At 69.1% G+C, this 111,315-nt stretch carries 111 protein-coding genes and 1 pseudogene (2 of these 112 running past the window's edge); 63 read left to right on the top strand and 49 right to left on the bottom strand.

Annotation, left to right across the window (positions count from 1 at the left end; all coding sequences use genetic code 11):
* The 12 genes from tssM to WME76_RS23215 all read left to right on the top strand — a co-directional run.
* Positions 1–3,553, top strand: the 3' portion of a protein-coding gene (gene tssM, locus WME76_RS23270; RefSeq protein WP_437954484.1) for a type VI secretion system membrane subunit TssM. Its footprint begins 164 nt before the window's first position; the window shows 3,553 of its 3,717 coding nt (coding positions 165–3,717); its start codon lies beyond the left edge, outside the window; it ends in the stop codon at positions 3,551–3,553.
* Positions 3,554–4,154: 601 nt separating this feature from the next.
* Positions 4,155–5,150, top strand: coding sequence for a type VI secretion system-associated protein TagF (gene tagF, locus WME76_RS23265; RefSeq protein WP_437954483.1), 996 nt, complete (start codon positions 4,155–4,157; stop codon positions 5,148–5,150).
* 135 nt (positions 5,151–5,285) lie between these two features.
* Positions 5,286–6,968, top strand: coding sequence for a type VI secretion system protein TssA (gene tssA, locus WME76_RS23260; RefSeq protein ID WP_437954482.1), 1,683 nt, complete (start codon positions 5,286–5,288; stop codon positions 6,966–6,968).
* 124 nt (positions 6,969–7,092) lie between these two features.
* The gene (gene tssB / locus WME76_RS23255) at positions 7,093–7,584 is read left to right on the top strand and encodes a type VI secretion system contractile sheath small subunit (protein ID WP_012237614.1); all 492 of its coding nucleotides are present in this window, start codon (positions 7,093–7,095) and stop codon (positions 7,582–7,584) included.
* 3 nt (positions 7,585–7,587) lie between these two features.
* Positions 7,588–9,072, top strand: a complete 1,485-nt coding sequence (gene tssC, locus WME76_RS23250; RefSeq protein WP_433926666.1) for a type VI secretion system contractile sheath large subunit — start codon at positions 7,588–7,590, stop codon at positions 9,070–9,072.
* Between the two features lie 209 nt (positions 9,073–9,281).
* Positions 9,282–9,872 carry a TIGR00730 family Rossman fold protein gene (locus tag WME76_RS23245; protein ID WP_437954481.1) on the top strand — a complete coding sequence of 197 codons (591 nt, stop codon included), beginning with the start codon at positions 9,282–9,284 and terminating at the stop codon, positions 9,870–9,872.
* A gap of 434 nt (positions 9,873–10,306) precedes the next feature.
* A complete protein-coding gene (locus WME76_RS23240; protein ID WP_437954480.1) occupies positions 10,307–11,461 on the top strand; it encodes a glycosyltransferase family 1 protein in 1,155 nt (384 codons plus the stop codon).
* Complete coding sequence (gene glf / locus WME76_RS23235) at positions 11,446–12,570, top strand: UDP-galactopyranose mutase (protein ID WP_437954479.1); 1,125 nt, start codon at positions 11,446–11,448, stop codon at positions 12,568–12,570. Before WME76_RS23240 ends, glf begins: the two co-directional genes overlap by 16 nt.
* A gap of 7 nt (positions 12,571–12,577) precedes the next feature.
* Positions 12,578–14,527: a glycoside hydrolase family 2 protein gene (locus WME76_RS23230; protein WP_437954478.1), complete on the top strand. Its 1,950-nt coding sequence runs from the start codon at positions 12,578–12,580 to the stop codon at positions 14,525–14,527.
* Positions 14,524–15,654, top strand: a complete 1,131-nt coding sequence (gene galK, locus WME76_RS23225; RefSeq protein ID WP_437954477.1) for a galactokinase — start codon at positions 14,524–14,526, stop codon at positions 15,652–15,654. Before WME76_RS23230 ends, galK begins: the two co-directional genes overlap by 4 nt.
* Complete coding sequence (locus tag WME76_RS23220) at positions 15,651–17,831, top strand: family 1 glycosylhydrolase (RefSeq protein WP_437954476.1); 2,181 nt, start codon at positions 15,651–15,653, stop codon at positions 17,829–17,831. Before galK ends, WME76_RS23220 begins: the two co-directional genes overlap by 4 nt.
* A 133-nt stretch (positions 17,832–17,964) precedes the next feature.
* Entirely contained in the window at positions 17,965–19,050 is a 1,086-nt protein-coding gene (locus WME76_RS23215) for a hypothetical protein (protein WP_437954475.1), read from the top strand.
* Positions 19,051–19,139: 89 nt separating this feature from the next.
* Here WME76_RS23215 and WME76_RS23210 read toward each other — a convergent pair whose 3' ends face one another.
* The gene (locus tag WME76_RS23210) at positions 19,140–19,700 is read right to left on the bottom strand and encodes a helix-turn-helix domain-containing protein (RefSeq protein WP_437954474.1); all 561 of its coding nucleotides are present in this window, start codon (positions 19,698–19,700) and stop codon (positions 19,140–19,142) included.
* 90 nt (positions 19,701–19,790) lie between these two features.
* Here WME76_RS23210 and WME76_RS23205 point away from each other — a divergent pair, with 90 nt between their 5' ends.
* Entirely contained in the window at positions 19,791–20,603 is an 813-nt protein-coding gene (locus tag WME76_RS23205) for an SDR family NAD(P)-dependent oxidoreductase (RefSeq protein WP_437954473.1), read from the top strand.
* A gap of 54 nt (positions 20,604–20,657) precedes the next feature.
* Here WME76_RS23205 and WME76_RS23200 read toward each other — a convergent pair whose 3' ends face one another.
* The 3 genes from WME76_RS23200 to WME76_RS23190 form a co-directional block, all read right to left on the bottom strand.
* Positions 20,658–21,554 carry a hypothetical protein gene (locus tag WME76_RS23200; protein ID WP_437954472.1) on the bottom strand — a complete coding sequence of 299 codons (897 nt, stop codon included), beginning with the start codon at positions 21,552–21,554 and terminating at the stop codon, positions 20,658–20,660.
* Between the two features lie 205 nt (positions 21,555–21,759).
* Complete coding sequence (locus WME76_RS23195; RefSeq protein ID WP_437954471.1) at positions 21,760–22,656, bottom strand: hypothetical protein; 897 nt, start codon at positions 22,654–22,656, stop codon at positions 21,760–21,762.
* A 122-nt stretch (positions 22,657–22,778) separates the two neighbouring features.
* Positions 22,779–23,933, bottom strand: coding sequence for a trypsin-like serine peptidase (locus WME76_RS23190; protein WP_437954470.1), 1,155 nt, complete (start codon positions 23,931–23,933; stop codon positions 22,779–22,781).
* A 457-nt stretch (positions 23,934–24,390) separates the two neighbouring features.
* On the opposite strand from WME76_RS23190, the gene WME76_RS23185 reads away from it, so the two are divergent.
* Positions 24,391–25,416, top strand: coding sequence for an S-adenosylmethionine:tRNA ribosyltransferase-isomerase (locus tag WME76_RS23185; RefSeq protein ID WP_437962148.1), 1,026 nt, complete (start codon positions 24,391–24,393; stop codon positions 25,414–25,416).
* A gap of 53 nt (positions 25,417–25,469) precedes the next feature.
* Here the strand turns inward: WME76_RS23185 and WME76_RS23180 are convergent, their stop codons facing one another.
* Positions 25,470–26,153 carry an O-methyltransferase gene (locus WME76_RS23180; protein ID WP_437954469.1) on the bottom strand — a complete coding sequence of 228 codons (684 nt, stop codon included), beginning with the start codon at positions 26,151–26,153 and terminating at the stop codon, positions 25,470–25,472.
* Between the two features lie 604 nt (positions 26,154–26,757).
* On the opposite strand from WME76_RS23180, the gene WME76_RS23175 reads away from it, so the two are divergent.
* Genes WME76_RS23175 through WME76_RS23160 form a run of 4 tightly spaced genes read left to right on the top strand, consistent with a single transcriptional unit; the run spans position 26,758 to position 30,782 of the window.
* Complete coding sequence (locus tag WME76_RS23175; protein ID WP_437954468.1) at positions 26,758–27,414, top strand: thermostable hemolysin; 657 nt, start codon at positions 26,758–26,760, stop codon at positions 27,412–27,414.
* Positions 27,401–28,975 carry an AMP-binding protein gene (locus WME76_RS23170; RefSeq protein ID WP_437954467.1) on the top strand — a complete coding sequence of 525 codons (1,575 nt, stop codon included), beginning with the start codon at positions 27,401–27,403 and terminating at the stop codon, positions 28,973–28,975. Before WME76_RS23175 ends, WME76_RS23170 begins: the two co-directional genes overlap by 14 nt.
* Positions 28,963–29,880, top strand: a complete 918-nt coding sequence (locus WME76_RS23165) for a TauD/TfdA family dioxygenase (RefSeq protein WP_437954466.1) — start codon at positions 28,963–28,965, stop codon at positions 29,878–29,880. The genes WME76_RS23170 and WME76_RS23165 overlap by 13 nt, the downstream gene beginning before the upstream one ends.
* 5 nt (positions 29,881–29,885) lie before the next feature.
* Positions 29,886–30,782, top strand: a complete 897-nt coding sequence (locus tag WME76_RS23160) for a diiron oxygenase (RefSeq protein WP_437954465.1) — start codon at positions 29,886–29,888, stop codon at positions 30,780–30,782.
* 31 nt (positions 30,783–30,813) lie between these two features.
* Here the strand turns inward: WME76_RS23160 and WME76_RS23155 are convergent, their stop codons facing one another.
* Complete coding sequence (locus WME76_RS23155) at positions 30,814–31,452, bottom strand: NADPH-dependent F420 reductase (RefSeq protein ID WP_437962147.1); 639 nt, start codon at positions 31,450–31,452, stop codon at positions 30,814–30,816.
* A gap of 29 nt (positions 31,453–31,481) precedes the next feature.
* Complete coding sequence (locus tag WME76_RS23150) at positions 31,482–32,336, bottom strand: inositol monophosphatase family protein (protein WP_437954464.1); 855 nt, start codon at positions 32,334–32,336, stop codon at positions 31,482–31,484.
* A gap of 114 nt (positions 32,337–32,450) precedes the next feature.
* On the opposite strand from WME76_RS23150, the gene WME76_RS23145 reads away from it, so the two are divergent.
* Both WME76_RS23145 and WME76_RS23140 read left to right on the top strand, forming a co-directional pair.
* Positions 32,451–33,353: a LysR family transcriptional regulator gene (locus tag WME76_RS23145; RefSeq protein WP_437954463.1), complete on the top strand. Its 903-nt coding sequence runs from the start codon at positions 32,451–32,453 to the stop codon at positions 33,351–33,353.
* Positions 33,354–33,514: 161 nt separating this feature from the next.
* Positions 33,515–34,135, top strand: coding sequence for a glutathione S-transferase family protein (locus WME76_RS23140; RefSeq protein ID WP_437954462.1), 621 nt, complete (start codon positions 33,515–33,517; stop codon positions 34,133–34,135).
* Between the two features lie 86 nt (positions 34,136–34,221).
* On the opposite strand, the gene WME76_RS23135 is transcribed toward WME76_RS23140, so the two are convergent.
* On the bottom strand, positions 34,222–35,199 hold the full coding sequence (locus WME76_RS23135) for a DUF4423 domain-containing protein (RefSeq protein ID WP_437954461.1): 978 nt from the start codon (positions 35,197–35,199) through the stop codon (positions 34,222–34,224).
* A gap of 108 nt (positions 35,200–35,307) precedes the next feature.
* Here WME76_RS23135 and WME76_RS23130 point away from each other — a divergent pair, with 108 nt between their 5' ends.
* Positions 35,308–35,934 (top strand): hypothetical protein, encoded by a 627-nt coding sequence (locus WME76_RS23130; RefSeq protein ID WP_437954460.1) that lies wholly within the window; start codon positions 35,308–35,310, stop codon positions 35,932–35,934.
* Between the two features lie 26 nt (positions 35,935–35,960).
* Here WME76_RS23130 and WME76_RS23125 read toward each other — a convergent pair whose 3' ends face one another.
* The gene (locus WME76_RS23125; RefSeq protein ID WP_437954459.1) at positions 35,961–37,313 is read right to left on the bottom strand and encodes a hypothetical protein; all 1,353 of its coding nucleotides are present in this window, start codon (positions 37,311–37,313) and stop codon (positions 35,961–35,963) included.
* An 89-nt stretch (positions 37,314–37,402) separates the two neighbouring features.
* Here WME76_RS23125 and WME76_RS23120 point away from each other — a divergent pair, with 89 nt between their 5' ends.
* Positions 37,403–38,398, top strand: coding sequence for a TetR/AcrR family transcriptional regulator (locus WME76_RS23120; RefSeq protein ID WP_437954458.1), 996 nt, complete (start codon positions 37,403–37,405; stop codon positions 38,396–38,398).
* Between the two features lie 74 nt (positions 38,399–38,472).
* Here WME76_RS23120 and WME76_RS23115 read toward each other — a convergent pair whose 3' ends face one another.
* A complete protein-coding gene (locus WME76_RS23115) occupies positions 38,473–39,435 on the bottom strand; it encodes an STAS domain-containing protein (RefSeq protein ID WP_437954457.1) in 963 nt (320 codons plus the stop codon).
* Between the two features lie 667 nt (positions 39,436–40,102).
* Here WME76_RS23115 and WME76_RS23110 point away from each other — a divergent pair.
* Genes WME76_RS23110 through WME76_RS23100 form a run of 3 tightly spaced genes read left to right on the top strand, consistent with a single transcriptional unit; the run spans position 40,103 to position 41,843 of the window.
* Positions 40,103–40,807: a hypothetical protein gene (locus WME76_RS23110; protein ID WP_437954456.1), complete on the top strand. Its 705-nt coding sequence runs from the start codon at positions 40,103–40,105 to the stop codon at positions 40,805–40,807.
* A gap of 18 nt (positions 40,808–40,825) precedes the next feature.
* Positions 40,826–41,341, top strand: a complete 516-nt coding sequence (locus tag WME76_RS23105) for a hypothetical protein (protein ID WP_437954455.1) — start codon at positions 40,826–40,828, stop codon at positions 41,339–41,341.
* Positions 41,342–41,372: 31 nt separating this feature from the next.
* Complete coding sequence (locus WME76_RS23100; RefSeq protein ID WP_437954454.1) at positions 41,373–41,843, top strand: hypothetical protein; 471 nt, start codon at positions 41,373–41,375, stop codon at positions 41,841–41,843.
* A gap of 137 nt (positions 41,844–41,980) precedes the next feature.
* Here the strand turns inward: WME76_RS23100 and WME76_RS23095 are convergent, their stop codons facing one another.
* Positions 41,981–43,135: a hypothetical protein gene (locus tag WME76_RS23095; RefSeq protein ID WP_437954453.1), complete on the bottom strand. Its 1,155-nt coding sequence runs from the start codon at positions 43,133–43,135 to the stop codon at positions 41,981–41,983.
* 73 nt (positions 43,136–43,208) lie between these two features.
* A complete protein-coding gene (gene sigJ / locus WME76_RS23090; protein WP_437954452.1) occupies positions 43,209–44,102 on the bottom strand; it encodes an RNA polymerase sigma factor SigJ in 894 nt (297 codons plus the stop codon).
* Between the two features lie 93 nt (positions 44,103–44,195).
* On the opposite strand from sigJ, the gene WME76_RS23085 reads away from it, so the two are divergent.
* The 4 genes from WME76_RS23085 (at position 44,196) to WME76_RS23070 (ending at position 48,831) form a co-directional block, all read left to right on the top strand.
* Positions 44,196–44,939 (top strand): SDR family oxidoreductase, encoded by a 744-nt coding sequence (locus WME76_RS23085; protein WP_437954451.1) that lies wholly within the window; start codon positions 44,196–44,198, stop codon positions 44,937–44,939.
* A 171-nt stretch (positions 44,940–45,110) separates the two neighbouring features.
* Complete coding sequence (locus WME76_RS23080; RefSeq protein ID WP_437954450.1) at positions 45,111–47,792, top strand: hypothetical protein; 2,682 nt, start codon at positions 45,111–45,113, stop codon at positions 47,790–47,792.
* Between the two features lie 359 nt (positions 47,793–48,151).
* The gene (locus WME76_RS23075) at positions 48,152–48,277 is read left to right on the top strand and encodes a hypothetical protein (protein ID WP_437954449.1); all 126 of its coding nucleotides are present in this window, start codon (positions 48,152–48,154) and stop codon (positions 48,275–48,277) included.
* The gene (locus WME76_RS23070; RefSeq protein ID WP_437954448.1) at positions 48,271–48,831 is read left to right on the top strand and encodes a hypothetical protein; all 561 of its coding nucleotides are present in this window, start codon (positions 48,271–48,273) and stop codon (positions 48,829–48,831) included. Before WME76_RS23075 ends, WME76_RS23070 begins: the two co-directional genes overlap by 7 nt.
* 65 nt (positions 48,832–48,896) lie before the next feature.
* On the opposite strand, the gene WME76_RS23065 is transcribed toward WME76_RS23070, so the two are convergent.
* The gene (locus WME76_RS23065; RefSeq protein ID WP_437954447.1) at positions 48,897–49,661 is read right to left on the bottom strand and encodes a CAP domain-containing protein; all 765 of its coding nucleotides are present in this window, start codon (positions 49,659–49,661) and stop codon (positions 48,897–48,899) included.
* 910 nt (positions 49,662–50,571) lie between these two features.
* Positions 50,572–50,850 carry a helix-turn-helix transcriptional regulator gene (locus tag WME76_RS23060; protein ID WP_437962146.1) on the bottom strand — a complete coding sequence of 93 codons (279 nt, stop codon included), beginning with the start codon at positions 50,848–50,850 and terminating at the stop codon, positions 50,572–50,574.
* Positions 50,851–50,887: 37 nt separating this feature from the next.
* Between WME76_RS23060 and WME76_RS23055 the strand changes: the two genes are divergently transcribed.
* Positions 50,888–51,145 carry a hypothetical protein gene (locus WME76_RS23055; protein ID WP_437954446.1) on the top strand — a complete coding sequence of 86 codons (258 nt, stop codon included), beginning with the start codon at positions 50,888–50,890 and terminating at the stop codon, positions 51,143–51,145.
* Between the two features lie 430 nt (positions 51,146–51,575).
* Here WME76_RS23055 and WME76_RS23050 read toward each other — a convergent pair whose 3' ends face one another.
* Positions 51,576–52,151, bottom strand: coding sequence for a hypothetical protein (locus tag WME76_RS23050; RefSeq protein WP_437954445.1), 576 nt, complete (start codon positions 52,149–52,151; stop codon positions 51,576–51,578).
* Positions 52,152–52,886: 735 nt separating this feature from the next.
* Here WME76_RS23050 and WME76_RS23045 point away from each other — a divergent pair.
* The 5 genes from WME76_RS23045 (at position 52,887) to WME76_RS23025 (ending at position 58,877) form a co-directional block, all read left to right on the top strand.
* A complete protein-coding gene (locus WME76_RS23045; RefSeq protein ID WP_437954444.1) occupies positions 52,887–53,744 on the top strand; it encodes a hypothetical protein in 858 nt (285 codons plus the stop codon).
* Between the two features lie 368 nt (positions 53,745–54,112).
* Positions 54,113–55,333 carry an extracellular catalytic domain type 1 short-chain-length polyhydroxyalkanoate depolymerase gene (locus WME76_RS23040; RefSeq protein WP_437954443.1) on the top strand — a complete coding sequence of 407 codons (1,221 nt, stop codon included), beginning with the start codon at positions 54,113–54,115 and terminating at the stop codon, positions 55,331–55,333.
* 269 nt (positions 55,334–55,602) lie between these two features.
* Entirely contained in the window at positions 55,603–55,791 is a 189-nt protein-coding gene (locus WME76_RS23035) for a hypothetical protein (RefSeq protein ID WP_437954442.1), read from the top strand.
* 45 nt (positions 55,792–55,836) lie between these two features.
* Positions 55,837–57,180, top strand: coding sequence for a DUF1552 domain-containing protein (locus WME76_RS23030; RefSeq protein ID WP_437962145.1), 1,344 nt, complete (start codon positions 55,837–55,839; stop codon positions 57,178–57,180).
* A 233-nt stretch (positions 57,181–57,413) separates the two neighbouring features.
* Positions 57,414–58,877 carry an FAD-dependent monooxygenase gene (locus WME76_RS23025; protein ID WP_437954441.1) on the top strand — a complete coding sequence of 488 codons (1,464 nt, stop codon included), beginning with the start codon at positions 57,414–57,416 and terminating at the stop codon, positions 58,875–58,877.
* A gap of 87 nt (positions 58,878–58,964) precedes the next feature.
* Here WME76_RS23025 and WME76_RS23020 read toward each other — a convergent pair whose 3' ends face one another.
* Positions 58,965–59,966, bottom strand: coding sequence for a hypothetical protein (locus WME76_RS23020; RefSeq protein WP_437954440.1), 1,002 nt, complete (start codon positions 59,964–59,966; stop codon positions 58,965–58,967).
* A 47-nt stretch (positions 59,967–60,013) separates the two neighbouring features.
* Between WME76_RS23020 and WME76_RS23015 the strand changes: the two genes are divergently transcribed.
* Positions 60,014–60,589, top strand: a complete 576-nt coding sequence (locus WME76_RS23015; RefSeq protein WP_437954439.1) for an exonuclease domain-containing protein — start codon at positions 60,014–60,016, stop codon at positions 60,587–60,589.
* Between the two features lie 210 nt (positions 60,590–60,799).
* On the opposite strand, the gene WME76_RS23010 is transcribed toward WME76_RS23015, so the two are convergent.
* Both WME76_RS23010 and WME76_RS23005 read right to left on the bottom strand, forming a co-directional pair.
* Positions 60,800–61,606, bottom strand: coding sequence for an arylamine N-acetyltransferase family protein (locus WME76_RS23010; RefSeq protein WP_437954438.1), 807 nt, complete (start codon positions 61,604–61,606; stop codon positions 60,800–60,802).
* Positions 61,607–61,715: 109 nt separating this feature from the next.
* On the bottom strand, positions 61,716–62,786 hold the full coding sequence (locus WME76_RS23005; protein WP_437954437.1) for a ketopantoate reductase family protein: 1,071 nt from the start codon (positions 62,784–62,786) through the stop codon (positions 61,716–61,718).
* A 317-nt stretch (positions 62,787–63,103) separates the two neighbouring features.
* On the opposite strand from WME76_RS23005, the gene WME76_RS23000 reads away from it, so the two are divergent.
* Entirely contained in the window at positions 63,104–63,388 is a 285-nt protein-coding gene (locus WME76_RS23000) for a hypothetical protein (RefSeq protein ID WP_437954436.1), read from the top strand.
* A gap of 85 nt (positions 63,389–63,473) precedes the next feature.
* Here WME76_RS23000 and WME76_RS22995 read toward each other — a convergent pair whose 3' ends face one another.
* From WME76_RS22995 to WME76_RS22985, 3 genes are read right to left on the bottom strand one after another with little or no spacing between them, the layout of a single operon-like run.
* A complete protein-coding gene (locus WME76_RS22995; RefSeq protein WP_437954435.1) occupies positions 63,474–63,788 on the bottom strand; it encodes a DUF3368 domain-containing protein in 315 nt (104 codons plus the stop codon).
* Positions 63,781–64,032: a UPF0175 family protein gene (locus tag WME76_RS22990; protein WP_437954434.1), complete on the bottom strand. Its 252-nt coding sequence runs from the start codon at positions 64,030–64,032 to the stop codon at positions 63,781–63,783. The genes WME76_RS22995 and WME76_RS22990 overlap by 8 nt, the downstream gene beginning before the upstream one ends.
* Before the next feature lie 51 nt (positions 64,033–64,083).
* Positions 64,084–64,335: a hypothetical protein gene (locus tag WME76_RS22985; protein WP_437954433.1), complete on the bottom strand. Its 252-nt coding sequence runs from the start codon at positions 64,333–64,335 to the stop codon at positions 64,084–64,086.
* 910 nt (positions 64,336–65,245) lie between these two features.
* Between WME76_RS22985 and WME76_RS22980 the strand changes: the two genes are divergently transcribed.
* Complete coding sequence (locus WME76_RS22980) at positions 65,246–65,488, top strand: addiction module protein (RefSeq protein ID WP_437954432.1); 243 nt, start codon at positions 65,246–65,248, stop codon at positions 65,486–65,488.
* A 412-nt stretch (positions 65,489–65,900) separates the two neighbouring features.
* Here WME76_RS22980 and WME76_RS22975 read toward each other — a convergent pair whose 3' ends face one another.
* Positions 65,901–66,053 (bottom strand): hypothetical protein, encoded by a 153-nt coding sequence (locus WME76_RS22975; protein ID WP_437954431.1) that lies wholly within the window; start codon positions 66,051–66,053, stop codon positions 65,901–65,903.
* A 1-nt stretch (position 66,054) separates the two neighbouring features.
* Between WME76_RS22975 and WME76_RS22970 the strand changes: the two genes are divergently transcribed.
* From WME76_RS22970 to WME76_RS22960, 3 genes are read left to right on the top strand one after another with little or no spacing between them, the layout of a single operon-like run.
* Complete coding sequence (locus WME76_RS22970; protein ID WP_437954430.1) at positions 66,055–66,255, top strand: hypothetical protein; 201 nt, start codon at positions 66,055–66,057, stop codon at positions 66,253–66,255.
* Positions 66,252–66,506 carry a hypothetical protein gene (locus WME76_RS22965; RefSeq protein ID WP_437954429.1) on the top strand — a complete coding sequence of 85 codons (255 nt, stop codon included), beginning with the start codon at positions 66,252–66,254 and terminating at the stop codon, positions 66,504–66,506. Before WME76_RS22970 ends, WME76_RS22965 begins: the two co-directional genes overlap by 4 nt.
* Positions 66,503–66,958, top strand: a complete 456-nt coding sequence (locus tag WME76_RS22960; RefSeq protein WP_437954428.1) for a type II toxin-antitoxin system VapC family toxin — start codon at positions 66,503–66,505, stop codon at positions 66,956–66,958. Before WME76_RS22965 ends, WME76_RS22960 begins: the two co-directional genes overlap by 4 nt.
* Positions 66,959–67,237: 279 nt before the next feature.
* Here WME76_RS22960 and WME76_RS22955 read toward each other — a convergent pair.
* The 7 genes and pseudogenes from WME76_RS22955 to WME76_RS22925 form a co-directional block, all read right to left on the bottom strand.
* Positions 67,238–67,512: pseudogene (locus tag WME76_RS22955) on the bottom strand (JAB domain-containing protein); the annotation flags it as partial.
* Between the two features lie 10 nt (positions 67,513–67,522).
* The gene (locus WME76_RS22950) at positions 67,523–67,819 is read right to left on the bottom strand and encodes a type II toxin-antitoxin system RelE/ParE family toxin (RefSeq protein ID WP_437954427.1); all 297 of its coding nucleotides are present in this window, start codon (positions 67,817–67,819) and stop codon (positions 67,523–67,525) included.
* Complete coding sequence (locus tag WME76_RS22945; RefSeq protein ID WP_437954426.1) at positions 67,816–68,040, bottom strand: addiction module protein; 225 nt, start codon at positions 68,038–68,040, stop codon at positions 67,816–67,818. Before WME76_RS22945 ends, WME76_RS22950 begins: the two co-directional genes overlap by 4 nt.
* 294 nt (positions 68,041–68,334) lie before the next feature.
* Positions 68,335–68,883 (bottom strand): JAB domain-containing protein, encoded by a 549-nt coding sequence (locus WME76_RS22940; protein WP_437954425.1) that lies wholly within the window; start codon positions 68,881–68,883, stop codon positions 68,335–68,337.
* A gap of 24 nt (positions 68,884–68,907) precedes the next feature.
* Positions 68,908–69,330, bottom strand: a complete 423-nt coding sequence (locus WME76_RS22935) for an HNH endonuclease (protein ID WP_437954424.1) — start codon at positions 69,328–69,330, stop codon at positions 68,908–68,910.
* 32 nt (positions 69,331–69,362) lie between these two features.
* On the bottom strand, positions 69,363–69,767 hold the full coding sequence (locus tag WME76_RS22930) for a hypothetical protein (protein WP_437954423.1): 405 nt from the start codon (positions 69,765–69,767) through the stop codon (positions 69,363–69,365).
* A 187-nt stretch (positions 69,768–69,954) separates the two neighbouring features.
* The gene (locus tag WME76_RS22925; RefSeq protein WP_437954422.1) at positions 69,955–70,503 is read right to left on the bottom strand and encodes a JAB domain-containing protein; all 549 of its coding nucleotides are present in this window, start codon (positions 70,501–70,503) and stop codon (positions 69,955–69,957) included.
* 497 nt (positions 70,504–71,000) lie between these two features.
* Here WME76_RS22925 and WME76_RS22920 point away from each other — a divergent pair, with 497 nt between their 5' ends.
* Positions 71,001–71,825: a hypothetical protein gene (locus WME76_RS22920; protein ID WP_437954421.1), complete on the top strand. Its 825-nt coding sequence runs from the start codon at positions 71,001–71,003 to the stop codon at positions 71,823–71,825.
* 86 nt (positions 71,826–71,911) lie between these two features.
* Here WME76_RS22920 and WME76_RS22915 read toward each other — a convergent pair whose 3' ends face one another.
* The 6 genes from WME76_RS22915 to WME76_RS22890 form a co-directional block, all read right to left on the bottom strand.
* Positions 71,912–72,316 carry a hypothetical protein gene (locus tag WME76_RS22915; RefSeq protein ID WP_437954420.1) on the bottom strand — a complete coding sequence of 135 codons (405 nt, stop codon included), beginning with the start codon at positions 72,314–72,316 and terminating at the stop codon, positions 71,912–71,914.
* Between the two features lie 369 nt (positions 72,317–72,685).
* Positions 72,686–72,787, bottom strand: coding sequence for a hypothetical protein (locus tag WME76_RS22910; protein ID WP_437954419.1), 102 nt, complete (start codon positions 72,785–72,787; stop codon positions 72,686–72,688).
* Positions 72,784–73,569 (bottom strand): hypothetical protein, encoded by a 786-nt coding sequence (locus tag WME76_RS22905; protein WP_437691535.1) that lies wholly within the window; start codon positions 73,567–73,569, stop codon positions 72,784–72,786. The genes WME76_RS22910 and WME76_RS22905 overlap by 4 nt, the downstream gene beginning before the upstream one ends.
* 62 nt (positions 73,570–73,631) lie before the next feature.
* Entirely contained in the window at positions 73,632–74,861 is a 1,230-nt protein-coding gene (locus tag WME76_RS22900) for an AAA family ATPase (RefSeq protein ID WP_437962144.1), read from the bottom strand.
* Between the two features lie 396 nt (positions 74,862–75,257).
* Positions 75,258–75,884 carry a JAB domain-containing protein gene (locus tag WME76_RS22895; RefSeq protein WP_437954418.1) on the bottom strand — a complete coding sequence of 209 codons (627 nt, stop codon included), beginning with the start codon at positions 75,882–75,884 and terminating at the stop codon, positions 75,258–75,260.
* Entirely contained in the window at positions 75,881–76,543 is a 663-nt protein-coding gene (locus WME76_RS22890; RefSeq protein WP_437954417.1) for an RNA polymerase sigma factor, read from the bottom strand. Before WME76_RS22890 ends, WME76_RS22895 begins: the two co-directional genes overlap by 4 nt.
* Positions 76,544–76,711: 168 nt before the next feature.
* Between WME76_RS22890 and WME76_RS22885 the strand changes: the two genes are divergently transcribed.
* Positions 76,712–76,990, top strand: coding sequence for a helix-turn-helix domain-containing protein (locus WME76_RS22885; RefSeq protein ID WP_437741858.1), 279 nt, complete (start codon positions 76,712–76,714; stop codon positions 76,988–76,990).
* Between the two features lie 372 nt (positions 76,991–77,362).
* Here the strand turns inward: WME76_RS22885 and WME76_RS22880 are convergent, their stop codons facing one another.
* Complete coding sequence (locus WME76_RS22880; protein WP_437954416.1) at positions 77,363–78,313, bottom strand: integron integrase; 951 nt, start codon at positions 78,311–78,313, stop codon at positions 77,363–77,365.
* Between the two features lie 431 nt (positions 78,314–78,744).
* Here WME76_RS22880 and WME76_RS22875 point away from each other — a divergent pair, with 431 nt between their 5' ends.
* The 11 genes from WME76_RS22875 (at position 78,745) to WME76_RS22825 (ending at position 88,977) form a co-directional block, all read left to right on the top strand.
* On the top strand, positions 78,745–79,524 hold the full coding sequence (locus WME76_RS22875; protein ID WP_437954415.1) for a hypothetical protein: 780 nt from the start codon (positions 78,745–78,747) through the stop codon (positions 79,522–79,524).
* Between the two features lie 23 nt (positions 79,525–79,547).
* Positions 79,548–80,030 carry a hypothetical protein gene (locus WME76_RS22870; protein ID WP_437954414.1) on the top strand — a complete coding sequence of 161 codons (483 nt, stop codon included), beginning with the start codon at positions 79,548–79,550 and terminating at the stop codon, positions 80,028–80,030.
* Positions 80,031–80,344: 314 nt separating this feature from the next.
* Positions 80,345–80,734: a hypothetical protein gene (locus tag WME76_RS22865; protein WP_437954413.1), complete on the top strand. Its 390-nt coding sequence runs from the start codon at positions 80,345–80,347 to the stop codon at positions 80,732–80,734.
* Between the two features lie 74 nt (positions 80,735–80,808).
* Entirely contained in the window at positions 80,809–81,078 is a 270-nt protein-coding gene (locus tag WME76_RS22860) for a hypothetical protein (protein ID WP_437954412.1), read from the top strand.
* 161 nt (positions 81,079–81,239) lie between these two features.
* Positions 81,240–82,244, top strand: a complete 1,005-nt coding sequence (locus tag WME76_RS22855; protein WP_437954411.1) for a hypothetical protein — start codon at positions 81,240–81,242, stop codon at positions 82,242–82,244.
* A 195-nt stretch (positions 82,245–82,439) separates the two neighbouring features.
* On the top strand, positions 82,440–83,411 hold the full coding sequence (locus WME76_RS22850) for a hypothetical protein (protein WP_437954410.1): 972 nt from the start codon (positions 82,440–82,442) through the stop codon (positions 83,409–83,411).
* Between the two features lie 61 nt (positions 83,412–83,472).
* On the top strand, positions 83,473–84,831 hold the full coding sequence (locus WME76_RS22845) for a hypothetical protein (protein WP_437954409.1): 1,359 nt from the start codon (positions 83,473–83,475) through the stop codon (positions 84,829–84,831).
* Positions 84,832–85,037: 206 nt separating this feature from the next.
* Positions 85,038–86,096 carry a hypothetical protein gene (locus tag WME76_RS22840; protein WP_437954408.1) on the top strand — a complete coding sequence of 353 codons (1,059 nt, stop codon included), beginning with the start codon at positions 85,038–85,040 and terminating at the stop codon, positions 86,094–86,096.
* Positions 86,097–86,270: 174 nt separating this feature from the next.
* Complete coding sequence (locus tag WME76_RS22835; RefSeq protein WP_437954407.1) at positions 86,271–87,179, top strand: DUF5677 domain-containing protein; 909 nt, start codon at positions 86,271–86,273, stop codon at positions 87,177–87,179.
* Positions 87,180–87,699: 520 nt separating this feature from the next.
* The gene (locus WME76_RS22830) at positions 87,700–88,251 is read left to right on the top strand and encodes a hypothetical protein (protein ID WP_437954406.1); all 552 of its coding nucleotides are present in this window, start codon (positions 87,700–87,702) and stop codon (positions 88,249–88,251) included.
* A 123-nt stretch (positions 88,252–88,374) separates the two neighbouring features.
* The gene (locus WME76_RS22825) at positions 88,375–88,977 is read left to right on the top strand and encodes a DUF6602 domain-containing protein (RefSeq protein WP_437954405.1); all 603 of its coding nucleotides are present in this window, start codon (positions 88,375–88,377) and stop codon (positions 88,975–88,977) included.
* Positions 88,978–89,468: 491 nt separating this feature from the next.
* On the opposite strand, the gene tnpC is transcribed toward WME76_RS22825, so the two are convergent.
* From tnpC to WME76_RS22805, 4 genes are all read right to left on the bottom strand, one after another.
* Complete coding sequence (gene tnpC, locus WME76_RS22820) at positions 89,469–91,511, bottom strand: IS66 family transposase (RefSeq protein WP_437954404.1); 2,043 nt, start codon at positions 91,509–91,511, stop codon at positions 89,469–89,471.
* A gap of 271 nt (positions 91,512–91,782) precedes the next feature.
* Complete coding sequence (gene tnpB / locus WME76_RS22815) at positions 91,783–92,106, bottom strand: IS66 family insertion sequence element accessory protein TnpB (protein ID WP_437954403.1); 324 nt, start codon at positions 92,104–92,106, stop codon at positions 91,783–91,785.
* Between the two features lie 17 nt (positions 92,107–92,123).
* On the bottom strand, positions 92,124–92,576 hold the full coding sequence (locus WME76_RS22810; RefSeq protein WP_437954402.1) for a helix-turn-helix domain-containing protein: 453 nt from the start codon (positions 92,574–92,576) through the stop codon (positions 92,124–92,126).
* A 129-nt stretch (positions 92,577–92,705) separates the two neighbouring features.
* Positions 92,706–94,094: an IS1380 family transposase gene (locus WME76_RS22805; protein ID WP_437954401.1), complete on the bottom strand. Its 1,389-nt coding sequence runs from the start codon at positions 94,092–94,094 to the stop codon at positions 92,706–92,708.
* A 381-nt stretch (positions 94,095–94,475) separates the two neighbouring features.
* Between WME76_RS22805 and WME76_RS22800 the strand changes: the two genes are divergently transcribed.
* From WME76_RS22800 to WME76_RS22790, 3 genes are all read left to right on the top strand, one after another.
* Positions 94,476–94,934 carry a hypothetical protein gene (locus tag WME76_RS22800; RefSeq protein ID WP_437954400.1) on the top strand — a complete coding sequence of 153 codons (459 nt, stop codon included), beginning with the start codon at positions 94,476–94,478 and terminating at the stop codon, positions 94,932–94,934.
* Positions 94,935–95,788: 854 nt separating this feature from the next.
* The gene (locus WME76_RS22795) at positions 95,789–96,076 is read left to right on the top strand and encodes a UPF0175 family protein (protein ID WP_437954399.1); all 288 of its coding nucleotides are present in this window, start codon (positions 95,789–95,791) and stop codon (positions 96,074–96,076) included.
* Positions 96,073–96,567, top strand: a complete 495-nt coding sequence (locus WME76_RS22790; RefSeq protein ID WP_437954398.1) for a DUF3368 domain-containing protein — start codon at positions 96,073–96,075, stop codon at positions 96,565–96,567. The genes WME76_RS22795 and WME76_RS22790 overlap by 4 nt, the downstream gene beginning before the upstream one ends.
* Positions 96,568–96,915: 348 nt before the next feature.
* Here the strand turns inward: WME76_RS22790 and WME76_RS22785 are convergent, their stop codons facing one another.
* The 5 genes from WME76_RS22785 to WME76_RS22765 all read right to left on the bottom strand — a co-directional run bounded on the left by WME76_RS22785 (position 96,916) and on the right by WME76_RS22765 (position 100,615).
* The gene (locus tag WME76_RS22785; protein ID WP_437954392.1) at positions 96,916–97,329 is read right to left on the bottom strand and encodes an LIC_13387 family protein; all 414 of its coding nucleotides are present in this window, start codon (positions 97,327–97,329) and stop codon (positions 96,916–96,918) included.
* A gap of 493 nt (positions 97,330–97,822) precedes the next feature.
* A complete protein-coding gene (locus WME76_RS22780; protein WP_437954397.1) occupies positions 97,823–99,076 on the bottom strand; it encodes a hypothetical protein in 1,254 nt (417 codons plus the stop codon).
* A complete protein-coding gene (locus WME76_RS22775) occupies positions 99,060–99,920 on the bottom strand; it encodes an ATP-binding protein (RefSeq protein WP_437954396.1) in 861 nt (286 codons plus the stop codon). Before WME76_RS22775 ends, WME76_RS22780 begins: the two co-directional genes overlap by 17 nt.
* Positions 99,917–100,138 carry a hypothetical protein gene (locus tag WME76_RS22770; RefSeq protein WP_437954395.1) on the bottom strand — a complete coding sequence of 74 codons (222 nt, stop codon included), beginning with the start codon at positions 100,136–100,138 and terminating at the stop codon, positions 99,917–99,919. The genes WME76_RS22775 and WME76_RS22770 overlap by 4 nt, the downstream gene beginning before the upstream one ends.
* 63 nt (positions 100,139–100,201) lie before the next feature.
* Positions 100,202–100,615: a DUF6968 family protein gene (locus tag WME76_RS22765; protein WP_437954394.1), complete on the bottom strand. Its 414-nt coding sequence runs from the start codon at positions 100,613–100,615 to the stop codon at positions 100,202–100,204.
* Positions 100,616–101,232: 617 nt separating this feature from the next.
* Here WME76_RS22765 and WME76_RS22760 point away from each other — a divergent pair.
* Complete coding sequence (locus WME76_RS22760; RefSeq protein ID WP_437954393.1) at positions 101,233–101,493, top strand: hypothetical protein; 261 nt, start codon at positions 101,233–101,235, stop codon at positions 101,491–101,493.
* 222 nt (positions 101,494–101,715) lie between these two features.
* Here the strand turns inward: WME76_RS22760 and WME76_RS22755 are convergent, their stop codons facing one another.
* Complete coding sequence (locus tag WME76_RS22755; protein WP_437954392.1) at positions 101,716–102,129, bottom strand: LIC_13387 family protein; 414 nt, start codon at positions 102,127–102,129, stop codon at positions 101,716–101,718.
* Between the two features lie 1,052 nt (positions 102,130–103,181).
* Between WME76_RS22755 and WME76_RS22750 the strand changes: the two genes are divergently transcribed.
* Together WME76_RS22750 and WME76_RS22745 are read left to right on the top strand one after the other, a co-directional pair.
* Entirely contained in the window at positions 103,182–103,469 is a 288-nt protein-coding gene (locus tag WME76_RS22750; RefSeq protein ID WP_437954391.1) for a hypothetical protein, read from the top strand.
* Between the two features lie 53 nt (positions 103,470–103,522).
* Positions 103,523–104,329 (top strand): hypothetical protein, encoded by an 807-nt coding sequence (locus WME76_RS22745; protein WP_437954390.1) that lies wholly within the window; start codon positions 103,523–103,525, stop codon positions 104,327–104,329.
* Between the two features lie 158 nt (positions 104,330–104,487).
* Here WME76_RS22745 and WME76_RS22740 read toward each other — a convergent pair whose 3' ends face one another.
* Entirely contained in the window at positions 104,488–105,516 is a 1,029-nt protein-coding gene (locus WME76_RS22740; protein WP_437954389.1) for an NAD-dependent epimerase/dehydratase family protein, read from the bottom strand.
* Positions 105,517–105,641: 125 nt separating this feature from the next.
* On the opposite strand from WME76_RS22740, the gene WME76_RS22735 reads away from it, so the two are divergent.
* The 3 genes from WME76_RS22735 to WME76_RS22725 all read left to right on the top strand — a co-directional run bounded on the left by WME76_RS22735 (position 105,642) and on the right by WME76_RS22725 (position 107,991).
* On the top strand, positions 105,642–105,881 hold the full coding sequence (locus WME76_RS22735; protein WP_437954388.1) for a hypothetical protein: 240 nt from the start codon (positions 105,642–105,644) through the stop codon (positions 105,879–105,881).
* Positions 105,878–106,099, top strand: coding sequence for a hypothetical protein (locus WME76_RS22730; protein ID WP_437954387.1), 222 nt, complete (start codon positions 105,878–105,880; stop codon positions 106,097–106,099). Before WME76_RS22735 ends, WME76_RS22730 begins: the two co-directional genes overlap by 4 nt.
* A 305-nt stretch (positions 106,100–106,404) precedes the next feature.
* Positions 106,405–107,991 carry an SNF2-related protein gene (locus WME76_RS22725; protein WP_437954386.1) on the top strand — a complete coding sequence of 529 codons (1,587 nt, stop codon included), beginning with the start codon at positions 106,405–106,407 and terminating at the stop codon, positions 107,989–107,991.
* Between the two features lie 53 nt (positions 107,992–108,044).
* Here the strand turns inward: WME76_RS22725 and WME76_RS22720 are convergent, their stop codons facing one another.
* Together WME76_RS22720 and WME76_RS22715 are read right to left on the bottom strand one after the other, a co-directional pair.
* Positions 108,045–109,346, bottom strand: a complete 1,302-nt coding sequence (locus WME76_RS22720) for a tetratricopeptide repeat protein (RefSeq protein WP_437954385.1) — start codon at positions 109,344–109,346, stop codon at positions 108,045–108,047.
* Positions 109,347–109,393: 47 nt separating this feature from the next.
* Positions 109,394–111,315 carry the 3' portion of a serine hydrolase domain-containing protein gene (locus WME76_RS22715; RefSeq protein WP_437954384.1) on the bottom strand. It continues 130 nt past the right edge of the window, so the window shows 1,922 of its 2,052 coding nt (coding positions 131–2,052); its start codon lies off the right edge, out of view; it ends in the stop codon at positions 109,394–109,396.

Raw genomic sequence — 111,315 nt, 5'->3', positions numbered from 1 at the left:
GCGCATCCGCGCGGCGCGCGCCGCGCGGGCGCTCGAGAAGGCGATCGCGCAGCAGGCGCAGGAGCAGGTGATCAACGCGAAGCCGGAGCGGCGCGCGGAGATCCAGGAGCTCAACCGGCAGATGCAGGAGGGCATCGCCGCGCTCAAGGCGTCGAAGCTCGGCGGGGGCAAGCGCGGCGCTGACGCGCTCTACGTCCTGCCCTGGTACGTGATGGTCGGCCCGCCCGGCGCCGGCAAGACGACCGCGCTGCGGCACTCGGGGCTCGTGTTCCCGTACATCGACCCCGAGCGCACCGGCGTGCGCGGCGTCGGCGGCACCCGGAACTGCGAGTGGTGGTTCACGAACGAGGCGATCCTCCTCGACACCGCCGGCCGGTACACGACCGAGAGCGACGACCACGACGAGTGGATGGCGTTCCTCGAGCTGCTGCTCCAGTACCGCGAGCACAAGCCGCTGAACGGCATCATCGTCGCGGTGAGCCTGAGCGAGCTGCTCGACGCGAGCGACGACCAGATCGACCAGACGGCCAAGAAGGTCCGCGCGCGCATCGACGAGATGCAGCAGACGCTGCACATGGTGCTGCCGGTCTACGTGCTCTTCACGAAGAGCGACCTCGTGGCGGGGTTCACCGAGTACTTCGGCGACCTGAAGAAGAGCGAGCGCGGCCAGCCCTGGGGCGCCACCATCCGGCTCGACGAGAACAAGGACGAGCCCGGCAAGATCTTCGACCGCGAGTTCGACATCCTGGTCGAGAAGCTCCACGCGCGGCTGACGAAGCGGCTCATCGGCGAGCGCAACCGCGACGTGAAGGAGAAGAGCTACCAGTTCCCGCTCGAGTTCGCGGCGGTGAAGCGCAACCTCGCGGACTTCATCGCGTCGGCGTTCGCGCCCGGGGCCGGCGCGGCGCCCGCGCCGATCCTGCGCGGGTTCTACTTCACGAGCGGCGTCCAGGAGGGGCGCCCGCTCGACCGCGTGGTCGGGGCGATGGGGCGGGCGTTCGGGCTGCGCGCGGCGCTCGGCGAGGGCGAGGAGGACGCCGCGATCCCGAAGGAGTCGAAGAGCTTCTTCCTGCACGACGTCTTCACGAACGTCGTCTTCCCCGATCAGGACCTCGCGGCGCGCACCGAGGCCGAGCTCCGGCGGCGGCGGCTCCAGCGGATCCTCGTGGCGGCGGCGGCGGCGATCGTGGCGCTCCTGTTCCTGCTGCCGGCGGTGATCTCGTACTTCAACAACAAGGCGCTCGTCGCCGAGACGCGGCGCATCTCGGACGAGATCGCGTTCGTGGACTGGTCGGGGCGGAACGGCACCCCGCCGAACGTGCCCGCCAACATCGACAAGCTCGACAAGCTGCAGGGGCACGTGGGGCTGCTCGATCGCTATGTCGAGAACACGCCGATCGATCACAGCTGGTTCATGTTCCAGGGGGACAAGCTCTTTCCCCCGACCCTGGGGCAGTACATCAAGAGCCTGAAGCAGGGGTTCGTCGGCCCGGCGAAGGCGCAGCTCGAGGCGAAGCTCGAGCGGGTGCGCGAGGGGGAGTTCCTCGACGGCTACAACGCCCTGCGCAGCTACCTCCTGCTCGGCAAAGAGCACCAGGGGTACATGGATGACCAGGTGGCGCGGTGGCAGACCGCGCGGCTGGTCCAGGTCTGGGCCGAGGTCCTGAAGCCCTGGACCGACCTGCCCGAGAGCGACCTCAAGGAGCGGCTCACGCCGCACGTCGCCTATTACATCGACCTCGTGCGGCGCAAGAAGCTGGAGGCCGAGGATCTGAACACGACCCTGATCGACAGGGCGCGCGCCGACCTCCTGCGGGTCGATCCGACGAAGCGCTACTACGATCAGTTCGTCACGAAGCTGATCGACGAGAAGTACGACGAGTCGGGGCCGAACACGCCGGAGAACCTGAAGTACCCGCCGGTGTCCCTCAACGAGATGTTCGCGGACCGGCCCGAGGTGCTGACCGTCATCCACAGCGCGCAGAAGAACCGGACCGGGACGTGGTTCGAGGTGCAGGGACCCTACACGGCCAAGGGCCACGCGCAGGTGATCGAGTCGCTCAAGGAGGGGAAGAAGGAGCTCGAGCGCGAGCTCTGGGTGCTCCCGCTGTCGAGCGACGAGAAGCGGACGGGCGACCAGATCCAGAAGGAGCTCGATCGCGTCCGGCAGGACTACGACAACGCGTACATCGCGCAGTGGGAGGCGTTCTTCCGCGACATCCAGGTCGACGTCCCGAAGACGAACCGGGATGCGATCCACGAGTTCAGGGTCCTCTCCACGCCCGACTGGCCCTACCGGCGCCTGCTCCAGCGGCTCTCGGACGAGACGCAGTTCGCGAAGGACGAGAAGCCGAGCGTGCTGACCGCGGACGGCGGGCTCATCGACAAGGCGAAGGACATGATCGTGCAGAAGGTCGACCGGCGGACGGGCGCGCGGATCGACACGCTCCTCCCGGGCGGCAACCGGCGCGAGCACTACGATCCGGTGCCCGACAAGTTCGAGTCGATGGCCAGCTTCGCGGTGCCGGGGCCGGCGGCCGAGGGGCAGCCGCCGCCGCCGCCGCCCAAGCTCAACCAGTACGTGGGCCACCTCGAGCGGCTCGCGGGCGAGATGAGCGTCGTCGAGGACGGGCCGCCGGACGCGGACACCTCGAGGGCCACGGAGGCGTTCCAGGACGCGGTGAAGGAGACCCAGGGGCTGCTCCTCTCGATGGACCAGAGCGGGCAGCGCCTGATGGAGCCGCTGCTCATGAACCCCCTCCGGCAGGCGTACAAGGCGGTCGTGCGGCGCGCCGGCGGCGCGGCGAGCGGGATCTGGGAGGTCGAGGTCTGGCCGCACTACCGCGACAAGATCAAGGACCGCTACCCGTTCAACCTCGCCTCGTCGCGCGACGCCTCGCTCGAGGACGCGATGGCGTTCTTCAAGCCGAAGGACGGGGTGCTCTGGGGCTTCTACGAGACGTACCTCAAGGGCTTCCACTACCAGGTCGGGCACGAGTACTTCCCGAAGTCGCACCTGTCGGGGCAGCCGCAGGCGGCGAAGCCGTTCACGCCGTTCAGCGCGAACCTCTACAACTGCCTGAGGCGCTCGAACGAGATCAGCGACGCGCTGTTCGGCAGCAGCGGCGGCGCGGAGCCCAAGGTCGTCTTCCACATCAACATGAAGACGGTCAGCCCCATCGTGAGCGAGGTGATCTTCGAGGTCGACGGCCAGAAGAGGCTCTATCGCAACGAGAAGGAGTTCTGGCACACCTTCAACTGGCCCGGCGAGGGACCGAAGGGCGCGAGGATCCAGGTGCGCGGCGCGGGCGGGCTCGACGAAGAGCTCGTGCGCGAAGGGCCGTGGGGGATCTTCCGGCTCTTCGAGGCCGGGACCACGACCGCCCAGAAAGACAACGACGAGCTCTTCACCGTGACGTGGCAGATGACGGCGCCGCCGGTCACCGTGACCATGGAGATCCGGCCGACCCGCGGGAACCATCCGTTCCCGACGAGCTTCTTCCGCGCGACCAACTGCCCTCCCAGCATCGGCGATCGCTTCGGCAAGGGGTGATCCGAACAGCAACGGAGCCGGCGGGGGAGGGGGTGTCGTGCGGGGGGCTGGCGGGGGCCCCTCCCGCGAACTCGCGCCTCTTGGTGGCTGTTGCCATGGGAACGGAGAGACTCGGGCTATGAGGGGGTCGCTGCGATGCGGGCCGGCGCTCGGATTCGCGGGGCCCTACCCCGCCAGCCCCCCGCACGACACCCCCTCCCCCGCCAGCTCTTTGTGCCGGAATGAAGAGGGAGGGGGCGGTGGATCCGGCCTGCAGTCGCGCCGGCCTGCAGTCGCGCCGGCCTGCAGTCGCGCCGGCCTGCCGATTCGGCTTGCGGATCTGGCCGACGGTGGATCCGGCCTGAGAGCGATCCGGGTTGCGATCTTTAGGACCCTTTATTTAAGGGAGCCGGGTGGGGAGGGGGGGCGCGGGCGGGGGGCGGCGGGGTAGGGCCCCGCGAATCCGAGCGCCGGCCTTCAGCGAAGCGAGTCGCTCCTGGTCTCGGCTGGTCCGCGTGTGAGGCAATTGCCACCAAAAGGCGCGAGTTCGCGGGAGGGGCCCCCGCCGCCCCCCGCCCGCGCCCCCCCTCCCCACCCGGCCCTAGCGCTCGGCATAGAGTTCGTGGTTCACTCTCGGGCCGTCATGTTCTGGCGCCGCAAGAAGGGCCCTGCCGCTCCGCCGCAGATCGGCTGCTTCGGCAAGCTGCCCGCGACGGGCGATTTCATCCGGCTGAACGCAGGCGGAGAAGAGCTCGCCGCCTTCGACCGCTGGCTGGGCGCGGCCATCGACTTCGCCCGACGCGCCATGGGGCCCCATTTCGACGGGTACTACCAGACCGCGCTGGGGCTCTTCGTCTTCCACGGCGACCCGAAGGGCGACGAGCCGCCCGCTCGCGGGCTCGTGGGCGCATGGGCCGCCAGCGGCGACAACGCTGGCCGGCTCTACCCGATCGTCGTGTTCGGCTCGTACGATTACGACCAGCTCGTCTCGGCCGGCCCGTCGCTCCCCATCACCCTGTTCCCCCTCCTCGCCGCCGCGCACGACGTCGCCACCAGCGGCCGCAACATGCCCGTCGACGCGTTCCTCCACCGCGTCTCGCAGATCGCTCCGCCGTCGCTCGACGACGCCGACGCGTCGTACGCCAACTACCGCGCATGGCTGAAAACCCAGCCGATGAAGGCGCTCTGGGACGCAGGGTTCGGCACCGACGCGAGCCGCTTCTGGGTGATGCAGAACATCCTCGAGTCGGTGACGCCGTTCCGCGGACAGGAGCTCCCGAGGACAGGGCTCGCGCTCCGGCTGCCGCTCGGCGCAGGCGACGCCTACGCCGCCGCCGTGTGGATGGACATGACCCTCCGCCTGTCGAAATGGGGACGCACGCTGATGAACGCGTTCTGGACGCCGCAGCGCACCCTGCTCCTCCACCTCGGGCCACCCCACGTCGGCTCGTTCCGCGAGATGATCGCGCCCACCACCCAGGCCGAACACATCGCCGACCTCTGCGGTCCCCCGCCGGTCGAGGAGCACGTCTCCCGACACGCCCTCGGACCGGAGCTCGACGCGCTCGTCGCACGGACCGACCTGTCGCTCGATAGCTTCCTCGAGGCCCTCGGCTGACCGATGCCCGAGCGCCGACCCCCGAACCGCCGCGTCCGGCGCATCGGTCATCGCATCCGTCATCGTGCCCGTCATCGTACGGTTGCCTCGAATTCGCCGTCCACGCTCGGGACGTCTTGATATCCTGCGCGACCCATGGCCGCTGAAGACGCGATCAACCAATCCAAGGCGCGCATCGAGGCGCTGTTCGCGCCCATCAACGGAGGCGTCGGCGTCGACGTCACGTACGACGAAGCGTTCGAGGCCCTCAAGAACGAGGTCGATAAGCTGCAGTCGCTCGCGGGCGGCAAGGTCGACTGGGGGCGCATCGCGAGCGGCGCCGACGAGATCCTGAGCGAGAAGTCCAAGGACTTCCGCGTCGCCCTCTACTACGGGGCGGCGAAGGCGCAGCTCGACAAGCTGCCCGGCCTGCTCGACGGGCTGGTGCTCGTGCAGGAGCTGAACGGCGCGTTCTGGGACACCATGTACCCGGCGCTCAAGCGGCCCAAGGCGCGCGGCAACCTGTGCGCCTGGTACGGCGACATCGCGGCCGCGACGCTCGCCGGCCTCACGCCCACCGCGGCGGACCGCGACGTGGTGAACGCCATCGAGCAGGTGAGCCGCACGGTGGACACCGACCTCAGCGACAAGCTCGGCGAGGCCTACGGCGGGATGGGCCCGCTCCGGAACGCGCTCCGGAGCCTCGTCGCGAGCCTGCCCGCGGAGGCGCCGCCGCCTCCTCCTCCGCCTCCCCCGCCGCCGCCGAAGGCGGAGCCGCCCAAGGCCGCCGAGACGGCCATCGTCCAGGCGTCGGCGGTCACGGCCGTGGTCGTCACGCCGCCGCCGACGCCGCCGGCCATCGTCGGCACGGCGGACCCGGCCCTCAGCGTCGAGGCGATCGTCGACGAGGACTCCGCGCTCACCGCCCTCGGGCGCTGCGCGCCGCTGATCGCGCGCGCGGGCGACGCGCTCCGGGCCGCGGATCCGAAGCGCGCGGCCGCGTACCGCGTCCTGCGGGTCGGGCTCTGGGTCGACCTCCTCGACGACCCGGGCGCCGCATCTCCGAACGGCAAGACGGCGATCCCGCCGCCGCCCGAGCACGTGCTGCAGACGCTCCCGGCGCTCACGAGCCAGGGCGCGTTCGCCGACCTGCTGCCGGTCGCCGACGAGTACGCGCAGAACTACCCCCTCTGGCTCGATCCGCACCGGTACGCGGCGAACGCGCTCGAGCAGCTCGGCGAGGACTACGCCGAGGCCCGGCGGGCCGTGCTCGTCGAGGTGGGCACCCTGGTGCTCCGCGCGCCGCTGCTGCCCAACCTCAAGTTCAGGGACGGGACGCCGTTCGCCGACAGCGAGACGCAGGCATGGCTCTCGAGCGAGGTGGCGGCCGTCCTCGGCGGCGGGGGGAACGGCGCCCCGGCCGCCGCTCGCCCGCGGAGCTACCTCGACAAGCCGCTGTCCGATGCGCGGGGGCTCGTCGCGAACCAGCAGCCCGTCGACGCGATGGCGCTCCTCGAGAAGGCCGCGGCCGCCGCTCCGTCGGCGCTGGACCGCTTCCGCGTGCGGCTCGCCATGGCCCAGATCAACATCGAGCTGTCCCAGTTCCTCGTGGCGCGCGCGCAGCTCGAGGCGCTGGAGCAGATCGTCGAGCACCACCGACTCACCACGTGGCAGCCGGATCTCTGCGCGGAGCTCTACGCCGCGCTCCACACATGCTACCGGGTGCTGAACCAGGGCTACGAGGCGACGCCGGAAGCAAAGGCGAAGGAGGCGCTCTGCTTCGAGCGCGTCTGCCAGCTCGACGCTGCGCTCGCCCTGAAACTTTCGCTGGAGGCCTGAGGAGGCCCATGCGAGGCCCGATGCGCGTCGCGCCGAGAAGCTTCCCCGATGGGCGGGGGTTTTGGTCTATGCTCGTGTGGCCTGCGGGCGCTCCGCCCGCTGCCGACGGGGAAAGGAGCCTGCGATGAAAGAGGGATCGGTCGCGCCGAAGGAGCGCGTGAACATCACGTACAAGCCGGCCACGGGGAACGCGAAGGAAGACGTCGAGCTGCCGCTGAAGCTCCTGATGCTCGGCGACTACACGCAGCGGCCGGATCCGCGGCCCCTCGAGGACCGCAAGCCGATCAACGTGGACAAGGACAACTTCCAGAAGGTCATGAGCGAGCAGAAGCTCGCGCTCACCTTCAACGTCAAGGACGTCCTCTCCGAGCAGGAGAACAGCGAGCTCACGGTCAACCTCAAGTTCCGCCGGCTGAGCGACATGGAGCCCGAGGCGATCGCGAACCAGGTGCCGGAGCTCAAGAAGCTGCTCGACCTGCGCGCCGCGCTGACGGCCCTGAAGGGCCCGCTCGGGAACGAGAAGGCGTTCCGCAACAAGATCCAGCAGATCCTGAGCGACCCGGCCCAGCGCAACAAGATCGTGAGCGAGCTCGGGCTCGACAAGGAAGGGGAGTGAGCGATGGCGACAGAGACACAGGTCGCGGGGAGCGCAGGCGTCCAGACCCTCGAGGGAGGGTCCCTGCTCGACGAGATCCTCGCCGAGACGAAGATGACGCCCGGCGACGAGGGGTACGAGATCGCCAAGAAGGGCGTGCAGGCCTTCATCTCGGAGCTCGTCGCCCCGCGGCGCGAGGGCGAGAAGGTCGACAAGGCCTTCGTCGACGCGCTGATCGCGGAGATCGACGTCAAGCTCTCGCGGCAGATCGACGAGATCCTCCACCACCCCAGCTTCCAGAAGCTCGAGTCCGCCTGGCGCGGCCTCAAGTTCGTGATCGACCGCTGCGATTTTCGCGAGAACATCAAGGTCGAGATGCTCAACTGCTCCAAGGACGACCTCCTCGCCGATTTCGAGGACGCGCCCGAGGTGCCGAAGAGCGGCCTGTACAAGCTCGTCTACTCGGCGGAGTTCGGCCAGTTCGGCGGCAAGCCGGTCGGCGCGATCATCGCGAACTACGAGTTCGGGCCGGGACCTCAGGACATCGCGCTGCTCCAGAAGTGCGCCGCCGTGGCGACGATGTCGCACGCGCCGTTCATCGCGGCGGCCGGCCCGCAGTTCTTCGGCCTCAAGGACTTCATGGGGCTGCCCAACCTGAAGGACCTGAAGGCGATCTTCGAGGGGCCGCAGTACACGAAGTGGAACGCGTTCCGCGAGACCGAGGACTCGCGCTACGTCGGGCTCGTGATGCCGCGCTTCCTGCTCCGTCTCCCGTTCGGCGCCAACACCGTCCCGGTGAAGGCGTTCAACTACGAAGAGGACGTGGTCGGCAAGCACGACGCGTACTGCTGGGGTAACGCGACGTACGCCTTCGCGACCCGGCTCGCCGACAGCTTCGCCAAGTACCGCTGGTGTCCGAACATCATCGGCCCGCAGGCGGGCGGCTCGGTCGAGAACCTGCCGCTCCACCAGTACGAGGCGATGGGCGAGATCCAGACCAAGGTGCCGACCGAGATCATGCTCACCGAGCGGCGCGAGTTCGAGCTCTCCGAGGAGGGGTTCATCGGGCTCACGTTCCGCAAGGACTCGGACAACGCCTGCTTCTTCTCGGCCAACTCCGCGCAGAAGCCCAAGTTCTACGGGCAGAGCGAGGAGGGCCGGGCGGCCGAGATGAACTACCGCCTCGGGACGCAGCTCCCGTACATGTTCATCATGTGCCGCATCGCGCACTACCTGAAGGTGCTGCAGCGCGAGCAGATCGGGACCTGGAAGGAGCGCGCCGACCTCGAGAAGGAGCTGAACGACTGGATCGGCCAGTACGTGGCCGATCAGGACGTGGTCTCCGCGGCGACCCGCGGGCGCAGGCCGCTCCGCAAGGCGAAGATCATCGTCACCGAGGTGCCGGGGAACGCCGGCTGGTACAAGGTCGACATGCAGGTGCGCCCGCACTTCAAGTACATGGGCGCGTTCTTCACGCTCAGCCTCGTCGGCAAGCTCGACAAGGAGTGAGCGGCCCGCCACGGCGCCGCGCCGCCCTCGCGCGCGGCGCGGCCCGGCGAGGCGCCGCGCCGCCCCGTGCGCGGCGCGGCCCGGCGAGGCGCCGCGCCGCCCCGTGCGGGCTAACGCCACCACGCTTCGCCAGAGATACGCGTCGACAGGCACCGACCTCCGGGGGATCGCCGCTGGAACGAGCGCGCCTTGCGGCGTAGGCTCGGGCCATGAGGAAACTCTCGAGGATCTGCGTTTATTGCGGGTCGAACCCCGGCGCGTCGCCGGCCTACCGCGAGGCGGCCGTGCGGCTCGGGGAGCTCCTGGCGGCGCGAGGGATAGAGCTTGTGTACGGCGGAGGCCGCGTGGGGCTCATGGGCGCGATCGCCGACGCGGTGCTCGCGCGCGGCGGGCAGGTGACCGGCGTGATCCCCCACTTCCTCAACCAGCGAGAGATCGAGCACCGGGGCCTGACGGAGCTCCACGTCGTCGAGACGATGCACGAGCGCAAGGCGAAGATGGCGGCGCTGTCGGACGCCTTCATCGCCCTGCCGGGAGGCATCGGGACGCTGGAAGAGCTGTTCGAGGTGTGGACATGGACGCAGCTCGGCTCCCAGGAGAAGCCGGTCGGGCTGCTCGACGTCCAGGGATACTACCGCCCGCTGATCGCCTTTCTGGATCACGTCGTGTCCGAGCAGTTCATGAAGCCGGGCCACCGCGCCGTGCTGCAGGTGGCCGACGACGCCGAGGAGCTGCTCGCGCTGCTCGCCGCGTGGCGCCCCAGCGCCGAGTACAAGTGGATGCTGCCAGGAGAGCGGTAGGCGCGGCGCGCGCGCTCCTCGCCAGCCTGGCGCGAGCGTGAACAACCAAGAACGAAACACGCGAGGAGCGCTCCTGCACCCCGCCAGGAGAGCGGGGGTCGAGCTCCGGCGAGGCGCCCATTCCGGGAACGCCTCCACGGTTGCATCAACCTTGCATCCTTTGTGAAGGACCAGCAGGAAACGCCCGATCTGCGGCGCATTTTGCCTCATCTGTGGCAGGTTCGTCCGTCGCGGCGTCCCGCGAGCACTGCGCGCGCGGATCGCGTGCTGTTCAGTGTTCTGCGCAGCTCATGTAGCGGATTGCCGCGCTTCCAGGGGCAGCGTTTCACGCCTCGATCGCGGCATCTCCGTCGATGGCTGAGTCTCGTCGTCGGCCCGCAACTTGCTAAAACTCCGGCGCGCATACGTGCCCTTTCCCACAAATTGGAGACAAGATGAAGCAAGCCGGGCCGGATCTCATCTGTTTGTCGCACCTGCGCTGGAACTTCGTCTTCCAGCGACCGAACCACCTGATGAGCCGCTTCGCGCAGGAGAAGCGGGTGTACTTCGTCGAAGAGCCTGTGTTCGAGGACGGACCCCCAAGGCTCGAGGCGAGACACATCGAGGCCAATCTCACCGTCGTTGTGCCGCACCTGCCCCACGGCACCGAGCAGGAGGAGGGCCTCGCCCAGCAGCGCCGCCTCCTCAACTCCCTCGTGAAGGATCAGGACATCCGGCAGCCGATCCTGTGGTTCTACACGCCGATGTCGCTGCCGGTCGCCGCCGACGTGGAGCCGTCGCTGGTCGTGTACGACTGCATGGATGAGCTCTCCGCCTTCCGCGGCGCGCCGCCGATGCTCCGCGTGCGCGAGCGCGAGCTCTTCGCGCGCGCCGACCTCGTGTTCACGGGAGGACAGAGCATCTACGAGGCGAAGCGCGCCCACCACCCGTCCGTGCACGCCTTCCCGAGCAGCGTCGATGCGGCCCACTTCGCGGCGGCGCGCGAGGCGTCGACCGATCCGGAAGATCAGCGCGGCATCCCCAGGCCGCGCCTCGGGTTCTTCGGCGTGATCGATGAGCGGCTCGACGTGGACCTCGTCGCCCGCGTGGCCGAGGAGCGGCCGGACTTCCAGATCGTGATGCTCGGGCCGGTCGTCAAGATCGACCCCGCCTCGCTGCCCCGGCGGCCGAACATCCACTGGCTCGGCCAGAAGTCATATCAGGATCTTCCGGCCTACCTCGGCGGCTGGGACGTTGCTATCATGCCGTTCGCGCTCAACGAGGCGACCCGGTTCATCAGCCCGACGAAGACCCTCGAGTACCTCGCGGCGGGCAAGCCGGTCGTCTCCACCGCCATCCGTGACGTGGTCACGCCCTACGGGGACAGGAAGGCGGTCCACATCGCCGATGCCTCCTCGTTCGTGGCGGCCGTCGAGGCGGCGCTCGCGCAGCCCACCGAGGCGCGCCTCGCGATCGCGGACGAGATGGTGAGCGCGACGTCCTGGGACAAGACGTGGCGGTCGATGTCCAGGCTCATGACAGACGCACTCCAAGCCAAGCGTTCGGCGCCGGTCCGGACGGAAGGGAACGTACCGTGTTCGACTATCTGATCGTCGGTGCTGGGTTTGCTGGCAGCGTGCTCGCAGAGCGCCTCGCCTCGCAGATGAACAAATCGGTCCTCCTGTGCGACAAGCGGCCTCACATCGGCGGCAACGCGTACGACTGCTACGATGACGCCGGGGTGCTCATCCACAAATACGGTCCCCACATCTTCCACACGGCGTCGCCGCGCATCTTCCGCTACCTGTCGCAGTTCACGGAGTGGCGCCCGTACGAGCACCGCGTGCTCGCGCACGTGGACGACAAGCTCGTGCCGTTCCCGATCAACGTCGACACGGTGAACGCGCTCTACGGGACCAACTACTCACCCGCCGAGGTCGAGGCGTTCTTCACGCGCGTCGCCGAGCCGATCAAGCACTGCCGCACCTCCGAGGACGCGGTCGTCAGCAAGGTGGGCCGGGAGCTCTACGAGAAGTTCTTCCGCAACTACACCCGCAAGCAGTGGGGGCTCGACCCGTCCGAGCTCGACGCGGCCGTCGCGTCGCGCGTGCCGGCGCGCACGAACTACGACTCTCGGTACTTCACGGACGAGTTCCAGGCGATGCCGCTCCGCGGCTACACGCGCATGTTCGAGAACATGCTGGATCACAAGAAGATCCGCATCGCGCTGAACACCGACTACCGCGACATCATGAACGAGGTGAACTTCAGGGAGATGATCTACACCGGGCCGGTGGACGCCTTCTTCGACCACCGCTACGGGAAGCTTCCCTATCGCTCCCTCGATTTCAAGTTCGAGACGCACGACAAGGAGGTCTTCCAGCCGGGCGCGGTCATCAACTACCCGAACGAGCACGCATACACCCGCATCACGGAGTTCAAGTACCTCACCGGACAGCAGCACCCGAAGACGAGCGTCGTCTACGAATTCCCGACCTCCGAGGGCGATCCCTACTACCCCGTGCCGCGGCCCGAGAACGCGGAGGTCTACCGGAAGTACAAGGCGCTTGCCGACGCGACGCCGAACGTGCATTTCGTCGGGAGGCTCGCGACCTACCGGTACTACAACATGGACCAGGTGGTGGGTCAGGCCCTCGCCACCTTCGACCACCTCCGCGACGCCAAGCTCGACGGAGCAGCAGTCACCGTCGCCGCCTGACAGACCCATGCCTCGACAGCACCTTGCACAGATCGGCATCCCAGGTTCGGTGCCGCCGCCGGCCGACAACACGGACATCGGCGGCGGCGCCCGCGGCTACCCTCGACCGCTGCTCAGGCGAGGAGACTGGAGCTCGCTGAACGGGACGTGGGAGTTCGCCCTCGATCCCCGGGCGGACTGGTGTTCCCCGGCCGACGCGCGCTTCGACAGGACGATCGAGGTGCCGTTCGCCCCGGAGACGCCGCGGAGCGGGGTCGGGGAGACCGGCTTCTACAAGGCCTGCTGGTACAGGAGGCAGGTCGACGTGCCGGAGCTCGAGCAGTCCGAGCGGCTGGTCCTGCACTTCGGGGCCGTGGATTACGTGGCCAGGGTGTGGGTCGACGGCAGCTTCGCCGGGGAGCACGAGGGCGGCTACACGCCCTTCAGCCTCGACATCACCGAGCTCGCGCGGGGGCGCAAGAGCGTCTCGATCGTGGTGCAGGCCCACGACGACCCGAGCGACCTCGCGAAGCCGCGCGGCAAGCAGGACTGGAAGCTCGAGCCGCACTCCATCTGGTACCCGCGCACGACGGGGATCTGGCAGACGGTGTGGCTCGAGCGCGTGCCGAGGATGCACATCGAGTACCTGCGCTGGACCCCGAACCTGGAGCGCTGGGAGATCGCGGTCGAGGTCCGGGTCGCGAACGCGCCCGTGGAGGGCGCGCGCGTCGGGGTGCGGCTGCGCGTCGGCGACGTGACGATCGCGAACGACCAGTACACGGTCGTGGCCGGTGAGGTCCACCGGCGTATCACCCTCTCCGATCCGGGCATCGACGACTTCCGCAACGAGCTCTTGTGGTGCCCCGAGCGCCCGACGCTGATCGACGCCGACATCGTCCTCTACGACCAGTCGGGGACGACGATCGACCGGGTGAAGAGCTACACGGCGCTGCGATCGGTGGCCGTCCGCGGGGACCGCTTCCTCCTGAACGGGCGGGCGTACGTGCTCCGGATGGTGCTCGACCAGGGCTACTGGAACGAGACCGGGATCACGGCCCCGGACGACGAGGCCCTCCGCCGCGACGTCGAGCTCACGAAGCAGATGGGCTTCAACGGCGCCCGGAAGCACCAGAAGATCGAGGACCCGCGGTACCTGTACTGGGCGGACAAGCTCGGGCTGCTCGTCTGGGAGGAGATGCCGAGCGCCTACCGTCACACGCGCAAGTCGATCGATCGGCTCGCGCGGCAGTGGCTCGAGGCGATCCGGCGCGACATCAGCCACCCGTGCATCATCGCGTGGGTGCCGTTCAACGAGTCGTGGGGCGTCCCGAACCTGCCGGACAACCCGAACGAGCGGCACTACGTGCAGGCGCTCTACCACCTCACCAGGTCGATGGACTACACGAGGCCGGTCATCGGCAACGACGGGTGGGAGAGCGTGGCGACCGACATCATCGGGATCCACGACTACGATCCGTCGCCCGAGCGCATCGCCCGCCGCTACTTCGCGCACGACGTCGTCCCGAAGCTGCTGAAGCGGGAGCGGCCCGGGGGCCGCGCGCTCGTGCTCGATCCATCGGTCAACCACGAGACCGCCATCGTGCTGTCGGAGTTCGGCGGGATCGCGGTCGCGCCGACCAGCAGCGGCGACAACGGCGGCACGTGGGGGTACTCGGCGTGCAGGACCTCGGATGAGTTCGCCGATCGCTATACTAAGCTGATGAAGGTGATCAACTCCCTCGAGCTGCTGGCCGGCTTCTGTTACACGCAGTTCGCCGACACGTACCAGGAGGCGAACGGGCTGCTCTACGCCGACCGCACGCCGAAGTTCCCGCTGCACCAGATGGCGGCCGCGACGCAGGGGATGCCGTTCGTCGGTCCCAACGAGACGCCCTCGACGCTGAGCGACGGAGGCATGGCGGACATGCCGGCGCTGGCGGACATGCCCGGGCTGGTGGACATGGGGGCGCCGCGATGACGGCGCAGGGGCGGGGATTCGAGGCGCTCTTCGGTCGCCCGGCGAAGCTGAGGGCCGAGGCGCCGGGGCGCGTGAACCTGATCGGCGAGCACACCGACTACAGCGGCGGGTACGTGCTGCCGACGGCGATCCCGCAGAAGACGCGGATCGAGATCGCGCCGCGGGACGACGGGCTCGTCCGGGTCGCGACGCTCAACGTGGACGGCGCGGACGGCGTGGCCCAGCTCTCGTTCCGCGCCGGGGAGGAGTCGCGCCGCGGCATCTGGCTCGACTACGTGCAGGGGATCACCGCGGTCCTGCGCGGGCGGGGCGCCTCGATCCCCGGCTTCGACGCGCGCATCGCGTCGTCGGTGCCGCTCGGCAGCGGCCTGTCGTCGAGCGCGTCGCTGCTCGTGGCGCTCGCGCGCGCCCTGCGCGCGATGCTCGACCTGTCGATCGACGACGTGGAGATCGCGCGGATCGCGCACGCCGCCGAGCACGACTTCGTGGGCGCGCCCGTCGGGACGATGGACCAGATGGCCGCGAGCCTCGCCGACGAGAGCACGGCGCTCTTCATCGACACGAGGACGCTCGCGTTCGAGCGCGTCCCGCTGCCGGCCGAGGCCGAGCTGCTCGTCGTGAACTCCGGGGTGGCGCACCAGCACGCGAGCGGCGACTACAAGACGCGGCGCGCGGAGTGCGAGCGCGCGGCCGCGGCGCTCGGCGTGCCGCAGCTCAGGGACGTCGACGCCGCCGCGGAGCAGCGGATCGCGTCGCTCCCGGCGCCGCTCGACCGCCGCGCGCGCCACGTCGTGACCGAGAACGCCCGGGTGCTCGCCGCCGTGGCCGCGCTCCGCGCCCGGGACCTCGTCCGCCTGGGCCAGCTCTTCGACGCGTCGCACCGGTCGATGCGCGACGACTTCGAGGTGTCGGTGCCCGAGATCGACGACCTGGTCGAGAGCGCGCGGGCGCAGCCGGACGTCTTCGGCGCGCGGCTGACCGGCGGCGGCTTCGGCGGATCGATCGTCGCCCTCGTGAAGCGCGGGAGCGCGGCGAAGGTGGGGCGCGCCGTCGTGGACGCCTACGCGCGCGCGCCGAACGCGCTGGGCCGACGCGCGACGGTGCTGGTAGGAGGGCCCGTCTCATGAGGGAACGCTCCGGGATCGCGCTCTGGGCTGGCGTCGAGTGCACGGTCAACCGCGTCGGCGACCAGTACTTCAACCAGCTCGAGCGGACCGGCCACCACGATCGCATCGCGGATCTGGACCTGCTCGCGGAGCTCGGGGTGAAGGCCGTCCGGTACCCGGTGCTGTGGGAGCGCACGGCCCCGAACGGCGTCCGGAGCGCCGATTTCTCGTGGGCCGACGAGCGGCTCCACCGGCTGAAGGAGCTCGGCATCGACGTGATCGTCGGGCTGGTGCACCACGGGAGCGGGCCGCCGTGGACCAGCCTGACGGAGGACAGCTTCGTGGCCGGCCTCGAGGAGTTCGCGGGCGCGGTGGCGGAGCGGTACCCCTGGGTGCGCGACTACACGCCGGTCAACGAGCCGCTCACGACCGCGCGCTTCAGCGCGCTCTACGGGCACTGGTACCCGCACCGCCGGGACTCGGCCTCGCTCCTGCGCGCGCTGCTCGTGGAGACGCGCGCCACCGCGGCCGCGATGCGCGCGATCCGGCGGGCGCGCCCGGACGCGCGCCTCGTGCAGACCGAGGACTTCGGCGCGGTCGCCAGCACGCCCAGGCTCGCCTACCAGGCCGCGTTCGAGAACCACCGGCGCTGGCTGAGCCTCGATCTGCTGTACGGGCGCGTCGATGCCGCGCACCCGCTCCACCGGCACCTCCGCGACTGCGGCGTCGCCGACGAGGATCTCGCGCGCCTCGTGGCGGCGCCGTGCCCGCCGGACGTGATCGGCGTGAACTACTACCTGACGAGCGACAGGTTCCTCGATCACCGGCTCGACAGGTACCCCTCGTGGACGCACGGCGGGAACGGCCGCGACGCGTACGCCGACGTGGAGGCGGTGCGGGTCCGGGAGGAAGGGATCTTCGGCCACCACCGCGTGCTGCGCGAGGTGTGGCAGCGCTACGAGACGCCGATCGCGATCACCGAGGTCCACCTCGGGTGCACGCCGGAGGAGCAGATCCGCTGGCTGGTCGAGGCGTGGGAGGGCGCGCACGCGGCGCGCGCGGAGGGCGCCGACGTGCTGGCGGTGACGCTGTGGTCCGCGTTCGGGGCGTACGACTGGGACAGCCTCGTCACGCAGGCGCGCGGCCACTACGAGCCGGGGGTCTTCGACGTGCGCGGGCCCGCGCCGCGGCCCACGGCGCTCGCGGCCGTCGCGAAGGAGCTCGCGAAGACCGGCTGGTCCGAGCACCCGCTCGCCGAGGTCCCGGGGTGGTGGCGCCGCGACGAGCGGCTGCTCTACGGGGCGCCGCGCTCGACGACGCGGACCATCTGCCGGCCGCGGGAGCGGCCGATCCTGATCACCGGCGCGGGCGGGTCGCTCGGCGCGGCGCTGACGCGCGCGTGCGAGGAGCGCGGCATCCATGTCCGGGCCATGACGCGCGGCGAGCTCGACATCGCCGACGCGGCGGCCCTGGAGCGCGCGATCGCGGAGGTCCGCCCGTGGCTGGTGATCAACGCGGCGGGCTACACGCGCGTGCACGAGGCCGAGGACGAGATCGAGGCGTGCCGCCGCGCCAACGTGGTCGGCCCGACCCTGCTGGCGGAGGCGTGCCGGCGTCACGGCTCGAAGCTGCTGATGTTCTCGTCGTCGTTCGTGTTCGACGGGAGCAAGCCCGCCCCGTACGTCGAGGATGATCCGGTCGCGCCGATCAGCGCGTTCGGCGAGGCGCAGGCGCAGGGCGAGCGGGGCGTCCTCGAGGCCCTGCCGAGCGCGCTGGTGGTCCGCACGGGCAGCCTGTTCGGGCCGTTCGAGGCGCGCAGCTTCGCCGCGCTCGCGCTCTCGGTCATCCGGCGCGGTGAGCCGTTCCGCGCGGCGGACGATCTCTTCGTGTCCCCCACCTACCTGCCGCACCTGGCGCACACGTGCCTGGACCTCGCGATCGATCAGGCCGAGGGGGTGTGGCACCTCGCGAACGACGGTGTCCTCAGCTTCGCCTCGTGGGCGATGATGATGTGCGACGCGTTCGGCCTGCCGTCGCGGGCCGTGCACCCCTGTCCCGCGCACACGCTCGGGCTCCGGGCGAACCTGCCCCGCCAGGGAGGGCTCCACAGCAGCCGCCGCGCGACGTTGCCGACGCTGCCCGAGGCCGTCGAGCACTACGTCAAGCACCGGGCGGACGCCGTGCTGGCGGCCGTGTGACGCGGCGCGCACGCGGCGGGTCGAGCCGCCAGGGCATCAGGGAGGCCAGGAGAAGTAAGTTCTGGTTCTCCTGGCGTCCCTGACGCCCTGGCGGTTTTTGTGATCCGCGCGCGACCTTGATAGGCTCATGTCCATGACGAATTATCTTTCATGGACTTCCGGGATCATCGCGGCGCTGCTCTGCACCGCAGCGATGGAATCGAGCGCTGCTGCGTGCAGCCCTCCGCTGCCGGGACTGACGGGCACATTGCCGGAGAGCGGCGGGTCGCTCCCGGGGAACGCCGCGATCTTCTTCGACGGGTTCTCGATCTCGCTGGACGCGGTGTCGGTGACCGTCGACGGCGATCCGGCGAGCCTCGTGGCGGTGACGGATCTGCCGTCTCTCGGGTACAGCCTCGTCGCGCGGATCGATCCGCCGCCCGGCGAGGGGCAGGCGATCGTGATCGAGGGCGACTTCTGCGGTGCGGCGGAGCCGTGCGGGCAGACCCGGATCGAGCTCACCGCCGGCGCCGCGGACGCGGACGCTCCCGCGGGGCCGAGCGCGCTGTCGTTCGATGTTCACGATCACGCCGATTTCAAGTCGAGCGGCGGGGACTGCCAGGTGGACAGCGATCTCTCCTGGTGGGTCACGGTCGAGGGCGAGACGGCCGGGAGCGGCGAGGCCCCCGTGATCACCACGATCGAGGCGTTCCGGGACGACACGTTCACCGATCCCGTGATGTCGCAGAGCAGGTTCATGAACGCCACGCCGGTGACCGTGGCCCTGAGCCGGACAGCCGACGTGCTCGACGGCGCCGCTGCCCCGGAGGCGTTCTGCTTCCGGGCCACGGTGACGGACACGGCCGGGAACGCGACGGGCGAGCCCGTGCACGCCTGCAAGCCTTGTTATTACCGGAAGGACCCGAAGACGGCGCAACCGGGCCTCGGTGCGCCGCCCGAGCCGGCGTGGACCGAGGGGGACATCTATCCCGGGGGGACGTGCGATTCCGGGATGGGGGCGGGCAGCGGCACGGGCACTGGCGCAGGCGGTGGCGACGCGAGCACGGGCGCGGGCGGCAGCGGTGGTGACGGCACGGGCGGGAGCGACGTAGACGGCGAGACGGCGGAGAGCGGGTGTAGCTTCCGCGTTGCCGGCGGATCGGCCGGCGCGGGGACCCCCGGGATCGCGGCGCTGGCCCTGCTCGCGTGCGCGGCGCTCGCCGGGCGAAGGAAGCGCTGAGCCGCGACGGAAGCGTTGAGCCGCGACGCTGAACGTGAAGGACTGCGCGCGCTCCGCCGGCGCCGCGGCGGGAGCGCGCCCATCATCCCTCAGAGCACCCGCGCCAGGACGACGACCGAGTAGCCGACCGCCGGCTGCTTGCCGGGGTTGTTGTACGAGTGGCGCTGATCGCCGCGGAACACCGCGACGTCGCCCGAGCCGAGCGTGAACCGCTCGCCGCTCACCACGAGCAGCATCTCCCCCGACTCGCACGTCAGGTACTCGCGCGTCCCCGGGGTGTGCGGGACGCCCGTCATCCGCCCGCCCGGCGGGATCTCGATGCGATCCATCTCCATGCCCGGGATCGGGTCCGGCAGGAGCTTGCGGACGAGCGCCTGCCCGGGCGAGCGCGTGGGCAGCGCGTCGCGCGCGTAGAGCTGGCATGTCGCGCGGGGGGCAGAGAGCATCTCCTCGATCGAGACCTGGAGCGCGGCGGCGGCGCGGTGCAGGACGCCGAGCGTCGGGTTCGCCGCGCCGGACTCGAGGTGCGCCCAGGTCGCCCGCGGCACGCCGGCGAGCTTGGCGAGCTGCTGCTGCGTCAGCCCACGGGCCTCCCGTAGCTGCTTGATGTTCTTCGCGAGCCTGCCCGCGAGCTCCGCGTCCTGGTCCATGCCCGGACATTAGCATGTATCCAAGGAATTGGAGCTGCCTCCAACAGGTGAGCCGGCGTGGATTAGCCTGTGGTCGAGGAGGATTCCACGATGAACAACGAATCGACCGGAAGCGAGGCGCTCATCCAGCCCGAGGCAAGCTCCCAGCCGTCGCTCCCCCGCGCCGCCGGGGCCGGGCCGTTCGCGCCGCGCGCCGCGCTGGTGACCGGGGCGAGCCGCGGGCTCGGCGCCGCGCTGGCGCGGGAGCTCGCCCGGCGGGGCGCGAAGGTGGTGCTGGTCGCGCGCGAGCGCGCGCCTCTCGAGGCCGTGGCGGACGAGATCACCGCGCACGGCGGGGTCGCGCACGCGCTCGCGGCGGACGTCGGCGACAAGGGGCAGACCTATGCGATCGCGGGCGCGGCGGCGGCCCTGGTCGGGCCCGTCGACCTGCTCATCCACAACGCGAGCACGCTGGGCAAGACGCCGCTGCCGATCCTGCTCGACACCGAGTGCGAGGACCTCGGCCGCGTGCTCGAGGTCAACGTGGTCGGCCCCTTCCGCCTCACCAAGGTGATCGCCGGGGCGATGGCGCTCCGGCGGCGCGGGGTCGTCGTCCACATCAGCTCGGACGCCGCCGTGAACGCCTATCCGCGGTGGGGCGCTTACGGCGTCTCCAAGGCGGCGCTCGACCACCTCTCGCGCACCTGGGCCGCGGAGCTCGAGGGCACGGGCGTCTCGTTCTATGCGGTGGATCCCGGCGAGATGGACACGAGGATGCACGCGGAGGCCATCCCCGACGCCGACCCGCGCACGCTGGCCAACCCCGCGGACGTCGCCCGCCGGATCGTCGGCCTGGTCGTCCGCGCGGGCGAGGTGCCGAGCGGCGCTCGCCTCGAGGCTGCGAGCCTCCCGGAGACGCCATGAGCCCCGGACGCGGAGAGGTCGGCCTCTACCGCGCGCGCGACCGGGCGCCGGGGCTCACTTCGCGCATGTATACATGGCAGCCTTGCCGTTCGAGACGGTGATCGTCCAGTCTCCGTTGATCGCGGAGGGTGGGTTGATGATCACGCCGTCGGTCCAGCTATCGTTGTTGAAGGCGCCGGTGACGTGGGTGAGACCGCACCCCTTGATGCCCGTACCCGAGGTGATGACCTTGGTCTTCGTCTGCCCAGGGAGGGCAGACGCCGAGCCCGTGGTAAACACTGTCCCCTCCGGGAAATCCATGCATACCGTATCGACGAACGCGTTTGGCGTAGAGGTGTGGTGTGCGCTCTCAACCCACCAGCCAAAATCGTCCGGGAACACGCGCGCATGGTCGTCCGGATGGTTCCACGCTCCATCAATGCCGTGCAACGCAGCGAGGAAGCATCGCCGTCGGCCGTTGGAATGCCCCACGGCGAGAAGGTTGGTGCCGTCGGCAGCCGAGTTGTTGTACTCGCGTTTATCCGTGGTAAAAAAGCATGTCGCAGTCGCAAGGACAGGGTTGTTGTACCAGATCTTCTCCCCCGCGCTGCCCTCGTGTGCACCCCCATGCCCCTTGAGATGCAAACGTTGATCGATGGTCGGGCGTACCTCGGCCGTCGCCCGCTCGCCGACCCCATCCCGGCTACCCTGGCTGAGATTCCCCGCGACACCGCTGAGGACGCAGGTGCGGTCGTTCATCGATCCCATGTCGAGGGGGGTTGGGTCCGTCGTGGTCCCCTTGCTGTGGTAAGTCCAGCCGGTCAGTCTCTCCGCGGACTCGCCCAGCTCCTCTTCCGTATCGATCTCCAGGTCGGCGGCGCAGCCGAGAGACAGCCCACCCGCGAGCAGCACCGAATTGACGCAGGTGAGGCAGCGAAACATCCATGCGGTCATGACAGAATTGGTGTTCATTGAATAGCCTTTCGTGAGTTCGATCTCCGGGGCATTGTCTCGTCTCTTGAAGCCATGACCACGCGTCTGGCGGCGCCCCGTCGTCGCGGCCGGAACGCGAACCTCGGTAGCAGCAGCCGTCTGAAATTCTGCGTCGGGTCACCCCATGCCGACGGCGGACGCGGGAAGGTCGACGCCTACCGTACGCGCTCCCGGGCGCTGGAGCTCACTTCGCGCATGTATACATGGCAGCCTTGCCGTTCGAGACGGTGATCGTCCAGTCTCCGTTGATCGCGGAGGGTGGGTTGATGATCACGCCGTCGGTCCAGCTATCGTTGTTGAAGGCGCCGGTGACGTGGGTGAGACCGCACCCCTTGATGCCCGTCCCCGAGGTGATGACCTTGGTCTTCGTCTGCCCAGGGAGGGCGGACGCCGAGCCCGTGGTAAACACTGTCCCCTCCGGGAAGTCCACGCAGACCGTCTCGAAGGTAGCGCGTGGCGTAGAGGTGTGGTGTTCGCTCCCGAACCACCAATTGCCCCCACTGGGGAACACGCGCGCATGGTCGTCCGGATGGCTCCACGCTCCATCGATGCCGTGCAACGAAGCGAGGAAGCATCGCCGTCGGCCATTGGAGTCCCCAATGGCGAGAATCCCGGTTTCGGTGCCAGGCAAGATGTCGTACCACCGGTTCAGCGTGGTAAAAAAGCATGTCGCAGCCGCAAGGACAGGGTTGTTGTGCCAGACCGTCTCCCCCGCGCTGCCCTCGTGTGCACCCCCATGCCCCTTGAGATGCAAATGTTGATCGTTGGTTTCGCGTATCTCGGCCCTCGCCGGCTCGCCGAGCCCATCCCAGCTACCCTGGCTGAGATTCCCCGCGACGCCGCTGAGGACGCAGGTGCGGTCGTTCATCGACCCCATGTCGACGGGGGTCGGGTCCGCCGTGGTCCCCTTGCTGTGGTAAGTCCAGCCGGTCAGTCTCTCCGCGGACTCGCCCAGCTCCTCTTCCGTGTCGAACTCCAGATCGGCGACGCAGCCGAGAGACAGCCCACCCGCGAGCAGCGCCGAATTGACGCAGGTGAGGCAACGAATCAACCATGCGGTCATGACAGGATTGGTGTTCATCGGATACCCTCTTGTGACTTAGATCCCCTGGGCGTGCCCTCGTCTCTTGATGTCATGTCCACTCATCCGGCGGCGCGCCCGTCGCCGCGGCCGAAGGTGGCCCGCGACGACGGCCGGCAGCGCTACAGCGCCGAGTTGTTCAGGATCCAGGTGTGCAGGCCGCTGGTCATCCTGCGGCCATGGTTCTCGCCAGCCCCGACCACACTGCCGCGATGGATCCCCACGACAAAGCGATCGTCTGCGCTGTCGAACATGTAGATGGCTGCGCCCTTCTGCGTGGATGACGTGTCGATCTCGTGCCGGATCTCAGCGCCCTCGTCGGTGAGCGGGCCATGGGAGCCCCAGATCTGCGGCCAGTTCGCCTTGTCGGCGGGATAGCCGTAGATGTAGCCCGACCCGGCCTCGAGGGCAGACTCGCTCGGGACCCACAGGCCGAGCCACCCGGTATCGTTGCCCGGCGCGAGGCCGCAGTTCCCCGGGTACATGGAGCCGAGCTCCATGATCGCGAAGTCATAACTGACGGAGATCTGGCCGTTCTTCCATTCGCTCGGGACGATGGGCGTGTAGCAACCGAAGGTCGGCGTGTCGCCAGCGGGATCCGGGTAGAGAGAGCCACCCTGATACGGGAACGGGTTCGTGTCCTGGCTGTCCACGCCCGGGCTCCAGGATCGCGTCGGCAACCAGCCGCTGCCATTATGAAGGCAGCTCGCCGCGGTGAGGATGGTCGTCGGGCCGATCATCTGTCCGGTGCACCCGAACGTCAGCGACGGGTTCGTGATGAGCACACGGGTGTTGCTCGGGAACACCGTGTTGTCCCGCTTCAGCTCACGCGTATCGGATCCGATGATCCCCTGCGGCTGGGTGAGCCCGGGCTTGGTGTCGACCTCGTTCGTGACGCGGGCACGGCCCTCGCTGCCCTTCGTCTTCAGCTCCTTTCCTCGCGAAGCGATGATCGCATCGGCGAGCTCGTAGGCAGGCCCGTCGAGGGTGTACTCGTGGTCCTTGTACAGCATCACCGGGCGGAGCGCGTGCGCGAGCTCCTCGCGCGTCATCTGATCCTCGGAACGCGTGTCGCGGGCGCCGGAGCCGTTGACGGGCGAGACCGGCTCCGGACCCCCGACGGGGTCCGGGACGGACTTTGCTGGCCCGCTGAGCACGAAGCGTTGCCCTTTACCGTTGATGAACTCCTTCGGGATCTCCTCCGTTCCGAGGATCTTGAACTCTCGATGGCCCTCGATCTCCCTGACTTCTCCCGTGCTGCATCCGACGAGGAGCATCGCAGCCGGTGTGATCACAGCGAGCAGACGTGTGGCACGCATCATTCTCCGCCTTCCTGTCCACGGTGAATGAATCACCGCGGTGCGCGCGCTGATGGCAAACCTCGGACCAGGCGCTCCGAGCGCGCACCATGGCATTTTTGTCGTGCAGGAGAGGCCTGCCGCCCAGGAAGGAAGCTGGCACGCTGGCACGCTGGCACGCTGGCACGCTGGCACGCTGGCACGCTGGCACGCTGGCAATCAGCGCGTGCGGCGAGGCGCAGGCGCCCGCGAGCTCCGCGTCGCGGTCCATGCCCGGAGATTGGCGCGTCTCCAACACATTGGAGACATCTCCAACGTCTGGTCCAGCGCGGATTAGCCTGTGGTCGAGGAGGAACCCACGATGAACAACGAACCGACCGGAAGCAACGCGCTCATCCAGGCCGAAGCAAGCTCCCTGCCGCCGTCGCCCCGCGCCATGAGCCCCGCGGCCTGGCCTCGCGAGAGCCCCCTGGAGGAGCGGCTCCTCCACGTGGACCCGCGCCTCGGGCGCCTGCGCGACGCGCGCATCGCGGACCTGCCCGCGCTCCTCGAGCCGGGCGATCTCCTGGTCGTCAACGACGGCGCCACGCTGCCGGCGTCGCTGCACGGCGCGACCGAGCGCGGCGAGGAAGTGGAAGTGCGGCTCATCGGCGAGCTGTCCGAGGGGCGCTATTCAGCCCTCCTGTTCGGCGCCGGCGACTGGCGCACGCGCACCGAGGATCGCCCGGCGCCGCCCGCGCTCGGCCCGGGCGACGCCGTGACGTTCGGCGACGACCTCTCGGCCGTCGTCGAGCGCGCCTCCGCGGCCTCGGCGCGCCTCATCGAGATCGCCTTTCGCGAGCGGGGGGCCGCGCTCTGGTCGGCGCTCTACCGGCGGGGCCGCCCGATCCAGTATGCGTACCTCGAGGGCCCGATCGAGCTCTGGCACGCGCAGACGCGGTATGCGAGCCGGCCGCTCTGCGCCGAGCTCCCCTCGGCCGGGCGGCCGCTCGTGTGGGGCCTCCTGCTCGAGCTGATCCGCCGCGGCGTCCAGATCGCGTGGGTCACCCACGCGGCCGGGATCTCGTCGACGGGCGACGAGGCGCTCGACGCCCTGCTCCCGCTTCCGGAGCGCTTCGAGATCCCCGAGGAGACGGTGGCCGCTGTGCGCGAGGCCAGGGCGAGCGGGCGCCGGGTCGTCGCGGTGGGGACGACGGTGACGCGCGCCCTCGAGGGCTGCGCTGCCCAGCACGGGGGCGAGCTCCGGGCCGGCCCGGGCGTCACCGATCTCGTCCTTCACCACGGCTTCCGGCCGAGGATCGTCGATGGGCTGCTCACCGGCGTGCACGACCCGACGGAGAGCCATTTCCGGCTCCTCGAGGCGTTCGCGCCCGCCTCGCTGCTCCACCGCGCTCACGCCCACGCCGAGCAGGCAGGTTACCTCTGCCACGAGTTCGGCGACTCGTACCTCATCCTGAGCTGAGCCATCGCGGTCGGCGCCGACGGCCGAGGCGCGCGCGATCAGCAGACCTTGCCCTACTGGACGCGCCGGGCGCTCGTGCAGAACGAGAGCTCCAGCCCGTCGTCGAGCGGCACGGCGACGGAGAGATAGCCGTTGCCCTCCTTCCGGACGTACTCGAGATAAGGCGTCACGGACTCCGGGTACACCGTCGTGTCGTCCGCGATGACGAGCGCTCCAGGGTTCAAGTGCGGCTCGAGGAGCTGGAGCACGGAGAGATAGATCTCCTTCCATCCGTCGAGCAGGACCATGTCGATCCCCCCCTCGAACCCCTGGGTCAGCGTCTGAAGCGCGTCGCCCTCGCGGAGATCGACCCGATCGGCGAGGCCCGTGGAGCGCAGGTTCTCGCGGGCCCTGGCGGCCTTGATCGGGTTGAGCTCGGTGGCGATCAGCCGCCCCGCGCCGTTGTCGCGGAGCGCGGAGGCGAGGTGAATGGCCGAGATGCCGAACGAGGTGCCGAACTCGACGACGAGCCGCGGCCGGCGTGTCCTCGTCAGGATGTACAGGAGGCGACCGACCTCCGGCGCGACCGGCATGTACGCTTTGTCGAGCTCCTTCGCCCAGTACTGGGCGCTCTTCGGCCCACCGGTCCTCTCGATCTCGGCGATGATGTGGTCGAAGACGGCCGGATCGGTGCTGTCCGCCTCGCGGTAGATGCGGGCGAGGACGCTGGAAACTTCGGGGGTGCTCAATGAATCCATGGAGTTCTCCTGTCGTGCGTGCTTCGGGTGTTGTCGACGAGAAGCGAGGGCCGGCCCGCGTCCGAGGACGCTCTGGCCACGATGGCTCTCGCTTCATGAGGCCATCGTCTCGCGGTACGTCGCCGTCGCACGTCGTCTGAGCAACGCCCGTGCCCGGGTCGCGAAGCGCCAGCGCCCGCTCGGCGTCGAGCGGAGCGAGCTCGGGCAGCGCTGCGGTCGAGCCCTGCGGGACTTCCGCCGTCATGGCGCCGGCGTCGATGACCTGCTGAGCGGAAATGCGCGATGCGGCAGCCGAGAACCCGGCCGGATCGCGCCGGCACGACACCTGGGCTCCGCCGGCCGATGTGGCGTCCAGCCGGGCCACCTCGTCAGCGGGCTCGCCGCCCGGGCCTTGCTCACCCGCGTTGCGCACTCGCGCAAGCGTCGGTCGGAGAGGCGCTGTTGGACTCGCCCGACGCCCGGGTCACGCGAGCGAGAGGCGCGCGCCGGCGCCGGGGCGAAAGCGCGGATGGAGACGGACGATGGCCAGATGGACCGTGCGTTGCACTCGGCCGCGGCGAGCGCTTGACCACGTAGGTCGATCGCGATCGAAAGGAGGTTCTGCATGCAGATCAACGTCTCGTTCGAGCCGAGCGACGCCTTCTGCCAGGCCGTCGACCTGGTTCGCCAGAAGTACCGTCGCTCCTTCGGCGCCGAGGTGCAGCCCAACCCGGATTGCTTCATCGTCTGCGCCACGGATCACGGCCTCGACGCCGGCGCGTCGAAGGTGGTCGCCTGCGCCGGGATCACCTTCAGCTCGGACGCCCGTCTTTTTTCGGAGCAGTACATCGACGAACCGATCGAGCAGGTCCTCTCCACGGTGGAGCGGCGGCCGGTGAGCCGCGACGCGATCGTGGAGGTCGGCTCGCTCGCGTCCGTCGAGCACCGCGCCGGGACAGAGCTCATCCGCGTCGTGCCGATCCTCGCCTGGTGTCTTGGCAAGAGGTACATCCTCTGCACGATCACAGCGAACCTGAAGCTCATCTTCGACGCCGTGGGCCTCAACTTCCAGCCCATCCGGGTCGCGGACGTCGACCGGCTCGGCGCCGGCGCGCAGGAGAGGTGGGGCAGCTATTACGAGCAGAGGCCGCAGATCGGCTTCATCAGGCTCGAGGCGATCGCGGAGATGTTCTCGCGCAACACGGGCCGCTACAGGTTCGCGGCCCTCGACCTCCGGCTGCAAGAGCACAGGAGGGCGGAGCGCTACAATGAGGCTCATTGACGACATCGTCGCCGTGGGCGAAGCGCGGCCGGATGCCGTCATGGTCGAGGTGCTGGACGCCGCGCCCGGCGCGCGGCGCAGCCACCGATGGCGCGAGATGCTCGACGCGGTCTCCGCGCTGCGAGCCCTGCTGATCGACCAGCAGGGCGCGGCCGGCGGCGGCCTGCGGGTCGGGCTGGTCATGGCCAATTCGCCCGAGTGGGTCGCGGCCGATCTGGCGCTCTTGCTCAGCGGGTCCGTCGAGGTGCCGATCCCGCTCGCGTTCTCGGCGGCGCAGGCCAGGAACCTGCTGGAGCACGTCGATCTTTGCCTGGTCGACGGGCCTGGTCAGGCCAGGCTGCGCGCGTGGGCCGAGGCCGGCGTCCCGACCCCGCGGTGCGTCCCCGTGGACGTCGACGCGCTGAGCCGGCGCGGCGGGCCGAGGGATCTCACGCCCCGTCAGCGTCAGGACTTCGTCTGCAAGATCATCCATACGTCGGGCACCACCAGCGCGCCGAAGGGCGTGAAGATCCGGGCTTTCGGCGTGAACGATCTCGTCGAGGCGCTGCGCCGCGAGGTGCGGCCGGGCACGTACGCGCGGTATCTGTCGATGGTGCCCCTGAGCCTGCTCATCGAGCAGGTCACGGGCATCTACATGACGCTGAGCGACGGCGGCACGCTGGTGCTCCTCTCGCCGCCGTCGCTGCTCCTCGGGACCCCGGGGACGACCGCGAAGGCGATCTTGCCCTACCTCCGGATCGCGCGCCCCTCGGCCATGACGCTCCCGCCGGCCATGGTGGAGGCGATCGACCGCTCCTGTCAGGCGACCGACCGGCGCGGCGAGGCCCTGTTCCAACAGCTCTTCGGCCGCGACGACCCCGCGTTCATCGGCTGCGGCGGCGCCCCGATCGCGCCGGACGTGCTCTCCCGTCTCGCCGGGCGCGGAGTCCCCGTCTACGAGGGCTACGGGCTCAGCGAGAACTCCTCCGTCGCGACGTGGAACATCCCCGGGCACGCCAGGATCGGCACGGTGGGGAGGCCGCTCGACCACGTGGAGGTCAAGCTCGGGGCAGACGGCGAGCTCTTGATCAAAAGCTCCTCCCTGTTCGCCGGCTACACCTCGGCCGACCCGTCGAGCTGCGTCGTCGACCCGGAGGGCTGGCTGCACACCGGGGATATCGCCGAGATCGACGGCGACGGCTTCGTCCGCATCACCGGCCGGAAGAAGAACCTGATCATCACGGCCAGCGGGAGGAACGTCTCACCCGCTTGGGTCGAGTCGCGGTACAAGTCGCTCGATTTCGTGGAAGAGGCGGTCATCTTCGGCGACCGCCTCGAGAAGATACACGGCCTCTTCATCGTGGAGGATCGCGTCGATCCCGACGCGGCCCGGGCCGCGATCGACGACTTCGGCCGCCGCCACCTCTCCGAGGTGGAGCGGGCCGCCGAGATCGTCGTCCTGAAGAGCACCCCTGAGCTTTACCGACATTATTTCACCATCACCGGCCGCCCCATCCGCGCCGAGCTCTGGAAGCGCATGACGCTGGAGCTCGGCCCCGAGGAGATCTCATGTCCTGCGTGACGACGAAGACCAGCTATGCGCACGGCGACGGCGCGCTCATCACCGCGGAGCCGGGCGCGCCGCTCGACGTCCTCGACAGGTCCATCGCCATGGAGATGCTGGCGGACGCCGGCTTCCTCCTGCTGCGCGGCTTCGACGCCAGCCTGCGCGAGTTCTCGCGGCTCGTGCGGCGCATGAGCGAGCGGATCACGCTCGACCCGGCCCGGTCGCTCCACGGCGGGGTGGCGCAGAAGGTCGACGCCGGCCTCGATGCCGTCGGGCTCCACTGCGAGAACGGCAACAGCCCGTTCATGCCGCACCTCTGCTGGTTCTTCTGCGAGAAGGCGGCCCCGGTCGGCTCGGAGACGACGGTGTGCGACGGCTACAGGGTGTGGGACGCGCTCACGCCGGCGGCGCAGCGGGCGTTCCTCGACAGGGACATCGTGTACAGCCGCCACGTCGAGGCCGCGAAGTGGAAGAGCTTCGTCTACCACTCGCTGCAAGGAAAGAAGGCGATCGAGGACATCACCCTCGACGACCTGCTCTCGCTCGCCGAGGGCCGGCGCGGCACGGTGATCCGGCCCTGCGGCGACGGGGCGATCTACTACGAGTTCCAGGTGCCGGCCGCCCGGGAGACGCTGTTCTCCGACCGCATCGCCTTCGCCAACAGCATCCTGGGCCCGTCCTACAACTACGAGAAGCCGAGGATCACGTTCGCCGATCGCGAGGCGATCCCGCCGTCGCTCCTCGGCGAGGTGGTCCGGGTGACGGAGGCGGTGACCGTGGACATCGCCTGGCAGGACGGCGACGTGCTGCTGGTCGACAACACCCGGGTGATGCACGGTCGCCGCGCGATCCTCGATCCGCGCCGCACCATCTACAACGCCCTGAGCTTCATCGGGCGTGAACCTGAAGGGGAGGGGTGACCGACATGCGCTCCGAGCTGCACGACATCAACCGTCACGCGCACCTGCGGACGATGCACCCGAGCGGCCTCACCTGGCCCGAGCAGATCCGCCCGGAGGAGCTCGACTTCATCTCGGGCGTGGCGTTCGGCGCGCCGGGGCACGGCGCGGGGGCGATCGCCTACCTGGCCAAGGAGCTCGCGCAGCTCGCCGAGATCGAGCGCCACGTCTCGGCGGTGATGACCTACGTCATGGCGGAGGTCCAGTCGGACGCGACGCCCCTCGGCGAGGGGTTCGAGCTTCACCACGCGCTGTCCTGCTTCGCCGCGGAGGAGCTCCAGCACGCCAACATGTTCTACCGCTACGTCCGGCTGCTGTCGGGGCGCGACTTCAAGTGTCCCGACAACCGCTTCAGCGAGCGGGTGGCCCTGTACCACGGCGACGACTCGCCGTACGTGAAGCTCTCGGCGCTCTGCTGCTCCGCGTACATCGGCGAGTCGATCATCACCGTGTTCGAGCGCCGCCTCGGGGCGCTCGACCCGGAGCGGGCGTTCTTCTTCACCCAGGTCCTGCACGCCCACGGCCTCGACGAGGCGCGCCACGTCCAGTTCGATCACTTCCTGTTCGACCACGTGATCCCGGCCCTGAGCCGGCAGGAGCGGCGCCGGATGCGCGAGATCCTCGGGCGCACCGAGGCGCTCAACGGCGAGCTGGCGAGGCGCTTCGAGGGCCACGCCAGGGCGACGTTCGGCCTCGACTACACGGCGCGGAACGTCGCGCACGAGACGCAGCTCAAGCTCGCGCGATCGTTCCGCGGCCTCATGCTCGACGGCGAGATCGCCCGCAAGGTGGATGAGGGCATGAGCGACGCGGATCGCCGCCTGGTGAGGGAGTTCTGCGGCGCGGAGACGATCCACGGTTGAAGCGGGGGCCGCGTCTCCGGCAGACGACCGTTCACCGGGCGAGCGCGAAGGCGAACGGCGCGAGCCCGCGCTTTCGCAAGACGGACGGTATGAGCAAGGCGACCGCCTCGGGGCCGCGCGCCGTCGTGATGTCTCCGAGATCCTCGATCCAGTCCGCCGGCCACCCCAGATCGCCGAGCAGCCTCCTGACGACCGCCTTCGCGTTCTCGTCGTTGCCGGAGAGGAACGCGGTCGGGGCGACGCGCAGGCTCGTCGGATCGGCCATGACGGTGAACAGCATGGTGTTCAGCGTCTTGACCACGGCCGTCTCCGGCAGCGCCTCCTGAAGGCGCTCGGCGACGCTGCCGTTCGGGTAGAGCAGGCCGCTGGGCAGGCCGTCCTGGCCGCGCACCGTCGCGTTGGAGACGTCGATCAGGATCTTCCCCTTCAGCTCATCGCGGAGGGCGCCGAGCCGCTCGACGCTCGTGTCTCCGGCGGTGGCGTTGATGACGATCGCGGCCCGGCGCGCGGCCTCCGCGTGGCCCCTGAGCTCGACCTGCGCCCCCGACCCTCTCGCGGCGGCGCGCGCGGGGTCCCTGGTGCCGATCGTGATGGCGTGGCCGGCGCCCGCGAGCTTGCTGGCCAGGACGGTGGCGACCCGGCCGGAGCCGAGGATTCCGATGTTGTCCAGGATGCGATCCATGGTTCGATTCCCTCTCTTCAGCGAACGGTGGACAGGACGTCGATGGCGCCCGCGTGGAGCTGCGGCGCCGCAGCCAGGAAGTCCTCGCTGGACAGGGTCCAGCGGTCCCCTCGTGTGTCCGTGACCGCGCCCCCGGCCTCGGCGACGAGCAGCGCGCCCGCGACGAGCCCGGAGCGGATCTGGCTGTATTGCCAGAAGACGTCCATGCGGCCGGCCGCGACCTGGATGAGCTGGAGGGTGGCCGGGACCGACACGCGCAGGACGAGCGCGCTTCCGAGCATCGCGGTGACGGACTGGCCGATCCGCCGGTGCGTCTCCCTGTCCTCGTCGGGCCTCGCCTGGCTGGTCCCGACGAACGCAGCGTCGAGCCTCGTCTTCGCCGACGCCCGAAGTCTCCTGTTCCCGAGGTAGGCGCCGGCGCCCTTCCGGGCGGTGTACGTGTCGCCGCTCAGGGGCAGGTGCACCGCGGTCAGGACCGGCTCGTCGTCGCGGACGAGGGTCGCGGTGACGCACCAGTCCGTCATCCCGTGAACGTGGTTGATGTTCCCCTCGACGGTGTCGGTGACCCACCATTCCCCTGGCGGCAGGGGCCCGCACCCGAGCTCGTCCTCGACCCACCCGGCACCCGGGCGAGCGCGCGAGAGCGGCTCACGGATCGCTTCGAGGGAGACCGCATCACTCGCGGCGAGCGCGGCGAAGACCTCCTCTCGGCTCTCGAGGCGCGGCTCTGTCGAGAAGCGACCGACGAGCCGCTCGCCCGCCGCGGTGAGCGCCGCGACGACGAGGGGCAGCAGGGACTCGTCCTCGGCGCGGGCAGCGCTCTTGTCCCGCCGCGCTGCGCGGTCGGTCATCGGCTCGATGCGTGTCGACATGATTCCTCCTGAGGCGAGCGGCTCACGCGTCCTCGCGGGCCATCGCTCGGCGTGAGTAAACCCTCGACATGGCATGTCGTCCAATGCATAGTTGGTATGCGAAGGATTACCGCCATGCATGTGGATCTTAACCTGTTGACGGCCCTGGACGCGCTGATCGAGGAGCGGAGCGTGAGCGCTGCCGCGGCCCGCTTGCACCTCTCCCAGCCCGCGATGAGCCGGACGCTGGGCCGCATCCGCGACGCCACGGGGGATCCGATCCTCGTGCGCACCGGCCGGACGATGACGCTCACGCCGCGCGCGCTGGCCTTGCGGCAGGAGGTGCAGGCCCTCGTCCAGCGGGCGCAAGCGGTGTTCACGCCCGAGCGGGAGCTCGACCTGGCGAAGCTCGAGCGGACGTTCACCGTCCGCTGCCATGACGCGCTCATGACGGCGCTCGGCGCGCGGCTCTTGCGCGCGGCGCAGGAGCAGGCGCCCCTCGTGAAGCTCCGGCTCCTGGCCGAGTCGGCTGGAGACGACGATGACCTGCGTCACGGACGCGTGGATCTCGAGATCGGCTCCGCGGAGCCCGCCTTCCCGGAGATCTGCGGGGAGCTGGTCGGCCAGGATCGCCTCGTCGTCGCCCTCCGCCGGGACCACCCGCTCGCGCGGGGCCGGCTCACCGCCAGGCGCTACGCCGAGGCGCACCACGTCCTCGTGTCGCGCCGCGGTCGGCTGCGCGATCCCATCGACGACGCGCTCGATGCGCTCGGGCTGCGGCGGCGCGTCGTCGCGGCGGCGCCCACGACCGCGGCTGCCATGCATTTCGTTCGCGAGAGCGATCTCGTCGTCGCCCTGCCGGCGCGGGTCTGCGGTCCGGCCCTGCGGGCGCTCGGCCTCGGCGCCCTGCCGCTGCCGGTCGACGTGCCGGAGCTCCGGATCGTCCAGCTCTGGCACCGGCGCTACGAGAACCACAAGGCGCACGCGTGGCTGCGCGGGCGCACGCGCGAGATCGTTCAGGACATCGATCCTCGGTAAAGCACGTCTCGTCGCTCGATCCCTCGCCGGACTTCGCCGTCACCGCGCGATCCCCGCACCCTTCGCTTGATCTCCGCGGGGCGCCCGGGGACCATGCGCCGCAGCTACCCGGACGGGTGCCGGGAGAGCCGGCGCGCGGCGCGGGGGCGAGGGAGCGCCAGATGATCGACCTGTACACGTGGACCACGCCGAACGGCTACAAGCCCATCATTCTCCTCGAGGAGCTCGAGCTCGCCTATGCGATCAAGCCCATCGACATCGGGTCTGGCGCGCAGCACCAGCCGGATTACCTGCGCATCAACCCGAACGGGAAGATCCCCGCGCTGGTGGACCACGACCACCCGAACGGGCCGGTCACCGTCTTCGAGTCGGGGGCGATCCTCATCTACCTCGCCGAGAAGACGGGCAAGCTGCTGCCCGCGAGCGAGCCGGGCCGGTCGCGCGTCATCGAGTGGCTGATGTTCCAGATGGGCGGGGTGGGCCCGATGCTCGGTCAACTCGGGCATTTCCGCAATGCCGCGCCCGAGAAGATCCCCTACGCCATCGAGCGCTATCAGAAGGAGCAGGAGCGCATCTACAAGGTGCTCGACGGCCGCCTCGCCGGGTCCGAGCACCTCGCCGACGCGTACTCGGTCGCGGACATCGCGACCTTTCCCTGGATCTCCATGGCCGCGCGCATGGGGGTGAGCCTGGAGCCGTATCCGAACCTCGCGCGCTGGGAGCAGGCGATCAAGGCGAGGCCGGCCGTCACGCGAGCGTTCCAGGCGAAGATCAAGCCCTGAGAGCGCGATCACCCCGGCCTGTCGACAGGGCGACCCGGCTCGGGTCGCCGCCCTGAGCTCCAGCGAGCACCTCATCGGCCCGGGGTTCACGCGCCGAGCTCGAAGAGCTGCATCGCCACGAGCGCGACGCAATCGGGCTCGCGCGAGTCCGACACGATCTGACGGAGCTCGTGGAAATACCGCACGTGCAAGGCGCGCAGCCGCTCGAGGTCACGGCGCGCGACGCTGACCAGGTTGTAGGAATACAGGCCCGGATCGCCGCGACCCTGCCGGCGCGCGGCGACGTCGAGCCAGTGCGATTTCAATCGTTGTCGCGGCTCGGCGGCGCCTCGGGTCATGTCGACCGTCTCGGCCGTGGCGGCGTACCGGCCGCCGCGCCATCGGACCAGGGCCGCCCGCGACAGGGCTTCCAGGCACGCGCGCACCTCGTCCTCCGGGAGCCCGAGGCGCGCGGCGACCCAGGCGTCGTCGTGGCAGGGGAGGGCCGCGTAGGTCGCGAGCTCGAGGACGCGCAGGACGGCGTGAGACCAGGGGAGCTCCGTCGCTATCCGGCGGCGCTCCTCGAGCACGCGGAAGTCGCGCGCCACCGAGGGCAGCTCGCCCGGGTGGACGAAGAGGGCGAGGAAGTCGAGGAGCCGGTCGGTTGTCGCGTCGACGATGGCCAGCACGTCGGGGAGCCGGGGCTGGGATGTGCCCGCCATGAAGCGCGACACCTGGGACGCGCTGCGCCCGATGCGGGCGCCGATCTCGGCGTTGCTCAGGCCCCCCTTGACGACCTGAAAGAGGGCGGCCGTGAGGGCCGGGTCCGAGACGGCGACACCCGCGCCGAAGGCCGACTCCTGGCGCACGAAATCCGAGAGCGCGCGATGGACGTCGACGCCGTTGTACGCCGCGACGCGCAGCAGGGTCGGGAGCGTGGGAAAGCGCCGCCCGGACTCCCACCCGAAGGCGACGTTCGTGCCGTACCCGAGCCGGACGCTCAGCTGCCGCTGCGAGCGCCGGCCGCGGAGAACACGGCAGAAATCCTTCGCGATTTCATCGTAATGCGCCCTCTTGTATCTCATATATGCATCGATGATAGCATATCGGCGCGATAGATAATGCGTATCTGCGCTACACGGCGCTTGCGCTGGCTCCTGCGCTGCGGCAAGTGGATGGCGAAGGAGGCTTCGATGAACGTACGACTTGCTTGCTGGCTCGTGGTGGGGCTGCTCATGGGGTGCACGAGCGCCGGGGGGCAGACGGGGGAGATCGCCGCCGATCCCTGCGATTCCTTCCCGGAGGTGGCGGGCCAGTTCGTGGCGTATGGCCTCACCGACCCGACGCCCCTCGGCGTGAGCGGCCAGGAGGCCATCGACGCGACAGGCGGGTCAGGGAGCTTCGACGTGGCGTGGGCCAACGGAACGAAGAGCGCCGTGAGCTGGTCCCTCGCCGCCGACACAGAGAGCTCGCCGGTGGTGGCCCATGTCGACCGCCGCAGCGCGTGTGCCGACGAGTACCTGCAGGTCCTCGTGCTCGGCCGCCTGTCGAGCGCCGACGGCGTCCTCGATCACGAGCAGCGGGGCGCGCTCCATCGGGGCGAGGAGGGCGCCGCGCACCTTCGCCTGTTCTTCTCCTTCGACGAGAACCCGTTCCCGGACGTGTACGCCGGCGGTGGGTCGGGGGATGGCTGCGCGGGGTGCGGCGGCGCCTTCGAGCTCTCCGTCGAATCGCGCTGGGAGGCGGGCGAGTCGACCCCTCATGGCCATGTGTACCTGACAGAGAACGGGACGCTGCTCGGCGAAGTCGGCTCCTTTTGAGGCCGATCACGGCGGCGGCCGCGACGTCACGGCGTCATCGGCAGCGCGACAAGGATGTTCGCGTTGCACATCTCGTTCTGCGTGCCCCACCCTGGCAGCACCGGCTCCCTGGCGTCGCGCGTGTCGAAGGTGCATGTCACCTCGATCGACGAGCCCGGGTCGAGCAGCGGCCGCGTGCGGTACCAGTACACGCCTTGCCAGTGGACGTCCCAGTCCTCCACGCGCGCGATGCAGCTCTCCTGCGCCCCCGACGCCACGCGGATGTCGAAGGTGCGCCCGCGCTCGTGCATGTGCGGCATCACGCCGAGCACCTCGATCGGGGGCAGCGCCGGGTCGATCGCGAGCTCCGCCCGCGTCCTGCTCCACGTCGTGGCGGCGTCCTGCTGGCCGGGCGGCAGCGTGTCCGGGCCGTCCGGCTCGAAGAGGCTCGTGAGGAAGCCGTCGTCCCCGATGAACACGGCGCGCCGCTCCACGGTGTCCTCGTAGCGGAGCCGGAGGCGCGTCGAGTCCTCGGCGGAGGCGCCCGCGTGGTCATGGAGGTTGTAATGCACCTGGACCACGAAATGGTCGTTCGAGGAGATCGGCGCCCCGGTGCCGACGGGGAACTCGACCACGTCCTGCCCGGGCGCCCAGGCGAACAGCGGCTGGAACGGCATCGCGTCGGAAGGGCCGCCGAAGCACTCCCAGCCGGGCCTGTCCGGCGAGGCATCGTCGAGCTCCGTCATCACGTCCTGGTTCGTCTTGCCCTCCGCCAGCGACGCCTCCGAGGGGGTCACCCGGTAGACCGTGACGTGATGAACGATGGACCGGACCCCGGGCGTCACCTGATATCCGGTGATGAAGCGGTCCGCCTCGATGCCCGGGTCCACCTGGAAGCACCGCCACTCGTCGTGCGCCGCGAGCGGATTGGCGGGGTCGACCACGGGGGTGATCGGCGGTGTCGTGTAGTCGACGCCGCCCTCGAGCGTGGGCACGGGCGGGATGGGCGGCGCGCCCGCGCGATCGCCCTCGGCGCGCGCCCCGGTCGCCCAGCGATGGATGATGTCGAGCTCCTCGGCGGTGAGCGTCGCCTCGTCCTTGAAGTCGCCGCACGAGCCGTCGTGCGTCACGAGGAATGGAGGCATATGGCCGCCCTGCACGGCGTCGTCGATCGCGCCGGCGCGCGCCTTCGCCGAGACGTAGTCGTCGAGGCGGAACGGCCCGAGCCCGCCCTCCTGATGGCACGAGCTGCACTTGGACATCGTTATCGGCGCGACGTCCTGCCAGAACGTGGGCTCCGGCGCCGGCTCCTGCTCCTGCGCCGCGCATCCGAGCGAGAGCGCGAGCGGCACGAGGGCCGAGAGGCCGCGCGCGTGGAGGGGCATGGTCGTCGTTCGCATCGATCGCCTCGGGTCGTGCTGCTTCAAGCGGACCTCCCTGAAATGTGTATCACGTACACGTTTGTGTGTGTGATATACGCAGTCGAGGGATGGCTGTCAAACCAACGAGGCGTCGGAAAACGGCGACGGAGTACAGCGGCGGCGGCGACGCCGTGCGCAGCCTGGAGCTCCTCTGGGGGGCCAGGAAGCGGCCGAGCCGGGGGCCCAGGCCTGGCCTGAGCCTCGATCAGATCGTGCGGGCCGCCATCGAGCTCGCCGACGGCGAGGGGCTCTCGGCGCTGTCGATGCAGCGGGTCGCCGGGAAGCTCGGGTTCACCACGATGTCGCTCTACCGGTACGTTCCGAGCAAGGCCGAGCTCCTGGATCTCATGCTGGACACCGTCGCGGGGGAGCTGCCCCTGGTCGACGACGTCCCCGGGGGGTGGCGGGCCAAGCTCGAGGCGGCGGCGCTGGCGGACTGGGCGCTCTACCACCGCCACCCGTGGTTCTTGCACGTGACGCCGGTGCGCCCCGTGATGGGGCCGAACGGGATGGCGGCGTACGACGCGGAGCTCCGCGCGGTCTGCGGGATCGGCCTCAGCGACCGCGAGGTGATCGCCGCCGTCCACCTCGTCGACGGGTACGTCCGCGGCGCGGCGAGGCTCTCGGTGGACGTGGCCGAGGCCGAGCGGGAGACCGGCGTCACCGACGCGCAGTGGTGGTCCGAGCGCGCGCACTTCTGGGACAAGCTCTTCGACCCGGAGCGCCTCCCGACGATGGCGAAGCTGATGCGCTCGGGCGCCTTCGGCGAGCACCCCTTCACGGAGGAGGTGTTCCTGTTCGGCCTGCAGCGCGTGCTCGAGGGCATCGAGGCGCTCGTCCGATCGCGCTCCGGCCACCGTGACGAAACTTGTGACGAAACGGGGACCCTGGCGCGTGGGTGTGATGAAACTCCCGGCGACGCCCCTCGGCGTGAGGAGCCGCCGACGTGCGCGCAGTGCGGCGGCGAGATCGCCCAGCCCGCCACGGGGCGGCCGCGGGCTTACTGCTCACGGGCCTGTCAGCAGCGCGCTTACCGGGCGCGCAGCGCGGCCGACGGGCGGTGATGGACGGTGATCGCCGCCTGTCCGCGCCCGGCGTCCGAGCGCTCGCTGGGCTGTCGGGGACGACGGAGAGAGGTTCAGGCGGAGATCGGGCGCGCCTTGCGCGCCAGCGCGTAGGCGATGCCGCTTTGCAGGGTGCCGCAGGTGACGAGCCCTCTCAGCTCGGTCCCCAGGTCGACCAGCGCCTGCGCGACGACGGGGCGGATGCCCGAGAGCACCACCTCGGCGCCGAGCAGCCTCGCGGCCTGCGCGACGCGGACCAGCGCGGCGGCGACGTCCCCGTCCACGTGCTTCACGCCGGTGATGTCGAGGATCGCGACCGTCGCTTGCCGCTCGCCGAGCGCGTTCAGGAGGGTCTCGAGGATCTGCTGCGCGCGCTCGCCGTCGATCGTCCCGATGAGCGGCATGGCGATCACCCCGTCGGCGATCGGGATGAGCGGCGTGCCGAGCTCCCGGAGCGCCGCCTGCTGCACCTGGATCACCTGCATCTGCGCGAGCGTCTCCTGCTCGTAGCGGAGCTGCTCCGTGATGTCCCTGAAGAAGGCCGCGAAGCCCGTCGGCTCGCCCGTCGGGCCCACGAGCGCGAAGGCGCTGAGCTGCCCCATCCACGTGCTCCCGTCCGGTCGCAGGATCCTGAGGACGCCGCGCCAGGCGCCCTCCGTGGCGAGGGCGGGCATGACCACGCTGGAGAGCTGGGCGAAGTCCTCGGGTGAATAGAAGACCGACAGCGGTTGACCGACGCCCCCGTCGGCGAAGCCGCTCATCGACTTGAAGGCCAGGTTTGCGTACGTGACCACGCCGGTCAGGGTCGTCATCGTGATGCCGTCGAGGGCATGGTCGACCAGACGCTTCGAGACAGCGGCGTCCTCGGCCTGGCGGCGCAGCTCGGCCTCTCTCTCCCTCTGGGCCGTGGTGTCCTGAGCCGCGCGACGCAGCTCGGCTCGCAGATCGCGCTCTGTTTGCTCCAGCTCGGACAGGCGAGCGCGGAGCGCGGCAAGCTCGAGCTCCTGCGCTCGGTGATCCGAATCGTGAGAATCCATGGACCTTCCTGAGTGAATCCGGACGGCGCCGACTCGGCATCTCGCCCAGGCCCGCGAGGCTACTACCGACGGACCGCCGCTGGGAAGAGCGCGTCGCGGCCCCGGAGCGGGCGTGCCACCGCGAGCACGGCTGCTGCGCTCCTGCGTCGGGCGCCCACTCGCGCGCACCTGTCCCGGTAACGGGGTGGGGCGCGCAGCATGCCAGTTGGACTCCCGCGTACAGAGCGTCGCGCCGGCGCCGATCGATGACGGCTGATGGCCACGTACCACCGCCGCTCGACGTGCCGGCTCGCCACGTCGGTGGGGTCCCGCCGCCAGGGCTTGCAAGGCCGTCGGGAGGGTGGTACGTTCAGGTAGGTTTATGTGGGATGGCTTCGGCAGGCTCATGCGCGCCTTTGCGGAGGGGCAGGGGGGTCGTGGAGATCGGGGCGCCCACCGCGGTTGGCGCGGGCGAAATCTCTTGATTCTCGGAGGCCGCTTCGGTGTCCTGCCCCGCTCGCCGGGTCCGCCCGGCGGACGGTCTCTTCGGGCCTGCCGGCTCGTCCTTCCGAGCACCGCACCGCGGATTCTCCGATGACGCGACGCGGTGTCCCCTGTCTCTGACGGCTCGCCGGGCTCAGCGCCCGCTTGACGGAATCCCCCTGAAGCTCCAGAAAGATCGCTCTACATGCAAACGAAGACCATCCTGCCTGTCGTGGTGTTGACGGCCTTCGCCGTGGCGGCCTCTGGTTGCGGCAAGGGCGGCACCGAGCGTTCCAACGAGCGGTGGGCGACCACCGAGAACACCACCGTCGAGCTCGACTTCGACAAGATCAACGAAGCGTACAAGGCGGCGGAGGGGCCCGAGGACTTCGAGCGGCGCGTCAACGAGATCTACCAGGGGAGCGAGGTCATCAGCGTCGCCGTCCAGGATCTCGACGCCAAGTCGCAGGTGGTCACCGGGTTCTTCGACAAGAACACCGACGGCGCCGTGCAGGACCCGGAGAAGGTGTTCACGATCCGCCGTGACGTGACGGGCGAGGGCGCCGCGCAGATGCAGACGTCCGGGTACGGCGCCTTCGGCTACTACCACTCGCCGTTGATGGGCATCGCCTCCGGCATGCTCCTCGGCTCGATGCTGTCGTCGGCGTTCCGACCGAACTATGTGCCGGTCTACACGCAGCCGTACACAACGCCGCCGAGCCGCGCGTCCGCCCTGCAGTCCCACCGCGACACGGTCCGCTCCTCGAGCCCGTCCGGCGCCGACAGGAGCAAGGCGTCGCAGACCGGGCGGCGCTACAACAGCATCGGCGGCGGCCGGTCCGGCGGCGGCTCGCGGTTCGGCGTTCACCGGAAGGATCGCAGCCGCAGGCCCGAGCGCCTCATCGCATAGCGCGCGCCTCCCGCCGCGATGCAGCCCCTCCGAAGCCTCTCGGAGCTCCCTTTCCACGGCCGTCCGGCGCTGGAGCTCCTCAACCTCGAGCAGCACCGAGACGCGCCGGACCTGGAGTCCACGCAGTTCGGCTGGTGCCGGGTGGACGAGCTCTGGCTCGACGGCCGCGCGGACCGCGCGCCGATGCGGGTGACGGACGCGCTCGTCGTGGCGGTGCACGCCGCGGACGAGCCGGAGGTGCTGTCGGACGACGTGGAGCTCGAGTTCTTCGTCGAGGAGGTCGCGAAGGACTACTCGGTGACCGTGCTCCTGTCGACGTTCCTCGATCGCTGGCTGCCCGCCGCGTCTGGCGGTGAGCGGGCGATCGTGCTCGCCATGTGCAACCCCCACGCCGCGCGCGTCCGGCAGCCGAAGGCGGCTGGGCGCACGCCGGTGTATTACGCCGACGGTGACGTGGATTCTTGGCTCGACACCGACGGAGACGGTCGCCAGCGCATCCGCCTCGAGGCGGAGGCCTGGCACATCGCGGAGTGAGCGGATGGGCTTTGGACAAAGAGATGCTGTGGTGTCGCGCGAGCAGAAGCTGGTCTTTGCCGGCATCTACGTGCTGAAGAAGATGGACCTGAAGCCCGCCGAGGGCGGCATCGAGATGCCTCTCGTGCTGCCGTCCGAGCTGACCCCGTTGCAGGACGTCCTGCAGGAGCTCGTGAACGCGGACCTCGTCGAGGTCAACCGCCGCAAGGCGCGGTTCGAGATCACCAAGAAGGGGCTGGCCTACCTCTCCGAGATCATCGACGAGGCGGAGGCGCTTGTTGACGAGTTCGACGACGAGTCGCTCGAGGATGCGGTGGCCGAGCTCCGCACGCGGAACGTGGACGTGCTGCGGGCCCGCTTCCTGTGGGGCTGGTACGACGGCGAGCTGGATGATCTCGTGCTCTTCCAGCAGCGCCGGGGCGCGGAGCCGGTCGAGTCGTGGTGGGCAGATTACCTCCTCAGCGACGCGTTCTACGAAGCGCTGAGAAGCGACTACGAGTGAGCCTGAGGGGGCGCGGCATCACGCCCCGGCGTCACACGGCTTGAACCGCCGTCCAGAGAGACCCCAGCATCGGCGCGGGACCAGCGCCGCCGTCTCCAGCGGCTTGCCCCTGCGCGCGAGGGGCCGAGGCGCGTGCTTCAGCGGCGGCAGCCGATGCGCTCGGTCGCGACGATGACGTCGTCGTAGAGGATGGTGTGCGCGTCGGCGACGGTCATACCGCGCTCTTCCATCTCCGCCCGTCGGCGAGCGTCGGAGTCGCGCTCGTAGTAGGCGTCGAGCATGAAGCTCTTGAAGCGCACGTCATCGCTCGATCGGAAGTCGAAGCCCCCGAACGGCTCGGGCGGCGTGCACGCGCTGAAATCGCACCCTCCCGTGTGGAACTGGTCGCGGAGCCAGGTGCCGTCGGGGTGGCCGGGGCGATAGTCGCCGATCGCCACGTCGTCGATCCAGAACGCGAGCGCGCCGTCGCTCTGGCCGACCGTGTTCGCGCGCGCGTGCATCTCGACGCAGAACCAGCGGTCCCGCGGGAACGGCGCTTGCCCCGGCGGCTGGAAGCCGTTGCCGTAGTGGTAGGTCGTGCCTTGATCTCCCGCGCAGCCAGGCGTGGTGGTCCCGTCATTGCAGCGGCCGGAGCGCATCTTGTACCAGTAGGCGTAGAAGTTGAAGACGTCGTCGGTGTTCGTGTCGAAGTCGAACCAGAAGCCCTCGTCTCCGGGCGGCACCGTGTTCGCCAGGCCGCTGCTGCTCCAGCTCTCGGTGCCCGCCGCCATGCGCACCCAGTGGTGCGGGTTCGGCGCGAGCTCGGGGAAGCGCACGTGGAAGCGCCAGTAGGCCGCGTCGACGCGCGCGTGGGTGACCCATGTGGACGACGAGATGTACGTCTCCTCCGCCAGATCGGCGGTCGTCACGGTCGAGCGGAGGTAGCCCTGTCCGGCATGGGCGGTCGCCGGGTCGCTCTCGATGTGGAGGTAGCGCGTGTCGGCGGTTGGCCCGTCCCAGCGCCCCCAGCCTTGCTCGAAGTCGTCGTGGAAGAGCACGGCCGGGTCACCGGCGATCCCGACGTCGTCCGGGTAGCGCTCGCTCAGCGTGCCGGGGGGCGGCGGTGTGTCGCCGTTGCCCCCGCCGCCAGCGCTCGTTCCGCTGCCCCCGCCGCCAGCGCTCGTTCCGCCGCCGTCGGGGTGCGGCGAGGGCATGTCCGGCCCTGAGCCACCGTCGCCGCCGGAGCCGGGCGTGGAGTCGCAGGCGGCGAGGAGCAGCGCGATCACCAGGGGAAATTGCAGATGGTTCTTCATCCTTCCACGCTATCCGCTGCTCCGCCTCCTGACCAACGCCCGGAGGGCGACGTGTGCCCCATCGCCCCTGGAGTCATCCCGACGCCACGAAGGTCGCGAGCTTTTCGGGGCTCATCATCCAGTAGATGCGCTCGATGCCCTCGGCGGACGCGTCGATGGACGCGAGCGCCAACGCGACACCGTCCCGGCGGATGAGGACGGCCGGCTGACCGTTCGTCTCCAGCCACGTGACGGCGGTGCCCGACCAGAAGCGGCCCGCGAAGCCGGCGATGAGCTTCGCGACGCGCTCGCGACCGTGCACCGGGACGCGGGCGGCCATCCGCACGCGTCCGTTGCTGTCCGTGGTCGACGCGACGTCGGCCGCGAAGAGGCGCTCGAGCGCGGAGAGGTCTCCCTTCTGCGCGGCGGCGATGAAGCTCTCGAGGAGGCGCCGCTGCTGCTCGACGCCGACCGGGGCGCGACGCTCGCCAGCGAGATGCTTCCGCGCGCGGGCGAACAGCTGGCGCACGTTCGCCTCGCCGAGATCGAGGATCCCGGCGATCTCCTCGTACGGGTAGTCGAACACCTCGCGGAGCACGTACACCGCGCGCTCCGTGGGCGTGAGCTTCTCGAGGAGCACGAGCACGGCCAGGGCAAGGCCTTCCTGCGTCTCGGCGCCGAGCTCCGCGCTGGGGCTCGTGTCGATCGGCTCGGGTAGCCAGGGCCCGACGTACGCCTCGCGGCGGACACGCGCGGACTGGGCCACGTTGATCGCCAGGCGCGTGGTGGCGGTCACCAGGAATCCCGTCGGCTCCTGCACGGTCGAGCGGTCGATCGCCTGCCAGCGGACCCAGGTGTCCTGCACGACGTCATCCGCCTCGGCCCTGCTGCCGAGTATCCGATACGCGATGCCGAGGAGCCGGGGCCGCAACGCGACGAACGGATCGGCGGCAGGCGGTGAGCCTTCAGGGACTCGGGGCGCCGTCACTTTTCTTGCTCCGACCTGTCACAAGGCGGCGGGCTGTCCGGTCCTCCCCGCAACGGAGCATCCGGTCGGGATGCGCGAACCAGGAGAATCGTCATGAAGGTCGTCGTGTTCGGGGGTAGCGGGCTCATTGGGAAGAAGCTGGTCGGGATCCTTCGGGAGAAGGGGCACGAGGTTACACCGGCGTCGCCGTCCACGGGCGTCGACATCTTGAGCGGCGCCGGCGTCGCCGAGGCGGTCCGTGGCGCCGAGGTCGTCGTGGACGTCGTCAACGCGCCCTCGTTCGAGGCCGATGCCGTGATGGGCTTCTTCCAGAGGGCGGCCGGTGTGATCCTGCCCGCCGAGGCAGCCGCGGGCGTTCGCCATCACATCGCGCTCTCCGTCGTGGGGGCCGACCGCCTGCCGACGAGCGGTTACATGCGCGCGAAGGCGGCGCAGGAGGCAGCGATCCGCGCGGCAGGGGTGCCCTACACGATCGTGCGCGCGACCCAGTTCTTCGAGTTCGTCAGCGCGATCGTCGACGCTGCGACGACGGGCGACACGGCCACGCTGACGCCTGCCCTCCTCCAGCCGATCGCGGCCGACGACGTGGCGGCAGCGCTGGCAGCCATCGCGGAGGAGCCGCCCAGGAACGGCATGGTCGAGCTCGCCGGCCCCGAGGCGATCGGCCTCGACGAGCTCGGCCGTCGGTGGCTCGCGGCGAAGAAGGACCCGCGCAAGGTCGTCACGGACGCCGCAGCCGGGTACTTCGGCGCGCAGCTCGACGACAGCGCGCTCACCCCCGGCCCGGCCCCGCGATCTGGGGCGCTTCGCTTCGATGCGTGGCTCGCGCGGGCGTGAGGAATCAACCGCGGTATCCGGCGTCACCGACGACACGCGGCCGCCGAGGGGCGGCGTCCCGGGTCCGGGCAGCCGTGAAATCCTGCTCCGCTGCGGTGTCCGTCCGCCGCTCGATGAGAGGATGGGCTCCACGACCGGCGCAACGTGCTTGCGCCCCCTGAACGGAGACCCATGCTGAATACCCTCCTTGTTCGACATGCGCTGTCGTCGCGCACGCGCGCGGTCCCGCGGTGGACGCGGGCTGGCCTGACCGAGCGCCGCCCGCGGCGCGGCGCAGCGCAGGACGCCGCGAGGCGCTGCGCCGCGGGCGCGCTGCTCCTCCTGGGCCTGGTGCTGGCTCCGCGCTCAGCCGCCGCGACCGAGGTCTCGGACGAGCTCCAGCTCGGGCAGCCGACGCCTGTCGCCGCGCCCGGCGTCCAGACCGCGCCGGCGGCGGCGTGCGGCGCGGGCGGGTGCCTCGCGCTCTGGGAAGAGACGAACGTCTTCCCCCAGAACGTGCTCGGGCGCCGCATGCTCGACGGTGCGCTGGTCGACCCATGGCCGTTCGAGGTGACGCCGCGGTCCGTGCCCCAGGCCAGACCTGCCGTCGCGGCCGGCGGCCCTGGGTACCTCGTGATCTGGGTCGAGGCCGCCGACGGCGGCGACAACCGCGTGCTGGCCTTGCGGCTCGACCACGACGGCGCCGCGCTCGACGCGGAGCCCCTCCTCGTCGCCGAGGGAGACCGGCTCGACAGCGCCGCCGTGGCCTCCGACGGCGCCACGTTCCTCGTCGTGTGGAACACGCCGAACGGCCGGTTGGCCCGGCGCGTCGGCGGAGACGGCGCGCTCCTCGACGAGGCCCCGACCGACGTCGCGGAGACCACGCACGGCGGGACACCGCCGGCCGTCGCGTACGACGGGACCAACTACCTCGTCGTCTGGAGCGACCCCCCTGGAGCGGAAAACGCCCGCGTCCGCGGCGCGCGCGTGACGCCGACGGGCGTGGCCCTCGATCTCGAGAGCTTCGCCATCTCCCCCTCCTCCTCGTCCACCTCGACCTCCCCCCGCGATCGCCCGGTGGTCGCGTGCCGCCCCGGCGAGTGCCTCGTCGCGTGGCTCGATGCCAGCGAAGGCACCCCGGGCGTGGCCGCGGCGCGCGTGACGTCGGAGGGTACGGTGCTCGACGCCGCGGGGACCTCCCTCGTGCCGGGCAACAACTGGCGTGGGCCGTTCGCTGTCGCGGCGGACAGCTCCGGCTACCTCGTGGTCGTGGGGTACTCGCACCACGACGACGCCACGGGCGTGGGGGAGCACCGGGTGTCGGCGAAGCGCGTGGACGGCGATACCGGGCTGCCCGACGCCGCGCTGACGCTCCTGTCGACGACCCCGGAGCCCGACGCGGGGGTCGCGGTGGCCTTCGACGGCGCGGCCTACCTCGTCGCGTGGGCCGACGCGCAGAGCGCCTCCATGCAGAGGAACCCGGACATCCATGCTGCGCGCCTGTCGCCCGGGGGCGCGCGCCTCGAAGGCAACGTCCTGCTCTCGGGTGTGCCGAACGATCAGCAAAGCGTCGCCGTGGCCCCCTCCGGCGACGGCTTCCTCGCGGCGTGGAGCGAAGAGCGCCCGGACGGAGAGCCGGGAAGGGAGCTCCGCGTCGCCTGGACCGCCCCCGACGGCGTCGTCCTGGGCGCCCCCTCGGTGCTCGCGGCCGCGGCCAACGGTTGGGAGCCGGCGGTCGCGTCCGACGGCGCGCAGCACGCCGTCGTGTACATCCAGGACCAGGCGCTCGAAGGGGCGCTCCTCGACCCCACGGGTCAGGCCCGCGCGCTCGACTTCTCCGCGTGGAACGAAACGACGCCGGAATCTCCGCGCCTCGCCCTGGACGGTAACGATATCGTGGTGGCGAGCCGCTTCCGCGGGCCCTCCGACGCCGGCGGCGTGCAGATCGGGCGGATCCGCGCCAACGGCAAGGTGACCGGACCGATCGACCTCGACGTGGAGCAGGAGCCCTCTGCTCCGGACATCGCCTGCGACAGCGGGATCTGTATGGTCGTCTGGACGGCGTCCAACAGCGGGGGGCTCGAGGCGCGCTTTCTGCGCTGGCACACGGCCACCCGGCTGTCTGCATTGTCCTCCTTCAACGCCGGGCCGAACACGCGGCCGCGCGTCGCGCAGGGCGGCGGCCGGTTCCTGGTCGTGTGGGGCGGACCGCGCGCGGACTCGGCAGTCCACGCCGCGCTCGTCGGGCCGGACGGGGAGCTCCTTGCGCAGGCCGATATCCCGACGACCGACCGCGATGCGGTGGTGCACGAGCCGGCGGTCGCGTTCGACGGGGAGCGGTTCGTCGTGGCCTGGATCGAGCAGCGGTACGGGGAGGCGGAGCTGGAAGCGTGCGACGTCTTCGCCGTGCGGCTCTCGACGACCGGCGAGGTCTCGGCGCCGTTCGCGGTGACCGACACGCCGTCGGTGGTGGAGGAGAAGCTGCAGGTCGCCTCGAACGGGGCCGGGCGAACGCTCGTCGCCCATGACGTCTACGAGAGCATCTGGGGAGACACGAGAGGTCGTCGCGTCGCGGCGCACGTCCTCAGCGATGAGGTGGCGCCCGACGGCGGCGCTGGCGGCGCCGGCGGCGACGGCCCGGTCGGTGGTGAAGGCGGAGGCGGCGGCGGGGACGCTGCTGCGCACGACGCTGCTGCGCACGACGAGGGGTGCGGGTGCCGGGTGGCCGGCGCGGCGGCGGGAGACAGCCCGGTGGCCGCGATCGCGGGGCTCTTGCTCTGCCTGGCGGCGGCCGCCGCGCGGACGCGGTCGCGCCGGGCAGCGCGCTGGCACGCGGGCTCCCGCGGCGCCGCCGACCGGGCCACCCTGCGGTAGAGAGGGGTCGGGAGCACGATGGGGACGCCGGGCGCAAAGATGGCTTCCAGGTCTTTCTTCATCTAGACGACGAGAAAGTGCAGCGTCTGGCTGCTGCGGCGCTACTGGCGCGCTTCCCGGCGTCGCAGCAACGCGCGCCATCAGGCAAGCCCCCGATCTCACAGCGGGTGGTGCCGAAGCCAACTCTCGAAATCGGTGAGTGGAATGCCAGGCGCTCGTGCCGCCTCGGGGGGTGGCCGGGCTGCCGTGGTGGTTCAGCTCGCCGAGCCGCAGGGGCGTGACGCGTGCATGCGCGAGAGGTGACGGCCGAGGTGAAACCCCATGGACGAATCGTGCAAGGACCGGCACGATGCCTCGCCATGGGACGAAAGAAGGCGCACGTTGCGGCGATCCTCTCGCTCGTCGCGGCGCCCGCCCTGCCGCTCGCCGCAGGGGTGATGGTCTGTCTCGGCGCAGGGGCGCGGAGGTGCGAGGTCCGATGCTGAAATGGCTGCTCGTCGGGCTCGTGGTGTTCCTGGTCTACCGGTTCGCGATGAAGCGGCCGCGTCACGATCGGCTGTTCTCGCCGGACCACCTGATCGAGCTCTCGCGCGGGCTCGGCCGCGCCAAGAGCACCGCGCTCGGGCGCGTCGGGGGGGGCCCGCCCGCGGACCCGTTCGCCGAGGGCACTGCGTTCATCACGTCCGCCAACATCGCCGTGGCGTATACCGTTGCCCAGGCCGGCGAGGACGGACACGAGCACCACGTCTCGCTCTCGTTTCGCGGCGGCGCGTTCGCTCGTGCTGCCGCGGGGTTCCTTGCCGCGGCGATCTGTCGATTGCTCGACCTCGGGGAGACGCAGCGCGTGCTCGCGGTCTCGAACAGCGGCGTCTATCACCTGATCTTCCAGGTGCCCGCCGCGGACGAGGCGCGATTCGCAGCGCGAGCCGTCCCGAAGCTCGACGATGCGGCTGCGCGGAGGCTCGTCGGCGTGGCCATCGAGGATCGGGGCCCGCTGCTCGCGCGCCTCGGCAAGCTCGACGTCAAGGTCCCGAGATGATGTTCTTGCTCGTCGACCGCCCCGCCGCGCTCTGACGTCCCGAGCTGAAGGGGAACGAGAATCCTCTACTCGCAGTCGACGAACACGACGTCGTAGGCGATGGTCGCCGAGATTCCCGAGACGCTCACGGAGTAGGTCTGGCCGGCTTCGGGCTCCCAGCCGTTCGGCACGATGCGGATGGCGTTCGTGGAGCCGTAGCCCCCCTCGAGCGGCTCCACGTCGACGGCCAGAGGGGCTCCGTCGCTCGTGATCGTGACCTCGGCGTCCTCGAGCTCGATGTCCTCGCTCTGGATCGACCAGCCGGTGTCGCTGAGTGAGCTCCAGCGGTCGCCATACGCCTGCACCGGGAACACCCCGGGCGGGGGCCAGGCCGTCCACTCCTTCCCGGCGCGCCCCGTCCCTCCGATGTTCTGCATGCAGGAGGCGCCGTTCTTCCCGGTGGAGCCGAGGCCGATCGGACCGAGATCGTTCGAAAGGATGATGCGTCGGTGGCCGAAGGTCGACTCGTTCCCGGGGTCGATCAGATAGCCCAGGACGCTCGCGACGCCGGGACCACTCGAGATGTTGCTTGTCCTCGCGCCGTCCGCGCCTGTCTTCGAGTAGCACTTCCAGCTCTCCGGCGGCTCGTGCGAGAGCGAATCGTTCGCGTCCATCATGAGCGCGCAGGCCTGGGCCTGCGCGTCGCGGGCGGGCTCGGTCGCGACCGGGGGCAAGTCCGCGAGCCAGCGGTACAGGTTGAAGAGCCGGAGCGCATTCGCTCGACCGTCGGCAGAGATGTCTCCCGGGTCGCACTCGGGATCGAGCGAGCCGCTCCACGTGCCTTCGCTCATGTCGGCGGTGTCGGCGTTGAAGCGCGCGCAGGTGCCTTCCGGCGAGCGATCGCCCGTCTCGGGCTCCTCCCCTCCCGAACCCCCCGATGCCGTGCCTGCCGACCCGCCGCCCCCTGCTCCTGTGCTGACGGCTGACGAACCTCCCGTGGAAGCGCCGCCAGCTCCTCCGGCGCTCGCGGCGCCCGAGCCTGAATCCGCACCGCCGCTGCTCGCGGCCGCTCCACCCGTCCCTCCCGATCCGCCGGTTGGCGGCGAGCCGCCCGAAGGACCTGGCGTGCCAGGATCGGCATCTTCGCTGCTGCAGGCCACGGCGGCCGCGACGAGGAGCGCCGTCGATGCGACGAGTCGAAAGCGAGGGAAAGCCGTCTTCATGGTGGAGAAAGGAGATCCAAACGTCTCGGAGGCGTCAAGCCCCAATTGGCGCGGGGGACCTGGTGGTGGCGATGCGGAGCAGCAGCAGGGGGCCCACGCTCACCTCATGGCGTGTTGGCGCCCCGCGGAGGCAACCTCCGCTCACGCGGTAGATCGGCGACGGCGGCGGACCAGCGCGCCGAGCCCTGCCACGAGCAATCCGACGAATGCGCCGCGAGGCAACTGACCACTGATGCCAGGTTGGTGGGTAGGGGGTCCAAACGCCCTTGTGTTGAAGTTGACGAGCTTGTCTGTGCTATCTCTCTCTCTTTCTTTCTGTCTCTCTCCTCCCCGCCTCCCTGTGTACTCTCTCTCTCTGTCTCCCACTCAACAAGCCGCTGCTACCGGCGGCGCTGCGCGCCGCGGCAGATCTGAGCATGGTCCAGACCTTCCGATGCGGGTGGCCGTCAGGCGTCGAGGTCGCTCTGGGACGGTTGGTCGAGATTGACCACTACCCGGCGCCTGGCCTATCGCTCGATTTCCGCGAGCGGCGCGTGGCCTATCGCTCGACCACCGCGAGCGGCGCGTGGCCACGGCGGGCGACGCGGGCGAAGGCGCCGGGCATGATCCCGAAGGCGCGCCGGAAATGGCCGTGCAGCTGGCTCTGATCGCAGAAGCCGAGCGCGCTCGCCACCTCGCTCACCGGCCTGCCCGCCGCCAGCCACGCGTACGCGCGCGCGACGCGCATGCGCAGCACGTAGGTGTACGGCGGGATCCCGTGCTCGGCGCGAAACGCACGGCATAGCTGGAAGCGATCGAGCCCGGCCGCCGCCGCCAGCTCGTCGAGCGAGAGGGCCTCGCCGAGGCGCGCCTGGATGAGCTCGACGGCGCGCCCGAGGCGGCCGCGCGCCGCGCTGGCGTGTGGCCACGCATCGGCCGCCGTCGAGCTGGCGCACCAGCGCGTCGAGCGCCTCGGCCACGACGACCTGCCGCGTGAGCGGATCGTGACGGCGTCGCGCGCCGCCTCGCTGCCGGTGAAGCTCGTCGGCGTCCCCGCCGGCGCCTTGCTCTTCGCCTACAGCTTCGTCTCGCCCTTCTTGCCCCGACGGTGCTGGCGCCGGCGTCGATCTTGATGATGGTCTGGTTCGCGCTCATCGCCTGGCAGAACGGCAGCCAGCGGCGCGCGTGACGCATCCCCCATGCGTCCGAGCCTGGGAGATTCGGCACCGTGTGGGTAGGGGGTAGGGGGTCCAGACGCCTTTGCGAAGGCAAGTGCCCACGTGCCCCAACGTTCGGTTGACATCATCGCACAACCACGACGTGGTCGTGCCATCCAGAAAGCCCTGGTAATTTGGCGGGTAAGCGTGTCCCGCTGAGCTCAACGGTCACCGCTCTGCTGTACGCGCCTCCGGCGTGGCGGATCGGCTCGGCCAGGATGGGCCGGCCGTCGTCGCCGGAGGTCGAGGGCTGGTCGCGCTGCGCCCCAGCAGCGTTACCGGCGAGCGCGCCGGTCAGCCGTGAGCGCGGCCGGGATCTGCTCGACGGCAACGGCCGGAGGTCGCATCAGGGGAGCGGCCCCCAGAGCGTGCCGCAAACCCCACCCGTGTAGTTGATGCGGTCCACGTACCCGTACCCCGTGATATCTGTGTCGGGACACTGATATCGATTCGTCCCTATCGTGGTCGGGCTCTGGGACGACGGCGAGCCGGTGCCCCACTCCCCCCCGGGCGTGCTGCACCGGAGCGTCGCCGTCGAGCAGAATCCCCCGGCGCTGGTCGTGACGCACTGGACCCCCGTCGCGACCTTGTCGCTGGGGCAATCGTTCGTCCAGACGTGGTTCGTCGTGGACGATGGACCGGGCGTACAGTAGATCCGGAACTGGGAGCGAGACGAATTGCTCTCCCAGCGGCTCGCGAAGCTCCCGTTTGCGCACGTGGGCGAGACGATAGGGGTGCATCCACCGAGTCCGCAGCTCCCCGACGACCACCCCGTCCAGCCCGACACCGTCGAGGCCAACGTCGCGTCACCGGTCTCCTCGGTGCTGTCCCACGCATCTCCGTCCGACGCGTCCATCGCGCAGCTCGCATTGGCGAGGGCGACGCACGCGAGGAACGCTGTTGCCAATGACCGTGTTCGCATGTTCTCCATCCTTTTTCTGTTGTGGGTGTGATGCCTTCCAGCGGCTCGTCCGCTTCGAAGGATACGGCTCGTTCGCTTCGAGGAAGAAAGGAGAGCAATCCGATCGGGAGACGACTCGCTTGCGACGGCGCGCTGCAACGCGGTCGATCGATACGAAGCCGGACCGCGCCATGGACCGCTGCTGCGCGAGCACTCGCTCGGTCCCCCACGTCTAGAAGTTGGATTCCCTTGTGTAGATGTCGAGCTGCCGTGTTCAGATGTCGAGCTGGCCCATTCGCCTGCCTCGTCCGCTCCTTCCGGCGTCGAGTCCGGCCGCGAACGCCAGCACGAGCGTCACACCAGTCACGATGAGCACGCGATCAGCACGTCACAGACGGCGCTTCAAGTCACCTACGCCGTGACTGCATGTCGTCGGCTGGAGTCTAGTGTGCAGCATCGCAATGCGCAAGATCTGTCCGCGCCAATTCGGTGCACCCGATGCCGGCGCGCGATGGCCCGACGGCATATCGTGGAATCATCCAGCACGGGAGTGCGCGTTCATCGTTCCCCCCGGCGCAGTCTGCTCCTGTTGCAATTGGATTGTTCTACTGTCCTCCGTCTGCCGATCGCCGGGGCGCTCGTGGACCGCTGGGGGTCGTGCGCAAGAGCGTCCTTCCGGGCCCGTGACCGCCGCGCGCAACCGGGCTGCTGCGCGGCGAACAGGGTGTCCTTCTCGCGCTCGACGTTCCCGGGGTCGTGCGTCCGCTCCGATGGGAAGATCGGGAGGAGACGCCGACGCTCGTGCTGGAGGACGCGGGCCCCGAGGACCTCGAGGCAGCGGCGCTCCGGCAGCCGCCTGTCCCGCCTCGCTCCGGGGTCGTCTGGATCTCGGCGTCGCGCGGACAGGCGGTTTCCTCGCCGTCGCCCCGCGCCATCGCATACAGTGCACGCATGAGCCACGTCGTGATGCAGGCAGCGGAGTTCTCGACGGTCGCCGCGGCGGAGCAGGCCGCGGCGGAGCTGCGGCGGCTCGTGGCGGACTACGTCAGCTACGAGGAGACCGCCGACGCGCCGTGGAGCGAGGGCGCCGTGCCCGCGCCGCTGGTCGAGTTCGGCCGGCGGCACGGCGTGCCGTGGCCGGGCGACCCAACGTCGCGGTTCCTGCTCAAGGGCCTGTTCAACGACGAGGCGAACGTGCTCAGCGTCGATCGCCTGGTGTTCTTCTGGGGCGGCGGCTTCGATCTCGGCGGCGCGTGGCTGCGTGAGGTGCTGCTGCGCGGGCTCGGCGCGGTGCGCTCCACCGACGCGCCGCGGCTGGTGGTGCGCGTGGACGATCCGCAGGCGCGCGCGGCGGCGTCGGCCGAGTTCCTCGTCGACGAGGACCACGAGGAGCCGTTCACGACGACGGACGACGCCGTGCTCGATCGTACGCTGTTCACCATCACGTTCGAGCGCGACGGCGACCGCGTTCACATGACGTTCGAGGACTCGGGCGGGCAGGACTGGGCGTTCGTCGCGATGCTGCCCCAGCTCTCGGGCGACGATCCCGCGCTGCGCGCCCCCGCGCCGGGCCTGCACGCGAGCGTGGTCGACGGCGGAGAAGCGCGCGGCTGAGGGCTCGAGCTCGGCGCAGAAGAGAGCGCGCCACGAGGTCGGCTGCCGTGAGGTGCTCTCGGCCGCACGAGCTCTCAGGACGGCCGAGGGGCGCCACGCCGCGCTCCAGAGGCCGCTCCGCCAGCCTCTTCTCTCTCGGGCTGGAGGACACCGCAGGTCGGTCGATTGGAATTGACGTTGTCCATGTGAACGTTCACAATTTGTCCGCTCGGCACCTTCTTGCGACGCCGGAGCCTTGCTTGGTTCGAGAGATCAAGTTCACACACACAGAAGAGAACTCCATCGTGAGCCGAAATTGGACTGCCTGGGGCGCCTTGCTGGCAGCCATGCTGGGGTCGGTACCCTCCGCGCGAGCAGCGACGTTGCAGATGGTCAACGACTGGGGAGTGAGCGGTCTGCCTGGTGACGTGAGCATGCACGTCTATGTCCCGGACCACGTGGCGCCCAATCCTCCGATCCTGACGCTGGTGCACTACTGCGGCGGGACCGCCAGCGCGGTCTTTGGTCAGGCGCGGGGCGGGGGCATCGTCGACGCGGCGGACGAGCATGGCTTCATCATGGTCGTCCCCAGCAGCGGAAGATGCTGGGACGTCGTGTCGGACAAGACGCGCACGCGTGAAGGCGGTGGCGACAGTCACGCCATCAGGCAGATGGTGAAGTACGCGCTCGACACGTACGGAGGTAACGCAGATCGCGTCTATGCGACGGGAGATTCGTCCGGCGGCATGATGACCGAGCTCCTGCTTGCCCTCTACCCGGACGTCTTCAAAGCAGGCGCCGCGTTCGCGGGCATGCCGGCCGGGTGCCGCGCAGCCAACGAATCCGGCAACAACGGCGGATACAGCGGAGCGTGCGCGGGCGGCTCGGTGACCCACACAGCGCAAGAGTGGGGGGACATCGCCCGTACGCTGGCCCCGGGGTACGCGGGACGTCGCCCGCGGCTGCAGCTTTTTCACGGCGATGCCGACAGCATCATCAGGTACCCGAACCACACGGAAGCCATCAAGCAATGGACGAATGTCCTGGGCGTGAGCGCGAGCCCGACGTCGACCGACATGGAAGTCCGGCTCGGCGACCACGATGCGACGCGGCAGCGCTGGAAGAATGAGTGCGGCTACGTGGTCCTCGACGCGTTCACCTCGATAGGCGGCGATCACGGCCCTTCCGACGCGTTGTTCCCCGCTGAGTACGTCATCCCCTTTCTGGGCCTCGACAGGACCGGGCCTGTCGATCCCGAGATAGAGCAGTGCAGCGGTGGTGAGGGGGGAGGCGGAGGCGCAGGCGGAGCCGGTGGAGACGGTGGGGGTGGCGGACAGGGGCTGGGTGGCGTGGGCGGCGGCACCGCCGGGAGCACGGGGGCGAGCGTCACCGCAGGCGGAAGCGGGGGCGCAGGCGGGAGCGGCGGGAGCGGTGGAACGGGCGGCGCCGTCACGACGGGCGGCCCGGCGGGCAGCGCTGATTCCGGATCGTGCGCCGTCGGCAGGGCCGATCCGGGCGAGTCCGTCGGGACCTCCCTGGTTGCTCTGGCAGCTGCGGCTTCTACCTTGATCCGTCGTCGTCGTCGGAGGACGGCGGTCGGGTCAACCTGAACGGCTAGCGGTGGAGGCGCCGGCGATGTCGATCAGCTTCTCTGCGATCGGCGGCGTGATGGGGGCGAGGGGTGTCCGCCGGGGAAGAGCGCGGCGGCGGCCGAACGCGACATGCGGGCCGCGACCGAGATGCTGTGATTTCGCGGACTTCAGGAGCGCCTCACCCTGGCGGCGCCAGGGTGGAGGGTGGCGGCCGTCCCCCCATCGGGCCGCTGCCGCAGAGATCGACGCAGAAGGATACCGCCTGCCGGGAGGCATGCCACGTCGCGGTGAGCAGCAGGCTCACGCTGCGACAGAAAGACTTCACTCCGGCAATATCTGCTCTCGTGGTGAGCCGGTCCGATGGCGATCCGCTACTGCCATTGGTCAAGGCCGCCTTCAAGGCGTCCGGGTACAAAGTGAAGCAGCTCCTGATCGAGCTCGCGAAGACGGATGCTTTCCACGACAAGGCTGCGTGACAGGAGGGGGAGGGTATGTCGAAATTCCGCTTGAGCCGACGTGCCATGCTGCGGGGCGCCGGCGCCATCGCCGTCGCGCTCCCGTGGCTGGAGATCATGGGAACCGAGCGCCTGGCGCGCGCGCAGCCCGCCCCCGCCCGGCGCTTCCTCGCCGTCTACACGCCTGGCGGGACCGTGATCGACCGCTGGCGTCCGACCGGCACCGAGACGAGCTTCACCCTGGGCCCGATCCTGGCGCCGCTCGCGCCGGTGCAGGACCGGCTGCTCGTCGTCGACGGCCTCGACATGCAGAGCGCGCGCGGGGAGCAGCACCAGAGCGGGATCATCGCCTGGCTCACGGGCACGCCTCAAGAGGGCACCCCGAGCGGCTACGGGAGCGGGCCGTCCATCGATCAGGTGATCGCCTCCCGGATCTCGGCCGGTCGGACGGCGAAGGCGAGCATGCAGCTCGCGGTGCGCTGGGCGACGGGCAAGTCCCACGGCCTGATGTCGCCGATGAACGTCGCCAATTTCGAGTACACCGCGCCGTACAGCCCCATCCCGCCGCGCCTCGATCCGGTGGAGATCTTCACCGAGCTCTTCGGTACGCTGGACCCCGGCGCCAGCGACGACGCCGCCCTCCGCCTCGCGCGGAAGCGATCGATCCTCGACTTCCTCGACGGGCGCTACTCCGCCCTCTCCGCGCGGCTCGGCGCCGCCGACCGACAGAAGATCGACCAGCACCTGACGAAGATCCGCGAGATCGAGCAGAGCCTCAGCAGCACGCCGGCTGCGACGGCCGCTTGCCGGGCGCTGGCGAGGATCGACACGTCCGACTACAACCCGAGCGCTGGGCTCAACGCGGACGACAACGGCACGATCGTGGACAGCTCGACCGACGCGGCGATCCCCAAGGTGGGCAAGCTGATGACGGACATGCTGGTGATGGCGCTCGCCTGCGACATCACCGCGGTCGGCACCCTGCAGTGGAGCGACACCGAGGCGAAGCACACGTTGCCGTGGCTGAACCTGACCGATAACCACCATTTCTACCAGCATAACGGCGGCTTCAGGCCGGCCGAGTGCGAGCTCATCCACACCTGGTACTCGGAGCAGCACCTCTATCTCTTGCAGGAGATGGACAAGGTCGACATGGGCGGGCACTCGCTGCTCGACGAGAGCGTCGTCTTCTTCGGCTCCGAGATCTCGGATCCGGCGTCCCACAGAAAGACGGACATGCCGTTCCTGCTGGCCGGCGGCGGCGGGGGCCTGCGCACCGGGCGCTGGGTCCGGTACCCGAGCCTCCCGCACAACAACCTGCTCGTCTCGATCCTGAACCTGTTCGGCGACACCCGGACCACGTTCGGCGCGCGGGCGTACTGCACCGGACCGCTCACGAACCTCACGTAGGCGTTTCCCGCGACGCCTGGCTGAAGGCGAGCTTCGCCGCCGGCGCGAGCGGGAGCGCGAGCCATCCTCGACCGCGGAGGTGGGGCCGCGCTGAATTTGCGCGCCGTGGTTCGCGCGGGGGAGCACGCACGGAACGCGCGGGGGAAGGCCACGTTTTCCCCTTCCCGCTGCAAGCGTATATCAGACATGGGGGCTTGCTGGAAGCCCCGGATCATGCCGCACACTCCCTGGCCATGACGAAACACGCAGTGGTCATCGCTGGTGGGGGTCCGACGGGGATGATGTTGGCGGGGGAGCTCGCGCTGGCGCGGGTGGACGTCGCCATCGTCGAGCGGCGCGAGCGCCAGGAGCTCGCGGGGTCGCGCGCAGGAGGGCTGCACGCACGCACGATCGAGGTGCTCGATCAGCGCGGGATCGCGGATCGGTTCCTCGCGGAAGGGAAGATCGCTCAGACCGCGTCGTTCGCGACGACGCCCCTCGACCTCAGCGACTTCCCGACGCGCCACAACTACGGGCTGGCGCTGTGGCAGAAGCACTTCGAGCGCATCCTCGCCGCGTGGGTCGAGGAGCTCGGGGTGCCGATCTACCGCGGGTGTGAGGTGACGGGGTTCGCCCAGGAGGACGCCGGGGTCGATGTCGCGCTGTCCGATGGGCGGTCGTTGCGGGCGGCGTACCTCGTCGGATGTGACGGTGGGCGCAGCCTGATCCGCAAGAAGGCCGGGATCGGTTTCCCGGGGTGGGAGCCGTCGGTCAGCTACCTGGTGGCCGAGGGCGAGATGGTCGAGCCGGCGCTGGGCATCCGCCAGGGAGACAAGGGTGTCTATGGCATCGGGCCGCTCGAGGACGGCAAGCGGGTGCGGGCGGTGCTGTGCGAGAGGGAGATCCGGCAAGACGAGGAGCCGACCCTGGACGACCTGCGCGAGGCGCTCGTCGCGTCCTACGGGACCGACTTCGGGGTGCACGGCGTCACGTGGCTCTCGCGGTTCAGCGACGCGACCCGGCAGGCGGCGTCGTACCGGGAGCGGCGGGTGCTGCTGGCCGGCGATGCGGCGCACGTGCACTCCCCGGCGAACGGGCAAGGGCTCAACCTCGGGGTGCAGGACGCGGTGAACCTGGGGTGGAAGCTGGCGCAGGTGGTCCACGGGACGTCGCCGGAGAGCCTGCTCGATACCTACCAGGCCGAGCGGCACCCGATCGGGGCGCGGGTGCTCAAGCACACCATGGCGGCGACGGCGGTCCATCGGGGCGACGAGCGGACGAAGGCCCTGCGCGAGACCATGGCCGAGCTGTTGGCGCTGGAGGAGGCGCGCAAGTGGTACGCCGGGCTGGTCTCGGGTCTGGGCATCCGCTACGACCTGGGCGCGGGACACCCGCTGCTCGGGCGCCGCATGCCCGATCTGGACGTGGAGACCGAGGGCGGGCCACGGCGGGTGTTCACGCTGCTGCACGAGGCCCGGCCGGTGCTGCTCGACCTCGGTGAGCCCGGGGCCCTCGACCTCGGTCCCTGGGCGGATCGGGTGAAGCGGGTCGACGCGCGGTACGCCGGGGTGTGGGCGCTCCCGGTGCTCGGCGCGGTCGCGGCGCCCAGGGCCGTGTTGATCCGGCCCGATGGATACGTCGCGTGGGTGGGAGACGGCACCGACAAGGGCCTTCGTGAGGCCCTGACCACGTGGTTCGGGCCGCCCACGAGGGCGTAGCTCGCTCAGGCGCCCGCGTCACACCCGGTCGCCCGGCGAGGAGGCGAGCAGGCCCGCCCTGGCGGCGGGTCTGGACCCCTGTCCACCTCAGCCCTTGTTTCCCGCTCGCCGCTCGAACCGCAGCCTGAGCACCTCGTCCTCGAGCTCGTTCGCGATCGCCATCGCCCGCCGCCTCGCCTCCGCGCCCTCCTCGCCGCCCGCGATTCGCGCCAGCATGTTCAGCGCCATCGCGCGCATCCGCAGGTGCCCGCCGTCCCCCGCGTGCCGGCACGCCTCCCGCGCGAGCGCCGCGCCTTCCTCCGGGAAACCCTGCTTCCACCGCGCATACGCCAGCCCGTTCGCCCGCCGCGCCCGCGCGAAGGCCGGACCGTCCTCCGGGATGCGCCGGTAAAGCGCCTCCGCAGCCGCCGGATCCGGCGGCTTGCCGCCCCAGGAGCGGTTCCGCTCGAAGGCGCGTTGATCGATCCACCGGGCGAACAGGCAGGCTCGGTCGTGGGCGGGCATCGGCAGCTCGAAGAGCGGCTCGATCTCGTCGAGCAGGCCGGCCACGCGCGCGACGTCATCACGGCTCGCCAGGAAGGCCTCCGTGAGCAGAGCCTCCACCCGCGCCTCGGGCGGGGCCTTTCCGAGCAGCGGCCGGATGCGGGCGAGGTGCGTCTTTCCGGCCTCGCGGTCGTCGCCGCGCAGCACGCAGGTGGCGTGGGCGAGGGCGAGGAAGACGTGGGAGGTAGGATCCTCGCTCACCGGCGGTCGATCCCAGAGGCGCAAGAGGTCCTGGGCGAGGGGCAGGGGCAGGTCGGTGAACCGCGAGTGATAGGCGCCCATCCAGCGGGCGCGCTCGGTGAGCGCGTCCGGCAAGCCGAAGGCCGCGAGCGCGCGCGCCCCCCAGGTGCCGCCGTCCCGCTGGCCACGCGTCCGCAGCCGGCGCAGGGCGCGCTCGATCGAGGTGACGTCGTCCTCGTAGCCCCGCAGGGAGGAGAGCCGCTCTGCGACCGCGGTCAAGGAGCCGTGCTGCGCGACGAGCCAGGCGACGTAATCCTCCCAGGAAAAGCCTGCGGGAGCGGCCTGTCCGGTTTCGTGTCCGGGCATGTTCTTCGCGCGGATCGTATCAAGGCTCAGAAGAAAGGAGGACGGACATGGGAAAGGAACCTGCATTTTTCCTGGTGATCGATCTGGAGGCGACGTGCGACGAGGAGGGCCGCATCCCCGCGCGCATCATGGAGATCATCGAGATCGGCGCGGTCCTCGTGGACGGCGCGACGCTCGCGCCCGTGAGCGAGCTCGCCACCTTCGTGCGCCCGGTCATCCGGCCGAAGCTCACGGAGTTCTGCACGAAGCTCACGACGATCACGCAAGCAGACGTCGACGCCGCGCCCACGTTCCCCGAGGCCATCGCGGCGCTCGGGCGCTTCGTCGGCCAGCGGGAGGCGCTCTTCTGCTCGTGGGGCGATTACGACCGCAAGCAGCTCGAGATCGACGCGGCCCGCTGGGGCGTGCCCCTGCCGCTGCAGGGGCACATGAACATCAAGAAGCGCTTCTCCGCGGCGCTCGGGGTGACCCAGCGCTACGGCATGGCGAGCGCGCTCGGGCGGCTCGGACTCCCGCTCCACGGGACACACCACCGCGGGATCGACGATGCGCGCAACATCGCGCGAATCCTGCCTTACGCGATCGGCCGCGCGCCGGTCCCGGGTGCAGGGCCCGCGGGGTGAGCGCCTCGCTGGGGCTTTGCCCCGGACCCGACCAGGGGCTGTCTGCCCCTGGACCCGGAGCAGCCATGGCATCCAGGCCACTGTGAGGTTCGGGTACGGGGAGCCGCTGCGAGGCTCGGGGTGAAGCCGACGCCGATGGATGAGCCAACGGGGCACACGATCGGCTCGCTCGGGCGTTGCTCAAGGACGCCCCCATCCTCGTCCTCGACCTCAGCACGCCGGGACGAGCGAGGGAGCGAACCCGAAGTGCTCGGCGTAAGCCGCTTCGAGCGCCGGGCGGTCGAGCTGCTGCTCGGCGCGCGTGCCGTCCGACGCCGTCATGACCAGGGCCGAGCCGGTGAGGGTGACGCGGCCTCCATCGGCGAGCAGCCGGGTGCACAGCGGCTTGCGGGTGAAGTGCGATTCGGGCGAGGTCTGATGGTACAGGCACATGGGCTCGAACTCGTCGAGCTGCCGGGCGCGGCCATCCAGCCGGTAGACGGCGCGCCCGTCGCGGTGCAGATCCCAGGTCTCGCCGAGGTCGGCGCCGGCGGCGCGGCCTTCGTCGCGTTCGGCGGGGCGCAGCGCGAAGGCGCCGCTCGGGTCGTCTTGCGGGCCCGCCACGTCGAGGCGCAGGGGGTACCACGCGCTGGCGCCGAAGCCCACGTCGGCCAGGAACCGCTCGCCGCCGAGCGTCACCCGCAGCGTCAGGTGGTCGAACGGCGGTCCCATCGACCCGTCGGCTCTGTACACGCGGGCCTGGAGCAGCTCGACGTGCATGCCGCACCGCTCGAGCAGCCAGGCGAACGCGCTGTTGAGCTCGTAACAGAACCCGCCGCGCCCCTGCGTCACGAGCTTGCCGAGCACCGCCTGGGGAGCGAGGTCGATGGGTCGCCCGAGGTGGATGTCGAGGTTCTCGAACGGCACATGCACGAGGTGGGCGAGGTGCAGGTCGCGCAGCCCGCGCTCGGTCGGTGGCGGCGGCGCGGCGAGCTGCAGCCGCGACAGGTACCGTTCGAGGAGGTCGTTCTCGTTCATGCCCCGCAGGATAGGGCGAGCCCGCAGCGGATCCAGGTCAGTCCTCGCGATCAGGACCCGCCTCGCGCTGCCGCTCGTGGTGGCCCGAGTCTGACGCGTGACGGACCGGCTACTCGCTCGAGGCGATCCCGAACATCTCTGCGACGCCGCAGCTCTCGGCCGCTGCCCGCTCGTGCCACGCGCGTCGCGTGTGAGCGAGCACCCGCTCGTTGAGCGGCGTCGCAACACCATGCGCGGCTCCGAGTCGGGTGATGAGCTCGTGATACGTGTCGGCTTCGAGCGCCTCGTCCGGGCCCAGCCCTCGAGCGCGTTGCTCGAACGCGCGCCAGACCTGGTTGTAGAGGGGCGCGCGCCGAGCGCTCAGGCCGCGCGCGGCGGAGAGGCGCTGCCACTCGATCTCCTGCTCGAGGCTGCGAGCGCGCCCGTCCCCCGACGCGGCCTCGATCCCCGCAGCCGCCAGCACCGCGCGCGCCTCCTCGAGCAGACGCGCCTTGCCCTCGGCGAACGCCGCGCTGGTGTGATCGCGCGGGTGGATGAGCGCGTTGGGGATGCTCATGAGGTTCACGCAGAGCTTGAGCCACTTGTCCCGGGCGATGGTCGGCGACAGCCCGGCATCGAAGCCCGCGTCGCGGAGCACCGCGGCCAGCTCGAGCGCCGCTGGCGATAGGCCGTCAGGGTAGCTGCCCACGATCACCCGCGCGGCTCCTCCCGAGCGCACCTCGATGTCACTCAACCGCGTGACGGTCTGCCGCCACACAAGTCCGAGCACCGACCGGCTGTGTCGCGCCAGCACGGCTTCGTTGGTGACGTGATTCTGAGCACTGACGACCGTCGCCGCTGGCCAGGCGTCGGCGATCTCGGGCGCGAGGATCTCGGTGTGACCGGCGTGCACACACACCACCACCCAGCCCGGCTCGAGGTGACGAGCCGCGGCGCAGCCGACGAACGCCCTCACGCGGCCGCGAAGGGGCTCGCCGTCCAGTTGCTCCAGGGACACCCCGCGTTCGTTCAGCGCGCCCGCTTGTTCGGCGCGACGCACGACGAAGACAACATCCCGCCGGCGCGCCGCGAGCCGGGCTCCCAGCGTGAGCCCGACGGAACCAGCTCCGACGACGACCACGGGCTGCGCTGCGGAGCTTCGGGCGCCCGTGTCGGGGTCGATCTCGTGCGAGGCGGACATCGGCGCCAACCCTCGCATGGCTCGCCGTCCGTCGCCAAGGACGCCGGTGTCACCGCGGGGGCTCAGCCCGGACGCGGCGGCGCGCGGTACGCGGGCGGCATCGGTGAGGAGCGCGCCCCGGCGCGCGCGGGCGGCGTGGGTGCGGCGGCCGAGCTCGGGGCTGGCACGCAGGCAAGGCACGTGCGACGCGCCGCAAGTCCTCGCGATCATGCTACGGAGTTCGAGCTGTCCTGCTCAACGACCATGCTCTCGTGCAAGGTAGGAGAGGCCGGCCGTTGCCCCGGTGCTCCTGGCCTGGTATGGCCAGGGTGGCTGTCATGAGCTGGACCAAGGATGACCAGAGCAAGCTCGACCGCCTCCGTGGCAAGGAGCTCTCCGGCACGCTGACGGAACCCGAGCAGGCGGAGCTGGCGGCGCTCATGGCGCGGATCGAGGCGGAGGAGGCGGCGCTGCTTGCCCCGGAAATGGCTCGGCTGCGTGCCGAGGCCGGGGACGTGGCGGCCGAGCTGGCTCGGGTCGAGAGCGAGAACGAACAGCTGGCCCAGCTCATGGCCCAGCAACAGGCCCTCGTGGCCGACACGCGCAGGTTCCTCGAGGAGTGAGAGCGGGTGAGGCGCGGGCAAAGAGGCGGTGCGTGAGGCGGAGGTTGGCCTTGGGCTCGTCAGCGCTTCGGCGATCGAGGATTCATCAAGGCGGCAGCTCACCCCGTTCCCCAGCCAGCGACAGGATTCTCTGGCGGATCTCGTCCGACAGCCACATGCCCGCATCGGCGAGCTTGTCGACCCACGGCCCAACGTTTTGCGTGATCCCTCGAGACTTTGCCTCCAGCAGGATCTTGAGCGTTCCCCAGACGACCAGACCTGCCGCTTGAGCCGTGCGTCGTGCCAGAGCATCGTCGACGCTGGGGACCCAGACGTCTTTGAACATCTCGGCGAGCCAGTCCATGGCACCGATGCGGTGAAGGTAGAGCAGGGGCGAGGTATTGCTGATCGCTTCAGCCAACCGCGGCCTCCAGCGAGCGGAGCTCGGCGTCGAGAGGGAAGACCTTGTAGCGGCCCAGGCTCAACAGAAATTCGACCCGCGCCACTCCTGCGAGCTCCGCAGCGCGGCCTGACGAGAGCCGTCCCAGCTCGTACAGCTTGACCGCAACGAGGGTGCGGAGCTCTCGCGCGAACTCAGCTTCGTCCATCTTCTCCTCAAGGAGCACCTGCTCGGGCACATCAACCACAATCTGTCGAGTTGCCATGTTCCGTCCTTGGTTGCTCGGAGGGTCGAGGAAGTCGAGCTGCTCATGGCATCACGTGGCGTCGACCGGCACGTGACCGAACAGCCGGCGCGCGCAGTCATGCCCGTACAGCCTCACCGCAAGGCGGACGCGAAGCTCCTGGTCGTCCGCCTTTGGGTGACGAGCACGGATGCTCGCGAGGGCGAGCTCGCGGACCGCCTGGCTCAGCCGCATCGCAGCCTCGAGCCGCTTTTCCGGAGGGATGCGCCGGAGCAGCTCGTGGTAGCGTGCGTCCGCTTGCGGCGACGTGTCGGCCATCGACATACAGCATGAGTCTAGCAGAAACCGCTCGCACGGGACGGGCTCGCCGCCGGTCCTACATCCGAGCTCCTTGCCAGATCCAGCGGAGCCGACCTCCCATCCTCCTGCCGTGCAGGAGCGCACGCGTCGCTCGGAGTCGGCCTTGAATTACCCGCAGGCCCGTCGATGATCACGACATCGACATGCTCACCGAGGAGCGCTTCAACGACGCGCCGAACGTTGGTGACCATGGGCCGCCTTCGCTTCCTCGATGAACTCCAGTGCTTTCCGCATCCGCTCGACTCTCTCGGTGGGAGTCAAGCGCAGGTTCTCGGCGATGAACGATGTATCGATGCCAGAGGGGACTCTTTCGAGTATCCGCTGATCCCAGCTCTTCTCGGCGTCGGACGGTTTAGCCTCTGTTCGTTCGCCTGGGCGGTCACGCATCGGCTTCGGGCTCCTGACCCCTGTACCATGGCGGGGATCCCTGACGAAAGCGAGCGAGCATGGCCCCCGAAGCCGGCCGGCTGTCGTCGCCCTGAGCGCGTACGCCCGCCGCAGTCCTCCCGCATTGGACGTCGCAGCGGCCGGGTGGCTCCCCCCGTCCGACCTCGCGAGCGCCTTTCTCGCGCGCCATCCACGGCGAGGTCGCACCCTGGGGCGCACGATGCCGGGCCCCCGGTGCGGAAGCTGGCGTACCGGTGGTCGCCGGCGGTCGCCGGAGGCGACGCGTGAGTGCGGGTCGACCTCGATGCGGTGTCCAGGGTCGGTCCCGCGGTGGCGCCTCGTGCCGCTGCCGGTCGTGTCGCTGGAGGCTCGCGGAACTGCCGGCCGGTGCGGTGAGCCGGGGGGCTGACGCCATCGGCGCCGCTCGTTCTCGACCGCGAGGGCCGCGTGCTGTGTCGTCGCGGTACCTCATGGTATCTTGCGGCTCGTGCAACGAGCCATCCAGGGCCCGCCGCCCGGCTTCGACGACCTCACCGTGCACGAGCAGATCGAGTACGTCCAGGCGCTCTGGGAGCGGATCGCGGCGAGGGAAGACGAGGTGCCGGTACCCGAGTGGCACAAGGCCGAGCTCGATCGCCGGCTCGCCGAGGTCGAGGCCGCACCGAATGCCGGCCGCTCCTGGGAACAGGTCGAGGCCGGCCTCCGTACGCGCCTCTCAACGCGTCGATGAGCCGGCTCCTCATTCTCCCGTCTGCCGAGCTGGAATCCGGGAGGCGGCGGACTGGTACGAGGGCGAGGAGGACGGCTGGGCGGACAGTTCGTCGATGAGCTACGGCGCATCGTGCGCCGGATCAGCGACCTCCCGTCGCAGTTCCCCGAATGCCGGGGGGGGGTGTCCGGCGCGCATCCTCGCTGTACTCCATCAGCGGCGTAGCCCGTCTGTCTGGAAGAAACGCGTTCGAAGCGAAGGTACAACGGGCTAACCTGGCCCTGGTGTCTGCGGGCACTTCGCGCCCGCAGCACACCGTCAGGGCGTTCGCGATGTCGCTGAACCCATGCTGAGAGCTGGCCGAGCGATGCTCCAGGGTTGACCCCGGAGGCTTCGACGATGGCCGTTTCAGCATGGAATGATGGCCGACCCATCATTCCATGCTGACGAAGCCGTCATCGACCTTGAAGCCGCCAGGGGAGTCCACGGCCCCCCGAACGACGACGAAGAAGCGCTCGATCCCCCCTGCGAGGTCGAGCAGCACCAGGCCGGCCAGGCCGCCGATCCCCCGCGAGGTGGCCGACATCGTGGGCGTGACGAACTCGCCACTCAAGCCCGAGCAGATGGCGCAGCTGCGCAAGGAGTTGCCCGTTGATGCGGAGATCCTGGACGACGTGCCGGCGCTGCTCGCCGAGGATGCGGCCGCGCTCGTTCCGCCTGTTCAATGCATCAGCAACCGATCCTCGCCTTCCTTCCTGGCTGCGGGGATGGCATCCTGCCGGGCATGACCGTCGAGCAGATCGTCGCCGCCATCCGCGCCCTCCCTGTAACCGACCGGCTTCGCGTGATCGAGCTGGTCGCGCACGAGGCCGCCAGCGACGTCCCTGCTGCAGATCATCCGGCGCGACGTGAGGGCGTCACCTTGACCGAGCGGCATGGCCTCCTGCTTGTCGACGCTGACGCCACCATGCCGGCCGAAGTGTTCGACCATCGCCCCGATCGCGATGCACGAGCGGACCGGATCCAGGGAGAGTCGTGAAGCTCGCCTTCGACACGAGCGTGCTCGTCGCCGGACTGCACCGGGCGCATCCGCACCACGGTCGCGCCGTCGTCTGGATCGACGCGGTGGCCGAGGGACGGCTAAGCGGCTTGGCCACCTGGCACGCCCTCGCGGAGCTCTGGTCCGTGCTCACCCGCCTTCCGAAGCCGGCTCGAGCGAGCCCGGAGCAGGCGTTGCAAGTCGTCCGTCGGGTCCGGAGTGTGTACGACGTCCGCCCTGTGGATCCGGCCGTGTACGACGAGGCACTTCAGCGGTGCACAGATCGCCAGCTCTCTTCTGGCGTCCTCTTCGATGCCCTGCACCTCGTGGCGGCCGAGCATGCCGGCGCGGATGCGCTCGTGACGTTCAACGGTTCGGACTTCCTCCGGCTCACCGCTCCGACCTCGCCGCGCATCGTGATCCCTCCAGATCCACCCGAGGTCACTCTTTGACCCCTGACAAGGCTTCGTCCGGTGTGAGCTCTGTCCGCGACCACGCCTTTCTTGCCGGACGATCCGCGCGAGCTCCGCGTGGAGGCGCCGCTCGTGGTGAGAGACGATGGGTCCTCGGCCACGAGGCGGAGTGACCCCCGACCGAGGTTGGGGACCAGGCCACGGCCGGTGGCTCCACGTGGTCCAGCTCGTCGTGCGGCTGCCGGAGCGCGCGGAGCTCCTGGCCGAGGCGGTCCTCTGGAGGCTGGCTGCTGGATGCGCAGGGGACGCAGCGCCCCTTCACAGAGGTCTGCGCCGCGCGAGGGCAACCTCGTGGACGGCGGCGTAGCGGCCGCTGGGCGTGACGATGACGTGGGCCGTGAGCGGGACTTCCAGCTCCGAGCCGAGGTGGCGCAGCTCCAGGGTCATGTCTTCGTCCTCGCGGGTCGGCGTCGGGTCGCCGCTGGGGTGGTTGTGGGCGAGGACGAAGCTGTGGGCGCCATGTCCAGCGCCGTGCGCAGGACGGTGGAGCGGCCGACGTAGAGGGCGTCGTCGGAACCGCGGGCGAGCAGGCGCCGAGCCGGACTATTGGCGCCCGCGCCAGTAGAAGGGCCGCCGCTTCTGATGTGCAATCGCGAGAAGTCGAATGTGATCGTCGCGTACCCGGTACAGCACGCTGTAGGGAAACCGCCGCACGAGCCACCAGCGAACATCGTTCTCCACGGCCCTCCCCGCGAGCGGTGATGCAGCCAGGGCATCGACTGCGCCTTGAACCTCGGCGACGAAGGCGTCACCAAGGCCAGGACGTGCCCGAGCGTAGTAGGCGGCGGTCTCGTTCAGCTCGACCTCAGCCAGCTCGTGAAAGATGACCGGGAGCGTCACCGGAGCCGCGCGCGGGCGTCACGAAAGACGTCCTCGGCCGGTCGCCCCCGGGACGGATCTGCGTCAAGCTCTGCGTCCCGGCGCGTCGCTTCCTCGGTCCAGAGGCGCCTGTGCTCCTCCTCGGAGAGCTCATCCAGGCTTTCCAGAAGCGTTTCTACGAGACGTGCGCGCTCCGCGACGGGCAGCTTCAGGGCTTCGGCTTCCAGCTCGGGAAGGTTCACGGGGGGATTGTACCGCGTGGCTCGGAGGCTGCCCAGGCGCGCTGCCCCATCGGTGAGGAAGATGCCGCGACGACGGCGATGGCCGACGTTGGCTGGCGTGGCGCAGGCACGGAGCGGCCGGAACGAGCTTGGGCTGGACTAGCCAAGCTACGGTCGGTTGCTTCACGTGGTCCAGCGCCTCTGCCGCTGCCGGGGCTTGCAGAGCTCCCGGCCGGGGCGGTGCGCGAGAGGTGGCGGCCGGATGCGCAGGGGCGCAGCGCGCCGGCGGTGCTGCGCCCGCGAGGGGCTACTCGGCTACTCGTGGACGGCGGCGTAGCGGCCGCTGGGGGTGACGATGACGTGGGCGGTGAGCGGGACGTGCAGTTCCGAGCCGAGGTGGCGCAGCTCCAGGGTCATCGCTTCGTCCTCGTGGGTCGGCGTCGGGTCGCCGCTGGGGTGGTTATGGGCCAGGACGAAGCTGTGGGCGGCCATGTCCAGCGCCGTGCGCAGCACGGTGGAGCGGCCGACGTAGAGGGCGTCGTCGGAACCGCGGGCGAGCAGGCGCGTCTCGCGGACGCGGCCGTGGGTGTCGAGCGCGGCGATCCAGAGCTCCTCGTGGACCAGGGAGGCGAGCCTCGGGCCGAAGTACCGCGCCACGCGGGCGGCGTCGTTGAGGAGCGCGCCCCGGCGCGCGCGGGCGGCGTGGGTGCGGCGGCCGAGCTCGAAGGCGGCGGCGAGCCGGGTCGCGTCGAAGAGGGCGATCTGGGTGCGCCCGGCGAGCGCCGCGGGCGAGAGGCGGCCGAGGGAGGGGAGAGCGGTCGTGCCGACGATGCGCGGGCCGACGCCGGGCAGGCCGAGCACCATCTCGATGGAGAGGGGTAGTCAGCGCTACGCGGGCGGGTGCCAGCCCACCTCGGCCCAGCGCCGACGTGCGGCGACGATCGTCGCGCGGTTCATCCGGAGCGCGATGACCGTTGCTCTACCCGAGGGCGTCACGCCCTCTACCCTGGTTGCGTCGACGCTCCACGTGAAGTGATCGCTCCAGCGATGGAGGCGCGGGTTGAAGAGCGGCACGACCTCTCCTGTCAGCGGGTCGGCCGACTCCGTGGCGCCTGCCTTGAACTCGTTACAAGGGCGGCATGCGAGGCATACGTTCTCGAACGAGGTCGGCCCGCCCTTCGAGACCGGCGTGATGTGATCGTAGGTCAGGGGAATTCCGCTATTGGCCTCGCTCGTCAGGCAGTATTGACAGCGGCGCCGATCGGCCTCCTCGATACGAGAACGGAGCAGCTCGGAGACGTAGGTTGACACCGCAGTCCGTCTTCCAGCGCGTGGAGGGCGCGCTACGGGGGAGCGACGGCGTGCCCGCGCCATCGCAGGAGCGCCGCAGCGTGCGCCTTGCGGAGCATGAACAGGTCGCTCTCGTGGCGAAGACGCTCGAGCTCGATGCGCTCCGCCGGCGTGAGGAGCCCCTGGGTGTTCCGGTCGAGCAGCTCGTCGTAGCGCGCGAGCTCTGCTTCGGACCTGCGGCTCTTTGCGATCTCCCAGAGCGCCTGGTCGTCCATCTTGTCCAGGCAGGCGAGGTCGACCTGGAACTCCGGGGGCGCGTCGTCCCAGGCGGGAGGGCTGCCGAGGCTCAGCGCCCGCAGCATCACGGCTTCGAGCGGCTGTCGGGTCGCGAGCGCAGTCCCCCGGAGGCGCTGGTAGAGCGCTTCGGGGAGAGCGAGGGTGACGGTGGCGGTCGACATCGCGCTGGGGTGGACGCGGGAGGCAAGCCCGCTTCGCCGTCGAGCCTAGCACGCGGAGCACCCCGGCTCCTCCCGTCCCCGGCCAGCCGCGATGACGAGAGCGAACGCGCGGCGGGGCTGCCGGCTGGGGCGGTGCGCGGGAGGCTGGCGGCTGGATGCGCAGTGGCGGGATGCCCCGCGAGGAGACCTACTCGTGGACGGCGGCGTAGCGGCCGCTGGGGGTGACGATGACGTGGGCCTTGAGCGGGACTTCCAGCTCCGAGCCGAGGTGGCGCAGCTCCAGGGTCATCGCTTCGTCCTCGTGGGTCGGGGTCGGGTCTCCGCTGGGGTGGTTGTGGGCCAGGACGAAGCTGTGGGCTGCCATGTCCAGCGCCGTGCGCAGGACGGTGGAGCGGCCGACGTAGAGGGCGTCGTCGGAACCGCGGGCGAGCAGGCGCGTCTCGCGGACGCGGCCGTGGGTGTCGAGCGCGGCGATCCAGAGCTCCTCGTGGACCAGGGAGGCGAGCCTCGGACCGAAGTACCGCGCCACGCGGGCGGCGTCGGTGAGGAGCGCGCCCCGGCGGGCGCGGGCGGCGTGGTAGCGGCGGCCGAGCTCGAAGGCGGCGGCGAGCCGGGTCGCGTCGAAGAGGGCGATCTGCGTACGCTCGGCGAGGGCCGCGGGCGAGAGGCGGCCGAGCGAGGGGAGGGCGGCCGTGCCGAGGATGCGCGGGCCGACGCCGGGCAGGCCGAGCACCATCTCGAGGAGGGCGGCCTCGGTCGCGGTCGGGAGATCGGCCGCCGTCTCGGCGGGGGCGTCGATGGGGCGCGGCTCATCGGGCTCATCGGGCCACCGCCGAGAGCGGGTGAGGGCGCGGGCGAAGAGGCGGCGCGCCGCGAGCCGGCTGCGAGCAGCGGCCGCCCAGAGCTGGTTCCGGCATACCCCTACGGCCGGCTGGGGGGAGCCCCGAGCGGTTTTCCACCTTACTTCCCGCGTAGAAAGACATTCCACCGTCGCCTAGCATCAGGGCGCGGAGGCACCTCATGTCGAAGAGCAATCTTCCAGGCAGGCTCGGAGCTCTCCTTGTCTTCGGCACCGTCTGCGCGATCATGATGCCGGCATGCAGGATGGTGCACTTATACCTGCTACGACGCGGCTGATGTCGTCGGCGCTGCCATCACACTGAAGCCCGCCATTGGAAGCAGCATGGTCCCCTGGATTCAGCTCTGTCGACCGAAGTGATCGAGGGACTCGCCATGGACGCTGATGACGCATCGAAGCGCGCTGCCCGGGTGGCGCACGTTGTTTCAGGAGCCCTGAACCTGGCAGGCTTGCTCGCGTCGTCGCGCGCAGCGCGCAAAGCCGGCGCGATGCCGTCACGCGAGCACGTCCTGGAGCTCCTGAGCGAACTCCTGACCGTCATCGGCCAGGGCCCCGAACCAGGGCTCAGCGCCGGTGGGCGGCCGCTGGACATAGCGCCACAGGTGGAGAGACTCCTCGCGTCATGCCAGGGCTGGTCGCCATCGGCGGAGATCCCGGCCGAAATCCAGCGTGCCGCGCGTGACATGCTCGCTGTGTTCGCGGTCCCTGAGCCGCCCGGAGGGTGGGACGGCTGGGAAGGCGCACCGCCTGAAGCGCCGCCTGGGCCGGAAGACCTCGACCCGGGCCTTCCGCCTACCACGGCGGAGCTGGCAGCGATGCCCGATACGATCACATTCGCGGCAGCCGTCGTGTGGTGCGGCTATCTCGCTTCACCCAAGATGGTCGCGAAGATCCCTCCCGCGGATCTGCGGCGCCCGGCGCTCGCGCACATCGACAGCTTGCTCGCGACCTTCCGGCCTGTTCGCCGGAATCACCCGGAGACGCGCGCATGGTGGCGAGCGCTGCTCGAGCGCCTGGAGAGCTTCCGAGCGCTCTGCGAGGCATGGGACGGCACCAAAGCACCGCCCCTCGGCTTGCAAGATGCCGCGCGGGCGGTCCTCATGCAACTCAATCACACGTCGAGCTCGGAGGAGCTTGAAGCGCTCGATGAGGAGGTAAACCCTTTTTACCTCCGCTCTCCCAGCCCACGAGACGCGTAGGCTCTACAAGCCGGCGCTACGCGCCTGGATGCAAGCCCACCTCGTCCCAGCGCCGGTGTGCCGTGACGATGCTTGGAGGGCGCCCGCTACGGGGGAGCGACGGCGTGCCCGCGCCATCGCAGGAGCGCCGCAGCGTGCGCCTTGCGGAGCATGAACAGGTCGCTCTCGTGGCGAAGACGCTCGAGCTCGATGCGCTCCGCCGGCGTGAGGAGCCCCCGGGTGTTCCGGTCGAGCAGCTCGTCGTAGCGCGCGAGCTCTGCTTCGGACCTGTGGCTCTTTGCGATCTCCCAGAGCGCCTGGTCGTCCATCTTGTCCAGGCAGGCGAGGTCGACCTGGAACTCCGGGGGCGCGTCGTCCCAGGCGGGAGGGCTGCCGAGGCTCAGCGCCCGCAGCATCACGGCTTCGAGCGGCTGTCGGGTCGCGAGCGCAGTCCCCCGGAGGCGCTGGTAGAGCGCTTCGGGGAGAGCGAGGGTGACGGTGGCGGTCGACATCGCGCTGGGGTGGACGCGGGAGGCAAGCCCGCTTCGCCGTCGAGCCTAGCACGCGGAGCACCCCGGCTCCTCCCGTCCCCGGCCAGCCGCGATGACGAGAGCGAACGCGCGGCGGGGCTGCCGGCTGGGGCGGTGCGCGGGAGGCTTTCGGCTGGATGCGCAGGGGCGGGACGCCCCGCGAGGAGACCTACTCGAGGCAGTATTGACAGCGGCGCCGGTCGGCCTCCTCGATACGAGAATGGAGCAGCTCGAGCTACGGTCGGTTGCTCCACGTGCTCCAGCGCCTCTGCGGCTGCCGGAGCTCCCGGCCGGGGCGGTGCGCCGGAAGCTGGCGGCCGGATGCGCCGGGGCGTAGCGCCCCGCACGGGCCTATTCGTGGATGGCAGCGTAGCGGCCGCTGGGGGGGACGATGACGTGGGCCGTGAGCGGGACGAGCAGCTCCGAGCCGAGGTGGCGCAGCTCCAGGGTCATCGCCTCGTCCTCGCGGGTCGGTGTTGGGTGGTCGCTGGAGTGTTTATCGAAGACTCATCCGCCGAGGGCTTCTCGGAGCCGCGCATACGGGCTCTTTGGGGATCGCTATGAGGGTTGCTGTCCGAAGAATGAGCGTCTACGGCAGCTGGGAGAGCGCCCGCGCTGCAGGTCCACACGCTCTGGCGAAAGCGATCGTACGAGCGACTGCTGGCCTGCGGGGCGTTGGCCAGACCCAGTTTGCCCACTTCGGCGGCGATCCGGGGTGCGTCGGACTCACGATATCCACGGAACCCGTGCTGGCCGCTCTTGACGCCGCGCGGCACCACGCGCCGCTTGAGCTCCTCCTTGGCATCCCGGATCATCCCGACGTTCTTTCCGACATAATCGTTCGGGCTGCGCCAGCTCGGGTTCGCGGCTTTCACTGCGTCGGGCCACAAGAACCACCACGCCTCCATCTCCCATGCGGGCGCGACCGCGTGGGCATCGCAGCCCACCGCCCGCAGGGCCGATTCGATCTGCGCGGCCACGTGCTCGTGGGCAGGCTCGACGTCATCGCAGTCCTCGTGGGCGAAGACGCAGCGCACCTCGGCGCGTACTCGCTCGGCGTCGACGGCATCCGCGATGCGCTGTGCTCGGTCCGGCACCTCCTCGGGCCGTGCGCCCTTGATCAGCACCAGCGGATGTCGGCGCGTCTGCACGCGCCTCGCCAGATCCGGGGAGAGCGCTCCGAGCAGCATCTTGATGCTCTCTCGGTCGTTCTCGTCTTCCCCGAAGACCAGCACAATCGACGGCAGCTTCGGGGCCCTCTTGCCGCCGCGCCTGGGCTGCTCCCGGGGGCGCCGACTCAAGGCGTGCCCCCCAGCGTTCCGCTGAACCAGAGCTCGCCGAGCCCCATCTTCCCTGCTAGCTTTTTCTCAATCTTCCGGACCTCCACCGGATCCGCGGCAGGGATCAACGTCTCGCCGCTCTCCCGATGTCGCTCGCAAACGATGAGCTCGGAGGCGCGCAGCCGGTTCACGAGAGCCGGCGAGTGTGTGACCACGAGGAACTGTGTTCGTGATGATGCGTCACGCAGCCTTTCAACCAGTCGGTCGAAGACGTAGGGGTGGAGCCCGTGATCGATCTCCTCGATGCAGGTGAGGCGCGGAGGGGCTGGGTCGTAGAGCATCGCCAGAAGCGCGAGCGCCCGGATCGATCCATACGACGCGTCAGCCAGCGAGGTGCGATCGCGCAGCGCGCGCTCTTCCAGCTCGACGGCGATGGCCTCCTCGGGGCCGCCTACAGGGCGGAAGTGGATGTGCTCGAGGCCGGGGATCATCGCGCGCGCGTCGTCCACGAGATCGCGGAAGGTGCCAGCGTCGCCGGATAGCTTGTGCAGGAAGGCTGCGAGGTTCGCGGCGTCGGGCTGGAGCTTCTCGCCGCGTTCGAGCGCTGAAGGCAACCGAGCAGCCGGCACGTTGATATCGAAGACACGAAAGGTCGAGAACAGGTCGGCAATCTTGCCCACCTGCTCGCCGCCCCGATCCGACGCCAGACGCGGCAGTGTGGACAGGCCGAGCGACTCCTTTTGGAGCAGGTTCTCTGATCTTGGCTTGCCCTTCCGCGGAGTGTCCGTCGAGGTGTCGTAGATGGTGAATTCGGTCCCGTTGATGGTCAGCCGGCGGCCGCTGCCTTGGGTCCTTTTGAATCGGAACTCCTCGTCGCGACGGAGGGTGGCCATGGTTCTCCCACCCGGCCGTTTCCATGCCTTGCCTTGGCTGAAGCGTAGCGTGTACGCGTCGCGTGCCCTGTCGCTCGCATATCGGGTGACAATCGCCTCGACCGTGATCTCGACCGTGCGCGCCTGTGCCTGACGCGCTCCGCCTCGGAAAGCGACCTGCTCGAACCCACCACGCTTCGTGATGGCCGGACGGAGATCCTCTCGAACGGCATCGCCGAGGAACGCGATAAGGTCCAGGAAGTTCGACTTGCCGCTAGCGTTGGGTCCGACGAGGACGTTCAACGGCTGTAGCTCCACCTTCACATCCCGGAGGCTGCGGAAGTTCTTGGCGCGGACTGTGACCAGGGGCCGCATCGCGGCGAAGACTACCTCGTACTCGGAGGGCGTGGCCAGCTGCAAGCGCGGTTTGATGACGCAGGTCCCGGTTTGCTGGTGGGGCCGGCGCGCGGCAGCGCTACGTCGGGGCCGGGCAGCAGTCGGAGGGGAGGCGGTGGGCCCGGATGAGTCTCCTCAGAAACGCGTTGAGGAGGGTGCAGGCGTGCACGGGCATAGGTCCGCAGGGCGGCGCTGGAGCGACCCGACCCAGCTCAGGGCGGCGCTGGAGCGACCCGACCCAGCTCAGGCTAGGCCCTGGGTCGGTTGCCTTACGCGCTCCCAATCCTCGTGTCGCCACCGGAGGCTTGCGGAGCTCCCGGCTGGGACGGTGCGCTGGAGGGCCGGATGCGCAGGGGTGCTGCGCGTGGCGAGGGCCTACTCGTGGACGGCGGCGTAGCGGCCGCTGGGGGTGACGATGACGTGGGCCTTGAGCGGGACTTCCAGCTCCGAGGCGAGGTGGCGCAGCTCGAGGGTCATGTCTTCGTCCTCGTGGGTCGGCGTCGGGTCGCCGCTGGGGTGGTTGTGGGCCAGGACGAAGCTGTGGGCGGCCATGTCGAGCGCCGTGCGCAGCACGGTGGAGCGGCCGACGTAGAGGGCGTCGTCGGAACCGCGGGCGAGCAGGCGGGTCTCGCGGACGCGGCCGTGGGTGTCGAGGGCGGCGATCCAGAGCTCCTCGTGGACCAGGGAGGCGAGCCTCGGGCCGAAGTACCGCGCCACGCGGGCGGCGTCGGTGAGGAGCGCGCCCCGGCGCGCGCGGGCGGCGTGGTAGCGGCGGCCGAGCTCGAAGGCGGCGGCGAGCCGGGTCGCGTCGAAGAGGGCGATCTGGGTGCGCTCGGCGAGGGCCGCGGGCGAGAGGCGACCGAGGGAGGGGAGAGCGGCCGTGCCGAGGATGCGCGGGCCGACGCCGGGCAGGCCGAGCACCATCTCGAGGAGGGCGGCCTCGGTCGCGGTCGGCAGCTCGGCCGCCGTCTCGGCGGGGGCGTCGACGGGGGCGCGGCTCATCGGGCGCATCGGGGCCACCTCCGAGAGCGGGTGAGGGCGCGGGCGAAGAGGCGGCGCGCGAGGCGCAGGCGGGTGGCGACCGTGTGGCGCGGGAGCGAGAGGGAGGCGGCGATCTCGAGCGAGGAAAGGCCGGTGGCGGCGAGCGACAGGATCTCGCGCAGCTCGGGGCGGAGACGGTGGAAGGCGCGGAGGAGGCCGCGGGCGACGAGGCGGGCCTCGGGAGAGGGGGCGGCGAAGGCGGAGAGGCGGTCAGGGGCGACCGCGGGGAGCTCGTGGCGGCGGTGGGCCTTGTCGCGGTAGTGCGAGGCCTGCCGCGAGGCGATGCCGGCGAGCCAGCGGCGGAGGGCGTCGGCGGGAGGAAGCGCGGGGGACGGGCGGAAGCGGCCGGCGCGCAGGCTGCGCCAGGCGCCGAGGAGGGTGTCCTGGGTGAGGTCGTCGAGATCGGCGGGGAGAACGCCTCGGGCGCGGAGGGTGCTGCGGATGAGCGGGCGCTGTTCGAGGAGCGCGGTGGGGTCGAGGTAGACGGCGGGGGGCTGGGGCTGGTGATGAAGGGATTTGGGCGAGCGGGCGAGCCGGTTGAGAGCAGCGGGACGGGGGCGGCGACGGGAGGGCGGATCGATCTCTTGGCCCTGGTCAGGGCGTAGACGTACGGTTTCCATGTCGGACCTCGTGGAAGCGGGGTTCGGCCACGCCGCCCGGGGTGTTACCAGCACCCGCGGGCGGCACTTTTATGGTCTCGCCACGTTACGAACTGATAGCCGGCAGGTCAAGGAAATCCGATCTGCTGGATCATTATTCTGAACCCGGCGCGGGGGTACGCGAAGGGCGTGCGAACGCTCACGCTTGATGCCCTTCTGCTCTACATTGCGGCGAACCTGCGGCGTCTACGTCAGCAGCGCGGCATCACGCAGGAGCAGCTTGCGGAAGCCGCCGGGATCGAGCTGCGGACGATGCAGGCGATCGAGGTTGGGCGGCAGAGCATGAGCCTCGGCACGCTCGTCAGGCTCGCGAACGCGCTCGATGTGTCGCCTGGGGTTCTTCTCCGCAGCGCCGCGATGCCGGAGATCAAGCGAGGTCGGCCGCGCAAGCGTCCCGCCGGCACCTAACAGTCCACCCCCACTGTCCGCACCTCGACAGCCCATGGCCATCCGCGCCCTTCTCCACCTGGCGCATCGCCGGCGCGTGCGTTGTGGCGGCTTCGGACGCCGTCCCGCGTGGTGGAGAACTCGGCGAACTGCGGCAACCTGAACAGCCCCGTCGCAGATCGGCCGGGAGGTTGCAGGGGCACTCCTTCGCTTCGGAGGGGTAGGGCATCGAGGACCCGTTCGCGTATTCATCCGGTGTAGAGACCGCACGGTCCTGCGCTGGCCTCCTTGACAAGGTGGGCCAGCCGTCGGCTAGGCTACCTTTCCACGATGCATGGGGGCGGCACGAGGGGGTGGGGGCGGAGTTCAAGGCGCTCCACGCGGAAGCGGCGGTCAGCGGTCGAGAGGACTGATTACGCCGAGAGGGCCGCGGTCGACGATGTGGGTGTAGATCATCGTGGTCCGCACATCCTTGTGGCCGAGCAATGTCTGGATCGTCCGGATGTCGGTGCCCGCCTCGAGCAGGTGGGTCGCGAAGCTGTGGCGGAGGGTGTGGCATGTCGCGCGCTTGGTGAGCCCCGACGCCCGTCCGGCATTGTTCACGGCCCTTTGCACCGCCGATTCGTGCAGGTGGTAGAGGACCTGTCGACCCGTCGCTGGATCGGCGCAAGGGCGAGAGGCGGGGAAGAGGTACTGCCAGGGGAGGCTCGTGGCTGCTCCTGGCATCTTCGCTCGCAGAGCGTGGGGCAGGTCGAGCTCGCCGCGGCCAGCCGCGAGTTCCTTCTTGTGCCGTTGCGCCACGGCGTCGAGCTGGGCCTGCAGCTCGTCGCGCGCCCGAGCGGGGAGCAAGGCCGGCCGGTCGTGCTGTCCTTTCCCGCGGCGCACCATGATTTGCCGTCGATCAAGGTCGACGTCTTTGACGCGAATCGAAAGCGCTTCGAGGAGGCGGAGGCCGCTTCCGTAGAGGAGCTCGCCGATGAGTCGAAAAGGTGGGATCAGGTGCTCGAGCAAGGTGAGAGCGTCCTTTCGCGAGAGGACCGTGGGGAGGTGCTCCGGCCGGCGGGCACGCTCGAGCGCTTCGAGCCGGGGTATCTGCAGGTCGAGGACCCGCTTGTAAAGGAAGAGGAGCGCGCACAGCGCTTGGTTCTGCGTGGACGCCGCGCTGCGGCGCGCGACCGCAACATCGTTGAGGAACGCCGTGACCTCTTCCGCGCCCATCTGCCGTGGGTGCTTGCCGTGATGAAAGCGAATAAATGCCCGGATCCAGTGGACATACGCCTCTTCGGTACGCGGCGAGTAATGCAGGCGCCGGATGGTGGCGCGCACGGCTTCGATGAGGGTCATGGGGGTGGTTCCGATTGGTTGGGGCCGGTTCGTCGGACCCGCAGTGACCCTTATCGGTGCAGGGCGGGCGCGAGTTGCGGCGGCCAGCGGATATTTGGGCCGCACATCAGTCGCCCGAGGCAATCAATCACAGGCACGCATCTTGCCTCTCGGCACACCGTCGCCGTCCGAAGCCCATCAACGGCGATACGTAGTTGTGTAGCGGCGGCCTATCTCCGGAGATGCGCAGATAGCCTGCGGAAGGTCGCGACCTATCCGCGGGGATATCTAGATATGCTGCGGGGTGCCGCGACTCATCCGCGATAACACGGTGATCGGGCACCGCGGTTCGCAGCCTACATGCAAAAATGCGAAGATATGTCGCGCGGCACAGATGATTGCGATGTTAGGCGTGCAACTGCCACCGCCAGGATCCTCGGAAAGGAAAATCCGTGAGCCGAGTGCCGATTACCGCAGACATTCAAGAACTCGTGCTCACGAAGAGCGCACGTCGGTGTGCATTCTGCTTCGGTTTCGAAGGCTCCCTCCAACGTAAGCCCGGCCAACTTGCGCACATTGACCGCAACCATGGCAATAGCACAGAGTCGAATCTCGCCTTCTTGTGCCTCGAACATCACGACGAGTACGATACAATGAGGAGTCAGAGCAAAGGTGTTACCGAGCGCGAACTCCGCTACCATCGCGACCGACTACACGAGGCCATAGCGAGAGGTGCTCATCACCACGCTCCAACACCGATCGACACGAGAATTCTGGAGCATGACCGCGCGGTGTTCGTTGCTGCGGATGCGATCCTTTCTGAAACTCATCTCCGGGAGTTTCTCTATGAGGTCGCGGCCGACCATTCCTACACAAGAGCCGGCATCAACCCCATTGACCATTTTCTCGCCCACTTCGGGCTCGAGTCCAACGCGTATATTCACGACGAATTGCCGCGAGTAGCGGGTATTCTGACTGCCGCACTCAACGAGCTAAGTGCGTTTCTAGCTCTGAACTTCTTCGTATACCCAAGCGGCCAAGAGATGCACCCAGAGACGGGGTTCCGCTTCTGCATGTACCCAGAACTCAATATCGATCGTGGCGGCCGTGGAGCTCGTGATGATGCCGTTCGCTACGGACAGTACGCGTTGAAGTTAGAGGAAGTCGTCGAGCACGCACAGATCGCCTATGTAGACTATCGCCGTACCATTAAGCGAGTACTCATCGCGTAATACCCGAACCGTGTGATCGGACTATGCCTCACAAGTACGACAACATCGTTCAACTACTGGCCGCCGCCTTCACGGCGATTCGAGAAATTGGCCTGCGTGAGGTCCTGGCAAAGGGTGGTGTCGGCGAGATTCTCCTCGCACACAAACTCGGCCATGAGATCATACCAACGGACAAGGGCGCGGATGGAATTGACGCCAGCGGAGTTCGTTACGAGTACAAAGTCAGCGCAACCAACCAGTTGAACTTTCACTTTGGCACGCGCGAAACTAGGGATCCGCCGGCACAGAAGGTGAGACGGCACTTCGCAGCGCTTGCAGGAGCCTACTGCGCGGTTCGCGAGGGCGAACGATTCACGCGAATTGTCTACTGTCCATCAGCCCCTTTAGTGACTTATCTTGTGGCACACTTCGCCTCGACGACCGGAACGCAGCTCAACAAGAACTTCAGCATCCAGCGCTTTGCAGAGCTGACCGGAGCAACGGAGGTTCCATGTGAAGACGCCTAACTTGCGCTTGGATCCGACGTGCATGGGCTTGCTTCGCGCGCCCCCGCACGCGGCTCAAGCGCGCGTTCGGCGGGCGAGGCTCGTGCCGAGGTGGGCCAGGTTGGAGGCAGCGCGCGGGCTGGTGCGCGACCCGCGGGGACGGTCCACGGTCCACGTGGATCGCTCGGGTGCGCGTTGACGGTCATGGCGAGCGGCGAGCGGGTGACGATCACTGTCGCACATCTGACTTTCGTGCTTGACTTATTCTCAGGGGGTGCCGCAAGCTCGCATCTAGAGGGTTCTGGGTGCTCCTTCAACCAATGTCCGGAGATCAGATGGTAACCGTTGAGCATCAGGCAAAGTTCGAAGTATCACACGATGTTATTATTCATTACGATCTCGACACCAAGGAGGGCGAGACTCGCCCCGCTGCGAGCAAGCTGCCCCAACTGCTGACCACCACGTTCGGCGCGGTAATGCTCACCAAATCTGTATACCGTGTCTCGCCTAGTGACGGGGAAGAGCCTCAGACGAAGGCGATGGCCATCTGGAAAGCGATGGCCGTCAATCTGAAGGGGCATCTTCGCGCGAACGATCGAATCTACGTTTATTATCCGGCTCGTGAGGGCATGACACTGATCTCTGCGGTGCTCAGCGGTAACGAGAACGCACTGGAAAACGATCCGCTTCTTCGCCTCTTGGGTGACCTTTGGAAGAAATCGTAGGCGCGCTCCATCGGAAAGTGAATAATATGCCATCCGCATCTGATGTGACTCCGGGAAAGTGGGCGCACATTCGCGTGCTCTTCGACAACGGCTGGTACTCGGTCATCGCGGGGGAGTACGAGGGCGAGTACGCGATCGGTGAGCGGTGGAACGGTGATGACGATAAACCCGGTTTCCCGCACCAGGGCGGGCACCCGCTCTGGCACGTGGTGCCGGACTTCTTGCGGTCCGCAGTCCTCACCGGCCTGCAAGATGAACTCGCGAGAACTGCAAGCGATGACAATCGCGAACAGGCCGATGCGGTGAGTCGCGAGTTGGAGCGGCTTAGGCATTTGAAGCAATGAAGCCGAGCAGCCGAACTAAGCGTTTCGGTGTGGGCTCGCAGGAAGGATGAGCATGCCTCCGGCGGAGGACTGACATTTGTCCTCGATCCCGATCACAAGTGATCCGTGAAGCTTCGGCAGACGTAAATGGTCGCAACCGGTTGAAGAAGGAACCGCGCACTATGTCCGCAAAGTTCGCGCAGAAGGTCTTTATCGCAAACTTCGGGCACGAGAACTATCTCTGGCCGGATTGCTTGAAGCGGGCGGCTATTGCAACGTTCCAGGACGAAGACCTGCAATCCTTCTGGCTCGCTGGGGACCGCGCTGGATATATCGCGCATTGCCTCGCGACCAAGAAGACCTCCAGCGGGATCACTCCAATCGCGCCAGTGGCTGGACGATGGTTCAACCTCGCAACAGAACTCGCCTCAACCGAGGGCGATGTCTGGATCCATCGCGAGAAGGACGAGATCTGGTGGACGATTTCGCGTGCGGACGAGATGGAAGCGTCACTCGAGCCGGCTTACAAGCCGAAGCATCCGGGCGAGCGCGTCTACGTCTTGCGCAAGCCGACAACCGGTTGGTCAAACAAGAATAAGAGCGGCATCCTCCTTACTTGGGCAGCGCTTCATCCAAAAGCGCGCGAGTTCCTCTTCACCGAAGCGACGTTCCAGCAACTTCGAGGCGACAACCCCGACTATGCGCTCGCGCTCATCGAGGGCGATGACTTGCAGGGTTGGCATAAGCGTTCTGACTGGAAGGCCAAGGAGGATAAGGCTGGCAGGGGTGCTGCCCGTACGTTTGACGCTGCGGCCGTCACGGCGGTTAACCTGGCGAAGATCGCGCGGGCGACCGTGGCCGCCTCGAATGGCCAGCAGGTGCTGCGTACGGTCAAGAATAAGGATCTTCGCTTCGCACCCACCGGCGAGTTCGAGAAATATATCGAGGCTCTCCTCCGAGATCAAGAAGGGCGATGCGCTATCACTGGTATCGAAATGCAATACTTTGGTAGAGAGGGCGATTCTCAGCTCCTATGTTCACTCGACCGCATCAACAGCGACGGTCATTATGAGCCTGGAAACCTCCAGATCGTGTGCCGTTTCGTAAATAAATGGAAGAGCGACACGAAAGACGACGAGTTTCGCCGGCTGCTCGCTCTCGTTCGCAACAACGGTGACCCGGGTTGAGCAATGACCGACGTGCCACTCGGGCCGCCGAACTCCGCATTGCAGACCGATGGGCCGGGCAGACTCGCTCCGCTCGCCAGCCCGGCCCGCGGCTGAACGGCTACTCGTTAGGCGCCTGCTTCGCGCGGTGTCACGACCTACTTGACCTCCGCAGAGTAGAGGCGAGAATAGGCGAACCTTTTGCGGAGACACCACGTGCCGGAATCCTTGCTTGACGATGACAACATTGGCTTCTGCACCTTGATCGAGACGACCAAGTCGAGCCTTTTTGCCCGAGGGTGCAACCTAGGGTCGGAGGCGGTGCAGAGCGAAGACTTCTGGTTTTGCGTGTGTGTCCCGACCACCGAGTCGCCGACGCGTTTGGAGTTGTTTCGCCTCATCGAAGAAGCCGCTGGCAGGGTGCCAAGGAATCTGCGGGATGCCACGCCGATCCTTGTCGAGATTCAGCGAGACGACCCAATTCTCGCGTGGACATCAGAGCGGCAGGCCAAGCTGGCGAGCTCCCTCGTTAACCGATTTTTGCGCGCCTATGAGCACACGTATTTCGATGTCTCAGTTCCGAGACATATTCTCGACGGGCGCCCGGTTGTGCTCATTACGCCTGAGTCTTGTCGTGCGCTCGCATATACCCCGAAGGTTCTGGACCTGAACGAGGCACTGATCCATTACCTTCCTGGCCATCAGGATATCGAACAGGCCCATCTTAGTTTTCTCATGGGGTCTCCCGACCTCATGACCCCTAGCTGGAGGATCGTCATTGATGGAGTTCGCCACTTTGAGAGCGGTAATATGCGCGAAGCAGTACTGTGCGCCGTCTCCGCTGCCGAAATCTTGGCTTCGCCTGCCGTTGAGCGTTGGCTGCAACAGATGACGCTAAGCGGAGGTGGAGATGGATTGCGCAACGCCGTGCGCGAAATGGGTAATCCATTTCGATTCGAACTCTGCCTATCCACGGTATGCAGTCGGGCATTCGCAGACGTCTCGCAGCAGGAGAAGCTCGAACTGCTGACGCAGCTTCGTAACATGAACAGCCTCAGAAATCGCGTGGTGCATGCGGGAGAGGAGCCGGACCCGGACGCAGCCGCAGCGGCACTGCGCACCGCTGCAAGGTTTGTATGTAAGATCTGGCTTGCCGAGTTTGAGACCGACAGTGCGAACTCGCAGTGATACGACCGATGCTCCAGGGGCGCCAACCGCGAGACGCATAGGCAGGCGCGAAGGGAATCCAATGAACAGCAGGGCTGCAAGCATGATTTTTAGCCTTCACTTCGATGACAAGGTCGCCGTGTTGGATGTGGAGGAACCTGGCTCGTGGACTGACCGTGGCGACGACCGTCATCGAGCTCTGCTGCGGTGCGACACTGAAGACCTCGCGTCACTTCGGGAGGCGTACAATTCACTCTCGACTCTCGCCTCCTCCTTCGATTATGTAATCGGTTTCGCATGTGGCGCGCTGTCGCTCATCATTCACATCGCACACGGTGAGTGTCGACGATTGTTTGGCCGTATTTGGCCTCAAAGTGAAGACGAGCTCCGAGCCATTCAGACGCGAATCCACGTGTTCCCGGGATTGTCGTGGACCAAGCATTCCTCGGCGCCGTTCGTAGAGTTTCTGCAAGGTATCGATCCAAAGGCGCGCGTACTTCTCGTTGATTGCAGTTTTTCTGGCGGTGCGCTTGGTAAGATTGCGAACGCAGTCTCATCTTATGCGTCGGCACTGGTCCCGGTGACGATCTGCGGGATCGTGGACGCACAGAGACTCGAAGAGCACAAGATCGCCGGCTGTCGCGATCTTCTTTCTCGTGGCATCATCGAGGACTTTCGGCTGCTGCCCGTCAGAAACCTCCTCTCCGAGGACTTTCCGAAGCTGCTTGGATTTAGCAGCCTTCACAAGAAGGTCGAACTTGAGCCGCTATGGGCGCCCGGTGCCATCGTCGTGCACGACGCTGAAACGGACCGTTGCCTCGTTCAGGCTAGCGAGCCTCTCCACGCCGCGTTCAGCGGATTGCTCGCGCCTATTCCGGCTGACGCGTTTTGCGTCGAACAATCTGACGTGTCTCAGAGGGCGGCAGAGACTCTTTTTATGGTGCTTCGGGGCCGTTTGCAACGTAGGTATCAAGAGATTGTCGAGCAGAGCGGCTCTTCTGACGCGACCACCGTGCTGAACATGAAGCAGGCGCTTTGCGGCCAATGGAAGCGTGAAACGTCTGCGCTCAAACGTGCGTTTGGGGTTGATGTCGAACCTCCTGAGCCTGAATTCTGCAAATCCATCGAAGAAGAGAAACGTTTTCTCTCGGGCGAGTCCGTCGATGTTCGCGTTTACGAATGTGGAAGCGGATCTTCTGTGGTGTCGATTCGCTGTAGGTACGTCGATGGTCGCGGCGCGGTTCAGACGGATTTTTCCTTTTGCATGCCGGACCAAGAACTGCTGCAAGCTTTGGAGCAACGTTTGTCGTTGCCCGCGATCGTTCCCGCAATCTACAAACCTACGTTCGATGTGTTTTGGAAACAACTTGCGGACGACGTAAAGCGGTCCCTCGAACAGCGATGGATCGAACCCCAGGGCACGTCGTCGGAAAGCGCCTAACAAGCGGCTGCTGCCGGCGGTGCACCTGGGCCGCGCTACGCGCGGCCCGGCGCCCCACGGCAGAGCCGCAGTTGTTCGGCGCCGGAGAGCGTAGCCGACGGTTGTTGTCGCCCGACGTCCGATCCGGGGCGGGAACGCCGCGGGGCAAAGTACGTCGTGGCCGATGTCACCGCGCCGCGCCACGAGGTCGCCGGCCGGCGACGGTCGTGGTAGCGCTGCTCCTGATGGCGAAGGGCAACCACATGGCGACGACGCGCGAGGTTCGCTCCTCGCAGCGACAGCGGCGTGTTCGCGTCTACACCGCCTGGCACCCGGTGCTCGTCGCGCTCCTGGAGCACGTGCTCCCCGAGGGCTGGTACCAGTGCATCTCGGAGTTCCAGCTCGCCCGCGAGCCGCTCCGCGTCGACATCGTCATCCTCCGTCGCAGCCGTCGCGGAGCCCCACCCAGGCCGCGCCTGCTCACGAGCGTGGTGGGCGAGCTGGCCGAGCACACGCTGGTGCACTTCAAGGGGCCGACCGACGAGCTCGAGCGCGACGACGCGCGCATGCTCCTCGCGTACGCGCTCCAGTACCTCGTGGTTGCCGAGATCGATGATCCCGGCGTGGTCGCCCTCCGCGTGCTCGCGCCCCGCCTGACCCCGCGCTTCACCGAGGCGCTGAGGTCGCTGGGCTGCACGCTCACACCGACCGGGCCGGGCACGCAGGAGGGGCGGCTCGGGGTCTTCCCGCTGCGGGTGGTGGAGACGGTGGCCGCCAACGCTCGCGAGGGCGAGCATCTGCTGTACACTGTGACCCCTGGGATGGTCGCCGACCCCGGCGGCATCCCGGCGCTCTCCCCGGCGGAGGTCGCGGTGTTCTGGGCGCTCCTGGAGCATGTCGAGCAGGTTCGACACCCCCTCCCGGGGCAGAGGAAGCGGCACATGAAGGACGAAAAGCGGGTCGTCGAGAGCTTCGAGCAGGCGCTGGCACGCCTCGTTGCGCGGCTGCCGCCCGAGCAGCGCCTCGCGGGGCTCGCGCCCGAGCAGGTGCTGCAGGCGTACGCGCCCGAGCAGCGCCTCGCGGGGCTCGCGCCCGAGCAGCGCCTCGCAGGGCTCACCGAGGCGCAGGCGGTGCTCGCGTTGCCGGACGCGATGCTTCGTGCGTTGTCGGAGGAGTACCTCGCGACGCTGCCCCGCCAAACGCAGGCTGCGATTCAGAAGCGCCTCGGGGCGGCATCGGGGCGGCAGCCCGCGCGCCGACGAAGGACGCGCGGCCCTTCAAAATGACGACGGGAGAACGCAAGCTGCGGTGGCGGTCGCGTGATTCGTTCTTCCTGACCGGGCGCCGAACATGCCAATGCGGCTGACGGTTCGGGCAACCGCGCTTCGCGCGGCAGCCCGCCCCGCAGCAGATTGGCAAGGCGTTGGGCAGCCCGAAGCTTGTGGCATGAGGACGGATCCATGAAGCAAATGCCAGGCCAAGGTAACAGTCACCTTCAAGCTCTTATGCCACTGGCAGAGCGCATCGCGACCTATCGCTTCGCGAATAAGGCCACCTTCCCGCTTTGCGTGAGGGGTGCATTTTCAAAATGCTTCGAGTTCGTCCAGCAGGCCTACTCGCGCAAAGAGGAGTACATTCCGTACTTTTTTATCGTGCCAAGTCTGCGTGGGATTTGTGAAGACCTCATTGTCCTGGGCTTCATCAGGCATATGCCAACTACGGATCGCAACGAACTCCTGCAACTGTTGCTTGAGCATGAACTGATGGATCGCGTGGCCCAGCAGAAGACGTTCTTCGAGAGCGCGCATCCGTCCCAGTCAGTGATAAATATCCCATTTCCTCGGACAATTGAAATGGTGGAAGGAAAGATCCGGTCCATTTGGCAGCGTCACGGGTGGCCGAATCTAACCAAAGGCGTCATGCCGCAGACCCGTCAACTCGCCGAACGAATCCGCCTCGATGTACTCGGTCCTCTTTATGATTATCTCTTTCGACTAACATCAGGCACCGTACACTTTAATCCACAAGCCATCTTCCGCACGGGCTGGACAAATAAGCCGCCATTTTTCAAATTTAGTACGAGACACTTCGACGTCTATCACCGCGAACTATCTCGGGTCTACGGTACCTATATGCTCTGCACGTACTTTGAATTGTTTGGATCCATATTGAGGCCAACGGCCACCGAGTCAACACATGTGCAAGGGTTGCGTGAGGCACTCCTAATGGAGCCGAGGTGGCCTGAAATGGTAACGTGGGAAGAAATGAATATCAAACCACCGTACCAGGGCATTCTTCACCTGCTGGCGCGAGTTGCCCGTACTCGCGAGGCCGGGGGTCGACTACACAAGAGGAAGAAGAGTAAGTGACGGCGCTGCCCAACAAGCGGCTGCAGACCGACGGTGCCGCGCTACGCGCGTCCCCGCGGCTGAGCCGCAGGGCGTTAGCCAGGACCGACGAGGTCGACACGGAGGCAAATAGTGGCACACGTTGACCATGATGCAGTTTGCGACGCCTTCCAGCGCGAAGCGGCACGACGGGGCGACCCGGTGCCTCTTAAGATGTGCCACCGGGCGGGAGCCGTTGGTTACACTCACATTCACGGCCCCAATCAACCTTCACATCCGGACCAGTGCCGAACCCACGCAGTCGCCGTGGAGAAAGTCAACGGCACGGTTGCCCTGCGGGCGCCAATCGGCCAACGGCTTGGAGGTGTTCTTCGTCCGGACCTCCCGATCTCTGCACATCCGCTCGGGTACTCTGCGGGCAAGTACGGCGACTTCGCGTATGCTTTCGACTCCTCCCACATCCTCCGGGTCTGGCATACGTACGACGCGTTCGCACGCGATGTGATCGCCGCGTTTGGGGCCACCGGGTCGTGGTGACGACATGAGCCTTGTTGCAGATTTCGTAAGACACGTCGAAGACAGGTCGAAAGAGAACCAAGCAGCCTTTGCTCTCCTGATGCGTAGTGGGCTCTTGGGGCCAGCGCTCGCGTTGATTCGTCAGGAACTCGACTCCATGATCAGAGTAATCTGGCTTATCGACTCGTGCAACCAAGCCGAGCGGACACGGCTCATTGTCGATGCTCTTCAAGGGGTGCACTGGCAGAAGACGACTGCAAAGGGTAAGCAAGTACGCATCACGGATGCCGAGATGAGCGAGGCCGCGCTCCGTCGTCACGGATGGATCAAGCAGGTGTATCGCTACGGCTGCCACTTCATCCATCTCTCCGACTGGCACAACTATCGGCACCACGATCCGATCAAGAACATGCCGAACGCGGAGCGAGAGGAGATTAGGGACGATCTGGAGTACTTTCACGCAGAGGAGATCGAAGAACTGAAGTTTTCGCACATCAAGATGCATGCCCCGTATGCCATGACCAAGATCGGGGACAACCTCGCATGCTACCTTCGCGAACTCGAAAAGCTCCCGTAGCTTCTGACCGAGCGAAGGGGCTGGCTAACAAGCGGCAGCAGACGACGTCGCTTCGCGGCGCGGCTGAGCCGCCGGCCGTTAGCCAGACGAGCCAACCGACAAGCTCGAACACCCGAGGGCCTCGTGAACATTCGTGATCGATTCGTGCAGGTCTCCACGAAACTCCAAGCGGACTTCAAGATGGCGACCGCGACAAGCCATGCGGGTCTGAAGGGTTCCGCACGTGAAGAAGCCATCCGCGCCTTTCTCACGCAGCACCTTCCAAGAAGGTACGCAGTAGGCACAGGTCAGGTGATGTCCCCGACGGGCAGAATGAGCCGCCAATGCGACGTCGTGATTTACGATCCCGTTCTGGGCCCGAACCTTCCGCTGGGGGATAGCGCGGCGATCTTTCCCATTGAGGTTGTTTATGGAACCGTCGAGATTAAATCAGACCTCACCTCAGAAGAGCTGAAGCTCGCATACGAAAACATCGCGTCGGTGAAAGCGCTCGCTCAAGCCGGCACTTTCGTTCGCGATCAGGGCGGCATGGTCTCCGTTATCGCCCGTCCTGTCCCGTGGGGAGCAGTGCTGGCGTACACTGCGACGCGTTCACTAAACGTGGATTTCGCGCCCACGGGGCACGAGTGGGCCGACGGCGACGTGCGACTGGCGTTCCGCCGACGAATGCGACGTCGATTACAATCGGGCGCGCTCAGCGTAGCCGCTCCGCAGAGCGCGTTCTGAAGCGTGCTTGTGGAGGGCGGCCACGTGCGTAGAGTCGCGATGCGATGACGAAGCGACGGAGCGGGGACGCAGGCGCCGAAGTCCCGAGCCTGACGACGGCGGTGCTGAAGCTGTCGGCGCCGCATGTCGCGTGGCAGGGCCGCGAGGACGCCCCCGCCCGCGCGAAGGGGCGCCCGCGTCGCGCGGCCTCGCAGCAGGAGCGCGCGGGAGTTGCCGAGGCCGCCGGCGTGCGGCGCCGCAAGACCGCCGCCCAGCCGTTCGCGGAGGAGGTGGGCGAACGGCCGCCGACCGGAGGCGCGGACAAGCCGCGCCGAAGCGAAGCGACCCGAAGGCGCCCCGCCAAGACGAACTCGACGGTGGCGGGGCGAAGCGACGACAGCACCGGCTCGACGAGCCGACGCACCTCGGCGCGGAGAGGACGCGCGCCCCACTCGGCCGCTCCGGACGCGACGAGCGCTGTGGGCGCGACGGAAGCGGGCAACGCCGCACGATCAGCGGTCGCGGAAGGCGAGCCGCGAGCCGGTGATCCGAGCCAGGTCCAGGTACTTGAGCCGCCCCTCGGCGATGAGGCGTTGTCGCGTCGCGACCCAGTTCTTGGGACTCAGGTCGAGGATGCGACGGAGCGGGTAGCTCGGAGCCACGGTCAGGATCTCCTGCAAGTACAGCTCGGGGTCGAGCCCGTGCATCTGGCAGGTCGCGATGAGCGACGTGATGGCACACGCCCGGACAGCATGCTCGTCGCTGCCGTGGAACAGCCAGTTGCGCCGTCCCTTGACGACGCGGCGCAGAGCCCTCTCGCTGGCATTGTTGTGGATGGGGATCTCCCCGTTGGAGAGGAACTCGCAGAGCGCCTCCCTCTGGTTGTGCAAATAGACCAGCCCCTCGCGCAACGGCGAATGCTCCGGGACGACCTGCCGCTGCGCCTCGGCCCAGGCGAAGAGCTTCTCGATCAGCGGTGCGGACTCGCGCTGCCGGATCGCGAGGCGCTCGTCCGGGCTGCACAGGGCGCATTCCTCCTCGACGCGGAAGAGCGCCTGGAGGGTCTGGAGCGCGAACGCCGCCTCCTTGCCCGCCCCGGCCTTGAACGCCTTGAAGAAGCGCCTCCGTGCATGGCTCCAGCAGCCGGCCTCGCGGGCCTTGCCCGGCCCGAACAGCACGTTGTGGTTGGCCGAAGCATCGGCGACGAGCGTCCCCTGGTAGCCGCCGAAGAGCTTCGCGACGGTGAGGCCGTCGTACGTCGGTGTATAGCGGAACAGCACGCCATCGCCTGGCGCGACCAGGACGAAGACATGCCCATAGCGGTGCTTCTCCTTGGCCCGGATGGCGGTGCCCGTCGCGTCCATGGCGAACCACGACCTCGAAAGCGCGTCGCTCCACATGGCATCGGCAATGCGCATCGCGATGCCGCCGCAATCGTACTGCCAGCGTGTCATGTTGCTGCGGCCGATGCGAAAGCCGTGGCGATCCGACTCCACCTCTTGCCGGTAGTAGGGCATGTGGTAGTCGAGCTTGTGGACGAACAGGTGGGCCAAGAGGCTCGGATCGGCAAGGCACCTGTCGATCGGGCGCTCCGGCAGCGAGGCGATCTTCACCGGTCCGCCGCTGTCCTCCTCAGCGTCCGATTCGGGCGTGTAGCGTACGAGGACGCCGTCGACGAAGGGGCTTTGCTTGAAGCCCGTGTCCGTGGGGATCCCCAGGAACTCGTGCTCCCGCAGGACGAGGGGCTCGTCGAGCTCGCGCGTGAAGGCCGACCCTACGGCTGGCAAAGAAGCAGGCTCCTGGCCCGCTGCGCGGCTCGCCGCCGGTACCTCCGCCTTGGCCACGTACTTGGGTCGACGCCAGACGATCTCCACGGGGCCGCCGCGCCGGTGGCCGATAACCGAGCTGTCTTCGACGCCCACACGCTCGAAGCGCTCGATGCCCTGGAGCAGCACCTCCGGCGGCAGCGTCTCGATGATCACCCTCGGGATGACACCGATGCGACGGCGCCCGTGCTCGTGGCGCTTAACTCGCTTGCCACCTCCGGGATCGGAGCCGGAGGAGGACTCTGCCGTCCCCCCACGCTCCGGCGGCCTCGCGGGGTCCGGCGGCGGGCTGCTGCCCTCGCTCGGGTCCGCTTCGGGCGAGGTGCCGAGGCTCTCGGCCTGCGACGCGGGAGCCGGACAGGCGCCTGGCTCACCGGCCAGCGAAAGCCGCAGCTGGTCAGGCGAGATCTGCTCGGAGACGTGGCGCCGGAACCCGATCTCCAACGTCCGAATCGTCTCCTGCAGCTGTCGATTGTACGCCTTGAGCGACTCGACGGAGCGAGCGAGCTCTTGGGCCTGCTGCTCCGCCGTCGAGAGCTCGGTCAGCCTCGCCTCGAGCTCCTGCACCCGCCGGAGCAGCGCGTCGACCGCCGACGCGGGGTCGGCGGGGCTCCCCTGTCCTTGTCCCCTGGCCTGGAGATAGCCGAGCACGAGCGCCGCGCCGTCAAGGCGCTCTGTCTCCGCCGACTGCGGCAGCTCGGTCCCACCGGGTCGTGTCGTCGAGGTCAAAGCGCGCCATGGATGCCCGCTCCGCTTGCTCCTGGCAAGTACCTTACGTAGACACTTTCCGCTGTTTTTTGATGAGAATATTTTGTCGAAAGTGGGAACGCGGAACAAGCGTGATGCGCCCTCGGCGCTGCGCTGTCGCGAGGTCTTCGGGATGATGCAACTCGCGCCCTGCTCCACCTCGGCATCGGGCTGAGCCGGCCGCCATCGGGCCGCGCTGGCGCCCGTAGCGCGGTGTCCGGCAGCGCGGTGGACGAGCGCCGGCGCAGACACCTCAGTGCACCACGCGGCGGCGGCTTGCCAGCTCTTCCACGGGTAGACCGGCGAGCAGCTGCGCGAAGTCCTGTGCTGACAGCTCTATACACTTGCCGTCGGCCTCGGTGAACGAGGGCAGAGCAAACGCACCCTTCGAGAGACGCTTGTACAGAATTGTGTATCCGTTGCGGTCCCACCAAAGTGCCTTCAGCCGGTTGCGCCTCTTGTTAAGGAACAAGAACAGCGCGCCGCTGGCCGGGTCCAGGCACAGCACCTGCCGGGTGATCGCGGCGAGCCGGTCGAACGCGCCACGCAAGTCCACTGGTCCGACCGCCAGATACACGGCTATCGTCGCGGGCGTCACTGCCCCCTCCGCAACGCTTCGATCGCTTCCACGAGGTCGCGCGCGCCTATCCCACGTACCTGCATCCGTGTCCCATCGGCAAATGCGACGTTGAGCCGCAAAGGCGGCGCCTCTCGGCGCTCCGGGCGCACCACGACGGGTAGGAACGAAACATGCTGAGCCGCCTTGATGGTCGCTGGCAACGCCCCCTCATCTGCGCGCTCACCGCCAGCCACCCATCGGTCGGCCGTCATCTTGTGGACACCGAGCTCCGTGGCGATCTCGGTCGGCGTCGCCCCCGCCCGGGAACGCTCCCTGGCGTACGCCTCGGCTCGCTCTCGCAGCTCGCCCGGGTACTTCCCACGGCTCTTCTGCTCTCGATACCTCGACAGCTCCGCACGCAGCTGCACCAGCTCCCTGCTTCCTGGCATCGCTCGCTCCTCTTCGCTCGACGAGGGCACGGCCCTCATCGGACGCCGCGTAGCGTGCAACCGAAGCTGGCCAGGGAAAAGACGCGGTCTGCGGAGCGGCTACCGCTCAGCGCGCCGCGAATGCACACGTCCCCCTTACCCCCACCATGAATTCGGCTGGTTCCGGGCTCAATTGAGCCGGCGAGCGAGCTGCGAGCGCTCCGGCACGTGCAGCTTCGTGCCCCGACTCGAGCGGGCCAACCTTCCAGGGACGAGGATCAGCGCGCGCCGCAACCACGGCGTTCGCCAGCTCGCGAGGTGCGGAACATGGTCCAGTACATACCGGCGCATCAGGTTAGCGGTCAGCAGTTTCAGCAGCAGCGCGGCATGATTGGCGCTGAAGCTTTGGCTCGGCACGCTACCGCATCCCCATCCGTGCTTGAGATCGCCGATGAGTGGCTCGATGCCCGCGCGCAGGTCATACCGCGCCGCGACGTCTTCCGGCGCTTCGACCGGCTCGTTGGTCAAGAAGACCTGCACCGTGTAGTCGAGGCCCTCCCAGAGGTAGATCTGCTTGCCGTTCTCCCGATCGCGTGTGCGTACGGCGATCACGCGGACTCCATTCGGCCAACCGCTGCGCCGGAAGGGGACCTCGGTCACCTGCCGTCGAGGACGACCGTCGGCATCCCGGTCGATGGTACGCCATCCGGTGGCGTACGCGACCCTGCCGACCAGATCAGGGCTCATCCGCGCCTTGGTCAGGAAAAAGCATCCCTTCGTGGCGACGGCGTGCATCAAGGCGCTGCAATCCCCCGCGCCGTCGATCCGCACGTAGATGGCCGCGCTCGGCGCTGCGGCGCGCGCCCGGTCGATGCACTCCTCGACGAAGGGCACATCGGCTTCGCCGAAGCTCGTGTCGCCCGGTCGCAGCTTGGCCCCGACAATGGCCTCGACCTCGGCGATGCGCGCCAGGATCGGATGATAGCTCGGCCGGCCGCGGTAACGTGGGTTCGGGCCTGGAAGTGCCCCCTCTTGCATCCCGAAGAGCGGCTCCACGGTCGTATCGACGTCGATGTGCACGAAACGGTGCTTTCGGCGAGCAACGAGGGCGAGCCCGTGGTCGACGACCATGCTGTGCAGCGCTTCGAGCGCCTCCTCATCGAACCGGCACAGGTCCCGGTAGACGGTGTCGATGCTCGGGACGACGCCGCCGGCGAGACGCACGAAGAGCGGATCGACGGCGAGCGCCTCGATGCCGAAGACGCGCTCCTCGCCGGCGAGCGCGCTGTCCATCAGCAGGCGCATCTGCGCAGCCATCGGGTAGATGACCGTGCGGCCGGTCTTCAGCCGGGAGAACCTGCGCCTCAGGGCCGCGTCGATGTCGAGCTTGCGAAGGAAGGCGCCGAAGGGGGCAAGCCCTGCGACGCCCGTCAGGTTCTTCTCCGTGGGCTCGACGTGAATCCCGGCAGGGTCTGGCCGCCGGATTCGCTCCTGGTGCCGCCCGTCGCCTTTCCTCTTGAACCCAAGCTCGCGTCGACGCACCTTGGAGGTGCTCGGCGTGTGCCTTCGTTTGGTCATAGCAACCCGGACGGGTCGCCACGCCGAGCCTTTCTTTCAAGCACTTCCGTTTACGACGGCGGATTTCTCATGCCTCGGATCGGCTTCGTAGGCGCGAAATCCACGCTAAAGGCAGTGGCCGAACAGGTCCGTGACCTCGACTCGGCGCTCGGCGGCGAGATTCTCCGTCGCCCTGACAGTGTTGTTGTCTTGGATGCGGGGATTGTAGGCCCCGGCAAGTCGATGCGCGTTCCTCAAAAGGGTACCGAGCCCAACCGATACGGATTGCCTACCGACGGGGCCACACTTTCCGAACGCAGGTTCACGGGACGTCATACATTGCTTCGATTTTACTTGGACATGCTGGATGACCTCGGGTCTCTCGTTCTCGAGCAACCTCGGATGAAGGCTTACATCGACGCGCCCCAGGTCGTCGGCAAGCATCTCGTTCGTCAACGTCAGGTAATGAAGCAGCCCGTCACTTCCGCCCTTGATCCAGCCGGAAAGGTCCACGTATTGGGTCGCAAGGCGATCGAGGCACTCGTCGAGCTCTGCAAGGAACAATCCCCGGCGACCTATGAGGACTATCTAAAGTCCATGTTTCCGGGCGGCCTCAATGTAACAAATGTTCCGAAGCAACAGCTCCAGATGAGCATGAGCATCTACAATCCTCGATGCGTGGCTGGCCCACTTCTGGACGTGGTGATCGACGGTCGGACCTACGCCTGTGACCTGGAGGCGCTTGAGGAACATCTTGGCGAGGACCCATTCGTCGAGGTGGAGGACATTACGGCCGGCGAACTCATGGCCTTCAGCGGCGCGGTAGAAAGACTTGATGACACTAACAAGGGGGCTGGCTAACAAGCCGCTGCTGCCGGCCGCGCTTCGCGCGGCGGCAGATCGGCCAGCCGTTCGGCGCTCAGGCGTGAGCCGCAGCAGTTATGGCTCCAGCGGAGTACAGCCTCCCAGGCGTCTGCCGCTGGAGGGCTAAGGGCGAGTCGTTCTGCTGCCGCGAGGACGGGTGCCGGTGACAGCGCACGCCGCCCTCGGTCGTCTTCCTGGGCCGGCGCGTCTACCTCGGAGCGGTCGTCATTATCGCAAGGGCGCTCGCGCTGTTGCAGCGCACGATGGCGTGTCCGCCGGCGCAGGCCCCGGCGGCGCAGCCCCTGTCGACGCAGGTCCCGGGACGGACGCTCCGGCGGTGGTCGCGGTGGTGGTAGGCGGAGCTTGTGGCCACCAGCCTGTTCGTGGCCGTGCGCGGGCTGCTCGCCTCGACCGTGGACGCGGCGCGACTGCCCTGCTCGCGGCTCTGGCCGCCAGCGACGTCGACACGTCCTGAACGACGCCAACCTCCATCATCGTGCCGGCCTCGTGCCGGCGGCGAGCTCCTCGCCCCGCTCGTGCCCGCTCGCGTCTGCCCGGGCCTGGGCAGGAGCCGCCCCGCGCCCAGCATCGTCGACCCCGGCGAGAGCCGCAAGGGGTTGCGCCCATGGCGATGGCTGGGCGGTTACGTCCCGCCCGACGTCGCTCCCGACAACGATCGCACCGACGATGAGTGAGCTGCGTCGACGCGACATTCGCGTGGCGTGGACCCCGGGTCACGTGAGCGTTCGCCCGGCCGTCGACCCGGGCAGCGTGGGCGGGGAGCATCTCGGCCTTGCAGGCCGCGGCGTCGGGTGGGATCCTCGGCGTGCACCGGCAGCGCGTGAGGCAGCATGGGATCGTTCAACCTCGAAATTTCGGACGACATCCTCGACGAGGCACGCATTGCGCCAGCCGAGAGGGAGGCCGTGCTCAAGCGGGAGCTGGCCGTGCAGCTGTACGCTCGCGAGCTCTTGCCCAAGGCCGCCGCTCGCCGGCTGTCGGGTATGGATCGGGTTGCCTTCGACGACCTTCTCGGGCAGCGCGGGATTCCGTCACGGCTCACGGTCGAAGACTTCGATGAGGATCTCGCCGACCTCGCTGCATTCCTGCGAGCCGCGGGCAGTGGTGGGCTCCCATGACGACGCCGCTGGTGGTGACGAACAACACGCCCGTGTCGCACCTCCTCCGGATCGGACAGCTTCCGCTGCTCGGGCTGCTGTTCGGGCGCGTGCTCGTCCCCGCCCAGGTGGTCGACGAACTCGATCAAGGCCAGCACGTCCTCGGCGCTTGGCGTGAGGCGCCAGGTGCCGATGCGTTGGTCGTGGCCGCGCCACTCGATGGGCCTTTTCTGCGGCAGCTCCTCGTGCAGCTCGACCCCGGAGAGGCTGCGGCCATCGCGCTGGCGGTTGAGAGGAGCGCGTCGCTGTTGCTCATCGACGAGGTTGACGGCAGAAAGGTGGGCCGGCGACATGGGCTACGGATGACGGGGACACTCGGCGTCCTGCTCGAGGGGAAACGGCAGGGGCACCTTGGCGAGGTCCGAGCGTGGATGGACGCGCTCAGTCGTCAAGGTTTTCACATCGGCGCCGCGCTCAAGCAGCACGTCCTCGCGGCCGCCGGAGAAGCCTGAGAATGGGCGTGAAGCTCAAGAAACTTGCAAGTCTGCATGAACGATAAGTCTGCACGAACGAGGCTTTGACCAACTTCCATGTGGGCCGCTCTATACACACAGAGCCGCCCAGCAAGTCAATGCTGCCGACGGTCGGGCAGCGCGCTTCGCGCAGTACCCGGACCGCGGCAGACCGGCAGGGCGTTAACCAGACTAGGCCCACATTGAGTAGAAGACGCGGACCATGTCACCAGATCATCTGATGGCGGCGCGGTCTGCCGGAACCTGAACGACCGATGCCGCACCGGTTCGTCCGACGGGCCGCTCGTGGCGACTGCGATGGTCTATGGGCTATCTTCGCCCGCACGCTCAGCGCACCACGAGCGCCGCGCCGAAGCACGCCGTCGCGACCAGCAGGGTCACGATCGGCGGCGGCGGAAACGCGCGGACGGCGATGGCCAGCAGCGCCAGCGACACCGCCGCGTTCAGCGCCACGACAGCAGGGAGCGCGGCGAGGGCGGGCGCGGCGAGCAGGCAGACGGCGCCGTGCAGCGCGAGCACCAGGCCCATGGCCACGCTGAACCCCCTGAAGAGGCCGAGCAGGTCGCGCGACAGCCCCATCATGGTCATCCGGTGCGCCCGCATCGCGCCGAGGACCGCGGTCTCCGCGGCGGGCGGCGCGGGGCGACCGAGCAGCAGCGCGGTGATCGCGAGGTGCCCGATCCCGGTGACGACCCACGCCCACGCGCCCACCTGAAACAGCACCTGTGCACGGTTACTCATGACAGCCCTCGTTTCTTTGCCGCCGGTCCCTGGCGGGTGCGCTCCACATGCTGCCGTGTGGACCTGGAGCACGGCCCTGGAGATTTCAATACGCCCTGCCGTCGCTCTCGCATCGCACGGCAAGCCTATGTCTCCCGCCTGCTCGGCGTCATGATGGGCTCTACCGAACGCATACGCTGCAACCACAAAAGGCGCGCGAGACGACGCCGGGGCTGCATACGAGACCCGTCGGGCCTGCGCAGGAGCCAGACGATCGTGATGAAGGACCCCAACGGGGGCGCCCAGGAGGGGCACGGGGCCGCGTAGGACGGCGGCGACTGTTGCATAGGACACCAACGGCGGTGCACAGGAGGGCGCCGGGACCGCGCAGGAGGGCGCCGGGGGCCGCGCAGGAGGCCCACCGGGGCCGCACAGGACGGCGCTGGGGCTCATCCAGGAGGGCCAATGGGCTGCGCAGGACGGCCCAGGGGTATCGAAGCGTGTGCGCACGCGGTCACCCCACGCGGTGCAACCACCCTCCGGCGAGCGCCACCTCCTCTGCGGCCGCAAGCACGGTCTCCTCCCCTCCGGCTCGACGGAAGAGGCCGGCGAGCTGCGCCACGCTCGCCCATCCCTGGAAGACACCGGCCAGCGACGGAGTCCCCGAGGCGTCCAGCAGGCTCGCCGAAAGCAGCCGCGCCGCATCGGCGGGGCTTATCCAGGGGGCGGCCCCGCAGAGATCGCCGAGCGCGTCGGCGTCGTGGCCTCCTGCCTCGAAGGCAAGCACCGCACGCCGTGCCGCCTCGGCGCGCATCGATTCAGGGAGCGCCCCTGCAAGCCGCGCCAGCGCGCCAGTCCGCGCATAGCTCCCGGAGGGCTCGACGCAGCCCTCCGCGATTCGTAAAGCCGCTTCGTCCCCCAGGAGCGCGACCGAAGCGGAAGGGTGCTCCTTGACCCGATGGCACCGCTCCTCCGGGGCGAGCTCCTTGAAGAGTGCCCGCACCTCCTCCACCGGCCGCCGGCCCGGAGGGAGCGCCTCACCAAGGCGAAGCAACGCGTCCGCCCGGTAGCCTGCGCTGCTCCCCGCCCACCGCAGCACGAGCGCGCGCGCCTCGTCCTCTCGCCCGACCGAGACCAGGCGTGCACCGAGAGCATGCACCGGCCAGACCGGGACCTCCTCGAGCGCCCTCTCCAGGAGAGGCTCGGACAGGTAAGGCGTCACGGCCTCGGCTTCCTCCCTGGTCTCGAAGCACCAGGGCGCCCAGCGTCGTTCGATCTCCTGGACAGCACGAACCCTCGCCTCTGCCGGCAGCGCGGAGAGCAACCGGGCGAGGACGCGGATCCGCTGGGGCGCAGGCAGGGAACGCGAAGCCCGCTCCAGCGCGACGGCGGAAGCTTCGCTCACCCTCGGCCCAGGCACGAGCGCGGGCGGCGCCCCTCCCGCGCGCGCGATGGCCTCTGCCGCGACCTCGTGGGCTTCCTCTTCGGGGAGCAGGCCCGCCGCCGCGACGAGCCCCCAGACCGCATCCCCCTCATCCGACCGGCGCGCAGCTGCCAGCGCGAAGCGCGCAACCCGGATGCGCCTCTCGCCCTCCGCCGCCTCCGCCACGGCGACCAGCGCCGAGGGGCTTGACCACCCCGCGCCCGTGTTCTCGGCGATCTCGAACGCTCGCTCGAGGACCCCGGCTCGGGCGGACGGCGAGACCTCCGCAGAGAGGGCGAGCAAGGACAGCGCGCGCGCCGCGTCCGCCTCAAGCCATGGAGTCACGAGGTCTGCGTCCGGGGTCGCCCAGGGCTCCGCGTCTCCCAGCGTCGCCGCGGCGCAGCGCGCGCGCCGGCCCATCCCAGCGCAGGATCCGATCGAGGGACGGTAGGACCACTTGCAGGAGACCGCGCGCGGTGAAGTCGTCAATCTCCAGGAGCTCCGCGACATCCTCTGCATCGAGCGGCGAGAGCGCGCGCGCCAGCAGGGAGAACACCTCCAGCGCGACCTCTCCTCCGTCGAGGCGCCGGAGCTCACGCTCGACCTCCGCGACGAGCGCCTCCGGTCCGCCGTCTCCCCCTGCCGCCGCCCAGCTCGGAATGCCTCGGCTCTGCGCCGCCGCGGGGGAAGGTGGTGCAACCTCGACGAGGAGCGCATCCGCGTCCCCCCATCCGAGGCGCTCCCTCCAGGCGTGCGCTTCGCCCTCTCCGCCCGAGATGGAGACCAGACATCGGACGCGCTGTCCTGGCTCCCGGAGCGTCGAACCCCGAGCGTCGCGAGGCCAGTCGACGCACTCGTCGAGACCATCGAGCACGAGGAGCACCTCGGGCTCGTCCTCGTCCTGGCCATTGGCCAGCCTGTTCCGGAGCTCGGAGCGCAGCTTCAGGACGTCCCGCGGAGGGTGCAGCACGTCCTCGCCGAGCTGCTCCAGGAGCGACGCGAGGATCTCCTGCTCGAAGACGAAGGCGCTCGCCCGTCCTACCTGCACCGCGGCGACACAACCCCGCGTGCGCGCGACCGCCTCGTCGACGAGCCGGGTACACAGCGCCGTCTTGCCGGCTCCCGGAGGGCCGTGCAGCACGCCGGTCTTCCCCTCGGGGGTCGACGCGATCTCGTGCGCGAGGGTCATCGCGTCCCAGCAGAAGCGCGTCGTGCGCAGGAGCGCACCTCACCGCCCTCTCCCCGCTGCCACACGGTCTTCTTCATCCTTCGCGCGAACGCATCGTACGTGAGCTCGACCGTCGTCCCGCCCGGCCCCTCGACCTTCGTGAGCATGCCGCTCGCCGACCAGGCATAACGCGTCACGTGCTCGTCCCCGGCAGCGCCTCGCGCCCTTTTCTCGATCATCAGGTTTGCTGAGGAACAAAAGAGACGGTTCTCCCTGACAGCGGTATCATTCAGCCGACGATCTCACCCCGCCGCTCCCTGCCCCCCGCGCGCCTTCTTCTCGTCCACGAGCTTCTGGATCTCCTCGTCGATGAGCTGCTCCATCCTTTCGTCGAAGGCGCGGCCGAAGATGTACGGCACGACGATGGGCAGTCCCGTCTCTCCGGGCTCTCCGTCGCACCAGGTGACGGCAAGTCCAGACTTCTTGAGGGTCTGACGAGCTCCCTCAAGGGCGAGCTGGAGAGCTTGCACGGCGTCTACGCCGTAGGCCGAATCTCGCACCGCTTCGTGAAGTCCCTGAATATCTACCGGACACGCCCAGTCGCCGGACGGCTTCAGCATGGGCTTGCCGATGGTCACGGTCACCATCCGGCCGGGCTCTCCTACGACCGAGAGGCGGCGTTCTGCGATGGGTTCGAGCGGGGTGTCGTCCTGCATAGAACGCACCTTGCAGCCCCTTCCCGAAGGGTGTCAAGCGGACGTTCTCTTCAAGTACCGTAGTGCCAGTAGCACCAGCCGAGGCACGCGACCAAGCTACCCTTCGCCGCCGCCCAACAACCGGCCCTCAAGCGAGGATCCGGTGGTAGCTGGGAGCAAAATTGCTCCATCGCTTGCTGACCGTTCCGACACGCTCGGTTGCACTCGTCCAGTGAGACAGCCATCTCAACCTCGTCGATCGGCTCTCTGGGCTCTCCACGTTCGTCCGCCTCCGGCGCTGCTCCACATCCCATCGTCGTCGCCATCCCCGCGAGTCCCAGCAGACCCAACACGCATAGCAGCCGCCTCATGTGCTCCCCCCTGAGGAGCACCTCGAGCCCGCCCCCTCGCCACGTCAAGGACGAGCCTGCTTGGTCCTGATCCCCGCCACCGGTCAGATCACCGATCTCCCATCAGATCACGCTCCGGTCAGCCTCCGGTCAGCACGTCACCCACCGGTCAGGGTGGGTCAACCTATACCCATTCCATGCTAAAGTATCCCCGATGGTATCGCCTTCTACCCCGCCCATGACCCCCGCGGAGATGGCCTCTTGGCCGGTGACGCGCCCTTGCTCACCATGGCCCAGCTGGCGGACCTCCTGGGCTACCGAGGCCGGCAGCGGGGTCGTCGAGCCCTCCGCCTCTGCGAGGCCGCGTCCGGGCAGAGGAGGACACCCCTCCGTTTCCGGAACGGCCGCCGCTGGTTCGTCTCCCGGGAGTCGATCCAGTCGCTGCTGAGCTCCGAGTTCTCGCTCGCGGATCGGGTCGAGCACATGGAGCGAGAGGTCCGGGACCTCAGGATGCGGATCGAGCACCTGGAGGCCGCGGGTCCCTTGTGAGGGCGCGCCTCCGCATGCCGGAGGGACGTTCCCCCGCCGAGGTGCTGGCCTCTCTTCCTGAGTCCAAGCGGCGGGAGTTCCTCGGATCCCTGAGCCGGAACGAAAAGATCGCCGCTTCTGTACAGGTGGTCGTCGTTCTGGGCCCCGCCAAAGCAAGGGCTCCCTCCCGGCTGGCCGCTCGTGGCGACTGCGATGGGCGATGGGCTATCTTCGCCCGCGCGCTCAGCGCACCACGAGCGCCGCGCCGAAGCACGCCGTCGCGACCAGCAGGGTCACGATCGGCGGCGGCGGAAACGCGCGGACGGCGATGGCCAGCAGCGCCAGCGACACCGCCGCGTTCAGCGCCACGACAGCAGGGAGCGCGGCGAGGGCGGGCGCGGCGAGCAGGCAGACGGCGCCGTGCAGCGCGAGCACCAGGCCCATGGCCACGCTGAACCCCCTGAAGAGGCCGAGCAGGTCGCGCGACAGCCCCATCATGGTCATCCGGTGCGCCCGCATCGCGCCGAGGACCGCGGTCTCCGCGGCGGGCGGCGCGGGGCGACCGAGCAGCAGCGCGGTGATCGCGAGGTGCCCGATCCCGGTGACGACCCACGCCCACGCGCCCACCTGAAACAGCACCTGTGCACGGTTACTCATGACAGCCCTCGTTTCTTTGCCGCCGGTCCCTGGCGGGTGCGCTCCACATGCTGCCGTGTGGACCTGGAGCACGGCCCTGGAGATTTCAATACGGCACCGGATGGGCTCACCGGCCGACCGCGACGGGCCGCCATCGCGCCCGTCCCGCGCGCCGCCGGGCAATCCCGTCAGCCCCCTCGCCGCCGACGCTCGAGAGCCCGCCGTCCGCCTCGCTGGGGCTCGCCGCCGTCGCCGCCCTGGCCACCGTCGGACGTCTCGATCTCGCTGTCGCGCACGGTCACCCCGGCGTGCAGCGCGACGAGGCCGATGCTCGGGTAGCAGGACGACGGGACGGAAGACGGCGAGCCGGAAGGGAGAAAGGGTTGCGCAGCAACCACAAAGGGCACCCGAGACGGCGACGGGGCTGCGCAGGAGACCACCGGGGCTGCGCAGGAGACCACCAGGGCTGCGCAGGAGCCGGGCGGTTGTAACAAAGGACACCAATGGAGGCGCCCAGGAGGGGCACGGGGCCGCGTAGGACGGCGGCGAGTGTTGCATAGGACACCAACGGCGGTGCACAGGAGGGCGTCGGGGCCGCGCAGGAGGGCGCCGGGGCCGCACAGCAGGGCGCCGGGGCTTGCGCAGGACGGCCGACGGCGCTGCGCAGGACGGCCGACGCGGCCGCCCCGGGATCGAGCACGCCGTGGGACTCGCCCTGGACCGGCGTGCGCATGGCAAGCGTTGCCTTCATGGCAAGGCTTGCCAGCCCCCCGGGAGGCAAAAGCGGCAAGGACTGCCATCACGCGCCGATGCCCGCGCCCCGGACGCGACGAGGCGACCGCTCCCGCGCTCCGCCGGGACGGGCGCCCTCTCGTCGCGCCGGAGCGTCACAGGCCAGATTTCGGTGGCACGCTCGTTGCGATATTGCGATGTCGATGGGTGTACGCCGAGCGAGGTGAGGGCGCCGCTCCCATCACGGATCGGCCGCTCGCCTCGCATCCACATCCGACCTGCTCCGCGTCGCGCAAGCGTCGCCGGAACTGCGTCGCAGGCGGCGGGTGTCGGCACGCTCCATGGGACCGGGAAAGCTGCCCGGCCACTCGGCCCCCTCCGTCCAGGAGTACGAGAAAGCCGCGCGCTGCATTGCCGTACTGAAGAACACTTGTGCGGACTTCCTCGATATCGACGCTCTGTTCGACTCGCACCCCGAGTGCTCCACGGTCTTCGTGGGCAAGGTGGCCGATGGCGGCGAATGCACCGATGACAACGATTGCAGCAGCGCGACCTCGATCAGGCAGGAACGACCCAACGTGACGGCGGCAGCCAGTGCCCTGCGCGGCCCCGACGAGGGCAGCTCCTGAGCACGCCTGGATCGCGTGACTCGCTCACTGAATGACAAGCCAAGGAGATTGCAATGAAACGTGACGTTCGCACCGGTTGGCTCGTGTCGATGATGGCCCTGTCCACGCTGGTGGTGGCGTGCAGTGACAGCGGCGGCGGGCCGAGCAGCAGCGGTGGCGGCAGCGGCGGCAGCGGCGGCAGCACCGGGACCACCATGGTCGGCGACGGCGGCAGCGGCGGCAGCACCGGGACCACCATGGTCGGCGACGGCGGCAGCGGCGGCAGCACCGGGACCACCATGGTCGGCGACGGCGGCAGCGGCGGCAGCGGCGGCAGCACCGGGACCACCATGGTCGGCGACGGCGGCAGCGGCGGCAGCGGCGGCGGCGAAGCGGAAGGCCCGAACGCTATGCAGGCGTGCTTGGCTATCTGTGAGGCGCACAAGCTGTACGGCTGCGATCCGCCGGATCTGGACTGCGCCCAGAGCTGTGGCGTGGTGGTCATCCCGCTGGCCCGCCCCGCGTGCGAGGACGAGGTCGCCGCGTACTATTCGTGCTGGCTGCCTGAAGCTGCCACCTGCAAGGAGGGGTTGCCCGCCGACTGCCAGGACGAGGAGGACGCGTACCTGGCGTGCCTCAACACTCACGGGTGCCGTGACCTGGACTGCGAGTACCCGCACGGCCTGGAGGGTAACGAGTGCGCGTGTTCGGCCTCGTGCCTCAGTAAGAAGCACGAGGTCAAGTGCGGGCCGTCCGAGGACGGCACGACGATGTGCTCGTGTCTCGTCGAGGGAGTCGAGGTCGGGACGTGTGAGGGCGCGCCCAGGGAGGTGTGTCACCTCACGCAGGGCTGCTGCCAGGAGTTCTTCGACATCAACTGACCGCTCGTCTCCGCTCACCGCTCCTCCTCGCCGCCCGCCTCCACGTCGTGCCGCGCCCCCGGCGTCCGGTCCCCGGCCCCGGGGCGCTCGTTGACCTACTGTGGTCGATGGCGCGTGGCGAGGCATGCGCGTCCGCCTACCTGGACGACTGGAGAACATCACGCGCCCGCCGCGATCGCATCCTGGAGGCGCGGGAACTCGGGCTTGAAGCCGAGATCTTCGCGGATGCGGCGGCCGTCCAGGAGTACCTCGAAGGCTCGGGCCGCTTCGCCGGCCGAGCCGTCGGGCGGTGGGGCGCCGACGGACGCGAAGAGGGTGGCGAGGTCGGGGGCTTCGTCGTCGACCACGTTGTAGATGCGGTGCGAAGGCGATGCGGTGTCGAGCACGCGCGCGACAGCCTGCGCGACGTCGGCGTGATGAATCACGGCCATGCGCTGCGACGGCGGCCAGCCGCGCATCATCGGGATCGATTCCTCGATGTGCGGATCACCGTCGCCGTAGACGAAGGGGAGGCGGAGGACGCGCACATCGAGGCCCTCGAGGGCGAGGAGCGCGCGTTCGGCGGCGAGCTTGCTCGCGGGGTAGCCCGGGGGCGGCGCGCAGTCGTCGCCCTCGCGGGCGAGGCGGCCGCCGCTCGGTCCGTAGACCAACCCGGTGCTGGTGAAGACGAAGCGCTTCACGTTCGCGGCGCGGGCGGCGGCCGCGAGTCGTTGCGTGCCGAGGTCGTTGACGGTGTGCGCTTGTTCCGGGGTGGCGCCGCGGAAGAAGGCGGCGCAGTGGACGACCGCGTCGACGCCGCGCACCGCGGGCGCGAGCGAGGCTTCGTCGAGGAGATCGCCCTTCACGATCTCGACCTGGTGCTCGCGCAGCTCAGCGGCGCGGTTCGGATCGCGCACGAGGGCGCGGACATGATCGCCCCGGCGGGCGAGGCGCTTTGCGAGACGGCTTCCGACCTTTCCGGTCGCTCCGGTGACGAGGATCTTCATGACCGCGATGCTAGTGACGCGCGCGGGTTGGGAATTGGAAGAAGCGGACAATGCCATGCGCGGGCATGCGCGATCGGCGCGCACGTTCGTCCTCCGGTCCTGCACGCGAGCACCCGCCGCCATCGCCTCGCGCCCAGCGCGTCGATTGCGCCGGCCGTCGAGGCGCTGTTCGCGAACGAGCGCACCGGCGACGCGCCGCACGTCTCGATCCCGCGCCCGTTCGTCCGGGCCGCGCGCACCGGCCGGCCGGCCTCGGGCATCGCGCGTGACGCCGGGAGCTCTGACGCTAGACTGAGATCGCCGGTAACGGAGCAGGAGGAAGCACCGTGCGAGCCGCCAAGATCCCCATCGTCATCCCCGCAGACCGTCGGGTAGAGCTGCAGGTACCCGCAGGCCTTCCAGAAGGTCCAGCGGAGGTGATCGTTCTTATCACCTCCTCGCAGGCGGCTGCGCCACCCGACAAGCGGGCAGCGCTTGGCATGGATCGGGGCAAGGTCCAGATCTCCGATGACTTCGACGCGCCGCTGCCGGAGGACCTACAGCGTGCGTTCGACGGCGACACATGAAGCTGGAAAGGCGAACCCTCGAACAGCTTGAGGCGGCGCTCGATGCCGTCAGCAGAGACCTGGCCCCGCGCGTCGAGGAACTCGCGCAGAAGAGCACCGAAGGCGCGCTCACCCCGGAGGAGCAAAGGGAATACGCACAGATCGTCCGCTTGAACGACAGGCTCACCCTCCTCAGGCTCGAGGCCGAGGAGTTCTGGGCGATCCACGCGGCGTCGTGAAGCTCTCGAACGATGTGCGGGAGACGCTACAACGGCGCGCCCAGGGCGCGTGTGAGTACTGCCGGCTTCCTCAAGAAGCTTCAAGCTCGTGGCCCTGAGCGGGGGCGTCGAGCTGCTCGAGCCCGACGAGAAGGAGGCCTCGCCGAGCCTTCGAGCCGATTCCTGCGCAAGCGCGCGGCCGCGCTGGTATCAGGGCCGTCATGACGACGATGCGCGCCAAGCGAACGGTCTCGGCCCCTCGTAGAGCCCCCAGCGCGGCAGCTCCAGCGGTCGCTGCTCCGCGTGCGGCGCCGGAGCGAGCCCATGTGCTCGACGTCCCGTTCGCGATGCGCGCGGTCGCGTCCGCGAGCGGCGCGCGCTGGGACGCGGAGCACGGCGTGTTCGTCGCTCGCGCAGAGACGCTCCCGCCGGCCCTCGCGCCGCTCCGCGCCGCGCCGTACTCGTGGGAGCGACGCATCGAGCGCGAGCTCAACGACGACCCGGCGCCCGCGCCGGCCGCCCCCGCGGGGGCGATCGTCCTCCGCCCGCACCAGCAGGACGGCGTGCGGGCCATCGCGGCCGCGAAGGCCGAGAGGCGCGCCGGGTTCCTCCTCGCCGACGACGTCGGCCTCGGCAAGACGATCACCGCCTGGGCCGCGGTCCTCCGGATGCCGGACGTCGCGACGGTGCTGATCGTCTGCCCGCTCGCCGTCGTCGCGCACTGGCGCCGCACGGTTCAGGCGATGGGCGACGCAGGCAAAGAGATCGTGATCATCAACTATGATCGGCTCGGCAAGCTCTTCGAGGTGACCCCGGAGGCGCGGCGGAAGATCCGATCGAAGAAGGGCCTCGCGCGCGCCGGCAGCGCCGCGGAGTTCGACGTGGTCATCTGGGACGAGAGCCACCGCTGCAAGAACCCGGCGGCGGCGCGCTCCAAGCTCGCGGTGAAGCTCAACGCACGCGCAGGGTTCGTGCTGTGGCTCTCGGCCACCGCGGGGCAGAACCCGCTGGAGCTATCGTATCTCGCGCCGCTCCTGGCGAGCGCGACCGGGAGCCGCTCCGCGGATCTCAAGGACTTCGAGCAGTGGTGCGAAGGCCAGGGGCTCGGGGTCACGCGCGGCGCGTTCGGCAGGTGGGACTGGCGCGGCGATCCGGCGGACTGCGAGAAGGTGCGCGCGCTCCTGTTCGACGGCCGTCCCGCGGTGGGGATGCGGCGTCGCCCGGAGGACGTCGCCGGCTGGCCCGAGATCAACCGCATCCTCACCCCCATCGAGCTCGACGCCTCCGCGCGCGAGCTCTACGCGCAGGCGTGGACCGCGTTCCGCCGGGAGATGGAGCTCGTGCCCAAGGGCGCGAACCCGAGGTCGGCGCTCGCCGCGACGCTGCGCCTGCGGCAGAAGAGCTCGCTCATCCGCGTGGAGGGCACCGTGGAGCTCGTGCAGGAGCTGCTCGACAACGGGCATCAGGTCGCGGTCTCCGTCGCCTTCCTGGAGACGCTCGAGGCCGTGCAGGCCGCGCTGGCCCGCGAGCGCGTCCCGTGCGCGCTGATCCACGGCGCGATGCCGGCCGGCGAGAAGGAGGCCGAGCGCCTCCGCTTCCAGCGCGGCGAGCCGCGCGTCGCGCTCTTCACCGTGGAAGAAGGGATCTCGCTCCACCAGGGCGAGCACAACGAGGTTCCGCGCTCGGAGGTGATCCACGATCTGCGGTGGTCGGCGATCCAGATGGCGCAGATCGAGGGCCGCTGTCACCGCGATGGACGGTTTGCGCAGGTCTACTGGGCCTATGCCGACGGTACCGTCGAAGAGAAGATCGCCGCGATCGTGTGCCGCAGGATCCAGTCGATGAAGGCGATGGTCGGCGATGACGTCGAGACGATGCACGAGATCGAGCGGCTGCTCGCCGGAGCCGATTGAGGCGCGTCACGCGCTGAAGCCGTGGCCGGGGTCGACGCGGAGCGCGTCTACCCTCATCTCGGCTCCGCCGACCTCCCGGCGCCGGCGGCGGGCACGTCGAGCGGCACGGTCGTCGTGCAGGTCCCCGCCGCGACCTCCACCGTGCGCCCGGCGAGCTTCACCCTGGCCGCGCCCCGGCCCCCCGCGCGGCTCAGCCGCACGAGCTCCCGGCCCGTCTTCGCGTCGTAGAGGAGATCCTCTGTCTCGAGCCGCCCGGGGTCACACGCGTCGGCCGCCGCTTCGTCCGCGCTCTTCCAGGCGCGGAGCTCCGCCTCGACCGTCACGTGCACCACGTCGGGCTCGAACCGCACCTCGAGCCGCTCCTCGGGGATACACGCGATCCGGTTCATCGTCGTGAGGGCCGTCGTCCGCAACACCATGCCCGCATGGAAGACGAGCATCGAGCCGTCCGGCCGCGACAGGACGTGATCCTCGATCTCGCCCTGGGTGCTGTTCAGGTACCGCGTCAGCAGCCACGGCGAAGGGCCCGTGCAGCGATCCGCGCCGTGGCGCTCGCAGAGCGAGCGCTGCGCCTCGGCCTCCGTCGCGGGCTCCTTCGGCTCGACCTTCGGGTCGTTGCCCCGGTAGAGCTGCTCGTAGGCGTCGAGCCAGCCCCGCGCGACGACGAGCCTCGGCGCGAGGAAGTCGTCTCTGGACGGCGCCTCGCGGCGCTCGACGAGCACGCCGCACGGCATGCCGGGGCCCGCCTTGGCCCTGGCCGCGGCCGTGGGCGACAGGTGGAACGACCGGGCAAAGGCGGCGCGGGCCAGCTCGGCCTGGCCGCGTAGCTCGTCGAGCTGGCCGAGGTTGTACCAGATCTGGGCGGCGAGCTTGTCGTCGGGCCCGAGCTGCTCGGCGCGCTGCAGGTCGGCGGCGGCCGCGTCGAGGTCCGCGCCGAGGCGCATCCGGGCGTGGCCGCGCTCGGCGAGGGCGCGCGGCTCGTGAGGCATCGCGGCGAGCGCGCGGTCGAAGGCGGCGATCGCCTCGGCGTACCGGCCCTGGCGCGCGGCGGCGCGGCCCTGGCCGAGGGCGCCGAGGTACGCCTCGCGATCCACCGGCGCCGCCTCGACGCGAGACGACCCGGGCAGCGCGGCGGCCGAGCCGCCGGGCGCGGGGGCGAGCGCCGCGGCGCCGCCCGAGGCGATCGGGGCGACGGCCGCGCCGCTCGACGCAGCGGCCGGAGCCGCGGCGCCGGCGAGCGCCGAGGCGAGCGCCTCGGGCGCCGGCTGGAGCGCGGCCGAGGGATCCGGCGCGCAGTCGCGGCACCCGGACGCGGCGAGGACCAGAACGAGCGGCAGTGAACGACACACACGCATCGGTCGCGCAAGATAATGTTAACCGGAGACCGCACGCCAGGGCCCGGTCAGCGCTCCTCGAACACGTACTCGTGCTGCGCGTCGCGGAGCACGAGCGCGCGCTTCGGCCCGGCGCCGACCACGAACTCGAGCCCGACAAGGCCGGGGACGATCGTCAGGAACGAGATCGAGCCGTCGGGGTTCTTGCGCGATCCGACCTCGCTCTTCCATTCGCCGAAATCGAACACCGTCGCGGCGCCGGCCCGCGTGACCGCGACCTCGCCGAGCGCCGCGTTCGCGTAGCGCGGCGCGAGCTTTCCGGTGTGCGCAGGGTCGGCCGGCACCGTGAGCAGCTTGCGCTCGGCCGCGAGCTCGTCGAAGAATTTCTTGCCCTGCGCCGCGATCTGCGCGTCCGCCTCCGGCTCGCCTTCGAACAGCGCCTCGAGCAGCTTGCGGCGAAACACCGTGCGGATCAGCCAGCCCGGATCGCCGTTGGTCAAGATGACCGCGCCGACGCCGTGCTCGGGCAGCCACAGCATGTCGCTGTGGTAACCGATCATGTCGCCGCCGTGGTGCACGACGGGCACGCCGTAGGTGCGGTCGACCGTCAGCCCCATCCCGTACGTCGCGTCGTTGCCGATCGCGATCTGCGGCGCCCGCCGCGCGAGCAGCGCGTCCTTGGAGATGTACTGCGCGCCGTTCGGGAGCTTGCCCTCGGCGAGCTCCATCATCACGTACTTGAGCATGTCATTGACCGTGCTCCACCCGCCGCCCGCCGGGCGCACCGGGATGATCGAGGTGTTGATGGCGTTGATCGCGAGCGCCGGCTTGCCGTCGACGTCGGGCGCGTGCGCGACCGCGGCGTTGCCCTGCTGGGCGCGGGCGAAGTCGAACGTGGTCGCCTTCATCCCGAGCGGATCGAACACCAGCGCCTGCATCGCGCGGTCGTACGCGGCGCCGAGCTCGAGCTTCGGGTAGGCGACGTGGCCGCCGATGAACCCGGCCGCCGCCGCGAGCGGGTTGGAGTACTGGAACAGCTCGCCGAACTGGCTCGTCGGCTGCATCGTCCCGAGGACCGCCATCGCGCCTTCAGGCTTGATCCCCTTGAATTGCAAGAGCCACTCCAGATCCTGCCGCGGCATGCCCGTGCACGCGCAGATGAGGTGCTTGACCTGCACGCGCCTCGTCGTGTCCGCGTCACCGAGCTTGAAGCTCGGGAGCGCGTTCGTCGCCGGCGTCTCCCACGTGAGCTTCTTCTCGTCGACGAGCTTGGCGAGCATCAAGGTCGTCAGCGCCTTGGTGTTCGACGCGATGATGTAGCGCGTGTCGGCGTCCACAGGCGCCTTCTTGCCGAGCTCGCGCACGCCGAAGCCGCCGGCGAACACGACCTTGCCGTCCTGGATGAGGCCGACCGAGACGCCGGGCACGCCGAGCTGCTTCTGCGCGGCCTCGACGAACGCGCCGAGCGCGGCGATCCGCGCTTGATCGAGCTTGTTGGCCGCCTTGCCCGCGAACGACTCACGCTTGCGGCCCTTCGGCAGCAGCCGATCGAAGATCGCCCTGACCTGGCCGCCCCGCTTCTCGCCGACAGGCTGGGTCATGTCGTAGATCGCCACCGTCCACGTGCCCCCGGCGAGCATGGTGCTGGCGAAGACATCGCGGCGCTCGTTCGGCGACGTCTGGTAGACGTACGTGCGCCTCTTCGACCAGCCGTCCTTATCGGGCATGTCGTTGGCCACCTTGAGAGGCCACCTCGCGTCGGGCCGGTACGCCTTCCACGCCGCCGCGACGGCCGCGTCGGCGTCGCTCGCCTGCACGTCGACGATCGCGATATGCGAGTCGCCCTCCGGCGGCTCGAGGATCGTCGCCGGCTCGCGCACGGTGATGCCCCACCCGGCGGGCGCGATGAACGTGTTCCCGGCGACGGTCGTCTTCGGCGTGTCGGCGGCGAGCCGCTCCAGGGTCGGGCCCGGGGTGACCGGCGCCGCGC

It is taken from the genome of Sorangium sp. So ce119 (assembly GCF_051524405.1).
GTDB lineage: Bacteria > Myxococcota_A > Polyangia > Polyangiales > Polyangiaceae > Sorangium > Sorangium cellulosum_G.
This window is presented reverse-complemented; position numbering and strand designations above follow the sequence as displayed.

What these genes read in the sequence shown, in the direction of transcription:
- tssA (WP_437954482.1), top strand. Translation starts at nt 5,286, where the DNA reads ATGGCCGCTGAAGACGCGATCAACCAATCCAAGGCGCGCATCGAGGCG.
- tssB (WP_012237614.1), top strand. Translation starts at nt 7,093, where the DNA reads ATGAAAGAGGGATCGGTCGCGCCGAAGGAGCGCGTGAACATCACGTAC.
- tssC (WP_433926666.1), top strand. Translation starts at nt 7,588, where the DNA reads ATGGCGACAGAGACACAGGTCGCGGGGAGCGCAGGCGTCCAGACCCTC.
- WME76_RS23245 (WP_437954481.1), top strand. Translation starts at nt 9,282, where the DNA reads ATGAGGAAACTCTCGAGGATCTGCGTTTATTGCGGGTCGAACCCCGGC.
- WME76_RS23240 (WP_437954480.1), top strand. Translation starts at nt 10,307, where the DNA reads ATGAAGCAAGCCGGGCCGGATCTCATCTGTTTGTCGCACCTGCGCTGG.
- WME76_RS23230 (WP_437954478.1), top strand. Translation starts at nt 12,578, where the DNA reads ATGCCTCGACAGCACCTTGCACAGATCGGCATCCCAGGTTCGGTGCCG.
- galK (WP_437954477.1), top strand. Translation starts at nt 14,524, where the DNA reads ATGACGGCGCAGGGGCGGGGATTCGAGGCGCTCTTCGGTCGCCCGGCG.
- WME76_RS23220 (WP_437954476.1), top strand. Translation starts at nt 15,651, where the DNA reads ATGAGGGAACGCTCCGGGATCGCGCTCTGGGCTGGCGTCGAGTGCACG.
- WME76_RS23215 (WP_437954475.1), top strand. Translation starts at nt 17,965, where the DNA reads ATGACGAATTATCTTTCATGGACTTCCGGGATCATCGCGGCGCTGCTC.
- WME76_RS23210 (WP_437954474.1), bottom strand. Translation starts at nt 19,700, where the DNA reads ATGGACCAGGACGCGGAGCTCGCGGGCAGGCTCGCGAAGAACATCAAG.
- WME76_RS23205 (WP_437954473.1), top strand. Translation starts at nt 19,791, where the DNA reads ATGAACAACGAATCGACCGGAAGCGAGGCGCTCATCCAGCCCGAGGCA.
- WME76_RS23200 (WP_437954472.1), bottom strand. Translation starts at nt 21,554, where the DNA reads ATGAACACCAATTCTGTCATGACCGCATGGATGTTTCGCTGCCTCACC.
- WME76_RS23195 (WP_437954471.1), bottom strand. Translation starts at nt 22,656, where the DNA reads ATGAACACCAATCCTGTCATGACCGCATGGTTGATTCGTTGCCTCACC.
- WME76_RS23190 (WP_437954470.1), bottom strand. Translation starts at nt 23,933, where the DNA reads ATGCTCCTCGTCGGATGCAGCACGGGAGAAGTCAGGGAGATCGAGGGC.
- WME76_RS23185 (WP_437962148.1), top strand. Translation starts at nt 24,391, where the DNA reads ATGAGCCCCGCGGCCTGGCCTCGCGAGAGCCCCCTGGAGGAGCGGCTC.
- WME76_RS23180 (WP_437954469.1), bottom strand. Translation starts at nt 26,153, where the DNA reads ATGGATTCATTGAGCACCCCCGAAGTTTCCAGCGTCCTCGCCCGCATC.
- WME76_RS23175 (WP_437954468.1), top strand. Translation starts at nt 26,758, where the DNA reads ATGCAGATCAACGTCTCGTTCGAGCCGAGCGACGCCTTCTGCCAGGCC.
- WME76_RS23170 (WP_437954467.1), top strand. Translation starts at nt 27,401, where the DNA reads ATGAGGCTCATTGACGACATCGTCGCCGTGGGCGAAGCGCGGCCGGAT.
- WME76_RS23165 (WP_437954466.1), top strand. Translation starts at nt 28,963, where the DNA reads ATGTCCTGCGTGACGACGAAGACCAGCTATGCGCACGGCGACGGCGCG.
- WME76_RS23160 (WP_437954465.1), top strand. Translation starts at nt 29,886, where the DNA reads ATGCGCTCCGAGCTGCACGACATCAACCGTCACGCGCACCTGCGGACG.
- WME76_RS23150 (WP_437954464.1), bottom strand. Translation starts at nt 32,336, where the DNA reads ATGTCGACACGCATCGAGCCGATGACCGACCGCGCAGCGCGGCGGGAC.
- WME76_RS23145 (WP_437954463.1), top strand. Translation starts at nt 32,451, where the DNA reads ATGCATGTGGATCTTAACCTGTTGACGGCCCTGGACGCGCTGATCGAG.
- WME76_RS23140 (WP_437954462.1), top strand. Translation starts at nt 33,515, where the DNA reads ATGATCGACCTGTACACGTGGACCACGCCGAACGGCTACAAGCCCATC.
- WME76_RS23135 (WP_437954461.1), bottom strand. Translation starts at nt 35,199, where the DNA reads ATGAGATACAAGAGGGCGCATTACGATGAAATCGCGAAGGATTTCTGC.
- WME76_RS23130 (WP_437954460.1), top strand. Translation starts at nt 35,308, where the DNA reads ATGAACGTACGACTTGCTTGCTGGCTCGTGGTGGGGCTGCTCATGGGG.
- WME76_RS23125 (WP_437954459.1), bottom strand. Translation starts at nt 37,313, where the DNA reads ATGCGAACGACGACCATGCCCCTCCACGCGCGCGGCCTCTCGGCCCTC.
- WME76_RS23120 (WP_437954458.1), top strand. Translation starts at nt 37,403, where the DNA reads ATGGCTGTCAAACCAACGAGGCGTCGGAAAACGGCGACGGAGTACAGC.
- WME76_RS23115 (WP_437954457.1), bottom strand. Translation starts at nt 39,435, where the DNA reads ATGGATTCTCACGATTCGGATCACCGAGCGCAGGAGCTCGAGCTTGCC.
- WME76_RS23110 (WP_437954456.1), top strand. Translation starts at nt 40,103, where the DNA reads ATGCAAACGAAGACCATCCTGCCTGTCGTGGTGTTGACGGCCTTCGCC.
- WME76_RS23105 (WP_437954455.1), top strand. Translation starts at nt 40,826, where the DNA reads ATGCAGCCCCTCCGAAGCCTCTCGGAGCTCCCTTTCCACGGCCGTCCG.
- WME76_RS23095 (WP_437954453.1), bottom strand. Translation starts at nt 43,135, where the DNA reads ATGAAGAACCATCTGCAATTTCCCCTGGTGATCGCGCTGCTCCTCGCC.
- WME76_RS23085 (WP_437954451.1), top strand. Translation starts at nt 44,196, where the DNA reads ATGAAGGTCGTCGTGTTCGGGGGTAGCGGGCTCATTGGGAAGAAGCTG.
- WME76_RS23080 (WP_437954450.1), top strand. Translation starts at nt 45,111, where the DNA reads ATGCTGAATACCCTCCTTGTTCGACATGCGCTGTCGTCGCGCACGCGC.
- WME76_RS23075 (WP_437954449.1), top strand. Translation starts at nt 48,152, where the DNA reads ATGGGACGAAAGAAGGCGCACGTTGCGGCGATCCTCTCGCTCGTCGCG.
- WME76_RS23070 (WP_437954448.1), top strand. Translation starts at nt 48,271, where the DNA reads ATGCTGAAATGGCTGCTCGTCGGGCTCGTGGTGTTCCTGGTCTACCGG.
- WME76_RS23065 (WP_437954447.1), bottom strand. Translation starts at nt 49,661, where the DNA reads ATGAGCGAAGGCACGTGGAGCGGCTCGCTCGATCCCGAGTGCGACCCG.
- WME76_RS23055 (WP_437954446.1), top strand. Translation starts at nt 50,888, where the DNA reads ATGAGCTCGACGGCGCGCCCGAGGCGGCCGCGCGCCGCGCTGGCGTGT.
- WME76_RS23050 (WP_437954445.1), bottom strand. Translation starts at nt 52,151, where the DNA reads ATGCGAACACGGTCATTGGCAACAGCGTTCCTCGCGTGCGTCGCCCTC.
- WME76_RS23040 (WP_437954443.1), top strand. Translation starts at nt 54,113, where the DNA reads ATGGTCAACGACTGGGGAGTGAGCGGTCTGCCTGGTGACGTGAGCATG.
- WME76_RS23030 (WP_437962145.1), top strand. Translation starts at nt 55,837, where the DNA reads ATGCTGCGGGGCGCCGGCGCCATCGCCGTCGCGCTCCCGTGGCTGGAG.
- WME76_RS23025 (WP_437954441.1), top strand. Translation starts at nt 57,414, where the DNA reads ATGACGAAACACGCAGTGGTCATCGCTGGTGGGGGTCCGACGGGGATG.
- WME76_RS23020 (WP_437954440.1), bottom strand. Translation starts at nt 59,966, where the DNA reads ATGCCCGGACACGAAACCGGACAGGCCGCTCCCGCAGGCTTTTCCTGG.
- WME76_RS23015 (WP_437954439.1), top strand. Translation starts at nt 60,014, where the DNA reads ATGGGAAAGGAACCTGCATTTTTCCTGGTGATCGATCTGGAGGCGACG.
- WME76_RS23010 (WP_437954438.1), bottom strand. Translation starts at nt 61,606, where the DNA reads ATGAACGAGAACGACCTCCTCGAACGGTACCTGTCGCGGCTGCAGCTC.
- WME76_RS23005 (WP_437954437.1), bottom strand. Translation starts at nt 62,786, where the DNA reads ATGTCCGCCTCGCACGAGATCGACCCCGACACGGGCGCCCGAAGCTCC.
- WME76_RS23000 (WP_437954436.1), top strand. Translation starts at nt 63,104, where the DNA reads ATGAGCTGGACCAAGGATGACCAGAGCAAGCTCGACCGCCTCCGTGGC.
- WME76_RS22990 (WP_437954434.1), bottom strand. Translation starts at nt 64,032, where the DNA reads ATGGCAACTCGACAGATTGTGGTTGATGTGCCCGAGCAGGTGCTCCTT.
- WME76_RS22985 (WP_437954433.1), bottom strand. Translation starts at nt 64,335, where the DNA reads ATGTCGATGGCCGACACGTCGCCGCAAGCGGACGCACGCTACCACGAG.
- WME76_RS22975 (WP_437954431.1), bottom strand. Translation starts at nt 66,053, where the DNA reads ATGTCGGCCACCTCGCGGGGGATCGGCGGCCTGGCCGGCCTGGTGCTG.
- WME76_RS22965 (WP_437954429.1), top strand. Translation starts at nt 66,252, where the DNA reads ATGACCGTCGAGCAGATCGTCGCCGCCATCCGCGCCCTCCCTGTAACC.
- WME76_RS22940 (WP_437954425.1), bottom strand. Translation starts at nt 68,883, where the DNA reads ATGGTGCTCGGCCTGCCCGGCGTCGGCCCGCGCATCGTCGGCACGACC.
- WME76_RS22930 (WP_437954423.1), bottom strand. Translation starts at nt 69,767, where the DNA reads ATGTCGACCGCCACCGTCACCCTCGCTCTCCCCGAAGCGCTCTACCAG.
- WME76_RS22925 (WP_437954422.1), bottom strand. Translation starts at nt 70,503, where the DNA reads ATGGTGCTCGGCCTGCCCGGCGTCGGCCCGCGCATCCTCGGCACGGCC.
- WME76_RS22920 (WP_437954421.1), top strand. Translation starts at nt 71,001, where the DNA reads ATGGACGCTGATGACGCATCGAAGCGCGCTGCCCGGGTGGCGCACGTT.
- WME76_RS22915 (WP_437954420.1), bottom strand. Translation starts at nt 72,316, where the DNA reads ATGTCGACCGCCACCGTCACCCTCGCTCTCCCCGAAGCGCTCTACCAG.
- WME76_RS22910 (WP_437954419.1), bottom strand. Translation starts at nt 72,787, where the DNA reads ATGACCCTGGAGCTGCGCCACCTCGGCTCGGAGCTGCTCGTCCCGCTC.
- WME76_RS22900 (WP_437962144.1), bottom strand. Translation starts at nt 74,861, where the DNA reads ATGCGGCCCCTGGTCACAGTCCGCGCCAAGAACTTCCGCAGCCTCCGG.
- WME76_RS22895 (WP_437954418.1), bottom strand. Translation starts at nt 75,884, where the DNA reads ATGAGCCGCGCCCCCGTCGACGCCCCCGCCGAGACGGCGGCCGAGCTG.
- WME76_RS22890 (WP_437954417.1), bottom strand. Translation starts at nt 76,543, where the DNA reads ATGGAAACCGTACGTCTACGCCCTGACCAGGGCCAAGAGATCGATCCG.
- WME76_RS22880 (WP_437954416.1), bottom strand. Translation starts at nt 78,313, where the DNA reads ATGACCCTCATCGAAGCCGTGCGCGCCACCATCCGGCGCCTGCATTAC.
- WME76_RS22870 (WP_437954414.1), top strand. Translation starts at nt 79,548, where the DNA reads ATGCCTCACAAGTACGACAACATCGTTCAACTACTGGCCGCCGCCTTC.
- WME76_RS22865 (WP_437954413.1), top strand. Translation starts at nt 80,345, where the DNA reads ATGGTAACCGTTGAGCATCAGGCAAAGTTCGAAGTATCACACGATGTT.
- WME76_RS22855 (WP_437954411.1), top strand. Translation starts at nt 81,240, where the DNA reads ATGTCCGCAAAGTTCGCGCAGAAGGTCTTTATCGCAAACTTCGGGCAC.
- WME76_RS22845 (WP_437954409.1), top strand. Translation starts at nt 83,473, where the DNA reads ATGAACAGCAGGGCTGCAAGCATGATTTTTAGCCTTCACTTCGATGAC.
- WME76_RS22835 (WP_437954407.1), top strand. Translation starts at nt 86,271, where the DNA reads ATGAAGCAAATGCCAGGCCAAGGTAACAGTCACCTTCAAGCTCTTATG.
- WME76_RS22830 (WP_437954406.1), top strand. Translation starts at nt 87,700, where the DNA reads ATGAGCCTTGTTGCAGATTTCGTAAGACACGTCGAAGACAGGTCGAAA.
- WME76_RS22810 (WP_437954402.1), bottom strand. Translation starts at nt 92,576, where the DNA reads ATGAGGGCCGTGCCCTCGTCGAGCGAAGAGGAGCGAGCGATGCCAGGA.
- WME76_RS22805 (WP_437954401.1), bottom strand. Translation starts at nt 94,094, where the DNA reads ATGACCAAACGAAGGCACACGCCGAGCACCTCCAAGGTGCGTCGACGC.
- WME76_RS22800 (WP_437954400.1), top strand. Translation starts at nt 94,476, where the DNA reads ATGAAGGCTTACATCGACGCGCCCCAGGTCGTCGGCAAGCATCTCGTT.
- WME76_RS22795 (WP_437954399.1), top strand. Translation starts at nt 95,789, where the DNA reads ATGGGATCGTTCAACCTCGAAATTTCGGACGACATCCTCGACGAGGCA.
- WME76_RS22790 (WP_437954398.1), top strand. Translation starts at nt 96,073, where the DNA reads ATGACGACGCCGCTGGTGGTGACGAACAACACGCCCGTGTCGCACCTC.
- WME76_RS22785 (WP_437954392.1), bottom strand. Translation starts at nt 97,329, where the DNA reads ATGAGTAACCGTGCACAGGTGCTGTTTCAGGTGGGCGCGTGGGCGTGG.
- WME76_RS22775 (WP_437954396.1), bottom strand. Translation starts at nt 99,920, where the DNA reads ATGACCCTCGCGCACGAGATCGCGTCGACCCCCGAGGGGAAGACCGGC.
- WME76_RS22770 (WP_437954395.1), bottom strand. Translation starts at nt 100,138, where the DNA reads ATGATCGAGAAAAGGGCGCGAGGCGCTGCCGGGGACGAGCACGTGACG.
- WME76_RS22765 (WP_437954394.1), bottom strand. Translation starts at nt 100,615, where the DNA reads ATGCAGGACGACACCCCGCTCGAACCCATCGCAGAACGCCGCCTCTCG.
- WME76_RS22760 (WP_437954393.1), top strand. Translation starts at nt 101,233, where the DNA reads ATGGCCCAGCTGGCGGACCTCCTGGGCTACCGAGGCCGGCAGCGGGGT.
- WME76_RS22755 (WP_437954392.1), bottom strand. Translation starts at nt 102,129, where the DNA reads ATGAGTAACCGTGCACAGGTGCTGTTTCAGGTGGGCGCGTGGGCGTGG.
- WME76_RS22750 (WP_437954391.1), top strand. Translation starts at nt 103,182, where the DNA reads ATGGGACCGGGAAAGCTGCCCGGCCACTCGGCCCCCTCCGTCCAGGAG.
- WME76_RS22745 (WP_437954390.1), top strand. Translation starts at nt 103,523, where the DNA reads ATGAAACGTGACGTTCGCACCGGTTGGCTCGTGTCGATGATGGCCCTG.
- WME76_RS22730 (WP_437954387.1), top strand. Translation starts at nt 105,878, where the DNA reads ATGAAGCTGGAAAGGCGAACCCTCGAACAGCTTGAGGCGGCGCTCGAT.
- WME76_RS22720 (WP_437954385.1), bottom strand. Translation starts at nt 109,346, where the DNA reads ATGCGTGTGTGTCGTTCACTGCCGCTCGTTCTGGTCCTCGCCGCGTCC.